Source organism: Streptomyces sp. HUAS TT7 (assembly GCF_051550175.1).
Lineage (GTDB): Bacteria > Actinomycetota > Actinomycetes > Streptomycetales > Streptomycetaceae > Streptomyces.
In genome coordinates, this window is sequence record NZ_CP196175.1 from 3345107 (window position 1) to 3456810 (window position 111704).

Annotated in this window: 107 protein-coding genes, 1 pseudogene and 1 riboswitch (2 of these 109 running past the window's edge); of the genes and pseudogenes, 44 read left to right on the forward strand and 64 right to left on the reverse strand. The window is 71.3% G+C overall.

Going from position 1 to position 111704, the window contains the following annotated elements; translation table 11 throughout:
- On the reverse strand, positions 1 to 194 hold the beginning of the coding sequence (locus ACSHXC_RS14860; RefSeq protein ID WP_189962918.1) for an NAD(P)H-quinone dehydrogenase. 1246 nt of this gene lie to the left of the window's left edge; the window shows 194 of its 1440 coding nt (coding positions 1-194); its start codon is at positions 192 to 194; its stop codon lies beyond the left edge, outside the window.
- A gap of 223 nt (positions 195 to 417) precedes the next feature.
- On the opposite strand from ACSHXC_RS14860, the gene ACSHXC_RS14865 reads away from it, so the two are divergent.
- The 4 genes from ACSHXC_RS14865 (at position 418) to ACSHXC_RS14880 (ending at position 4985) form a co-directional block, all read left to right on the forward strand.
- On the forward strand, positions 418 to 855 hold the full coding sequence (locus ACSHXC_RS14865; RefSeq protein WP_053728283.1) for a gamma-glutamylcyclotransferase: 438 nt from the start codon (positions 418 to 420) through the stop codon (positions 853 to 855).
- Between the two features lie 257 nt (positions 856 to 1112).
- Entirely contained in the window at positions 1113 to 1934 is an 822-nt protein-coding gene (locus ACSHXC_RS14870) for a purine-nucleoside phosphorylase (RefSeq protein ID WP_344375487.1), read from the forward strand.
- 26 nt (positions 1935 to 1960) lie between these two features.
- The gene (locus ACSHXC_RS14875; RefSeq protein ID WP_438292058.1) at positions 1961 to 3595 is read left to right on the forward strand and encodes a phospho-sugar mutase; all 1635 of its coding nucleotides are present in this window, start codon (positions 1961 to 1963) and stop codon (positions 3593 to 3595) included.
- 166 nt (positions 3596 to 3761) lie between these two features.
- Positions 3762 to 4985 (forward strand): hypothetical protein, encoded by a 1224-nt coding sequence (locus ACSHXC_RS14880; RefSeq protein ID WP_438292059.1) that lies wholly within the window; start codon positions 3762 to 3764, stop codon positions 4983 to 4985.
- A 6-nt stretch (positions 4986 to 4991) separates the two neighbouring features.
- Here ACSHXC_RS14880 and ACSHXC_RS14885 read toward each other — a convergent pair whose 3' ends face one another.
- From ACSHXC_RS14885 to ACSHXC_RS14895, 3 genes are all read right to left on the reverse strand, one after another.
- On the reverse strand, positions 4992 to 5627 hold the full coding sequence (locus ACSHXC_RS14885; protein ID WP_438292060.1) for a PH domain-containing protein: 636 nt from the start codon (positions 5625 to 5627) through the stop codon (positions 4992 to 4994).
- Positions 5628 to 5665: 38 nt separating this feature from the next.
- A complete protein-coding gene (locus ACSHXC_RS14890) occupies positions 5666 to 6280 on the reverse strand; it encodes a class F sortase (protein WP_438292062.1) in 615 nt (204 codons plus the stop codon).
- A gap of 61 nt (positions 6281 to 6341) precedes the next feature.
- Positions 6342 to 7334: a hypothetical protein gene (locus ACSHXC_RS14895; RefSeq protein ID WP_438292064.1), complete on the reverse strand. Its 993-nt coding sequence runs from the start codon at positions 7332 to 7334 to the stop codon at positions 6342 to 6344.
- Between the two features lie 246 nt (positions 7335 to 7580).
- Between ACSHXC_RS14895 and deoC the strand changes: the two genes are divergently transcribed.
- The 3 genes from deoC to ACSHXC_RS14910 are packed head-to-tail and all read left to right on the forward strand — an operon-like array spanning position 7581 to position 10880.
- On the forward strand, positions 7581 to 8537 hold the full coding sequence (deoC, locus tag ACSHXC_RS14900; RefSeq protein ID WP_438296589.1) for a deoxyribose-phosphate aldolase: 957 nt from the start codon (positions 7581 to 7583) through the stop codon (positions 8535 to 8537).
- Positions 8538 to 8548: 11 nt separating this feature from the next.
- Complete coding sequence (locus tag ACSHXC_RS14905; RefSeq protein ID WP_438296591.1) at positions 8549 to 9994, forward strand: aldehyde dehydrogenase family protein; 1446 nt, start codon at positions 8549 to 8551, stop codon at positions 9992 to 9994.
- Entirely contained in the window at positions 9987 to 10880 is an 894-nt protein-coding gene (locus tag ACSHXC_RS14910) for an aldehyde dehydrogenase family protein (protein ID WP_438292065.1), read from the forward strand. Before ACSHXC_RS14905 ends, ACSHXC_RS14910 begins: the two co-directional genes overlap by 8 nt.
- A 79-nt stretch (positions 10881 to 10959) precedes the next feature.
- Here the strand turns inward: ACSHXC_RS14910 and ACSHXC_RS14915 are convergent, their stop codons facing one another.
- A complete protein-coding gene (locus ACSHXC_RS14915) occupies positions 10960 to 11373 on the reverse strand; it encodes a hypothetical protein (RefSeq protein ID WP_438292066.1) in 414 nt (137 codons plus the stop codon).
- 66 nt (positions 11374 to 11439) lie between these two features.
- Between ACSHXC_RS14915 and ACSHXC_RS14920 the strand changes: the two genes are divergently transcribed.
- Positions 11440 to 12135 carry a uridine kinase gene (locus tag ACSHXC_RS14920; RefSeq protein WP_438292067.1) on the forward strand — a complete coding sequence of 232 codons (696 nt, stop codon included), beginning with the start codon at positions 11440 to 11442 and terminating at the stop codon, positions 12133 to 12135.
- Between the two features lie 114 nt (positions 12136 to 12249).
- Here the strand turns inward: ACSHXC_RS14920 and ACSHXC_RS14925 are convergent, their stop codons facing one another.
- The gene (locus tag ACSHXC_RS14925) at positions 12250 to 13029 is read right to left on the reverse strand and encodes a SigE family RNA polymerase sigma factor (protein ID WP_438292068.1); all 780 of its coding nucleotides are present in this window, start codon (positions 13027 to 13029) and stop codon (positions 12250 to 12252) included.
- Between the two features lie 292 nt (positions 13030 to 13321).
- On the opposite strand from ACSHXC_RS14925, the gene afsQ1 reads away from it, so the two are divergent.
- The 5 genes from afsQ1 to ACSHXC_RS14950 all read left to right on the forward strand — a co-directional run bounded on the left by afsQ1 (position 13322) and on the right by ACSHXC_RS14950 (position 17097).
- Entirely contained in the window at positions 13322 to 13999 is a 678-nt protein-coding gene (afsQ1, locus tag ACSHXC_RS14930; protein WP_174248559.1) for a two-component system response regulator AfsQ1, read from the forward strand.
- Between the two features lie 40 nt (positions 14000 to 14039).
- A complete protein-coding gene (locus ACSHXC_RS14935) occupies positions 14040 to 15545 on the forward strand; it encodes a sensor histidine kinase (RefSeq protein ID WP_438292071.1) in 1506 nt (501 codons plus the stop codon).
- The gene (locus tag ACSHXC_RS14940; RefSeq protein WP_438292072.1) at positions 15542 to 16165 is read left to right on the forward strand and encodes a hypothetical protein; all 624 of its coding nucleotides are present in this window, start codon (positions 15542 to 15544) and stop codon (positions 16163 to 16165) included. Before ACSHXC_RS14935 ends, ACSHXC_RS14940 begins: the two co-directional genes overlap by 4 nt.
- A gap of 70 nt (positions 16166 to 16235) precedes the next feature.
- Complete coding sequence (locus ACSHXC_RS14945; RefSeq protein WP_438292073.1) at positions 16236 to 16796, forward strand: VanZ family protein; 561 nt, start codon at positions 16236 to 16238, stop codon at positions 16794 to 16796.
- Positions 16797 to 16893: 97 nt separating this feature from the next.
- Entirely contained in the window at positions 16894 to 17097 is a 204-nt protein-coding gene (locus tag ACSHXC_RS14950) for a PspC domain-containing protein (protein WP_438292074.1), read from the forward strand.
- Between the two features lie 21 nt (positions 17098 to 17118).
- On the opposite strand, the gene ACSHXC_RS14955 is transcribed toward ACSHXC_RS14950, so the two are convergent.
- The 3 genes from ACSHXC_RS14955 to ACSHXC_RS14965 form a co-directional block, all read right to left on the reverse strand.
- On the reverse strand, positions 17119 to 17811 hold the full coding sequence (locus tag ACSHXC_RS14955) for a hypothetical protein (RefSeq protein WP_438292075.1): 693 nt from the start codon (positions 17809 to 17811) through the stop codon (positions 17119 to 17121).
- Positions 17812 to 17889: 78 nt separating this feature from the next.
- Positions 17890 to 18195 (reverse strand): hypothetical protein, encoded by a 306-nt coding sequence (locus ACSHXC_RS14960; RefSeq protein ID WP_438292076.1) that lies wholly within the window; start codon positions 18193 to 18195, stop codon positions 17890 to 17892.
- Between the two features lie 125 nt (positions 18196 to 18320).
- Positions 18321 to 19475, reverse strand: a complete 1155-nt coding sequence (locus tag ACSHXC_RS14965; RefSeq protein WP_438292077.1) for an adenosine deaminase — start codon at positions 19473 to 19475, stop codon at positions 18321 to 18323.
- Positions 19476 to 19589: 114 nt separating this feature from the next.
- On the opposite strand from ACSHXC_RS14965, the gene ACSHXC_RS14970 reads away from it, so the two are divergent.
- A complete protein-coding gene (locus ACSHXC_RS14970; RefSeq protein WP_438292078.1) occupies positions 19590 to 20366 on the forward strand; it encodes an alpha/beta hydrolase in 777 nt (258 codons plus the stop codon).
- Between the two features lie 30 nt (positions 20367 to 20396).
- On the opposite strand, the gene ACSHXC_RS14975 is transcribed toward ACSHXC_RS14970, so the two are convergent.
- A complete protein-coding gene (locus tag ACSHXC_RS14975) occupies positions 20397 to 21293 on the reverse strand; it encodes a LysR family transcriptional regulator (RefSeq protein WP_438292079.1) in 897 nt (298 codons plus the stop codon).
- 120 nt (positions 21294 to 21413) lie between these two features.
- Here ACSHXC_RS14975 and ACSHXC_RS14980 point away from each other — a divergent pair, with 120 nt between their 5' ends.
- On the forward strand, positions 21414 to 22697 hold the full coding sequence (locus ACSHXC_RS14980) for an MFS transporter (RefSeq protein WP_438292080.1): 1284 nt from the start codon (positions 21414 to 21416) through the stop codon (positions 22695 to 22697).
- 92 nt (positions 22698 to 22789) lie between these two features.
- Positions 22790 to 23791, forward strand: coding sequence for a sigma-70 family RNA polymerase sigma factor (locus ACSHXC_RS14985; RefSeq protein ID WP_438292081.1), 1002 nt, complete (start codon positions 22790 to 22792; stop codon positions 23789 to 23791).
- 279 nt (positions 23792 to 24070) lie between these two features.
- Here the strand turns inward: ACSHXC_RS14985 and ACSHXC_RS14990 are convergent, their stop codons facing one another.
- The 13 genes from ACSHXC_RS14990 to ACSHXC_RS15050 form a co-directional block, all read right to left on the reverse strand.
- Positions 24071 to 24379, reverse strand: coding sequence for an STAS domain-containing protein (locus tag ACSHXC_RS14990; protein ID WP_438292083.1), 309 nt, complete (start codon positions 24377 to 24379; stop codon positions 24071 to 24073).
- Between the two features lie 32 nt (positions 24380 to 24411).
- On the reverse strand, positions 24412 to 25002 hold the full coding sequence (locus tag ACSHXC_RS14995; protein WP_438292084.1) for a Uma2 family endonuclease: 591 nt from the start codon (positions 25000 to 25002) through the stop codon (positions 24412 to 24414).
- Positions 25003 to 25099: 97 nt separating this feature from the next.
- Entirely contained in the window at positions 25100 to 26377 is a 1278-nt protein-coding gene (locus ACSHXC_RS15000; protein ID WP_438292085.1) for a thymidine phosphorylase, read from the reverse strand.
- A gap of 101 nt (positions 26378 to 26478) precedes the next feature.
- Positions 26479 to 26871, reverse strand: a complete 393-nt coding sequence (locus tag ACSHXC_RS15005; protein WP_438292086.1) for a cytidine deaminase — start codon at positions 26869 to 26871, stop codon at positions 26479 to 26481.
- A complete protein-coding gene (locus ACSHXC_RS15010; protein WP_438292088.1) occupies positions 26868 to 28157 on the reverse strand; it encodes an ABC transporter permease in 1290 nt (429 codons plus the stop codon). Before ACSHXC_RS15010 ends, ACSHXC_RS15005 begins: the two co-directional genes overlap by 4 nt.
- Entirely contained in the window at positions 28154 to 29278 is a 1125-nt protein-coding gene (locus ACSHXC_RS15015) for an ABC transporter permease (RefSeq protein WP_438292089.1), read from the reverse strand. The genes ACSHXC_RS15010 and ACSHXC_RS15015 overlap by 4 nt, the downstream gene beginning before the upstream one ends.
- Positions 29275 to 30810 carry an ABC transporter ATP-binding protein gene (locus tag ACSHXC_RS15020; RefSeq protein ID WP_438296593.1) on the reverse strand — a complete coding sequence of 512 codons (1536 nt, stop codon included), beginning with the start codon at positions 30808 to 30810 and terminating at the stop codon, positions 29275 to 29277. Before ACSHXC_RS15020 ends, ACSHXC_RS15015 begins: the two co-directional genes overlap by 4 nt.
- 255 nt (positions 30811 to 31065) lie before the next feature.
- Positions 31066 to 32127, reverse strand: a complete 1062-nt coding sequence (locus ACSHXC_RS15025; protein WP_438292090.1) for a BMP family lipoprotein — start codon at positions 32125 to 32127, stop codon at positions 31066 to 31068.
- A 140-nt stretch (positions 32128 to 32267) separates the two neighbouring features.
- Positions 32268 to 33539: an amidohydrolase gene (locus ACSHXC_RS15030; protein ID WP_438296595.1), complete on the reverse strand. Its 1272-nt coding sequence runs from the start codon at positions 33537 to 33539 to the stop codon at positions 32268 to 32270.
- 254 nt (positions 33540 to 33793) lie between these two features.
- On the reverse strand, positions 33794 to 34885 hold the full coding sequence (locus tag ACSHXC_RS15035; RefSeq protein WP_438292091.1) for a hypothetical protein: 1092 nt from the start codon (positions 34883 to 34885) through the stop codon (positions 33794 to 33796).
- 15 nt (positions 34886 to 34900) lie between these two features.
- Entirely contained in the window at positions 34901 to 35848 is a 948-nt protein-coding gene (locus tag ACSHXC_RS15040) for an N-acetylneuraminate synthase family protein (RefSeq protein WP_438292092.1), read from the reverse strand.
- Positions 35849 to 35864: 16 nt separating this feature from the next.
- The gene (locus tag ACSHXC_RS15045) at positions 35865 to 37097 is read right to left on the reverse strand and encodes a cytidylyltransferase domain-containing protein (RefSeq protein ID WP_438292093.1); all 1233 of its coding nucleotides are present in this window, start codon (positions 37095 to 37097) and stop codon (positions 35865 to 35867) included.
- A complete protein-coding gene (locus ACSHXC_RS15050) occupies positions 37097 to 38470 on the reverse strand; it encodes a DUF6716 putative glycosyltransferase (RefSeq protein WP_438292094.1) in 1374 nt (457 codons plus the stop codon). Before ACSHXC_RS15050 ends, ACSHXC_RS15045 begins: the two co-directional genes overlap by 1 nt.
- Before the next feature lie 187 nt (positions 38471 to 38657).
- Here ACSHXC_RS15050 and ACSHXC_RS15055 point away from each other — a divergent pair, with 187 nt between their 5' ends.
- Both ACSHXC_RS15055 and ACSHXC_RS15060 read left to right on the forward strand, forming a co-directional pair.
- On the forward strand, positions 38658 to 39641 hold the full coding sequence (locus ACSHXC_RS15055) for a glycosyltransferase family 2 protein (RefSeq protein ID WP_438292095.1): 984 nt from the start codon (positions 38658 to 38660) through the stop codon (positions 39639 to 39641).
- Complete coding sequence (locus ACSHXC_RS15060; protein ID WP_438292097.1) at positions 39641 to 40963, forward strand: alpha-2,8-polysialyltransferase family protein; 1323 nt, start codon at positions 39641 to 39643, stop codon at positions 40961 to 40963. Before ACSHXC_RS15055 ends, ACSHXC_RS15060 begins: the two co-directional genes overlap by 1 nt.
- A 426-nt stretch (positions 40964 to 41389) precedes the next feature.
- Here the strand turns inward: ACSHXC_RS15060 and ACSHXC_RS15065 are convergent, their stop codons facing one another.
- Positions 41390 to 41662 (reverse strand): hypothetical protein, encoded by a 273-nt coding sequence (locus ACSHXC_RS15065; protein ID WP_438292098.1) that lies wholly within the window; start codon positions 41660 to 41662, stop codon positions 41390 to 41392.
- 428 nt (positions 41663 to 42090) lie between these two features.
- Positions 42091 to 42738 carry a TetR/AcrR family transcriptional regulator C-terminal domain-containing protein gene (locus ACSHXC_RS15070; RefSeq protein WP_438292099.1) on the reverse strand — a complete coding sequence of 216 codons (648 nt, stop codon included), beginning with the start codon at positions 42736 to 42738 and terminating at the stop codon, positions 42091 to 42093.
- 38 nt (positions 42739 to 42776) lie between these two features.
- On the opposite strand from ACSHXC_RS15070, the gene ACSHXC_RS15075 reads away from it, so the two are divergent.
- The 3 genes from ACSHXC_RS15075 to ACSHXC_RS15085 all read left to right on the forward strand — a co-directional run bounded on the left by ACSHXC_RS15075 (position 42777) and on the right by ACSHXC_RS15085 (position 46169).
- Positions 42777 to 44303, forward strand: coding sequence for an FAD-dependent monooxygenase (locus ACSHXC_RS15075; RefSeq protein ID WP_438292100.1), 1527 nt, complete (start codon positions 42777 to 42779; stop codon positions 44301 to 44303).
- A gap of 35 nt (positions 44304 to 44338) precedes the next feature.
- Positions 44339 to 44827, forward strand: a complete 489-nt coding sequence (locus ACSHXC_RS15080) for a MarR family winged helix-turn-helix transcriptional regulator (RefSeq protein ID WP_438292101.1) — start codon at positions 44339 to 44341, stop codon at positions 44825 to 44827.
- Positions 44828 to 45023: 196 nt separating this feature from the next.
- Entirely contained in the window at positions 45024 to 46169 is a 1146-nt protein-coding gene (locus ACSHXC_RS15085) for an acyltransferase family protein (protein ID WP_438292102.1), read from the forward strand.
- A gap of 9 nt (positions 46170 to 46178) precedes the next feature.
- Here ACSHXC_RS15085 and ACSHXC_RS15090 read toward each other — a convergent pair whose 3' ends face one another.
- Positions 46179 to 46766 (reverse strand): Uma2 family endonuclease, encoded by a 588-nt coding sequence (locus tag ACSHXC_RS15090; RefSeq protein WP_438292103.1) that lies wholly within the window; start codon positions 46764 to 46766, stop codon positions 46179 to 46181.
- A gap of 102 nt (positions 46767 to 46868) precedes the next feature.
- Entirely contained in the window at positions 46869 to 48449 is a 1581-nt protein-coding gene (locus ACSHXC_RS15095) for an acyl-CoA mutase large subunit family protein (protein ID WP_438292104.1), read from the reverse strand.
- A gap of 207 nt (positions 48450 to 48656) precedes the next feature.
- Between ACSHXC_RS15095 and ACSHXC_RS15100 the strand changes: the two genes are divergently transcribed.
- A complete protein-coding gene (locus tag ACSHXC_RS15100; protein WP_438292106.1) occupies positions 48657 to 49544 on the forward strand; it encodes a L,D-transpeptidase family protein in 888 nt (295 codons plus the stop codon).
- Between the two features lie 223 nt (positions 49545 to 49767).
- Here ACSHXC_RS15100 and ACSHXC_RS15105 read toward each other — a convergent pair whose 3' ends face one another.
- From ACSHXC_RS15105 to ACSHXC_RS15115, 3 genes are all read right to left on the reverse strand, one after another.
- Positions 49768 to 50763 carry a hypothetical protein gene (locus ACSHXC_RS15105; RefSeq protein WP_438292107.1) on the reverse strand — a complete coding sequence of 332 codons (996 nt, stop codon included), beginning with the start codon at positions 50761 to 50763 and terminating at the stop codon, positions 49768 to 49770.
- Entirely contained in the window at positions 50763 to 51425 is a 663-nt protein-coding gene (locus ACSHXC_RS15110; RefSeq protein WP_438296596.1) for an RNA polymerase sigma factor, read from the reverse strand. Before ACSHXC_RS15110 ends, ACSHXC_RS15105 begins: the two co-directional genes overlap by 1 nt.
- Positions 51426 to 51692: 267 nt before the next feature.
- Positions 51693 to 53441, reverse strand: a complete 1749-nt coding sequence (locus ACSHXC_RS15115; protein ID WP_438292108.1) for a beta-N-acetylhexosaminidase — start codon at positions 53439 to 53441, stop codon at positions 51693 to 51695.
- 375 nt (positions 53442 to 53816) lie between these two features.
- Here ACSHXC_RS15115 and ACSHXC_RS15120 point away from each other — a divergent pair, with 375 nt between their 5' ends.
- The 5 genes from ACSHXC_RS15120 (at position 53817) to ACSHXC_RS15140 (ending at position 57941) form a co-directional block, all read left to right on the forward strand.
- Positions 53817 to 54353 carry a 2-oxo-4-hydroxy-4-carboxy-5-ureidoimidazoline decarboxylase gene (locus ACSHXC_RS15120; protein WP_438292109.1) on the forward strand — a complete coding sequence of 179 codons (537 nt, stop codon included), beginning with the start codon at positions 53817 to 53819 and terminating at the stop codon, positions 54351 to 54353.
- A 166-nt stretch (positions 54354 to 54519) separates the two neighbouring features.
- Positions 54520 to 54900 carry a succinate dehydrogenase, cytochrome b556 subunit gene (gene sdhC, locus ACSHXC_RS15125; RefSeq protein WP_386104264.1) on the forward strand — a complete coding sequence of 127 codons (381 nt, stop codon included), beginning with the start codon at positions 54520 to 54522 and terminating at the stop codon, positions 54898 to 54900.
- 8 nt (positions 54901 to 54908) lie between these two features.
- Entirely contained in the window at positions 54909 to 55391 is a 483-nt protein-coding gene (locus tag ACSHXC_RS15130; RefSeq protein WP_053728383.1) for a succinate dehydrogenase hydrophobic membrane anchor subunit, read from the forward strand.
- Positions 55392 to 55422: 31 nt separating this feature from the next.
- On the forward strand, positions 55423 to 57177 hold the full coding sequence (gene sdhA / locus ACSHXC_RS15135) for a succinate dehydrogenase flavoprotein subunit (protein WP_438292110.1): 1755 nt from the start codon (positions 55423 to 55425) through the stop codon (positions 57175 to 57177).
- Positions 57177 to 57941, forward strand: coding sequence for a succinate dehydrogenase iron-sulfur subunit (locus ACSHXC_RS15140; RefSeq protein WP_438292111.1), 765 nt, complete (start codon positions 57177 to 57179; stop codon positions 57939 to 57941). Before sdhA ends, ACSHXC_RS15140 begins: the two co-directional genes overlap by 1 nt.
- Positions 57942 to 58020: 79 nt before the next feature.
- On the opposite strand, the gene ACSHXC_RS15145 is transcribed toward ACSHXC_RS15140, so the two are convergent.
- Positions 58021 to 58422 carry a hypothetical protein gene (locus ACSHXC_RS15145; protein WP_438292112.1) on the reverse strand — a complete coding sequence of 134 codons (402 nt, stop codon included), beginning with the start codon at positions 58420 to 58422 and terminating at the stop codon, positions 58021 to 58023.
- A complete protein-coding gene (locus ACSHXC_RS15150) occupies positions 58419 to 58682 on the reverse strand; it encodes a hypothetical protein (protein ID WP_438292114.1) in 264 nt (87 codons plus the stop codon). Before ACSHXC_RS15150 ends, ACSHXC_RS15145 begins: the two co-directional genes overlap by 4 nt.
- Positions 58683 to 59397: 715 nt before the next feature.
- Between ACSHXC_RS15150 and ACSHXC_RS15155 the strand changes: the two are divergent.
- Positions 59398 to 59529: pseudogene (locus ACSHXC_RS15155) on the forward strand (SMP-30/gluconolactonase/LRE family protein); the annotation flags it as partial.
- A 75-nt stretch (positions 59530 to 59604) separates the two neighbouring features.
- Positions 59605 to 60348 carry a TetR/AcrR family transcriptional regulator gene (locus tag ACSHXC_RS15160; RefSeq protein ID WP_438292115.1) on the forward strand — a complete coding sequence of 248 codons (744 nt, stop codon included), beginning with the start codon at positions 59605 to 59607 and terminating at the stop codon, positions 60346 to 60348.
- Between the two features lie 58 nt (positions 60349 to 60406).
- Here ACSHXC_RS15160 and ACSHXC_RS15165 read toward each other — a convergent pair whose 3' ends face one another.
- From ACSHXC_RS15165 to ACSHXC_RS15175, 3 genes are all read right to left on the reverse strand, one after another.
- Entirely contained in the window at positions 60407 to 62605 is a 2199-nt protein-coding gene (locus ACSHXC_RS15165; RefSeq protein ID WP_438292116.1) for an alpha-N-acetylglucosaminidase, read from the reverse strand.
- Between the two features lie 151 nt (positions 62606 to 62756).
- Positions 62757 to 64319, reverse strand: a complete 1563-nt coding sequence (locus ACSHXC_RS15170; RefSeq protein WP_438292117.1) for an ABC transporter substrate-binding protein — start codon at positions 64317 to 64319, stop codon at positions 62757 to 62759.
- A 129-nt stretch (positions 64320 to 64448) separates the two neighbouring features.
- Entirely contained in the window at positions 64449 to 64727 is a 279-nt protein-coding gene (locus ACSHXC_RS15175) for an SCO4848 family membrane protein (protein ID WP_438292119.1), read from the reverse strand.
- Between ACSHXC_RS15175 and ACSHXC_RS15180 the strand changes: the two genes are divergently transcribed.
- The gene (locus tag ACSHXC_RS15180) at positions 64726 to 66198 is read left to right on the forward strand and encodes a D-alanyl-D-alanine carboxypeptidase family protein (RefSeq protein ID WP_438292120.1); all 1473 of its coding nucleotides are present in this window, start codon (positions 64726 to 64728) and stop codon (positions 66196 to 66198) included. The two genes, ACSHXC_RS15175 and ACSHXC_RS15180, sit on opposite strands and share 2 nt — an antisense overlap.
- Here ACSHXC_RS15180 and ACSHXC_RS15185 read toward each other — a convergent pair.
- The 4 genes from ACSHXC_RS15185 to ACSHXC_RS15200 are packed head-to-tail and all read right to left on the reverse strand — an operon-like array spanning position 66167 to position 68992.
- Positions 66167 to 67066 carry a YihY/virulence factor BrkB family protein gene (locus tag ACSHXC_RS15185; RefSeq protein ID WP_438292121.1) on the reverse strand — a complete coding sequence of 300 codons (900 nt, stop codon included), beginning with the start codon at positions 67064 to 67066 and terminating at the stop codon, positions 66167 to 66169. The genes ACSHXC_RS15180 and ACSHXC_RS15185 overlap by 32 nt on opposite strands.
- Positions 67054 to 67515: a GtrA family protein gene (locus ACSHXC_RS15190; RefSeq protein WP_438292122.1), complete on the reverse strand. Its 462-nt coding sequence runs from the start codon at positions 67513 to 67515 to the stop codon at positions 67054 to 67056. The genes ACSHXC_RS15185 and ACSHXC_RS15190 overlap by 13 nt, the downstream gene beginning before the upstream one ends.
- Positions 67512 to 68456 (reverse strand): decaprenyl-phosphate phosphoribosyltransferase, encoded by a 945-nt coding sequence (locus tag ACSHXC_RS15195; protein ID WP_438292123.1) that lies wholly within the window; start codon positions 68454 to 68456, stop codon positions 67512 to 67514. Before ACSHXC_RS15195 ends, ACSHXC_RS15190 begins: the two co-directional genes overlap by 4 nt.
- Positions 68453 to 68992, reverse strand: a complete 540-nt coding sequence (locus ACSHXC_RS15200) for a phosphatase PAP2 family protein (RefSeq protein ID WP_438292124.1) — start codon at positions 68990 to 68992, stop codon at positions 68453 to 68455. The genes ACSHXC_RS15195 and ACSHXC_RS15200 overlap by 4 nt, the downstream gene beginning before the upstream one ends.
- Before the next feature lie 198 nt (positions 68993 to 69190).
- Here ACSHXC_RS15200 and ACSHXC_RS15205 point away from each other — a divergent pair, with 198 nt between their 5' ends.
- Both ACSHXC_RS15205 and ACSHXC_RS15210 read left to right on the forward strand, forming a co-directional pair.
- Entirely contained in the window at positions 69191 to 70576 is a 1386-nt protein-coding gene (locus ACSHXC_RS15205) for an FAD-binding protein (RefSeq protein WP_438292126.1), read from the forward strand.
- Positions 70577 to 70649: 73 nt separating this feature from the next.
- Complete coding sequence (locus tag ACSHXC_RS15210) at positions 70650 to 71405, forward strand: decaprenylphospho-beta-D-erythro-pentofuranosid-2-ulose 2-reductase (protein WP_438292128.1); 756 nt, start codon at positions 70650 to 70652, stop codon at positions 71403 to 71405.
- Between the two features lie 259 nt (positions 71406 to 71664).
- On the opposite strand, the gene ACSHXC_RS15215 is transcribed toward ACSHXC_RS15210, so the two are convergent.
- The 3 genes from ACSHXC_RS15215 to glyA form a co-directional block, all read right to left on the reverse strand.
- Entirely contained in the window at positions 71665 to 72243 is a 579-nt protein-coding gene (locus tag ACSHXC_RS15215) for a 2'-5' RNA ligase family protein (RefSeq protein ID WP_438292129.1), read from the reverse strand.
- Between the two features lie 104 nt (positions 72244 to 72347).
- On the reverse strand, positions 72348 to 73358 hold the full coding sequence (gene trpS, locus ACSHXC_RS15220; RefSeq protein WP_438296598.1) for a tryptophan--tRNA ligase: 1011 nt from the start codon (positions 73356 to 73358) through the stop codon (positions 72348 to 72350).
- A 537-nt stretch (positions 73359 to 73895) separates the two neighbouring features.
- Complete coding sequence (gene glyA / locus ACSHXC_RS15225; protein ID WP_438292130.1) at positions 73896 to 75167, reverse strand: serine hydroxymethyltransferase; 1272 nt, start codon at positions 75165 to 75167, stop codon at positions 73896 to 73898.
- A 28-nt stretch (positions 75168 to 75195) separates the two neighbouring features.
- A riboswitch (ZMP/ZTP riboswitch) is annotated at positions 75196 to 75286 on the reverse strand.
- Between the two features lie 91 nt (positions 75287 to 75377).
- Between glyA and rocD the strand changes: the two genes are divergently transcribed.
- Positions 75378 to 76613: an ornithine--oxo-acid transaminase gene (gene rocD, locus ACSHXC_RS15230; protein WP_438292132.1), complete on the forward strand. Its 1236-nt coding sequence runs from the start codon at positions 75378 to 75380 to the stop codon at positions 76611 to 76613.
- A gap of 15 nt (positions 76614 to 76628) precedes the next feature.
- Here rocD and ACSHXC_RS15235 read toward each other — a convergent pair whose 3' ends face one another.
- From ACSHXC_RS15235 to ACSHXC_RS15245, 3 genes are read right to left on the reverse strand one after another with little or no spacing between them, the layout of a single operon-like run.
- A complete protein-coding gene (locus ACSHXC_RS15235; protein WP_438292133.1) occupies positions 76629 to 77534 on the reverse strand; it encodes a hypothetical protein in 906 nt (301 codons plus the stop codon).
- Positions 77535 to 77541: 7 nt separating this feature from the next.
- Entirely contained in the window at positions 77542 to 77928 is a 387-nt protein-coding gene (locus ACSHXC_RS15240; RefSeq protein WP_438292135.1) for a hypothetical protein, read from the reverse strand.
- Between the two features lies 1 nt (position 77929).
- Positions 77930 to 79690: a hypothetical protein gene (locus tag ACSHXC_RS15245; RefSeq protein ID WP_438292137.1), complete on the reverse strand. Its 1761-nt coding sequence runs from the start codon at positions 79688 to 79690 to the stop codon at positions 77930 to 77932.
- A 301-nt stretch (positions 79691 to 79991) separates the two neighbouring features.
- On the opposite strand from ACSHXC_RS15245, the gene ACSHXC_RS15250 reads away from it, so the two are divergent.
- Positions 79992 to 80687: a polysaccharide deacetylase family protein gene (locus ACSHXC_RS15250; protein ID WP_438292139.1), complete on the forward strand. Its 696-nt coding sequence runs from the start codon at positions 79992 to 79994 to the stop codon at positions 80685 to 80687.
- A 76-nt stretch (positions 80688 to 80763) separates the two neighbouring features.
- On the opposite strand, the gene ACSHXC_RS15255 is transcribed toward ACSHXC_RS15250, so the two are convergent.
- Both ACSHXC_RS15255 and ACSHXC_RS15260 read right to left on the reverse strand, forming a co-directional pair.
- Positions 80764 to 81945 (reverse strand): glutathionylspermidine synthase family protein, encoded by a 1182-nt coding sequence (locus tag ACSHXC_RS15255; protein WP_438292140.1) that lies wholly within the window; start codon positions 81943 to 81945, stop codon positions 80764 to 80766.
- A gap of 11 nt (positions 81946 to 81956) precedes the next feature.
- Positions 81957 to 82226, reverse strand: a complete 270-nt coding sequence (locus ACSHXC_RS15260) for a hypothetical protein (RefSeq protein ID WP_053728362.1) — start codon at positions 82224 to 82226, stop codon at positions 81957 to 81959.
- A 141-nt stretch (positions 82227 to 82367) separates the two neighbouring features.
- Between ACSHXC_RS15260 and ACSHXC_RS15265 the strand changes: the two genes are divergently transcribed.
- Positions 82368 to 83228 (forward strand): hypothetical protein, encoded by an 861-nt coding sequence (locus ACSHXC_RS15265; protein ID WP_438296599.1) that lies wholly within the window; start codon positions 82368 to 82370, stop codon positions 83226 to 83228.
- Between the two features lie 10 nt (positions 83229 to 83238).
- On the opposite strand, the gene ACSHXC_RS15270 is transcribed toward ACSHXC_RS15265, so the two are convergent.
- Entirely contained in the window at positions 83239 to 84645 is a 1407-nt protein-coding gene (locus tag ACSHXC_RS15270) for a PLP-dependent aminotransferase family protein (protein ID WP_438292141.1), read from the reverse strand.
- Positions 84646 to 84691: 46 nt separating this feature from the next.
- On the opposite strand from ACSHXC_RS15270, the gene ACSHXC_RS15275 reads away from it, so the two are divergent.
- The 3 genes from ACSHXC_RS15275 to ACSHXC_RS15285 are packed head-to-tail and all read left to right on the forward strand — an operon-like array spanning position 84692 to position 86360.
- Positions 84692 to 85189 carry a carboxymuconolactone decarboxylase family protein gene (locus ACSHXC_RS15275; protein WP_438292142.1) on the forward strand — a complete coding sequence of 166 codons (498 nt, stop codon included), beginning with the start codon at positions 84692 to 84694 and terminating at the stop codon, positions 85187 to 85189.
- Positions 85186 to 85644 (forward strand): carboxymuconolactone decarboxylase family protein, encoded by a 459-nt coding sequence (locus ACSHXC_RS15280; RefSeq protein ID WP_438292144.1) that lies wholly within the window; start codon positions 85186 to 85188, stop codon positions 85642 to 85644. The genes ACSHXC_RS15275 and ACSHXC_RS15280 overlap by 4 nt, the downstream gene beginning before the upstream one ends.
- Positions 85632 to 86360: an isocitrate lyase/PEP mutase family protein gene (locus tag ACSHXC_RS15285; RefSeq protein WP_438292146.1), complete on the forward strand. Its 729-nt coding sequence runs from the start codon at positions 85632 to 85634 to the stop codon at positions 86358 to 86360. The genes ACSHXC_RS15280 and ACSHXC_RS15285 overlap by 13 nt, the downstream gene beginning before the upstream one ends.
- Positions 86361 to 86465: 105 nt before the next feature.
- Here ACSHXC_RS15285 and ACSHXC_RS15290 read toward each other — a convergent pair whose 3' ends face one another.
- On the reverse strand, positions 86466 to 86972 hold the full coding sequence (locus tag ACSHXC_RS15290) for a hypothetical protein (RefSeq protein WP_438292147.1): 507 nt from the start codon (positions 86970 to 86972) through the stop codon (positions 86466 to 86468).
- A complete protein-coding gene (locus tag ACSHXC_RS15295; protein ID WP_344375383.1) occupies positions 86969 to 87214 on the reverse strand; it encodes a helix-turn-helix transcriptional regulator in 246 nt (81 codons plus the stop codon). The genes ACSHXC_RS15290 and ACSHXC_RS15295 overlap by 4 nt, the downstream gene beginning before the upstream one ends.
- A gap of 52 nt (positions 87215 to 87266) precedes the next feature.
- Here ACSHXC_RS15295 and ACSHXC_RS15300 point away from each other — a divergent pair, with 52 nt between their 5' ends.
- Positions 87267 to 87584: a hypothetical protein gene (locus ACSHXC_RS15300; RefSeq protein ID WP_438292148.1), complete on the forward strand. Its 318-nt coding sequence runs from the start codon at positions 87267 to 87269 to the stop codon at positions 87582 to 87584.
- Positions 87585 to 87647: 63 nt separating this feature from the next.
- Here ACSHXC_RS15300 and ACSHXC_RS15305 read toward each other — a convergent pair whose 3' ends face one another.
- From ACSHXC_RS15305 to ACSHXC_RS15330, 6 genes are all read right to left on the reverse strand, one after another.
- Positions 87648 to 88637 carry a malate dehydrogenase gene (locus ACSHXC_RS15305; protein WP_438292149.1) on the reverse strand — a complete coding sequence of 330 codons (990 nt, stop codon included), beginning with the start codon at positions 88635 to 88637 and terminating at the stop codon, positions 87648 to 87650.
- 183 nt (positions 88638 to 88820) lie between these two features.
- Positions 88821 to 89816, reverse strand: a complete 996-nt coding sequence (locus ACSHXC_RS15310) for a DUF2690 domain-containing protein (RefSeq protein WP_438292150.1) — start codon at positions 89814 to 89816, stop codon at positions 88821 to 88823.
- A 112-nt stretch (positions 89817 to 89928) separates the two neighbouring features.
- On the reverse strand, positions 89929 to 90603 hold the full coding sequence (locus tag ACSHXC_RS15315; RefSeq protein WP_438292151.1) for a response regulator transcription factor: 675 nt from the start codon (positions 90601 to 90603) through the stop codon (positions 89929 to 89931).
- Positions 90600 to 91769, reverse strand: coding sequence for a sensor histidine kinase (locus ACSHXC_RS15320; protein WP_438292153.1), 1170 nt, complete (start codon positions 91767 to 91769; stop codon positions 90600 to 90602). Before ACSHXC_RS15320 ends, ACSHXC_RS15315 begins: the two co-directional genes overlap by 4 nt.
- A gap of 214 nt (positions 91770 to 91983) precedes the next feature.
- On the reverse strand, positions 91984 to 92478 hold the full coding sequence (locus ACSHXC_RS15325; protein WP_438292154.1) for a DUF3017 domain-containing protein: 495 nt from the start codon (positions 92476 to 92478) through the stop codon (positions 91984 to 91986).
- Between the two features lie 19 nt (positions 92479 to 92497).
- The gene (locus ACSHXC_RS15330; RefSeq protein WP_344375376.1) at positions 92498 to 93358 is read right to left on the reverse strand and encodes a bifunctional methylenetetrahydrofolate dehydrogenase/methenyltetrahydrofolate cyclohydrolase; all 861 of its coding nucleotides are present in this window, start codon (positions 93356 to 93358) and stop codon (positions 92498 to 92500) included.
- 205 nt (positions 93359 to 93563) lie between these two features.
- Here ACSHXC_RS15330 and ACSHXC_RS15335 point away from each other — a divergent pair, with 205 nt between their 5' ends.
- Complete coding sequence (locus ACSHXC_RS15335; RefSeq protein WP_438292156.1) at positions 93564 to 94313, forward strand: RDD family protein; 750 nt, start codon at positions 93564 to 93566, stop codon at positions 94311 to 94313.
- Positions 94314 to 94390: 77 nt separating this feature from the next.
- Here ACSHXC_RS15335 and purH read toward each other — a convergent pair whose 3' ends face one another.
- Together purH and purN are read right to left on the reverse strand one after the other, a co-directional pair.
- Positions 94391 to 96025: a bifunctional phosphoribosylaminoimidazolecarboxamide formyltransferase/IMP cyclohydrolase gene (purH, locus tag ACSHXC_RS15340; RefSeq protein WP_438296601.1), complete on the reverse strand. Its 1635-nt coding sequence runs from the start codon at positions 96023 to 96025 to the stop codon at positions 94391 to 94393.
- Positions 95952 to 96620, reverse strand: coding sequence for a phosphoribosylglycinamide formyltransferase (purN, locus tag ACSHXC_RS15345; RefSeq protein WP_438292158.1), 669 nt, complete (start codon positions 96618 to 96620; stop codon positions 95952 to 95954). The genes purH and purN overlap by 74 nt, the downstream gene beginning before the upstream one ends.
- Before the next feature lie 272 nt (positions 96621 to 96892).
- Here purN and ACSHXC_RS15350 point away from each other — a divergent pair, with 272 nt between their 5' ends.
- Entirely contained in the window at positions 96893 to 97669 is a 777-nt protein-coding gene (locus ACSHXC_RS15350) for a hypothetical protein (RefSeq protein ID WP_438292159.1), read from the forward strand.
- Positions 97670 to 97685: 16 nt separating this feature from the next.
- Here ACSHXC_RS15350 and ACSHXC_RS15355 read toward each other — a convergent pair whose 3' ends face one another.
- On the reverse strand, positions 97686 to 99869 hold the full coding sequence (locus tag ACSHXC_RS15355; RefSeq protein ID WP_438292160.1) for a cell division protein PerM: 2184 nt from the start codon (positions 99867 to 99869) through the stop codon (positions 97686 to 97688).
- Between the two features lie 165 nt (positions 99870 to 100034).
- Between ACSHXC_RS15355 and ACSHXC_RS15360 the strand changes: the two genes are divergently transcribed.
- Positions 100035 to 101540, forward strand: coding sequence for a sigma factor-like helix-turn-helix DNA-binding protein (locus tag ACSHXC_RS15360; RefSeq protein ID WP_438292161.1), 1506 nt, complete (start codon positions 100035 to 100037; stop codon positions 101538 to 101540).
- A 94-nt stretch (positions 101541 to 101634) separates the two neighbouring features.
- Here ACSHXC_RS15360 and sucD read toward each other — a convergent pair whose 3' ends face one another.
- From sucD to ACSHXC_RS15385, 5 genes are all read right to left on the reverse strand, one after another.
- Positions 101635 to 102519 (reverse strand): succinate--CoA ligase subunit alpha, encoded by an 885-nt coding sequence (gene sucD / locus ACSHXC_RS15365; RefSeq protein WP_438292162.1) that lies wholly within the window; start codon positions 102517 to 102519, stop codon positions 101635 to 101637.
- Between the two features lie 22 nt (positions 102520 to 102541).
- The gene (sucC, locus tag ACSHXC_RS15370; protein ID WP_386000782.1) at positions 102542 to 103720 is read right to left on the reverse strand and encodes an ADP-forming succinate--CoA ligase subunit beta; all 1179 of its coding nucleotides are present in this window, start codon (positions 103718 to 103720) and stop codon (positions 102542 to 102544) included.
- Positions 103721 to 103952: 232 nt separating this feature from the next.
- The gene (locus tag ACSHXC_RS15375; protein ID WP_438296603.1) at positions 103953 to 105098 is read right to left on the reverse strand and encodes a VWA domain-containing protein; all 1146 of its coding nucleotides are present in this window, start codon (positions 105096 to 105098) and stop codon (positions 103953 to 103955) included.
- Positions 105099 to 105154: 56 nt separating this feature from the next.
- Positions 105155 to 107413 carry a DUF5682 family protein gene (locus ACSHXC_RS15380; protein ID WP_438292164.1) on the reverse strand — a complete coding sequence of 753 codons (2259 nt, stop codon included), beginning with the start codon at positions 107411 to 107413 and terminating at the stop codon, positions 105155 to 105157.
- Positions 107410 to 108537, reverse strand: a complete 1128-nt coding sequence (locus ACSHXC_RS15385; protein WP_438292166.1) for an ATP-binding protein — start codon at positions 108535 to 108537, stop codon at positions 107410 to 107412. Before ACSHXC_RS15385 ends, ACSHXC_RS15380 begins: the two co-directional genes overlap by 4 nt.
- A gap of 139 nt (positions 108538 to 108676) precedes the next feature.
- On the opposite strand from ACSHXC_RS15385, the gene ACSHXC_RS15390 reads away from it, so the two are divergent.
- Both ACSHXC_RS15390 and ACSHXC_RS15395 read left to right on the forward strand, forming a co-directional pair.
- Positions 108677 to 110029: an SWIM zinc finger family protein gene (locus tag ACSHXC_RS15390; RefSeq protein WP_438292168.1), complete on the forward strand. Its 1353-nt coding sequence runs from the start codon at positions 108677 to 108679 to the stop codon at positions 110027 to 110029.
- 303 nt (positions 110030 to 110332) lie between these two features.
- Positions 110333 to 111704, forward strand: the 5' portion of a protein-coding gene (locus tag ACSHXC_RS15395) for a DUF5691 domain-containing protein (protein WP_438292169.1). Its footprint extends 206 nt past the window's final position; the window shows 1372 of its 1578 coding nt (coding positions 1-1372); the start codon lies at positions 110333 to 110335; the stop codon falls past the right edge of the window.

Consider the following 111704-nt stretch of genomic DNA (forward strand, 5'->3'; position numbering starts at 1 on the left):
TCGTACGAAGAGTCGAAGGTGGTCATCACCTCGGCCGTCGCGATCAGGGTCTTCGACGGCACGCAGTCGGTGAGCACCGACGCCCCGCCCAGACCGTCGCAGTCCACGACGGTCACCTCCGCACCGAGCTGGGCGCCCACCAGGGCCGCCTCGTATCCGCCCGGTCCGCCACCGATGATCACGATCCGCGTCACGAAAAAGTCCGCCTCGTAGTGTCGATCCCGGCCTGCCTGCCCGCCCGGCCGGGGGTCCGGGGCGGGGCCCCGGGGGAACGCAGTACGTACCTCATTGTCCCGCACGCTTCAAGTGTCCTCGCCCCGGGGGCGCCATTCGGCCGCCGTGGCGGGATCCGCGGGGCCCGGATGCGCGCGGGCCGCACGAAGTACCCCCACGGGCCACTGTCGTACCCTCGACACCATGTCGCTCTACGCCGCGTACGCCGGCAACCTGGATCCGCGGCTGATGACCCGCCGCGCCCCGCACTCCCCGCTGCGCGGCACCGGCTGGCTCAACGGCTGGCGCCTGACGTTCGGCGGGGAGCAGATGGGCTGGGAGGGTGCCCTCGCAACGATCGTCGAGGCACCCCGCTCGCAGGTCTTCGTCGCCCTGTACGACATCGCGCCGCTCGACGAGGAGTCGATGGACCGGTGGGAGGGGGTCGGGCTCGACATCTACCGCCGGATGCGGGTGCGGGTGCACACGCTGGACGGCGAGGACGCGGCCTGGCTGTACGTCCTGAACGGGTACGAGGGCGGTCTGCCCTCGGCGCGGTACCTGGGCGAGCTGGCCGACGCGGCCGAGTCCGCGGGCGCGCCGCACGACTATGTGATGGAACTTCGCAAGCGGCCCTGCTGAGGCCGGCCCGAAGCCCGGCCCCCTTGAACACCAAGGTCAGGGCCGGGCTTCGCGCCTTTGCGGCCCGATGGTCCGCCGCCGCTTTCGTGCGAAGCCACAAAGGGATCGGACAGGTCCGTTATCCTGCACATCTACGCGCGTAGGACTTCAGCGGTTACGCTCGTGCGCGTAATTCTTCTTTACCGGGGGAAAACCCCCCGGACCCGGCCGGACAGTCACCGGGCGGGACGACGTTCCTTCGCGAGGCGAGAGACTCAGTGAACGCATCTGCCACCCCGGACCTGCTCCAGGACCCCCACGCCGCCGCCGACGCCGCCGCCGCGCGTCTGCGCGAGCTCACCGGCGCCGAGACCCACGACGTCGCCCTGGTGATGGGCTCCGGCTGGGCGCCGGCCGTCGACGCCCTCGGTGCCCCCGAGGCCGAGTTCCCCGTGACCGAGCTGCCGGGCTTCCCGCCGCCGGCCGTCGAGGGACACGGCGGCAAGATCCGCTCGTACAAGATCGGTGACAAGCGCGCGCTGGTCTTCCTCGGCCGTACGCACTTCTACGAGGGCCGCGGCGTCGCCGCCGTCTCGCACGGTGTGCGCACCGCCGTCGCCGCCGGCTGCAAGACCGTCGTGCTGACCAACGGCTGCGGCGGTCTGCGCGAGGGCATGCGCCCGGGCCAGCCGGTCCTGATCAGCGACCACCTCAACCTGACGGCCACCTCGCCGATCATCGGCGCCAACTTCGTGGACCTCACCGACCTGTACTCGCCGCGCCTGCGCGCGCTGTGCAAGGAGGTCGACGAGACGCTGGAAGAGGGCGTGTACGTCCAGTTCCCCGGCCCGCACTACGAGACCCCGGCCGAGATCAACATGGTCCGCGTGATGGGCGGCGACCTGGTCGGCATGTCGACCGTGCTCGAAGCCATCGCCGCCCGCGAGGCCGGCGCGGAGGTCCTCGGGATCTCGCTCGTCACCAACCTCGCCGCCGGTCTGACCGGTGAGCCGCTCAACCACGAAGAGGTGCTCCAGGCGGGCCGCGACTCGGCGGCGCGCATGGGCGAGCTGCTCACCCGGGTACTCGACCGCATCTGATCCCCTTTTCGCGAAAGGCTGACAACGTGACGCAGGACCTGATCGCGCGGGCCCAGGCCTGGCTGGCCGAGGACCCCGACAGCGAGACGCGCGACGAGCTGGCCAAGCTCATCGAGAGTTCGGACGTCGAGGAATTGGCCGCGCGGTTCAGCGGCACGCTGCAGTTCGGCACCGCCGGGCTGCGCGGCGAGCTGGGCGCCGGGCCGATGCGGATGAACCGTTCGGTCGTCATCCGCGCCGCCGCCGGGCTCGCCGCGTACCTGAAGGCGAAGGGCCAGGGCGAAGGGCTCGTCGTCATCGGCTACGACGCCCGCTACAAGTCCGCGGACTTCGCGCGGGACACGGCGGCCGTCATGGTCGGCGCCGGGCTCAGGGCGACCGTCCTGCCCCGGCCGCTGCCGACGCCCGTACTCGCCTACGCCATAAGGCACTTGGGCGCCGTGGCCGGCGTCGAGGTGACGGCCAGTCACAACCCACCGCGTGACAACGGCTACAAGGTCTACCTCGGCGACGGCTCGCAGATCGTGCCGCCCGCCGACGCGGAGATCGCCGCCGAGATCGACGCGGTCGTCTCGCTGAACGACGTACCGCGGCCCGAGAGCGGCTGGGAGGTGCTCGGGGACGAGGTCCTGGACGCCTATCTGGCGCGTACGGACGCGGTGTTGACCCCCGGGTCGCCGCGCACCGCGAACGTCGTCTACACGGCGATGCACGGCGTCGGCAAGGACGTGCTGCTCGCCGCGTTCGCGCGGGCCGGGTTCCCCGAGCCGGTGCTCGTGGCCGAACAGGCCGAGCCCGACCCGGCGTTCCCGACCGTGGCCTTCCCCAACCCGGAGGAGCCGGGCGCGATGGACCTGGCGTTCGCCACGGCCCGCCGCGCGAACCCCGACATCGTGATCGCCAACGACCCGGACGCCGACCGCTGCGCGGCCGCGGTCAGGGACCGGGACGGCGAGTGGCGGATGCTGCGCGGCGACGAGGTCGGCGCGCTGCTCGCCGCCCACCTGGTCACCAAGGGCGTCTCCGGTGTGTTCGCCGAGTCGATCGTGTCGTCCTCGCTGCTCGGCCGCATCGCCGAGGCCGCGGGGCTCGGCTACGAGGAGACGCTCACCGGGTTCAAGTGGATCGCCCGCGTGGACGGTCTGCGCTACGGCTACGAGGAGGCGCTGGGCTACTGCGTCGACCCCGAGGGCGTGCGCGACAAGGACGGCATCACGGCCGCGCTCCTGGTCGCCGAGCTCGCCTCCGTCCTGAAGGAGCAGGGCCGCACGGTCCTGGACCTCCTGGACGAACTGGCGCTCGCGCACGGCCTGCACGCCACCGACCAGCTGTCGGTCCGCGTCGAGGACCTCACCGTGATCTCCGACGCGATGGCGCGGCTGCGCGAGCAGCCGCCGACCTCGCTCGCGGGCCTCGCCGTCACCAAGGCCGAGGACCTCAACCAGGGGACCGAGGCCCTGCCGCCCACCGACGGCCTGCGCTACTACCTGGAGGGCGCCCGGGTGATCGTCCGCCCGAGCGGCACCGAGCCGAAGCTCAAGTGCTACCTGGAGGTCGTGGTCCCGGTCGGCTCGTCCGACGAGCTGGACGCGGCCCGCGCCAAGGGTGCCGAGCTGCTCGCCGGCATCAAGAAGGACCTCGCGGCGGCCGCCGGCATCTGACGGACGGCACGCGACGGAGTGGGGCGGTGGTCAATCGACCACCGCCCCACTCCCGCTTTCGGGTGATTTCGTACGGCAGTTGACGCAGCGGTGCGGCATCCGGCGGGGACTTGCGAGAAAGGGTGACCCGTACCTCCCGCCGTGCCCGAGCCAAGGAGCCGTCGCAGTGTCCCCGACCGCACCGTCACCGGCGTCGACCACGGTCCGTCGCCGTCCCGTCCCCGCCGCCCGCCGGCACCCGGTCCGGCGCGGCACGGCCGGCCGTCCGTCGGCCGGGGAGCGGGCGCGCACCGCCCTCAGGTACGCCGGGCCCGCGCTGCTCGGCTATCTCGCGGTCCGCCTCTTCGGAGTGCTCGTCCTCGCGAAGTGGGCGCACGTGCGCCACCACGGGATCTGGCCGACGCTCGCCACGTCCTGGGACTCCAACTGGTACCTCGGCATCGCCGCCCACGGCTACGTCCACGCGCTGCACGCCGAGCAGCTGAACAACCTGGCCTTCTTCCCGCTGTACCCGTGCCTGGTGAAGGCGGTCGCGGCCGTCACGCCGGGCTCGCGGGCCAGCGTCGGGCTGCTGCTCGCGATCGGGTTCTCGCTGGCCGCCGCGTGCGGGGTGTTCGCGGTCGGCGACCGCCTGCACGGCCGCCGTACGGGCGCCCTGCTCACGGTCCTCTGGGCGGCGCTGCCGGTCGGGGTCGTCCAGTGGATGGGCTACACGGAGTCCCTGTTCACCGCGCTGACGGCGTGGGCGCTGTACTGCGTGCTGGCCCGGCGCTGGGTCTGGGCGGGCTCGCTGGCGGCGCTCGCGGGCCTGACCCGCCCCACCGGCATCGCGCTCGCGGCCGCGGTCTCACTGACCGCCCTCGTGGCCCTCGTACGCACCCGGACGTTCGACCGGCGCCTGGTGCTCGGCGGGCTGCTCGCGCCGGCCGGCTGGTGCGGCTATGTGGCCTGGGTGGGGCTGCGGCTCGGCCGCTGGGACGGCTACTTCGCGGTGCAGAAGGTCTGGGACAACGAGTGGGACGGCGGCATCGGCACCCTGCGCGACATCCGCTCCATCCTCGTGTACGCGAACCGGCCGCCGCTGTTCCTGGTCCTGGTCACGCTGGTCCTGATCCTGTCCGGCGCGCTGTATCTGCTCTCGCTCGCCGACCGCCAGCCGCTGGTCCTGCTGGTCTTCACGGGCGCGCTGCTCCTGGTCGTCCTCGGCAGCGGCGGCGTCTACTTCCCGCGGGCCCGCTTCCTGGTCCCCGGCTTCCCGCTGCTGCTGCCGGTCGCGCTGGCACTGGCGCGGGCCCGCCGCACGGTCACCGTCCTGGTGCTGGGCGCGGCCACCCTGTCGTCGGCGTGGCTCGGCGCCTACATGCTCCTGGTGTGGCCCGGCCCGCCGTGACCGGGGTCAGCCGATGGCGAGCAGGACGACGAACAGGACCGCCCCGGCGACCGCCGGCGCGATGACCTCGTACGCCCAGCGGACACCGACCTCGCCCTGCGCGCTCTCGCGCAGGGCGCCCTGTTCGGCGAGGTCGCGCAGGTCCCGGATGGACTGGTCGGCGGGCGCCATGCGCGCCTTGGCATCGCTGACGTCGGCCGTGACCGGGACGCCGATCTGCCCGTCGACCGTCGCGTCCCGCACCTGCCGGCGGGCGGCCCGCTTGCGCTGGCGCAGCGAGACGGGAATCGCCCACAGCTGGTACTTGCCGCCCGCCTGGTCGAAGACCTCGCTGGAGTACCCGGCCCGTACGTCCGCCACGGACGCCCAGGGCAGCGTGATCGTACGGAACGGATTGCGCACCAGGAGCCGGTCGGCGCCCGCGAACACCGCGGGGCGGAAGCTGAAGGCGACGATCAGCGGCACCGCGCAGAGCAGCACGGCGAGCGCCAGCCAGGGGGCGTTGCCATGGCCCTGGACCACGGCGTCGACGCCGAGCCAGATACCGATCGCAAGCAGCAGCGCGCCGCCGGCGATACCGGCGGGTGAGCGGTAGGTCCGGTCGGCGTAGGCCGGCTCGGCGGGCGGCGTGGGGCTCGTCATGGCCCGATTCTGCCTCACGCCCCCGGGACCCGATCAGCTCAGGCCACCAGATCCGCGTACAGGATGATGTTGTCGGGGCGGTGCCCGCCGGTCAGCTCGCCGCCGCAGGTGATGATGCGCAGCTCAGGGCGGTCGGTGTTGCCGTACACCTTCTGGGTCGGGAAGGTCGACTTGTCGACCTGTTCCAGCGCGCGGACCTTGAACTCGGCGGTCTTCCCGTCGGCGCGGGCGACCGAGACGAGGTCGCCGACCTTGACCTTGGAGACGTTCTTCAGGACCGCCGGGCCCTTGACGGTGTCGAAGTGCCCGATGAGCACGGCGGGCCCGGTCTGGCCCGGGGTGACTCCCTTGTCGTACCAGCCGATCTTGTCGGCGTCGGCGACGGAGGGCACCTCGACGGTGCCGTCGGCGGCGAGCCCGAGGTCGAGGACCGGGCCCGTGTCGACCCCGGCCGCCGGGATCCTCACCCGTACCGGCTCGGAGGCGGGCAGCGCGGTGGCGGCCCTGGGGGCGGCGGGGGCACTGGAGGCGGCGGAGACGTTCGGGGGCGGGGTGGGCTCGGCGGGGTCGGAACCGCAGCCCGCGGCCGAGACGCCGGCGGCGAGGACGAACAGGGCTGCGGCGGCCGAACGGGCCGCACGGGTGCGGGACATGGGGCGCTCCGAGGGCCATGAGGAGGGGCGGGCCGCCGGTGGGGCGGCCCGCCCGGGGTGGTCAGATACGGGCGGCGTTGCGGCGACGCAGCGCCACGTACCCGCCCGCTGCGACCACGGCGAGGCTCGCGCCGCCCGCGATCAGCGCGGTGTTGTCACCACTGCTCTGCTCGATCTCGGCCCCGGCCGCGACGGCCCCCTTGGGCACGACGGTGGTCTGGCCGCCGTTGGTGACCGGGGTGGAAGTGCCGTCGAGGGTGCAGCCCTTGGGCAGCTTCGGGAAGGTGGCGTATCCGTAGGGGGCGTCACCGCCCTGGGTCCGCGTCTTCAACTGCGGTGCGGAGCCGTAGGGGTTGAGGATCTCGGCGTAGATGCCGGCCGAGACGGGCAGCTCGGGGTGCTGACGGTCGAGCTTGCCCAAGCCCTTGACCGGGGTGCGGTCGCCGTCCTCGAAGGTGACCGACGGGCCCTTCGTTCCCATCGTCAGCACGGCGAGCGTGCCGGCCCCGATGTTCTTGCGCTGGGTCACCGTGCAGCCCTGGGCGGCGACGGGCTCGGACGGCTTCGGCTTCGCCGACGGCTTGCCGCTCGGCTTCGGCGACGGCTCGGCCGCGGCGCCCTTGGGCAGGGCGTACGTCTTCACGGAGCCGTCGGGGGAGGTGATCCGCAGCACCGGCGTGGCGGTCTCGGCCTTGAGCAGCTGTGCCTTGAGGCCGGGGACGTACTCCGTCACCGTGAAGCTCGGCGTCTGCCGGGTCACCGCGCCCACCACCTTGACCGCCCAGACGTCCCCCGGCTTCCAGTCGGGACCGACTGCGCGCAGCCAGGCCTCGGGCCCCTCGGCCCCGTTGCGGAGCACCGCGAGCACGCCGTGCCCGGCGTCCTTGTGGACGAGGACCTTCTCGCCGTCGTAGCGGCCGGCGGACGGGGCGGAGGCGGCGGCCGGGGTGTGGGCCGGAGTGGCCGCGAAGGCCGCGGCCGGGGTGAGGAAGGCTCCGGCGAGGGCGACGGTGGCGATCGCGGCGCGGAGCGGGATGCGGGCGTAGGTCGACATGAACGACTCCATGGAACAGGGCGGCCGAGCGGCCGGAGAAGGAAGAAAAAGGAGAGGTTGCATGCCGCCTCCTCTGCCGGGTGGGGCCGTTGAGGCTGGGCGGGGCTGCAAGAAGAAATCTATGCAGCACCTGTGCGAGAAATGTCCGTTCGGTGTCACGAACGCGTGACAGAGCTCACCCCCGCTCACCTGAGCCTCGGGGGCTGTACAGGCAGCTACGCGCGTAGATATGCTCATCTGGTGACCATGCCCACCAATGCACCTGCAGCTGCCTTCGCCGACGCGACCGCGTCCGACGGCGCGCTGCGCCGCTTCCTCCACGGGCTCCCCGGCATCGACCCGGTGGGCCTGGAAGCGCGCGCCGCGTCCCTCGGCACCCGCTCGATCAAGACCTCGGCCAAGGCGTACGCCATCGACCTGGCCATTTCGATGATCGACCTGACGACGCTTGAAGGCGCGGACACCCCGGGCAAGGTCCGGGCGCTCGCCGCCAAGGCCGTCCACCCCGATCCGACCGACCGCACCACCCCGCACACCGCCGCCGTCTGCGTCTATCCGGACATGGTGGCGACCGCCAAGGAGGTGCTGAAGGGCTCGGACGTCAAGGTCGCGTCCGTCGCCACCGCCTTCCCCGCGGGCCGCGCGGCACTGCCGGTCAAGCTCGCGGACGTACGGGACGCGGTCGCGGCCGGCGCCGACGAGATCGACATGGTGATCGACCGGGGCGCGTTCCTGGCCGGTCACTACCGCAAGGTGTACGAGGAGATCGCGGCCGTCCGCGCCGAGTGCGGCGACAAGGCCCGCCTCAAGGTCATCTTCGAGACCGGTGAGCTGTCGACGTACGACAACATCCGCCGCGCCAGCTGGCTCGGCATGATGGGCGGCGCCGACTTCATCAAGACGTCGACGGGCAAGGTGGCCGTGAACGCCACGCCGCCCAACACCCTGGTGCTGCTCGAAGCCGTACGCGACTTCCGCGCCCAGACCGGGATCCAGGTCGGCGTGAAGCCGGCCGGCGGCATCCGCTCCACCAAGGACGCGGTGAAGTTCCTGGTCCTGGTCAACGAGACCGTGGGCGAGGACTGGCTGGACAACCGCTGGTTCCGCTTCGGCGCCTCCTCGCTGCTCAACGACCTGCTGATGCAGCGTCAGAAGCTGGCGACCGGCCGCTACTCCGGCCCCGACTACGTGACGGTGGACTGATCACCATGGCAATGGAAAAGAAGACGGCCGCGTTCGAGTACGCGCCCGCGCCCGAGTCCCGCTCGGTCGTCGACATCGCCCCCTCCTACGGCCTGTTCATCGACGGCGAGTTCACCGAGGCCGCCGACGGCAAGGTCTTCAAGACCGTCTCGCCGTCCACCGAGGAGGTCCTGTCCGAGGTCGCCCAGGCGGGCGCCGAGGACGTGGACCGGGCCGTGAAGGCCGCCCGCAAGGCGTTCGAGAAGTGGTCGGCGCTGCCCGGCTCCGAGCGCGCCAAGTACCTGTTCCGGATCGCCCGGATCATCCAGGAGCGCAGCCGCGAGCTGGCCGTCCTGGAGACCCTGGACAACGGAAAGCCGATCAAGGAGACCCGCGACGCGGACCTCCCGCTGGTCGCCGCGCACTTCTTCTACTACGCGGGCTGGGCCGACAAGCTCGACCACGCCGGGTTCGGCGCGAACCCGCGCCCGTTGGGTGTCGCGGGCCAGGTCATCCCGTGGAACTTCCCGCTCCTGATGCTGGCGTGGAAGATCGCCCCGGCGCTGGCGACCGGCAACACGGTCGTCCTGAAGCCGGCCGAGACCACGCCGCTGTCCGCCCTGTTCTTCGCGGACATCTGCCGCCAGGCGGGCCTGCCCAAGGGCGTCGTCAACATCCTCACCGGGTACGGCGACGCGGGCGCGGCCCTGGTCGAGCACCCGGACGTCAACAAGGTCGCCTTCACCGGCTCGACCGCCGTCGGCAAGGCGATCGCCCGCTCGGTGGCCGGCACGTCCAAGAAGGTCACCCTGGAGCTGGGCGGCAAGGGCGCCAACATCGTCTTCGACGACGCCCCCATCGACCAGGCCGTCGAGGGCATCGTCTCCGGCATCTTCTTCAACCAGGGCCAGGTCTGCTGCGCGGGCTCGCGCCTCCTGGTCCAGGAGTCGATCCAGGACGAGCTGCTCGACTCGCTCAAGCGCCGCCTGTCCACGCTGCGCCTCGGCGACCCGCTGGACAAGAACACCGACATCGGCGCCATCAACTCGGCCGAGCAGCTGGCCCGGATCACCGCGCTCACCGAGACCGGCGAGGCGGAGGGCGCCGAGCGCTGGACCGCGCCGTGCGACCTGCCCTCGGCCGGCTACTGGTTCGCCCCGACGCTGTTCACCAACGTCACCCAGGCGCACACCATCGCCCGCGACGAGATCTTCGGCCCGGTCCTGTCCGTGCTGAGCTTCCGCACCCCGGACGAGGCCGTCGCCAAGGCCAACAACAGCCAGTACGGCCTCTCCGCCGGCATCTGGACGGAGAAGGGCTCGCGCATCCTCGCGGTCGCGAACAAGCTCCGCGCCGGTGTCGTCTGGGCCAACACGTTCAACAAGTTCGACCCGACCTCGCCGTTCGGCGGCTACAAGGAGTCGGGCTTCGGCCGCGAGGGCGGCCGGCACGGCCTGGAGGGCTACCTCGATGTCTGAGACTTCGACGCGGCTGAGCGTCTTCAAGACCTACAAGCTGTACGTGGGCGGGAAGTTCCCGCGTTCCGAGAGCGGCCGGGTGTACGAAGTGGTCGACAGCAAGGGCAAGTGGCTGGCCAACGCGCCCCTCTCCTCCCGCAAGGACGCGCGGGACGCGGTCGTCGCGGCCCGCAAGGCGTTCGGCGGCTGGGCGGGCGCGACCGCGTACAACCGGGGGCAGATCCTCTACCGCATCGCCGAGATGCTGGAGGGCCGCAAGGACCAGTTCGTGCGCGAGGTCGCCGAGGCGGAGGGGCTCTCCAAGTCCAAGGCCGCCGCGGTCGTGGACGCTGCCATCGACCGCTGGGTCTGGTACGCGGGCTGGACCGACAAGATCGGCCAGGTCGTGGGCGGGGCGAACCCGGTCGCGGGCCCGTTCTTCAACCTCTCCACCCCCGAGCCGACCGGCGTCGTCACGGTCGTCGCGCCCCAGGAGTCGTCGTTCCTGGGTCTCATCTCGGTCATCGCCCCCGTGATCGCGACCGGCAACACCGTCGTCGTGATCGCCTCCGAGAAGGCGCCGCTCCCGGCGCTCTCGCTCGGCGAGGTGCTCGCCACCTCCGACCTGCCGGGCGGCGTGGTCAACGTCCTGTCCGGCAAGACGGCCGAGATCGCGGCGCCGCTGGCCGCGCACCAGGACGTCAACGCGATCGACCTGACGGGCGCGGGTGCCGAGCTGGCGCGCGACCTGGAGATCGCGGCGGCGGACAACCTCAAGCGCGTCGTGCGCCCCAAGGCCGTGGACTTCGCCGCGGACCCGGGCACCGACCGCCTCACCGCGTTCCTGGAGACCAAGACGGTCTGGCACCCGACGGGTTCGCTGGGCGCGTCCGGCTCCGCGTACTGAGTCAACTCCCTTGAGGCCCCCGCCGGTTGGACCGGCGGGGGCCTCGGGCACTTCTCGTGCCGGATACCGGCGCGCGGGCTCAGCCCGGCAGCAGCCCCGCCGCCTGACCCGCGACGGGGAGGTCATTGAGGGCGCCGCCGCTCGTCACCGGGCTCATCGCGTCGGCCGTCGAGACGGGCTTGAAGTCGGCGATCTGAGTGCCCACGCCGTTGTTCAGCGGGTCGACCCCGGTCTTGGCCAGCGGGTCGAGCCGCAGCGTCTTCGCGGGAGCGATCGCGTAGCCGACCGCCCCGGCCGCGCCCTGCGCGCCCGCCGCGAGGTCGGTGGCCATCGCGCTCTGCCCCGCCGCGGGGGCCTCGGCCGCGGGAGCCGCCTGCGCCGCCGAACCCGCGCCGGCCAGGGCCGCGCCGGCCGCGGTGACGGTGAGCCCGGCCCTCAGCAGGGCCCGGTGGCGCAGGGCCCTGGCGGCCTTGGGGGCCTCGTGATGTCCCATGGGATCCCACTCACTCTCGTACGGAAGGTGCGTAATCACACGGACACGAAGCGTAGTTGAGATGTGATGCTCGATACCAACGGCCTCCCCGAGGGGTACTACTCCCGGGTGCATGGCCCACACTGGTGTCCCGTGAGTTCATCTGCCATTCCGACGCGCGTCGTCCTGCTGTCGGGACCCTCCGGCTCCGGCAAGTCGTCCCTCGCCGCCCGCACGGACCTGCCCGTGCTGCGCCTCGACGACTTCTACAAAGAAGGTGACGATCCGACCCTGCCGCTGGTGGCGGGCAGCGCGGACATCGACTGGGACTCCCCGCTGTCCTGGGACGCGGACGCCGCGGTCCGCGCCATCACCGAGCTGTGCCGTACGGGGCGTACCGCCGTGCCGGTCTATTCGATCGCGACGAGTTCCATCACCGGAACCACCGCGCTCGGCATCGACCGCACCCCGCTGTTCATCGCGGAGGGCATCTTCGCCGCCGACATCGTGACCCGCTGCCATGAGCTCGGGGTGCTCGCGGACGCGATCTGCCTGCGCGGGCGGCCCTCCACTACCTTCCGCCGCAGACTGCTTCGCGATCTGAAGGAGGGCCGCAAGTCGGTGGCGTTCCTGCTGCGCCGCGGCTGGCGTCTGATGCGCGCCGAGCGCGCGATCGTCGCCCGCCAGACGGCGCTCGGCGCCCACCCCTGCGGCAAGGAGGAGGCGCTCGGCCGCATCGCGGGCGCGGCGGCCGGCCGCTGCCGCACGGCGGCGGCCGCCTAGGCGGCGCGTACGAAAATGAAGCGGCGGGGCCGATTGGCCCCGCCGCTTCCCCCGTTACCCCCGTGAGTGGCCCCCGTGTCCCCCGCGGACCACCCGCGCCCCTCCCCCAGACCTTCAGGCCACCAGCTCGCCGAAGGACTCCTCCTCGTCACGGCCGAAGCTGAGGACATCGTCCTCGCGCAGCCGGCGCAGCGAGCGCCAGATGCTGGACTTCACCGTGCCGACACTGATGTCGAGGATGTCCGCGATCTCCGGATCCGTACGACCCTCGTAGTAGCGCAGGACCAGCATCGTGCGCTGCAGCTCGGGAAGGCGGGCCAGCGCCTGCCAGAGCACCGCGCGCAGTTCGGTGCCGCGCATCGCGTCCGTGTCGCCGGCCGTCTCCGGCAGCTCCTCGGTCGGGTACTCGTTGAGCTTGCGCCGCCGCCAGGCGCTGATGTGCAGATTGGTCATCGTGCGGCGCAGATAGCCGCCGACCGCCGCCTTGTCGCTGATGCGGTCCCAGGCGCGGTAGGTGGAGAACAGCGCGCTCTGCAGCAGGTCCTCCGCCTCGTAGCGGTCGCCCGTCAGGTGGTAGGCGGTTGCGTACAGGGAGGCGCGGCGCTCCTGCACGTAGGCGGTGAACTCCGCCTCCGACAGGCTCTTCCGCTCCCCCGTGACCTCCCGGTACGCCGCCTCCCCGCTTCCCCCCGGCTTGTTCCCCGCGGCCGCAACCGCGGGGCCGTCAATCACCGTCATGTAGGGCGGAAGCCCTTGCTGCGCAGATGACGGGTGCTGACGCCCGGTGCCGCGAGCACACCCCCGCACACTCGCGGCACCGGACTTCTCGCTCCGTACGACGTCGTGGAGACGCGTCACAACTGCGCTGGAGTTGGTGCTGTGCAGTGCGTTCATCTCGCGCCCCCCGTCGGTGGAGTCTGCTTCTTCGGCGTGCTTGGTTACGAGGAAGAGCTTGCCCGGGCAGTTTCATGGGGGTGTCCTTCGACTGTCACAGGGGCGTCACAGCGCGCGCCGCCGCAGGCGTCGCGCCCTGCCGGGGGTCCGGGAGGCGCCCCCGGAAGGACACGGCATCGGGTTGTCCGCCGAGTGTCACGGGCCTGTCGCGGCGGCCTGTGAGCGCGGTGTCGCGGGCCGGGGGGCCGGACGGGGGTCGTGCTCCTCTCCCCCATGGGCCAGAATGACCTCTGTGCCTTTCCTGTTGCTGATCGAGGACGACGACGCCATCCGCACGGCCCTCGAACTCTCCCTGTCACGCCAGGGCCACCGTGTGGCCACCGCGGCGACGGGAGAGGACGGCCTGAAACTGCTGCGCGAGCAGCGGCCGGACCTGATCGTGCTGGATGTGATGCTGCCCGGGATCGACGGCTTCGAGGTGTGCCGCCGGATCCGGCGCACCGACCAGCTGCCGATCATTCTGCTGACCGCGCGCAACGACGACATCGACGTGGTGGTGGGCCTGGAGTCCGGCGCCGACGACTATGTGGTCAAGCCGGTCCAGGGGCGGGTCCTCGACGCCCGGATCCGGGCCGTCCTGCGGCGCGGCGAGCGGGAGGCGACCGACTCGGCGGCGTTCGGCAACGTGGTGATCGACCGGGCCGCGATGACCGTCACCAAGAACGGCGAGGACCTTCAACTCACGCCCACCGAGCTGCGGTTGCTCCTCGAACTGAGCCGCCGCCCCGGCCAGGCGCTCTCCCGCCAGCAGCTGCTCCGGCTCGTGTGGGAGCACGACTACCTCGGCGACTCGCGGCTCGTCGACGCCTGTGTGCAGCGGCTGCGCGCCAAGGTCGAGGACGTGCCGTCCTCGCCGACGCTGATCCGTACCGTCCGTGGCGTGGGCTACCGCCTGGACACCCCCTCGTGAACCCGTCGCACCACCCCCGTACCCCCGATAAGCAGGGCAAGTGAAGCGAGCGATACTCGCCGGTCTGCGCTGGACCAGTCTGCGGCTGCGCCTCGTCGTGGTGTTCGCGCTCGTCGCGCTGACCGCGGCCGTCTCCGCGTCCGGCATCGCGTACTGGCTCAACCGCGAGGCCGTGCTGGTCCGCACCCAGGACTCGGCGCTCAACGACTTCCGTCAGGGCATGCAGAACCGGGCGGCCTCGCTGCCGCTGCAGCCGGTCGAGCACGATCTGCAGGTGGCCGCCAAGCAGATGGCGGACAGCAGCAACTCCCGTTACAACGTGCTGCTCGTGGCCGAGCGGGCCCCTGGCAAGCCGATCGTCGGGGCGTCGAACATGGACGGCTTCACGCTGGACGACGTACCCAAGTCGCTGCAGGACGCGGTCACCAAGAAGCAGAAGGTGACGGGGACCAACGCCTACCCGTACCACCTGTTCTGGCAGCGGATCACGCTGCACGGGCATCCGTATCTGGTCGGCGGCACGAAGATCATCGGGGCCGGGCCGACCGGCTACATGCTGGCACCGCTCGACCAGGAGCGGCGCGACCTCAACTCCCTTGCCTGGTCGCTCGGCATCGCCACCTTCCTCGCGCTGCTCGCCTCGGCGCTGCTCGCGCAGGCCGCCGCCACCACCGTGCTGCGGCCGGTGCAGCGGCTCGGGGACGCGGCGCGCAGGCTCGGCGAGGGCAAGCTCGATACCCGCCTCAGGGTCTCCGGCACGGACGAACTCGCCGATCTGTCCAGGACGTTCAACCGGACGGCCGAGGCCCTGGAGAAGAAGGTCACGGACATGAGCGCGCGCGAGGAGGCGAGCCGCCGCTTCGTCGCCGACATGTCGCACGAGCTGCGTACGCCGCTGACCGCGCTCACCGCCGTCGCCGAGGTCCTCGACGAGGAGGAGGACAGCCTCGACCCGATGATCGCGCCCGCCGTGCGCCTCGTGGTCTCCGAGACGCGGCGCCTGAACGTCCTGGTCGAGAACCTGATGGAGGTCACCCGCTTCGACGCGGGCACCGCCCGCCTGGTCCTGGACGACGTGGACATCGCCGACCAGATCACCGCGTGCATCGACACCCGGGCCTGGCTCGACGCCGTCGAGCTCGACGCCGAGCGCGGCATCATGGCCCGCCTCGACCCGCGCCGCCTCGACGTCGTGCTGGCCAACCTGATCGGCAACGCCCTCAAGCACGGCGGCTCGCCGGTGCGGGTCTCGGTGCGCGTCGAGGGCGACGAGCTGGTGATCGCGGTACGCGACCACGGGCCCGGCATCCCCGAGGAGGTGCTGCCGCACGTCTTCGACCGGTTCTACAAGGCCAGCGCCTCGCGGCCGCGCTCGGAGGGCAGCGGGCTCGGCCTGTCGATCGCGATGGAGAACGCGCACATCCACGGCGGCGACATCAGTGCCGCCAACTCCCCCGAAGGCGGCGCCGTGTTCGTGCTGCGGCTTCCGCTGGACGCCACCGAGCCCGCCACCGCCGAGACGCCGGAAGGGGGCGCTGAGCAGTGAGAGGACGACTTCGCCGGGCAGCCGCCGCGCTGGCCGGGCTGCTCGCGCTGGGCACCGCTGCCACCGGCTGCGGCATCCGGCCCACCTCGGTCCCCGTCGACGCGGGCCCGGCGCCGTCCCGGGTGCCGTGCGAGGTGCCGGACGGCGCGGTCGCCCCGCAGTTCGAGGGCATCACCGTGCAGGTCTATCTGGTGTGCGGGGCGCAGCTGGTCACCGCCCAGCGCTCGGTGCGGATCCCGGAGAACAAGGGTGCCGACGACCGGCTCCGGTTCGCGCAGGCGCTGCTCGACGAGCTCACCGCTCAGCCGTCGGGCGACGAGAAGGACGCCGGGTTCACCACGGAGGTCAAGGGCCCGCTCACCGTCACGGCGGCCCACAAGAACGACCCGCCGGGCGCGCTGCGCCTCAGCCGCAACCCGGAGGACCTCTCCGCGCTCGCGCTGTCGCAGGTGGTCTGCACGTACGCCGAGAACACCCCGACGACGCCCGGCTCCCAGCAGGTGGTGCTCGGCGGCCCCGGCGAGGACCCGGCGCGCGGCTACACCTGCACCTCGGAGATGAAGTCCCGGCCGGACAGCGCGGCCACCCTCGGCGACATCCCCCGCCCCACCCGCAGCTAGCGGGCGCCCGGCCGGCGGGCAACCGGAATCACCCGGCCGCGGCGGAACCGTTCCCGCCGCGGCCCGCGTCTTGGGGGGCGTGCAGCAGCGTCATGGTCAAGGCGGCAGCGCCGTCATCCGGTTCCGCGTGGTGGGGTTCGTCCTCCTCCTCGCGCATCTGCTGCTCGTGGCGTGGACCTCGCTGCGGCCACGGGACGTGATGTGGGTGACGGCCACCAATCTGACGCCGTTCGCCGGCATCAAGGCCGACCTCGCGCTCGGCCCCCTTGAGGCCGCCCACCGGATCGGCGAGGGCCTGCTGCTGCTCGCCCCGCTGGGGGTGCTGCTCCCGATGGTCGGCGGCCGCCTCCAGGTCTCGCCGCTCGCCTCCCTGGTACGCACCGTGCTCACCGGGGCGCTGATCTCGCTCGGCATCGCCCTGCTCCAGACGGCCGTGCCCGGCCAGGTCCCCGATGTGGACTCGCTGCTCCTGAACACCACCGGCGTGGCCCTCGCCCACCTCGCGGTGGTGCCGGCGTGGAGGCGGGGCCTCCGCCGCAGGGACCAGCGCGAGCGGCCCGCAGCCGTCCTTCGGGAGGAGTCCCCTCAGGGGCGTACCCCGACGATTCCCAGGGTCGGGATCGCCCCTTAGCCCGATGGTTTGCCCGCATTCCGGGCGGGAGCATGGAGACATCGCAAGGGAGCCCACCAAGAAGCGGCTCCCCACTCCAGCTCCGAAGGAGCCTGCCATGAGCGCCCCTCTTGTCCGCCCGACCGAAGGCCGCCGGATCGGCGGAGTGTGCGCAGCGCTGGCACGGCGCTTCGGCACCTCCGCGACCACGATGCGCGTGATCTTCCTCGTCTCGTGCCTGCTCCCGGGACCCCAGTTCCTGATCTACCTGGCGATGTGGGCCCTGATCCCGGCCGAGAAGTCCCCGCGCGCCGCCTGGTAGTCAGAGTCCGTCTCCGGACTCTCAGCCCTTGACGGTCCGGGCCAGCTTGTCGAGCTGCCGGTCGGCGACCTCGTGCGGCACGGTCACCGTCGCGGGCGCCCGCCCGGACAGGTTGATCGCCATGAACCGCACGATGGTGGCGCCCTGGCGCACCACCACGATGTGCACCGGGGCAGGCTCCCCCTGGACGAGCGCGGACGCCGTCCAGCCGACCGACTCGTCACCCTTCACCGTGTACGGCACCGCACGCACATCCCGGTACGCGGCTCTGCGGCCGTCGAGGACGGTGGCGAATTCCGTGCCGCAGCGGGCCAGGGCCGTCCTCAGCTCCGTGATCAGGTGCTTCGCGTCCGGTGCGGAGTACGCGGACAGCGAGGCCGATACCGCCAAGCCCGGCGTCTTCCGCGAGCCGAGGCCGCGGCTCACCGTCGCGCGGGCCCGGTCGTCGGGCGCCTCGCCCATCACCTCGGCGAGCGGCGCGCACGCGGCACGGTCGGCGATCGGGGCGTCCCGGGCGGCGGCGGGCGAGCGATCGCCGGAGATCGCGTATCCGGGCACGTCGCCCGCCTCTAGTGCGGCTTGTTGCAAAGGAGTTGACGTCCGGTTCTGGCCGCTCACGGATTCGACCGGGCCGGCCGGAGGCCCGGTGCAGGCGGCGCCGAGCAGCGCGGTCAGGGTGAGCACCGCCGCACGGGCGTATGCCTTCGGACGCATGATCAAGACCCTACTCACACACCACCGGGGCGCACACCCGGCTCACGGGTGTGCGCCCCGGCAGGGCGCGAGGCTGGTTCAGCCGGTGAGGCCGCCGGGCAGGGTGGCGGCGCCGGAGAGGTTGTTCGCCACGGGGCCGGTCGGCATGCCGCCGAGCAGGGTGCCCACCGGGTCGCTGCTCTCCTGCTGCTGAACGACCGGGGCCTTCTTGGCGGTGGCCGCGGGCAGCGCCTTGCCGACGGTGCCGACCGGGGTCCCCGTAGTGACGGTCGACAGTGGTCCCAGGTTCGGAAGCGAGGGGACGGCGGACGCCGTCCCGGCGGCAGCGGCGGCAAAGGCGGCACCGAGGGCAACGACACCGAGCGTCTTGGCAGACTGCTTCATCAGAAATATGTCCTTGGGGTGGGAAAGGTGAGCGACTCGTCAAGCTAGTCAGCCGAACACCTGGGCCGCAAACACAGGAAAACGGCCGTGAGTTCACACTCACGGCCGTTTTCCTATACCTAAGATCAGCCGCCCGCGACCGCAGAACCACTGGTCGTAGCGGTCTGCTGGAACAGCCATTCGGACTTCAGCTCGGCGTATCCAGGCTTGATCACGTCATTGATCATGGCCAGTCGTTCATCGAAAGGAATGAATGCTGATTTCATCGCATTGACCGTGAACCACTGCATGTCATCCAGCGTGTAGCCGAAGGAATTCGTCAGGTGCTCGAATTCCTGGCTCATGCTGGTGCCCGACATCAGCCGGTTGTCCGTGTTTACGGTGGCCCGGAAGTGCAGCTTGCGCAGCAGCCCGATGGGGTGGTCGGCGTAGGAGGTCGCGGCGCCGGTCTGGAGGTTCGAGGTCGGGCACATCTCCAGCGGGATCCGCTTGTCTCGCACGTACGAGGCGAGGCGGCCCAGCTTCACGCTGCCGTCCTCGGCGACCTCGATGTCGTCGATGATGCGCACCCCGTGGCCGAGCCGGTCGGCGCCGCACCACTGGAGCGCCTGCCAGATCGACGGCAGGCCGAAGGCCTCGCCCGCGTGGATGGTGAAGTGGTTGTTCTCGCGCTTGAGGTACTCGAAGGCGTCGAGGTGGCGGGTGGGCGGGAAGCCGGCCTCGGCGCCCGCGATGTCGAAGCCGACGACGCCCGAGTCCCGGTAGGAGTTGGCGAGTTCGGCGATCTCCAGGGCGCGGGCCGCGTGCCGCATCGCGGTGAGCAGCGCGCCCACCCGGATGCGGTGGCCGTTCGCGCGGGCCCGCCGCTCGCCCTCGCGGAAGCCCGCATTGACGGCCTCGACGACCTCTTCGAGGGTGAGGCCCTGCTCCAGGTGCTGCTCGGGCGCGTAGCGCACCTCGGCGTAGACGACACCGTCCTCGGCGAGGTCCTCGGCGCATTCGGCGGCGACGCGGAACAGCGCGTCGCGGGTCTGCATGACGGCGCAGGTGTGCGCGAAGGTCTCCAAGTACCGTTCCAGGGAGCCCGAGTCGGCGGCCTCGCGGAACCAGATGCCGAGCTTGTCGGCCTCGGTCTCGGGCAGTCCCGTATATCCGGTCGCTTCGGCGATGTCGATGATTGTCCCGGGTCGAAGACCCCCGTCGAGGTGGTCGTGGAGCAGCACCTTCGGGGCACGGCTGATCTGATCCGGGGTGGGTACGGATGCGGTCTGGCTCGTCATTTGCGCACTCTAGCCCCTACGCGCGTAGATCACCGGGCGTCCGAACACCGTCGATACGTAACAGTGACCGTGCAGACGGGTGGAGTACACCGCGGCTTCTGAGACTGTTCTGCCATGGCACAGCAAGCGATTCCCCTGCCTGCTGCCCGGCTGGGACGGGCCGTCGGTGCGACCGGCCCCGGCGCGACGGTCAGCGGTGTGGTTCTCGTGCTCCCGGACGGCGACCCCGTCTCGGCACGCCGCCCCTCCCCCTTCGCGTACGCGGCAGCCCTGCCGCTGGCCCGCAGGCTGGCCCGGGACGGGCGCGAGGAGGGCCTGGTGGCGCACGCCGTGCACTACCGCGGCCAGGGCTGGAACGGCGGCGACGCCCGGCTCGCCACGGACGCCGACTGGGCCGCGGACGAGGTCGTACGGCGCTACGGAGACGTGCCGGTGTGCCTGGCCGGGCACGGCATGGGCGGCCGGGCCGCACTGCGGGCGGCGGGCCATCCGGCGGTCAACTCGGTTCTGGCGCTGGCCCCTTGGATCCCCGAGGACGATGTGGCGGCCGAGCTGGAGCCGGTGAAGCAGCTGGTGGGCCGGCGCGTGATGATCGTGCACGGCACGAATGACGCGCGCAGCGACCCGGAGCTGTCCTACCGGCTGGCCGAGCGCATCAAGAAGGCCAACCGCGACACCTGCCGCTTCGAGGTCCACTCCGACGGCCACGCGCTGCGCCAGCACCGCCCCGAAGTCCACGCGCTGGCCGTCGACTTCGCCTTCGGCGCCCTGTTCTCGCGCCCGTACGCCCGCCCGGTCACGGACGCGTTCGCCGCGCCGCCGCCGCTGGGCCTGCGCATGCCGCTGGCCGCCGGGTTCGGCAAGTCGCTCAACAAGTCCCGCAATAAATAAGGGAGTTGCGCGAATCGACGCACATACGGGCTAGTCGGGGATGAGCTTTCCCCGGCGGGACAGCAGGAAGGACTTGAAGGCGGCCACCGGCGGGGTGTCCGGGTGGCCGTCCAGCCAGGCGACCCCGATCTCGCGCACCGCGCGCGGGGCGGTGACGGTCAGCTCGACTACGCCCGGCCGGGCGACCGCGGGCGGCGGGAGCAGCGCCACACCGAGCCCGGCCGCGACCAGGCCGCGCAGCGTCTCGGCCTCCTCGCCCTCGAAGGCGATGCGCGGCGCGAACCCCGCCTCCGCGCACAGGTTGTCGGTGATGCGGCGCAGGCCGTAGCCCGGTTCCAGGGTCACGAAGGTCTCGTCGGCGGCCTCCGCGAGCCGCACCCGTTTGCGCCCCGCGAGCCGGTGGTCGTCCGGCACCACCAGACGCAGCCTCTGTTCGTCCAGGCGCCGGGCCGCGAGGTCCGGCGCGTCCGGCACCGGCGAGGTCAGACACAGGTCGAGCTCTCCCGCCCGCAGCCGCTCGATCATCGCCTCGCCGTAGTTCTGTACGAGGGTGAAGCGGATGCGGGGGTGGTCGACCCGGAAGGCGCGGATGAGGCCCGGCACGGTTTCGGAGCCCATGGTGTGCAGGAAGCCGAAGGCGACCTTGCCGGCCGCCGGGTCGGCGTCGGCGCGCACCGACTCGGCGGCCCGGCCGACCTCGGCGAGGGCCCGCTCGGCGGAGCCGAGGAAGGTGCGGCCCGCGGCGGTCAGCGAGACGGTGCGACCCTTGCGCGCGAACAGGGCGACGCCCAGGTCCTCTTCGAGCCGGACCATGGCGCGCGAGAGGGTCGACTGGGGCACGCCGAGTTCGTGCGCGGCGCGCGTGACGTGCTCGTGCCGGGCCACCCCGGCGAAGTAGGCGAGCCGCGGCGCAAGTGCCATCGCCATGTCTTCTTCGTAACTGTTCAATGACACGCGCGCCCCTGACCTCATCTAATGCATACGTGGATCGATTGTCGCCCATCTGTGCATTGGACGCATAAATGCAGGCAGGCCTACGGTCTCCGTATGCCTCCTGCCAGTACCGGGGCGTCCACCACCGTGGGCGCCTCCACCTCGCCGTCCCCGCTCCAGCTCACCCCGGGCGCCGCCGGTTACCGCCGGATGAGCTTCGCGCTCTTCGCCGCCGGTGTCGCCACCTTCGCCCTCCTCTACTCCACCCAGGCCCTGCTGCCGCTGATCTCCGCGGACCTCGGGGCCACGGCGAGCGCGGCCAGCTGGACGGTGTCGGCGGCGACCGGCGCGCTCGCCCTGTTCGTGCTGCCGCTGAGCGCGCTGTCCGAGCGGTTCGGGCGGACCCGGATGATGACGGTGTCCCTGGCGGTCGCGGTCGCGGTGGGCCTGCTCGTTCCGTTCGCGCCGAACGTGGGCTGGCTGGTGGCGCTGCGCGCGGTGCAGGGCGCGGCGATCGCGGGGCTTCCCGCCTCGGCGATGGCGTACCTGGCGGAGGAAGTGAAGCCGAAGGCGCTGGTCGCGGCGATCGGCCTGTTCGTCGCGGGCAACTCGATCGGCGGCATGAGCGGGCGCATCCTGACCGGCTGGGTGGCGCAGGCCTGGGGCTGGCGTGCGGCGCTGTTCTCGGTGGGCGCGCTGGCCGCGGTGTGCGCGGTGGTGTTCCGCCTGCTCCTCCCCAAGGCCCGTAATTTCACGCCGGGTTCGCTGAACCCGCGAGCCCTCGCCCGCACGGTGCGCGGCCACCTCGCCGACCCGCTCCTGGTCCGTCTGTACGCGATCGGCGCGCTGTTCATGACGGTGTTCGGCGCGGTCTACACGGTGATCGGCTACCGCCTCACCGCGGCGCCCTTCCACCTGCCGCAGGGCCTGATCGGCTCGATCTTCCTGGTCTACCTGGTCGGTACGGTCTCCTCGGCCGCGGCCGGCAAGCTGGTGGCCCGGGTGGGCCGCCGGGGCGCCCTGTACCTGGCGGTCTCCACGACGGCGGCGGGCCTGCTGCTCTCGCTCGCCTCGTCGCTGCCCGCAATCCTGGCGGGCCTGGTCCTGATCACGGCGGGCTTCTTCGCGGGCCACGCGGTCGCCTCGTCCTCGGTGAGCCACACCGCCAAGCGGGGCCGCGCCCAGGCGTCCGCGCTCTACCAGTCCGCCTACTACCTGGGCTCCAGCGCGGGCGGCACGCTCGGCGCGGTCGCCTTCCACGCGGCGGGCTGGCCGGCCACGGTGCTGCTCGGCATCCTGGCGGTCCTCGGCGTCGTCTCGGTCACCCTGTACGGCTCGCACGCGGCCCGCGCCGAGCGCCGCAGCCACCGTCTGCACCTGGTCCACGCACGTCACTGACCTGTGGCTTCGTCGGTTCACGCGCGATTGTCAGTGGGGTCGGGTAGCTTCCGAAGTGCTGGCATTTACACGGCACGACACGGGGTGGACCGATGAGTGATCTGGCAGCGGCGGCGGACCTGGACGTACGCCTCGAAGGACACCGCAGGGAGCTGACGGGGTACTGCTACCGGATGCTCGGCTCGGCCTTCGAGGCGGAGGACGCGGTGCAGGACACGCTGGTGCGGGCGTGGCGCAGCATCGACAAGTTCGAGGGCCGCTCCTCGCTGCGCTCGTGGCTGTACCGCATCGCGACGAACGTGTGCCTGGACATGCTGACCGCGGGCAGCAAACGGGCCCGCCCCATGGACCTGACGGCGGCGACGCCGGTCGCCAACGCCCAGCTCAACTCCCGCCCGGAAGTGACCTGGTTGGAGCCGGTGCCGGACGGGCGGGTGCTGCCGACGACCGAGGACCCGGCGGAGGCGGCGCTGGCCCGCGAGTCGGTGCGGCTCGCGTTCGTCGCCGCGCTCCAGCATCTGCCGCCCAAGCAGCGGGCGGTGCTGATCCTGCGCGAGGTGCTGGCGTGGAAGGCGAGCGAGGTCGCCGAGCTGCTCGACACGAGCGTGGCCTCGGTCAACTCGGCTTTGCAGAGGGCCCGTTCGACTCTCGCGGAGTCGGAGCCGAGCCAGTCGGACCCGGCCGACCCCCTGGACGAGGAACAGCAAAAGCTCCTGGACCGGTACGTGGCGGCCTTCGAGGGCTACGACATGACGGCCCTGACCGCCCTGCTCCACGAGGACGCCACGCTGTCCATGCCGCCGTACGACCTGTGGCTGCGCGGCCACGACGACATCGTGGGCTGGATGCTGGGCGTCGGCGAGGTCTGCCGGGGCTCCCGCCTCCTCCCGACGGTGGCCAACGGGACGCCCGCCTTCGCCCACTACCACCCTGACCCCGAGGGCGGGTTCACTCCCTGGGCGCTGATGGTGATCGAAACGAGCGGGGGCAAGGTCTCGGGCATCTGCTCATTCCTGGACACGGAACGCTGGTTCCCGCTGTTCGCCCTGCCGGCCCGCCTGGACGAGGAGGGCCACCCGGTCGCGGCACCGTGAGCACCCTGGGGCTGCGCCCCAGACCCCGGGAGGCCCCACCCCGCCCCTTCCCGAGACCCGCCGGGGGAGTTCGATCGGCTGCGGCTCGTCGGCTGGTCCTGGGGCTCCGCCCCAGACCCCGTATCGCGCCTTAAGGGCGCTCGTCCTCAAACGCCGGACGGGCTGAAGATGCCGGTGCTGGCCAGGGCCGACGCCGCTAAGGGGCGCGGGGAACTGCGCGAGCAACCACTTACGGCCTGCACCCGACCGACGAGCCAGCGCACTCCCGCGCTGAGCCACTCAGTCGATCCCCAGCCCCGTCAGCTCAAGCAGAGCCACAAGCCCCGCCCCCGCATTCCGCATCAGGACGCGCCCCCCGGCCCTCCGGGCGGTGAGCCGCAGCCGGGCCACCACCTCGACCGCCACCAGATCCGCCCGGGTCAGCGCGGCGAGGTCACACACGACCTCCCGCGCCCCGCCCCCGTACAGCCCGCGCAGCCGCTCGCACAGGAGCGGCACGTCAGCAAAGGTGACAGGGTCGGGGACGACGAGGACAGGGTGCTGCTCCGCGGGACCGGTGGCTTCCACACCGATGAGACCGCGAGGCACCCCGGAACTCATCGGTGCGGACGCGGACCGGGCTAGCGAACCGGGAAGTTTCCGGTGTCGATCTCCAGGTCGAAGGGGGCGGGCAGCGTCAGCTTCCCGCCGTATTCGACCATGTCGAGGACTCGGTAGGTGCCGTGCTCGGGTTCTCCGTAGAGCGTCGCGGTCGGTCGGCCCGAGTGCCAGGGGTCGAGGAGCAAGTACAGCGGCACGCCTGACTTGGCATAGCCGTGAGCCTTGGTCACGCGATCGTGGTTGGCGTTGCTCTTGGAGGTGATCTCCACTACGAGCTCGGCGTCTTCCGCGGCCGTACGGCCGTCCGGACCCTGACTCAGCCGTGATCGTGGCATCACCACGAGGTCCGGCATATAGAGCCCTGCGCTCTGCTGAAGGACGACACCGAGTGTCTGGTAAATGGCCCAATCCTCTGGAATCACGCTATAGAGGCGGCGCTGCAGCAGCTCAGCGGTGTCGTTGTGTGCGTCGGACGGCGGTGGTGACACGGTGACGATCCCCTCGATGATCTCCACCTTGCAGCCCTCGGGTGCGTCCGTCTCCTCCCAGATCCGGACGACGTCGTCCCACTCGTGGCCGGTGCCTGAGCGGTCGACGGTGAGTGCGCTCATGGCGGTCTCCCTACGTCGGTGCGTCACAAGCCCAGCATGCCGAACGGGACCGGCGGAGGTCCACCGGTCCCATTCACCCATATGAGGAAGTAGCAGGTCAGGCGATACGTTCCCGCACGATCGGGGTCGCCGTGAACGCCGTACCGGCGGGCGCCACGTCGTACGAGCCCGCCACCGATTCCAGCGCGTACTCGAACTTCTCCGGCGTGTCCGTGTGCAGGGTCAGCAGGGGCTGGCCCGCGGTCACCGTGTCGCCGGGCTTCGCGTGGAGCTCCACTCCCGCGCCCGCCTGGACCGGGTCCTCCTTGCGGGCACGGCCCGCGCCCAGGCGCCAGGCGGCGACGCCGATGTCGTACGCGTCGAGGCGGGTCAGGACGCCCGAGGACGGGGCGGTGATCACGTGCTGCTCGCGGGCGACCGGCAGAGCCGCGTCCGGGTCGCCGCCCTGGGCCGCGATCATCCGGCGCCACACGTCCATCGCGGAGCCGTCCGCGAGGGCCTTCGCCGGGTCGGCGTCCTTGATGCCCGCCGCGTCCAGCATTTCGCGCGCAAGCGCGATGGTGAGCTCGACGACGTCGGCGGGGCCGCCGCCCGCCAGCACCTCGACGGATTCCCGGACTTCGAGGGCGTTGCCCGCGGTCAGGCCGAGCGGGGTGGACATGTCGGTGAGGAGCGCGACCGTCTTCACGCCGCTGTCGGTGCCCAACGCGACCATCGTGGAAGCCAGTTCACGGGCGTCCTCGATGTTCTTCATGAACGCGCCGGTGCCGACCTTCACGTCCAGGACCAGCGAGCCGGTGCCTTCCGCGATCTTCTTCGACATGATGGACGAAGCGATCAGGGGGATCGCTTCCACCGTGCCGGTCACGTCGCGCAGCGCGTACAGCTTCTTGTCCGCGGGGGCCAGGCCGTCGCCCGCCGCGCAGATGACCGCGCCCGTGGTGTCCAGGACGTTCAGCATCTCCTCGTTGGAGAGCAGCGCGCGCCAGCCGGGGATCGACTCCAGCTTGTCCAGGGTGCCGCCGGTGTGGCCGAGGCCCCGGCCCGAAAGCTGCGGCACGGCCGCGCCGCACGCGGCGACCAGCGGGGCGAGCGGCAGGGTGATCTTGTCACCGACGCCGCCGGTGGAGTGCTTGTCGGCGGTGGGGCGCGAGAGCGAGTCGAAGTTCATGCGCTCGCCGGAGGCGATCATGGCCGCGGTCCAGCGGGCGATCTCGGTGCGGTTCATGCCGTTGAGGAGGATCGCCATGGCAAGGGCGGACATCTGCTCGTCGGCGACCACGCCGCGCGTGTACGCGTCGATGACCCAGTCGATCTGCTCGGGAGACAGCTCGCCCCGGTCTCGCTTGGTGCGGATGACGGAGATGACGTCCATGTCTTTCCTTCCGGCTTGGTGCACGTTGGTACCTACGCGACTCTACGCGCATAGAGGGGAGTTGAAAGTGCGGCCCCGCACCAGGGTGCGGGGCCGCGGGGTTACTTCAGATGGTCCGGGCCGAAGGCCTGGGGCAGCATGTCCGCCATGGTGAGGACCCCCTGCGGGGTCTCCAACAGGAGCTCCGGGCCGCCGAATTCGAAGAGCAGCTGGCGGCACCGGCCGCACGGCACCAGCACGTCGCCGTGGCCGTCGACGCAGGTGAAGTGCGTCAGGCGGCCGCCGCCGGACAGCTGGAGCGCCGAGACGAGCCCGCACTCGGCGCACAGGCCGATGCCGTACGAGGCGTTCTCGACGTTGCAGCCGGTCACGGTGCGCCCGTCGTCGACCAGCGCCGCCGCGCCGACCGGGTAGCCCGAGTACGGCGCGTACGCGCGGGACATGGCCTCGCGCGCGGCCGTGCGCAGCGCCTCCCAGTCGGCCGTCGGCGTCACTTGCCCTGGCCCTTCCGGTAGCGCATGCCGTCCGCCTTGGGCATCCGCAGACGCTGGGCGGAGAGCGACAGGACGAGCAGTGTCACGACGTACGGGGTCGCGCCGACGAAGTCGCCGGGCACGTCGTCGGTCAGCAGGTACCAGACCAGGATGGCCACGGCCACCACCGCGCTGACCGCGGCCTGGAGCAGCGCCTTCTTGTACGCCTTCCAGCCGGCCAGCACCGCGAGGAGCACCACGAGCAGGAGCAGCAGGGCGTGCACGGTGGTGCCGCCGTTGCGCAGCTGGAGCGCGTCGGAGAAGCCGAACAGGCCCGCTCCCATGGCGAGTCCGCCCGGACGCCAGTTGCCGAAGATCATCGCGGCGAGACCGATGTAGCCGCGCCCGCCGGTCTGGCCCTCCAGGTAGATGTGCGAGGTGACCAGGGCGAGGAACGCGCCGCCGAGACCGGCGAGGCCGCCGGAGACGGCGACCGCCGCGTACTTGTAGGAGTACACGTTCACGCCGAGCGACTCGGCCGCGATCGGGTTCTCTCCGCAGGAGCGCAGGCGCAGGCCGAAGGCCGTCTTCCACAGCAGCCACCAGGTGCCGACGAACAGCGCCACGGCGATCACGGTGACCCAGGAGACCTCGGTGACCAGGCCGCCGAGGATGCCGGCGACGTCGGAGATGAGGAACCAGTGGTGGTTCTGGATCGACTCCAGGCCCGACGAGAGGCTCGGGACGGTGAAGCTGGGCAGCGCGTCGGCGGGCGGCGACTGCTTGGGGTTGCCGCCCTTGACCTGGGCCTCGCCGTTGTTGAAGAACAGCTTGGCCAGGTACTGCGTCACGCCGAGGGCGAGCAGGTTGATGGCGACACCGGAGACGATGTGGTCGACGCCGAAGGTGATGGTGGCGATCGCGTGGAGGAGGCCGCCGAGGACGCCGAAGCCGACGCCCGCGATCAGTCCGAGCCAGGGGCTGGACTGCCAGCCGACCCAGCCGGCCCCGAAGGTGCCGAGGATCATCATGCCTTCGAGGCCGATGTTGACCACGCCGGCCCGCTCGGACCACAGACCGGCCAGGCCCGCGAGCCCGATCGGCACGGCGAGGCCGAGCGCGGCGCTGATCTGGCCCTCGCTGGTGAGCTGGTCGGCGCCGGTGATGATGCGTACGGCGGAGACGAGGATCAGCGCACCCGCGATGATCATCAGGACCTGCGCGAGGGAGAACTTGCGCTTGGCGTTGCCCCGCTTGACCCCGGCCGGAGGCGGTGGGGTGGTGGTCGTGTCGGTCGTGACGCTCATGCCGTCACCTCCGTCTCGGTCTTGGCGGCCTGGGCCGCGAGCTCGGCGCCGACGCGCTGCTGCTGGCGCTTGAGGCCGTAACGGCGGACGAGTTCGTAGGCGATCACGACGCACAGGACGATGACGCCCTGGATGACGCCGAGGATCTCCTTGTCGTAACCGATGAATTCCAGATGGTTGGTGGTGCGCTCCAGGAAGCCCCACAGCAGGGCGGCGAGGCCGATGCCGATCGGGTTGTTGCGGCCGAGGAGCGCGATCGCGATGCCCGTGAAGCCGAGCCCGGTCGGGAAGCTGTTGTCGAACTGGTGGGTGTCGTTGAGCAGGGTGGGCATGCCCACCAGACCGGCCACCAGACCGGAGATGATCATGCTGGTAATGATCATCTTCTTGACGTTGGCGCCGCTCGCGGCGGCGGCCGACTCGGACTGGCCGACGGCGCGCAGGTCGAAGCCGAAGCGGGTGCGGCCGAGCGTGAACCAGTACGCGATGCCGGCGAGCACGGCGACGACGATGAAGCCCCACAGCTGTCCGGCCGGGCCCATGTCGATGGTGAAGAACCACGCGGAGTCGGGCAGCGGCTTGGTCGAGACGAGGGTGCCCGCCGAGTCGAGCTGGCCGAGCCGGCCGGGCTGGATGAGGTAGGCGATGATCGCGGTCGCGATGGCGTTCAGCATGATGGTCGAGATGACCTCGCTGACACCCCGGGTGACCTTCAGGATGCCCGCGACCGCCGACCACATCGCGCCGACGAGCATGGCGACGACGATGATGACCGGGATCTGCACGATGCCCGGCAGGCTCATCGCGCCGCCGACCACCGCGGCGAGGAAGGCCGCCAGGCGGTACTGGCCGTCGACACCGATGTTGAACAGGTTCATCCGGAAGCCGACGGCCACGGCGATGCCCGCCAGGTAGTACGTCGTCGCCTTGTTGAGGATGTAGACCTGGCTGTCGCTCGCCGAGCCGTACGACAGCATGTCGTTGAAGGCCGGGAACGGGTTCTTGCCGGTGGCGACGATGACCAGGGCAGTGACGACAAGGGCCGCGACGAGCGCGAGCACGGGGGCCGCGGCCGCGAGGAGCAGCTTCTCCTTGTCGATGCGGGAGGTGAGCTTCTTCATCGGTCCTCTCCCCCAGTGTTCTCGTGGTGCTCCAGGTGGCCGGTGGCGGCACCGGTCATGGCGGAACCCAGTTCTTCGGGGGTGATCGTGGCGGGGTCGGCGTCGGCGACCAGACGGCCCCGGTACATCACCCGCAGGGTGTCGGACAGGCCGATCAGCTCGTCCAGGTCGGCGGAGATCAGGAGTACCGCGAGGCCCTCACGGCGGGCCTCCCGGATCTGGTCCCAGATCTGCGCCTGGGCGCCGACGTCCACGCCCCGGGTGGGGTGCGCGGCGATCAGCAGCTTGGGGTGGTGGCTCATCTCGCGGCCGACGATCAGCTTCTGCTGGTTCCCGCCGGACAGGGACGCCGCGGTGACCTCGATGCCGGGGGTGCGCACGTCGTACTCGCGCACGATCCGCTCGGTGTCCATGCGGGCGGCCTTGTTGTCGAGGAGCGGGCCCTTGGAGTTGGGCTTCTCGGTGACGTGGCCGAGGATGCGGTTCTCCCAGAGGGGAGCCTCCAGGAGCAGGCCGTGGCGGTGGCGGTCCTCGGGGATGTACCCGATGCCGTCCTCGCGGCGCTTGCGCGTCGGGGCCGTCGAGATGTCGGTGGTGTCGAGGGTGATGACACCGCCGTCGGGGATGCGCATGCCCATGATGGCCTCGACGAGCTCGGCCTGGCCGTTGCCCTCGACGCCCGCGATGCCGAGGACCTCGCCCTTGTGGATCGTGAAGGAGACCGAGGAGAGCACCTCGCGGACCACGCCGTCGGGGTCGGTGGCCGCCAGGCGCAGGTCGGCGACCTGGAGCATGGGGACCGTGGTGACCGTCGACTCGCGGGTCTCGGGCGAGGGCAGCTCGCTGCCCACCATCAGCTCGGCGAGCTGCTTGGTGGTGGTCGTACGGGGGTCTGCGGTGCCCACCGTGGTGCCGCGCCGGATCACCGTGATCTCGTCGGCGACCGAGAGCACCTCGCCGAGCTTGTGCGAGATGAAGATGACGGTCAGGCCCTCGGCCTTGAGCTCGCGCAGGTTGTCGAAGAGCGCCTCGACCTCCTGCGGGACCAGGACCGCGGTCGGCTCGTCGAGGATGAGGGTGCGCGCGCCGCGGTAGAGGACCTTGAGGATCTCCACGCGCTGGCGGTCGGCGACACCGAGGTCCTCGACCAGGACGTCCGGGCGGACCCCGAGGCCGTACGCGTCCGAGATCTCCTTGATCTTGTTGCGGGCCTTGGCGCCGATGCCGTACAGCTTCTCGCCGCCGAGGACGACGTTCTCCAGGACGGTCAGGTTGTCGGCCAGCATGAAGTGCTGGTGGACCATGCCGATGCCGAGCGCGATGGCGTCGGCCGGGCTGGAGAAGGAGGCCTCGGTGCCGTCGATGGTGATGGTGCCCTCGTCCGGCTTCTGCATGCCGTAGAGGATCTTCATCAGGGTCGACTTGCCGGCGCCGTTCTCACCGCACAGGGCGTGCACGGTGCCCTTGCGGACGGTGATGTCGATGTCCTTGTTGGCGACGACACCCGGGAATCGTTTGGTGATGCCGCGCAGTTCGACGGCGGGAGGGCTGGACGCGTTGATGGCGCACTCTCCTCGTGGGCAGGAGCAGGGGGGCGGGGAGCTTCCGGAGAAGCCTGGAAGCGCACTGACGTACGGCCGGGCTCCCGGCGTAGTAGTTCAGCACACTCCTGGCGCGCCAACTCCGGCCTACGCGCGTAGAGTTGACACTTCGTTACGGCCCGGTGAGCAGGGCGGTCCCTGCTCACCGGGCCGGTTGTGACGAGGGCGGCCGGAGGCCGCCGCGGGTCACGGGGTCGTCTTGACCTTGATGGAGCCGTCGACGATCTTCTTCTTGGCCGCGTCGAGCTGCGGCTGGATGTCGGTGATGAAGCCGCCGCTGGTGGCGAGCGAGACACCGTTCTTGGCCAGCGGGTAGCTGTTGGTGCCGACCAGCGGCTTGCCGTCCTTGACCGACTTGATCAGGTCGTAGACGCCGATGTCGACGTTCTTGACGACCGAGGTCAGGATCGAGTTCTTGTACTTGTCGAGCGAGGCCTGCTGGTACTGGTCGGAGTCGACACCGATCGCCCAGGCGCCCTTCTTGCCCGCGACGGCCTCGATCGCACCGGTGCCGGAGGAGCCGGCCGCGGTGTAGATCACGTCGGCGCCGTTGTCGAGCATGCCCTGCGCGGCTTCCTTGCCCTTGTCGGGGCTGGCGAAGCCGGAGGTGTCCGAGCCGTGCGACAGGTACTGGTTGTCGATCTTGACGTCCGGCTTGGTGTCCTTGACGCCCTGGTTGAAGCCCGCCTCGAACTTCTTGATCAGGGGGACGTCGACGCCGCCGATGAAGCCGACGTGGTTCGTCTTGGTCTTCAGCGCCGCGGCGACACCCGCGAGGTAGGAGCCCTGCTCCTCGGTGAAGACGATGTTGTCGACGTTCTTCGGGCCCTCGACGACGGAGTCGACGATGCCGAAGGTCGTGTTCGGGAACTTCGCCGCGACCTGCTTCATCGAGTTCGCGTACGCGAAGCCGATGCCGATCACGGGGTTGTAGCCGCCCGACGCCAGGTCGCTCAGCTTCTGGACGCGGTCGGCCTCGGTGTCGGTCGTCTTGGCGGTCAGCTCCTTGACGGAGCCGCCGAACTCGGACTTGGCCTTGTCGATGCCGCGCGCGGCGGAGTCGTTGAACGAGTGGTCACCACGGCCGCCGACGTCGTACGCGACACCGATCTTGACGCCCTTGCCGCCGGCAGACGACGAGGAGGTGCCCGAGTCCTTCTGGGAGGACGTGGAGCCACAGGCGGTGGCGGAAAGCGCGAGCGCGGCGGTGGCGATACCGGCCGCAGCGATCTTGGATACCCGGCGCAAGAGGAGGTCCCTTCAAACCTGAACCGAGGCGCCCCTACCGGCGCTGGTTTCGCGTCGGATCGTAACGCGCGTAGATGTCGCGTAAAGACCTGTTCGGAAGCCGTTATCGGATCGTCGCGAACAGGGGATGAAGTGTCCGGTTACGAGCGGTTGCCGTCCAGCAGCGCTGCGGCGGTGAAGAGTTCGACACCGACCTTGATGGCTGCTTCGTCCGCGTCGAAATCACCCCGATGGAGGTCAAGCCGGGCATTCGAGCCCGGTGTACGGACCCCGAGCCGGGCCATCGCCCCTGGTACATGCTCCAGGTACCACGAAAAGTCCTCGCCACCCAGTGACTGCTCCGTGTCCTCGATCGCATACGGTCCCCGGCGCGCCGCCATCGCGTCCCGGAGCAGCTCCGTAATGACCGGATCATTGACGACCGGGGGCACTCCGCGGACGTAATTGATCTCCGATTTGGCGCCGTGCAGGGTGGCCACTTCGTCGATCGCTGCGTGTACGAGGTCGGGCGCGTCGCGCCACGCCGCGAGGTCCAGGCAGCGCACCGTTCCGGCCAGCTCGGCCTGCATCGGGATGACGTTGCAGGCGTGGCCGGCCTCGATGCGGCCCCAGGTGAGGGCGAGACCGGCGCGGGCGTCGATGCGGCGGGCGAGCAGCGCCGGCACGTCGGCGGCGACCCGCGCGACGGCGGTCACCAGGTCGGTCGTCAGATGCGGTCGCGCGGTGTGGCCGCCCGGCCCGTTCAGGGACACCTCCAGGCGGTCGCAGGCGGAGGTGATGGCGCCGTGCCGAAGCCCGATCCGGCCGGCGTCCACGCGCGGGTCGCAGTGGACGGCGATGATGCGGCCCACGCCGTCCAGGACGCCCGCCACGATCGCGTCAGCGGCGCCGCCGGGCAGCACCTCCTCGGCGGGCTGGAAGAGCAGCCGTACGGGGGCGGGGAGGCGGCCCTGGCGGTGCAGCTCGGCGAGGACGAGGCCCGCTCCGAGGACGGTCGTGGTGTGCACGTCGTGGCCGCAGGCGTGGGCGCGGTCGGGCACGGTCGAGCGGTAGGGCACGCCCGCCTTGGCGTCGGGGATGGGCAGGGCGTCGATGTCCGCGCGGATGGCGAGCATCGGATGCACGCCGCCCACCCGTCGCCCGCCGCCACCCTTGTTCGAGCTTCGCGCCCCTACTGATGTGCCGATGTCACAGATGAGCCCGGTGCCGGACGGCAGTACGCGTGGTTCGAGGCCGGCCGCTTCGAGGCGGGCCCGGATCGCGGCGGTGGTCCGGAACTCCTGGTTGCCGAGCTCGGGGTGCATGTGCAAGTCCCGGCGGAAGGCGATGAGTTCGGCACAGAGGGCCTCGCTCAGCTCGCCGGGCAGCAGTGTTTCGCCGGGCAGATCGGCTTCGGACGACTCACGGGACATCAACTGGTTCACCCGTTGAGGGTAGGCCTCGTCAAGGGTCAACTCGGGCGCGATCAACAAAAGTTCAGCCGCATAGGGGAAAGAAAGCTGGTCACAAGGCGCATGTCGATCGTGACAACTGGGTAAAACAATTCGTCCTTCTGCCCGATGCCCTGGAACGGGCGTTCCCCTGAAGGAGGAGAGCCCCCTCTCCCCGGGTAGGAGAACCAGGGCAGGAGACGGCGAGCCCCGGCTGGACAACAGTTGGGCCCCGGCTAGGCCGCCACCGTCGCGAGACCATGGGCTTTGCGCGCCGTCCCCGTCACCCCGTCCAGGAAGCCCTGGGCGCGCGGCGAGGCGTTGTCCGTGAGCCACTTCGGGTCTATGTCGCAGACGACCACGGACACCCCCGTGCCCGCGAGCGCGAGCGGCAGGGTGTGGACGACGGTGGAGGGGAAGCTCAGGATCGTCCGGCCCACCGGCCCCCGCCGCGCTATGAGTTCGAGCGGCAGGTCGGGGCGTACGACCTCCAGGCCGGTGCGGGCGTGCAGGGTGTGCAGTTTTTCGGCGGACTCCCGGCGGTGCGCGAAATAGCGCGTCACACCATGCGTACGGGCCAGGAGACCGACCGCCGCGAGGTAGCTCTCGGGGTCGACGACACCGGTCTCCACGAGTGAAGTCCCCACCAGGTCGGCGCCCTTGGTCAGGCGCGGCGGCCCGAAGCCCGCGCGGGTCCAGCCGAAGGTGTTGGGGGTGACGGTGACGCCCTCGGGCGCCTCTATGGGCATCGCGCTGAACACCTCGACGCCGCGGCGCCGCGCGGGGGTGAGCCGGCGGCGGGCCGCCGCGGACACCGGCGCGAACAGCAGGTCGCGCGCCCCGGACCGGCTGCCCCGCCGGTGCCAGCGCACCAGCCGTTCACCGCGGGCGAGTTGGGAGACGAACTCCATGGTGGCCGTTCCGTCGTCGACGACCACCAGGTCACGCGCGCGGGCGACGGTGAGAAGGAGCTGTACGTAGCGCGAGAACGGGTCGCCCATGACGATCCGGTCGGCCCGCCGCAGCATCGGGGTGAGCCCGCCTATCGTGTGCAGCGGGGCCGTGAGCCCGCCCCGGGCCTCCTCCCAGCGCACCTGCGTCCCCGCGTCGCGGGCGAGTTCGGCCATCCGGCGCAGCTGGCCGCGCGACATGGGGTCGGTCGGCGAGAGCACCACGACGGTCAGACCCGACAGGTCCGGCGCCCCGGGACGCTGCTGCGCGGGCACGCCGTCGAGCAGCGGGCCCGGCGAATGGGCCCACTCCAGGACGTTGAGCAGCTGGACCGGGCTCTCCACGAAGGCGACGGTGGCGGAGGTGTCCCGAGGCACGGCGGGCCGGCCCCCTCAGACCGCGGCCGGAGCGCGGTCCGCAGGGGTGTTCTCGCTCTCGGCGGCCTCCGCCTGGGCGACGACACCGGCGACGCGGCGCAGCTTCTTCATGGGGGCGAGCTCGGACTCGTACACCTTCTTGACGCCGTCGCCGAGCGCGGCCTCGATGGTGCGGATGTCGCGGACCAGGCGGGTGAGGCCGCCGGGCTCGACGGAGGCGGCCTGGTCGGAGCCCCACATGGCGCGGTCGAGGGTGATGTGGCGCTCGACGAAGGCGGCGCCGAGCGCGACCGCGGCGAGCGTGGTCTGGAGGCCGGTCTCGTGGCCGCTGTAGCCGATGGGCACGTTGGGGTACTCGGCCATCAGGCTGTTGATCACGCGCAGGTTGAGCTCCTCGGCCTTGGCCGGGTAGGTCGAAGTGGCGTGGCACAGAAGGATGTTGTCGCTGCCGAGCACCTCGACCGCGTGCCGGATCTGCTTCGGCGTGGACATGCCGGTGGAGAGGATCACGGTGCGTCCGGTGGCGCGCAGGGCGCGCAGCAGCTCGTCGTCGGTGAGCGAGGCGGAAGCCACCTTGTGGGCCGGCACGTCGAACTTCTCCAGGAAGGCGACGGCCTCGGTGTCCCACGGCGAGGCGAACCAGTCGATGCCGCGCTTCTTGCAGTGCGCGTCGATGCTGCGGTACTCGTCCTCGCCGAACTCCACCCGGTGGCGGTAGTCGATGTACGTCATCCGGCCCCAGGGGGTGTCCCGCTCGATGTCCCACTGGTCGCGCGGGGTGCAGATCTCCGGGGTGCGCTTCTGGAACTTGACCGCGTCGCAGCCGGCGTCGGCGGCGGCGTCGATCAGGGCGATCGCCTTGTCCAGGTCGCCGTTGTGGTTGATGCCGATCTCGCCGGTGACGTACACGGGGTGGCCCGGACCTGCGGTGCGGCTGCCGAGGGTGCGCAGACGGTTGCTCATGAGGGTGTTTCCTTAATTATGCGGGGGTGTGGTGGGGCTGTGGGGTGTGGTTGAGCTCGGGTCCGAGGAGCCAGGCGGCGATCTCGCGGATCGCTCCTTCGCCGCCGGGGGTGCGGGTGACGGCACGCGCCGCGGCGCGCACCGAGTCGTGGGCGCTGCCGACGGCCACGGGCCAGCCGGCGAGCGCGAAGCAGGGCAGGTCGTTGACGTCGTTGCCGGCGTAGAGCACGCGGGCCGGATCGATCCCGTTCTCCTCGCACCACTGCTTGAGGGCGAGGTCCTTGCGGTCGATGCCGTGCAGCACGGGAATCTGGAGCTTGCGGGCGCGGGCGGCGACGACGGGGTTCTGCTCGGTGGACAGGACGAGCAGCTTCAGACCGGCCCGGCGCAGCGCGGCGATGCCGAGGCCGTCGCCCCGGTGGACGGCGACGAGTTCGCGGCCCTCGGAGTCGATGAGGACCTTGTCGTCGGTCTGGGTGCCGTCGAAGTCGAGGACGACCGCGTCGACGTCGTCACAGGTGGGGGTGGGCAGCCGGTCGAGGACCGGGGCGAGCGCGCGGGCCCGCTCCAGGTCGTGCGGCTCGTCGATCTCCAGGACCCGGGCCGGGTCGGTGCGCACGAGCGCGGTGCGGCCGAAGAAGCGGTGCCTGTGCGTACGGAAGCCTTCGGCGTCCATGGCGTACGCGGCGCCGGTCTCCAGGAAGTCCTGCGGGCGGTCCTGGCGGCGCGGCCGGAACGACTTGTCGTGGCCCATACCCTGGCCGCCGCCCACCTCGTCCTCGCGCCACAGGAAGCCGTGGAAGGGGGCGACGGTGACGGCGGTCTCGGCGCCGTCCTCGACGACCGCGGCGGCCACGCCCTCGACGTCCTCGCGGGTGAGGAACGGGCTGGTGCACTGCACGAGCAGCACCACGTCGGTGTCGGGGTGCGCGTCCAGGGCGTGCAGGACGGCGGCCTCGCTGGAGGCGGTGTCGCCCGAGATCCCGGCCGGGCGGACGACCACGTCGGCGCCGGCCGAGCGGGCGGCGGCCGCGATCGCCGGGTCGTCGGTGGAGACGACGACGTCGGTGACGAGGCGGGCCGAGCGGCAGGCGAGCACAGCCCGCACGACGAGCGGGACCCCGGCGACAGAGGCGAGGTTCTTGCCCGGCACGCCCTTGGAGCCGCCCCGGGCGGGGATGACGGCGAGGACCTTCGGCGGCGTACTCGCGGTCGGGGGCGTCGTCGCGAGCCCCTGTGAGGTGGGCATCAGAGTTCTCCCATCCGGCGGATCACGGGCGCGACCCGCTGTACGCCGTGGCGGTAGGCGCCGCGGGCCGCGTCGCGCACGGCGTCCCGGATCAGCCGGCGCAGGCCGGTCGGCTCGTGCGCGGGGGCCGCGCCCGGCAGCGGGGTGCCGTCGGGGGCGAGGTGGTGGCGGGCGAGGATGCCCGGGAGGTAGCCGGGCGCGGTGGCGGCGGTGTAGTACGGGGTGATCGGCGCCAAGGTGTCCTTCGCGAGCAACTCACCCATGCGCGCCCGCACTTGATCGAAGGCACGGTGGTACGCCTCGCCCGGGGCCACGCCCTGGGCGGCGAGCCAGTCGGCATCGGGCGCGGGGCGGTGTCCGGCGTCGAGCCGGTCCCAGGAGGCGAGGCAGCCGGAGCCGAGGAAGTGGTGGTTGCCGAGGGCCTCGCGTACGCCGAGGTCGGTGAGGACGGCCGTCGGGACCGAGCGGTGCAGGGCCTCCAGGGCGGCGGTCGAGGACACGGTCACCAGGAGGTCGGTGCGGTCCAGGATCTCGCCCATGTTCCCGTATGCCAGCGAGAAGTTGGGCGGCAGGTCCATGCCCTTGGCGAGCTTCTGGAAGGGGTGTTCCTCGATGTGCGTGGTGTGCTCGCCGGGCTTGGAGCGGAGCTTGAGGACGACCTCGCGCCCGGGGTGGCGCCGGGCGTGGTCGACGAGGCGGCGCAGCAGGTAGTGCCGGTCGGCGCGGCTCTCGGGGACGGAGGGCTGGGCGGCGAAGACGACCGTGTCGCGGCCGGGCTCCTCCTGGTACGCGGCGCCGCCGAGGAAGGGCAGCGCGGCCTCGGTGACGGCGGAGGCGTCGGCGCCCACGCCCTCGTACACCGCGCGGAAGCGCTCGGCGTCGTGGCGGGAGTTGGCGAGCACGACGTCCGCGCCGTGCCGCAGGAGCAGGCCGTCGGCGAGCTTCTCGTAGACGACGCCGACGTAGCCGGTGACGATCACGGGCCGCCGGGTGTGCCCGGGCCAGCAGGCGGCGAGCCCGTGCAGCGCGGCCTGGGCGGCGCCGCCGACGAGCGCGAGCACGATGACGTCGTACGCACCATCGCTGGTGCTTCCGTTCTCCAACTCACTTGCTATGTCGAAGAATTGGGCCATCGTCACTTCACGCAGGGCGTCCGGGGACACCCCCACCTCGGCGAGCTGGCGAGGGGTGGGGGTGGCGCGGCCGCGCAGCAGGAAGCCGTCGAGCTCGGGCGCGGCGGGACGGGATGCGGTGGAGTCGGCCTCGGGCACCTGTTCGGCGAGGCGGCGCGCGGTGAGCGCGCCCCATTTCCACCGGGTGTCCGAATCCGCCAGAACCGCGATCCGCAGCCTTGAATCGGTACGTGATGGCACGCCGTAGAAACTAGAAAGCCCCGCGGATTCGCGGCCCAACTCAACTGCAACAACTGGTTAACAGCGCAACTACGAAAGGAGTGCGGGACGGGTGGACGGGCCGGTTAACAGTCCCGCCATTCTTCGTTCACCCGGCATCTCTGTGCCGGACAGGACGAATGACGGGCGGCACCATAGCGTCACCGCCGTGGTCAAGCTCTCCGTCATCGTGCCGTTCTACAACGTGCGCGCCTACGCACCCGACACCCTGAGAAGTCTGCGCGCCAACGCCCGCGACGACTTCGAGTTCCTGCTGGTCGACGACTGCTCGTCGGACGGCACGACCGAGCTGCTCGAACGCGCCGAGCGCGAGCTGCCGGGGGCGGTGCTGCTGAGACACGAACGCAACGGCGGCCTGGCCACGGCACGCAATACGGGCCTGGACGCGGCCAGCGGCGAGTACCTGACGTACCTGGACGGCGACGACTGGCTGGCTCCGGGCTACTTCGCCCAACTCCTGTCCTGCATAGAGGAGTTGGGGTGCGATTTCATCCGCACCGACCATGTCCAGGTGACCGGCCAGGAGCGTACGGTGCACCGCGTGCCGCACGGCCGGCGCGGCGAGGTGATGTCACCGCGGGACGCGATCCTGCCCGCCACCCGCTCGACGTCGGTGGACTACGCGTACGCGTGGGCCGGGATGTACCACCGCAGGCTCGCCGAGCGCGGTCTGCTGCACTTCACCGACGGGCTGCGCACCGCCGAGGACCGGCCGTGGATCTGGCGGCTGCACCGCGAGGCGGAGTCGTTCGCGGTAACGGGACGGCTGGGCGTTTTCTACCGACGGGGAGTCGCTTCCTCCCTGACCCAGATCGGAGATGTGCGACAACTCGATTTCATTCGCGCATTCGATCAAGTAATCGAAGAAACGGCGAAGGACCCGAATGCGGCCGAACTGCTGCCGAAAGCCGTACGGACGTACTGCGCGATCATTTCCCACCATATGAGCAGCATCGAAAGGTTCGAACCGGCCGTGGCGAGAAAACTGCGGGCCATGAGCGCGGCCGCCCTGAGGCGCATGCCGCAGGACCACCTCAAGGACGCGCTGAACTCGATGGACTCCCGCCGCGCCGCCCGCCTGCGCCGCCTGCGCCACCGCCCGGCCACGTCTTCGGCGGGAGCTGCCGCCTGATGCGTACGACTCAAATCTTCGCGGCGTCCACGTTGTACGGGGTGGCCACGCTGGCCGCCGCGATCGACAGCGGGTGCTTCCCCGCGGCGGACCGGCGGCTGCTGCTCATCAGCAACAACGCGCCCGCGCCGGAGATCTCTTCCGCGCTCGACACCATGCCGGGCTTCACGCAGCTGCGCGGCCGCTTCGACGGGGTGCTCTCCTGGAACGACACCATCGCCCCCTTCCACCCGGGCGGCTGGTCCCCGCGACCGGACGATGTCCCGCTGTGGGAACGGCAGTTGAGGGTGTTGTGGGAGCTGTCCGACGACCGGATCGAGCTCGCCCTGGAATCCATCCAGGTGAACCCGGCCCAGGCGGTGGCCCAGATCTTCCCCGACGCGCCACTGACGGTGTACGCGGACGGCCTGATGACGTACGGCCCGACCCGCAACAAGCTCGACCCGCTGATCGGCACGCGGGTACGACGCGTACTCCACCTGGACCTGGTCCCGGACCTCGCCCCGCTGCTGCTCGGGGAGTTCGGGGTGCCGAGCGAGACGGTGCCGACGGCGGCGTTCACGAAGACGGTGGGTGAACTGGCGGCGGCTGAGGCTGAGTTGGGGGTGGATGCCGACGGTTCCGAGCCGGTGGCGCTGCTCCTCGGCCAGTACCTGTCCGCCCTTTCCATACTCACTCCCGCACAGGAGGAGGAGCTGCACCTGCGGATGCTGCGGGGGGCGGCCGCGCGGGGGCACGGCCGGATCGTCTTCAAGCCGCACCCTTCGGCGCCGCCGGCGTGGTCGCGCGAGCTGACCCGCGAGGCGGCCTCGCTCGGCGTCCAACTCACCGTTCTTGAACGGCCGTTGCTCGCGGAAGTGCTGTACGAGCGACTCTCCCCCGCACTGGTGGTGGGCTGCTTTTCCACAGCCCTGCTCACGGCGTCGACGTTCTACGGCATCCCGGTCGCGCGGGTCGGCACGGAGTTGCTGCTCGACCGGCTCGCCCCCTACCAGAACAGCAACCGGGTGCCGGTGACCATCGCGGACGCACTGCTCCCGCCGCTGGAGCCGGGCCCGGCGCCCGAGGTGGACCTGGCGGGGCTGCTCCCTGCCGTGGGGTACGCGATGCAACCGGAACTCCGGCCGGATCTGCGGGATGCGGCCGAGCGGTACCTCGCGGGATCCCTGGACGCGCACACCTGGCGGTACTTCAAGCGCCGCCGCTTGACGGCGCTCGGCCTGCCGGGAGCGATCCCGTCCCAGCTGGGCTTCATCCCACGCAACGCGACGGTTCGCCGGGTGGCTCGGCGGGTTCGGGGGGTTGTGCGGAGGGGGGCGTAGGGGGGTGCCCACCCTCCCCCAAGCTCTTGAGGAGCAGGGGGGACCCCCATCCCGTGCAGGGGGTTGGATGGTTCGGCTTCTGGGGGCTGCGCGACCAGCCCCCCGGCCCGCAGCCGTACGGAGGTGCCATGGCCACCGACTTCTACTGGACCTTCCGGACGGATTTCCCAGGCACCCTCAAGGAGAATCGTCACACCACCCCGATTGACGACTCCTCGAAATCACACGAAGCGCCCCGCGCAACGCATCCCCAGACCCCAACCACAAACATTTGAATACCCCCACGTCCAAACGCACAGCAAATTCACAGAATTGAGATGCAGAAAGGGGTGCGGGGCCTACCCGAAGTTTCGGAGGGAGGCCCCGCACCCCTTTTGATGACCTCTTTAAGGAGGCCTCGTAAATTCTTTGCTCGGGTCGGCGAGTTCAGTGGCGGACGCAGACCTTACGCGCCTTGTGCCAGGTCTTCGTCCAGTACCCGGGGTGGACCTTGCCGTGCCGGTCACGCGTGGCCTTGTGCCAGGTCTTGGTCCAGTACCCCTTGACCACGCGGCACCTCTCCTTGCCGCCGTGCGCCGCCGTCACGACCGTGTGCGACGGCGCGGCTTCCGCGACACCGACCGAGGAGAAAGCCACTCCTGCGGTGAGCGCGGCAGTAGCGGCGCCGAGAGCGATCACTCGCTTGAAACCTGCAATCATGACTCCACCTTTCTGCTTAGTAGAACCATCCGACGAGCTGGACAACGACAGTTTTATCACCGATGTCTCGACGGAATGCGAGTAGCACTCGGGCGCGCGGGAGCGTGAAGCGGTGGCGAGTTAAACCACGCACGCCCCCAGAAATGCGCCCCCTTTATTCCACCCTCGCATTGATGACATGTCCAATTCCAGAGCCGGTACGCGAGCGATTTCAGCGACACGTCTAGCGACACGTCTGCAGAAAATGAGGAAGCCGGGGACTCTCCCTGATCCGTGCCCCGCCGGGGCACAGGGGCCGGGCCCCCTGGAAGGGCCCCGGGACGCAGTCCCCGCAGGGGGTCCGGGGCAGAGCCCCGGGGAGGGCCCGGGCCCATCAACCCCGGGATCAACCCCGGGGCATGGGCGGGCGGGTGGGCAAACCACCCCCCTCACCTCCCAGCCAAATACACCGCCTCGATCCCCGCCACCACAACCCCCAGCCCCTCCTCGAACCGCTCGCCGAACCCCTCGAACATCTCCACCCCCGCCGCCGCGGCCAGCGGATACCCCGCGAGCTGATCCGCCCGCTCCGCCACATCGATGCCCGGACCCCGCTCGCCCGGCCTGGGACCCAAGCCCTGCTCCTCCTCGACGAAGCCCATCGTGTAGTGATACGTCGTCATCGCGGCCCGCACCGCGTCGCGGAATGCGAAGCCCCCCTCCAGCATCACGCCGAGGTACACCTCCATGGCCTCCGCGTGGCCGGTGTCGGTGAAGCGCGCACCCCCGTACACCTTCGCCCCGTCGCGGTACGAGAGCAGCATCGCGCGCAGGGCGCGGTTGAAGGCGCGGACCCCTTCCTGCCAGGTGCCGGAGTCCGCGCCGGGCACGCCGTCGGCGGTCATGCGCCGGTACATGACCGTCGCCATCTCGTCGACCAGGTCCTGCTTGTTCTTGAAGTGCCAGTACAGGGCCGGGGCCTTGACGCCGAGCTCCTTCGCGATGGCGCGCAGCGTGAGCCCCTCCAGGCCCAGCTCGTTCAGGAGCCTCAGCGCGGTGTCGGCGACCTGCGCCCGGTCGATCTTCGTCGTAGCCACCTTGACAACTTAACACCGTTAAGCCCATGCTTCCGAACATGGAACTTAACGACGTTAAGGAACCCGTCCCGGCCACCGTCCGCAAGGCCCCGGTCACTCCCCTCTCAACTGCCGGAGCGGCCGCCACCACCGACGTCCTCATCGTCGGCGCGGGCCCCACCGGCCTCACCCTCGCCATCGACCTCGCCCGCCGCGGCGTCCCCGCCCTGCTCGTCGAGAAGGCGGACCGGCTCTTCCCGGGCTCGCGCGGCAAGGGCATCCAGCCCCGCACCCTGGAGCTGCTCGACGACCTCGGCCTGGCCGAGACCGTGCTGCGAGCCGGCCGCGACTACCCGCGCATGCGCGACTGGGTCGGCCCGGACGGCACCGAGCGCGGCCGCGAGTGGGACGTGATAGAGCGCGCCGAGCCCACCGAGCAGGAGCCCTACGCCAACATCCTGCTGGTGGGCCAGGCTCGCTTCCAGGAGCTGCTGTACGCGCACCTCAAGAGCCTCGGCGGCGATGTCGCCTTCCATACCGAGGTGACCGCGGCCGACCAGGACGCCGACGGCGTCACCGCGTCCCTCGCCGACGGCCGCACCGTCCGCGCCCGCTACCTCGTCGCCGGCGACGGCGGCCGTTCCGGCATCCGGCGCGCGCTCGGCATCGCCATGGAGGGCGAGAGCGTCGACCCCAGGCCGATGCTCGTCGCGGACCTGACCGTCACCGACGACGCCGTCGTCGACGACCTCAACTGGCATGTGTGGACGCACAGTTCGGACGGCGGCGCCGTGCTCTGCCCGCTGCCCGGCGAGCCCAACCTCTTCCAGCTGATCGCCCAGTACTCCGACGAGAACGCCGTCCCCGACACCGGCGACGCGGGCGTCCGGAAGCTTGTTGCCGCCCGCACCGCGATCACCGAGGAACAGATCGCCGAGGTCCACTGGGCCTCCGACTTCCGCCCCCGCGCGGCGCTGGCCGACCGCTATCGCGAGGGCCGGATCTTCCTCGCGGGCGACGCCGCCCACATCCACTCCCCGGCCGGCGGCCAGGGTCTCAACACCAGCGTCCAGGACGCGTACAACCTGGGCTGGAAGCTCGCCCAGGTGCTCCGTCACGGCGCCCCGGACACCCTGCTCGACACGTACGAGCAGGAGCGCCGCCCCATCGCCGCCGACATGCTCGGCCTGAGCACGCGGCTGCACCGCACGGCCATCCTCGGCGAGAACAGCCAGCGCGGCTCCGAGGTCCGCCAGCTCGGCCTCGGCTACCGCGGCGGCCCGCTGTCCACCGGCCGCGCGGGCGCCCTGGAGGCCGGCGACCGCGCCCCCGACGGCAGGCTGCCCGGCGGCCGGATCTTCGACCTGCTGCGCGGCCCGCACTTCACCCTGCTCGCCTTCGACGCCCCCGCCCCCGCCCCCGCCCTCACCGGGGACCGGGTGCGGGTGCACGAACTGGGCGCGTACGAGGCGTACGGACGCGGCCTCTTCCTGGTCCGCCCCGACGGCTACGTCGGCTGGGCGGGCGAGGACGCCACCGGTCTCGACGACTACCTCGCCTCGATCGGTGCGACCGAACGCCCTTGACCTCAAGTCCGGTTGAGCTTCTACGGTCCTGAGTCATGGACAACGACACGCTCACCACCCCGCAGGCCGACGCATTCACCCCCACCCACGACGACGCCGGACTCGCCGCCCAGCCCATCGGCTACTGGAGCTGGGCCGCACACATCGCGGTGGTCACCCGCATCCGCGGCATGCTCTCGGAGCTGGGCCTCACCCAGCCGCAGTGGTGGATCCTGAACCAGACGCTGACGAGGCGCCCGCGCGCCGAGGTGGTGACCATGCTCCAGGGCTACCTGGCCACGGGCGCACCCGCCATCGAGGACGCCATCGACGAACTCGCGGTCCGCGACCTGCTCACCCAGGACGAGGCCGACCACCTCGAACTCACCGACGCCGGGCGGGAGTTGCGCGAGCAGGCGGCCGCCCGGCAGGGCGAGACCCGTGAGCTGATCCACGCCGGGATCACGGACGAGGAGTACGTACGCACCCTCAAGGTCCTCCAGCGCATGATCCACAACGTGGGCGGCAAGGCCTGGCACCACTGAGCCGCCCCCCCCTGTTGCGCACTCCCCTCCGGCCGCCAAATCGACGCCCAGGCAAACCCGTCCCGGCACCAGATGAACGTGCCGCGTCGGGCAGCGGAACTCCGCCGCCGCGGCCCCGTTTCCGGGCCGCGGCGGCCCTACTCTGTCGACGCCAAGGCCCGCCGGGCCGCAGCGGAACGCCGGGAAGAGGAAAGCCGTGACCAACACCCTGCCGCGGGTACGAACCACCGGCGGCGGTCAGCCGCAGCGGACGGCCGAGCACGCCCCGGTGGCGGCCCCGGTCTCCCGGCTCCGCGCGCTCGACGGGCTGCGCCTGGTCGCCGCCCTCATGGTCGCGCTCTACCACTACGGCGGCCGCTCCGGCGACATCAGCAAGGGCTGGGGCGCCTCCCCCAAGAAGCTGTTCCCCGCCACCCACGAGTGGTTCTCGTACGGCTGCCTCGGCGTGCAGATCTTCTTCGTCATCAGCGGCTTCGTGATCTGCATGAGCGGCTGGGGCCGCCCGCTCCGCTCGTTCTTCGCCTCGCGCGTGGCCCGGCTCTACCCGGCGTACTGGGCGGCCCTGATCATCATCACCGCGGTGTTCGCGCTGCCCTGGGTCGTCTACAAGACGGTCACACCCAGCGAGCTCGTGGTGAACCTGACCATGCTGCAGATGCCGGTCGGCGTGCACCGCGTGCTCGGGGTGTGCTGGACGCTCTGGGCCGAGCTGCGCTTCTACGCCCTGTTCGCCCTGTGTGTCGTCCTGCCCGGCGCGACCCGCCGCCGCGTCGTGCTGTTCTGCGCGGGCTGGACGCTGGCGGCCGCGCTCACCGCGACGGCCGAACAGCCTTTCCTGGACGCCGTGTTCATGCCCGAGTACGCACCCTTCTTCATCGGCGGCATGGGCCTGTACCTGCTGCACCGCAACCGGCGGGACGTCACCGCCTGGGGCATCGTCGCCGTCAGCTGGGCCATCGGCCAGCACTACGCCGTCGCGGGCCTGTGGCACAAGCCGAACCCGGCGGCCTTCTCCAACCGGCACGCCTCGGTGATCATCGCCATCATCACGCTGGGCTTCCTGCTGGTCGGCGCGATCGCACTCGGCTACTTCCGCTGGGCGAACTGGAGCTGGCTCACCGTGGCGGGAGCCCTGACGTACCCCTTCTACCTGGTCCACGAACACCTGGGCTGGGTGGTGGTAGGCGTACTGCACCGCAAGCTGCACATCCCGGCCCCGGCCACCTTCGCCCTGACCATCGCGGCGATGCTGGCCCTTGCCTGGCTGCTGAACCGCTACGTGGAACGCTGGGCGACCCCGATGCTGCGAAAGGCCCTCACGACCCGCCCGGCGACGCCCTGACCGGGCCGCTCAGTCGCCGTCCCCGTCGAGCAGGACATCCACGGGAAGCTTCGGAGTCACGCCCACCGATTCCGGAACCACCAGGTGCGTGCCACGCTTGTACGAGGTTCGGGTCCTGTACGTGTCTTCACCCGGGTCGGTGAAGAGCAGGACCTCGTCGTGCCTGCGGTCCACGACGACGTAGACCGGGACCCCGGCCCGGGCGTAGCACTCCACCTTGGGGCCGAGGTCGTCGGACCAGTTCGACGAGGTCACTTCCAGAACCATGCGGAAGACGTTCGGGGCGTAGCAGTTCTTCTGGACGAGCGCGTCACGGAAGTCCGCGTCGACGACGGAGAAGTCGGGGATCGCGAAGTCGTCCGGCAGCGCGGGCAGCCACAACCCGATGCCCTGGACGTACCTGAGCCCGGCTTGCCGTGCTCCCGCCTTGTCGAAAGCCACGACCAGCCAGGTCAACGACAGCGCGTGCGCGCCGTCCGGCGGCGGTGTCGCAGTGAGCCTCCCCTGGAGAATCTCCACGCGGTGCCCGGGCGGCAGTGCGCTGGAGAGCAGGTCGGCGGCTTCGCCCAACGTCCGCTCGTGATGCAGTACAGCCACGGCATCCTCCTTCTGAGGGCTCACTCTTCACGAGCGTAACCGAGGGCGTACGGGTTCCGCCCCCGGTCACCCATTCGAGGGATTCGCCCCGCGAGGAGCGGCTCAGAACGCGTCCGTCGGAACGTACGTCCCCCACACCTCGCGCAGCGCGTTGCACACCTCGCCCACCGTGGCGCGGGCCTTCAGCGCGTCCTTCATCGGGTACAGGACGTTGTCCTCGCCCGCGGCCGCCTTCTTCAGCTCGGCCAGCGCCGCGTCCACCGCGGCCTGGTCGCGCTCGGCGCGCAGGGTGGCGAGGCGGGCCGCCTGCTGGGCCTCGATCGCCGGGTCGACGCGCAGCGGCTCGTACGGGTCCTCGGTCTCGATCTGGAAGCGGTTGACGCCGACCACGACGCGCTCGCCCGAGTCGGTCTCCTGGGCGATGCGGTAGGCGGAGCGCTCGATCTCGCCCTTCTGGAATCCGTGCTCGATCGCGTTGACCGCGCCGCCCAACTCCTCGACCCGTCCCATGAGTTCGACGGCCGCCGCCTCCACCTCGTCCGTCATCCTCTCGACGACGTACGACCCGGCGAAGGGGTCGACGGTGGCGGTCACGTCCGTCTCGTACGCGAGGACCTGCTGGGTGCGCAGGGCCAGGCGCGCGCTCTTGTCCGTCGGCAGGGCGATCGCCTCGTCGAAGGAGTTGGTGTGCAGCGACTGGGTGCCGCCGAGCACGGCCGCGAGGCCCTGGACGGCGACGCGCACCAGGTTGACCTCGGGCTGCTGCGCGGTGAGCTGCACGCCGGCGGTCTGCGTGTGGAAGCGCAGCATGAGCGACTTGGGGTTCTTCGCGCCGAACTCGTCCCGCATCACCCGGGCCCAAATACGCCTGGCCGCACGGAACTTGGCGACCTCTTCGAGGATCGTCGTGCGGGACACGAAGAAGAAGGAGAGGCGCGGCGCGAAGTCGTCGACGTCCATCCCGGCGGCGACCGCGGTGCGTACGTACTCGATGCCGTCGGCCAGCGTGAACGCGATCTCCTGCGCGGGCGAGGCGCCGGCCTCGGCCATGTGGTAGCCGGAGATCGAAATGGTGTTCCACTTGGGGATCTCGGCCTTGCAGTACTTGAAGATGTCCGCGATCAGGCGCAGCGAGGGCTTCGGCGGGAAGATGTAGGTGCCGCGCGCGATGTACTCCTTGAGCACGTCGTTCTGGATCGTGCCGGTGAGCTTGTCGGCGGCAACTCCCTGTTCCTCGCCGACCAGTTGGTACATCAGGAGCAGCAGCGCGGCCGGGGCGTTGATCGTCATCGACGTCGAGACCCTGTCGAGCGGGATGCCGCCGAACAGGACGCGCATGTCGTCGACGGAGTCGATGGCGACGCCCACCTTGCCGACCTCACCGGAGGCGATCGCGGCGTCGGAGTCGTGACCCATCTGGGTCGGCAGGTCGAAGGCGACCGAGAGGCCCATGGTGCCGTTGGCGATCAGCTGCTTGTAGCGGGCGTTGGACTCGACGGCGGTGCCGAAGCCGGCGTACTGCCGCATCGTCCAGGGCCGGCCGGTGTACATCGACGGGTACACACCGCGGGTGAACGGGTACGCGCCGGGCTCGCCCAGCTTCTCGGCGGGATCCCATCCGGCGAGGGTGTCCGGTCCGTAGACCGGCTCGATGGGCAGCCCGGATTCCGACTCGCGCGCCATGTGCTGTGCCTCCCGCTAGGGCTCTACAACTCATCTACTCACTGGTACCCCGACCCTCGCGACGGACTGTAGCGGCGGGCGTGCGGCGGGTGGAGAGGCGCACGCTGGGAGCTTGCTCACAGGTTCCGTGATGCGGCCGGCTGCTTTTGCAACCGTTCGGCGCGGGAATCTGTCTCTGGGGACACCAGAGAATCAGGGGGGCGTCCAATGCGCCGGAACCACCAGAGCACTCTCATAGTCAGAACCCTCGCCGCGGCCGCCGTCGTCGCGGTGGCCGTCGGGTGCAGTCCGCAGAGTTCCAAGGCAGCCGAGCCCGGCGCTCCCGCGGCGCCCGGCTCACCGTCGCCCGCGTCATCGTCATCGGCCCCGACCTCGTCATCCCCCTCCGCCTCCACCGATGACAAGCCGGCCGGCTCGCCCTCCCCCACCGCGTCGGCCACCACCGCGGCCAAGCCCGCGCCCGAGGTCTTGATGTCGAACGGCGCCAAGGGCGACCAGGTCAAGGAGCTCCAGGCCAGGCTCGCCCAGATCGGCTGGTTCGACGACACCCCGACGGGCACGTACGGGGCCGCGACCACGGCGGCCGTCAAGGGCTTCCAGGGCAGGCGCGGGCTCGCCGAGACGGGCACGACGGACAGCGTGACCTGGGACCGGCTCCTCGCGATGACGACGAAGCCGACGGCCGAGGAACTGGCCGGCCAGGCCGTCAACAAGCCCGCCGCCAAGCTGGATCCGCGCTGTATGACGGGCCGCGTGATGTGCATCAGCAAGACCAGCCGCACGCTGTCCTGGGTGGTCAACGGCAAGGTGCAGTCGACAATGGACGTGCGCTTCGGCTCGCAGTACACGCCGACCCGCGAGGGCGTCTTCAAGGTCTTCGAGAAGAGCCGCAACCACGTCTCGACGATCTACCACACGGCCATGCCGTACGCGATGTTCTTCAGCGGCGGCCAGGCGGTGCACTACTCGTCCGACTTCGCGGCGCGCGGCTACAACGGCGCCTCGCACGGCTGCGTCAACGTCCGGGACAAGGGCAAGATCGCGGCGCTCTTCGACGCGGTGCACATCGGCGACAAGGTCGTCGTCTACTGGTGACCGGTTGCCGGTTCGGTCAAGAGGGAGGGCGCGGGCGGGACCGGGGGAACGTGTCCCGCCCGCGCCATTCGCGCGGAGCCGTGGGTACGGGGGGAACCCCGGCTCATCTGCGCCGCCGATGACCAGTCGGCTCACTCAGTACTGCGCCGCCGTCTCAAAAAACGTTACTGCCGGTTCCGACCTGCGCTTCGGTACGCGGTTTCCAACCCCGGGCGAGCGCGTTTCAGTGCGGTACGGCCGGGGTGAGCGTGCCCGGCTTGAGCCAGTCCAGGAGGTGGCCGGGCCGGGTGGTCACGGAGCTCTGCTTGCCGCCGCCTCCGCCGCCGCTCTTGCCGGAGCCGTCGCCCTTGCCCTTGCCTTTGCCCCCGTTGTCGTCGCCGTTGCCCGAACCGTCGCCCGTACCGCCGGGCTTGCCGCCCTTGCCGTCGAGCAGCAGATCGCAGAACGCCTTCACCGCGGCCGGGCCGTGCGCCGCGGACTCCAGGCTGCGGCGCTTGTCCGGGTCGAGCTTGCCCGAGCGGTAGTCGCGGCAGTCGTCGGCCGTCTTGGCGAGCCACAGGCCGCTGTCCCCGCCATCGTTGTCGCCGCCCGAACCGCCGGGCTGCGCACCGCCCTTCTTGTCTCCGTCACCGCTGCCGCCCGCGGCCGAACCGTCGGGGCTCGCCGAGTGCGAGGAGTCGCCGGGCGTGCCCGCGCCGGTGGACGGCCCGTGCCGGTCGGGCGTCGGGGAGCCCGGGGGCAGCGAGTGCGAGGGCGAGGTGGCGACCGGACCCGGGGTCACCTCGGCGGAGACGGTCGAGGCGGGCGTGGGGTCCTGCTCGTCGAAGGCGAAGGGCCCGGGCAGCACGCCGGTGCCCGCGGCGACAGCGACCCCGCCGAGCGCACAGCAGGCCAGCGCGGCGGCGAGGCCGAGGCGCACCGGTGCGAAGCGTCTGCGCCGGGGCGCCGGATGCACCTCGGCGACGCGTCCGACCCGTACGACGCCGAGGGCCTCCGCGTCGGGAGCGCCCTCGGGGCGGGCCTTGCGGAAGGCGGCCAGGGCGGCCGCCTCGCCGGGGAGTTCGGTGGTGGCCGGCTCGTCGTGGGCGAGGGAACGCAGCAGGGCCGAGAGCCGGTCGGCCTCGGCGCGGGCCCGCTCGTCACCGGGCTCGACCCCTTCGCCGCGCAGCAGTCGCTCGGCGGCATCCCCGTCAAGCCACTCGTGCCGCTCGTCAGCCATCACATGTCCTTCTGCGTCCGGGCGCGCGATTGCGTCACACCGCGTTCCGGCGCACGCTGCGACGGCACGGCACCCAGCTCCTCCACATCCTCGGTTACGTCCCCCGGGGGGCCGTCCGCGCCGAGCAGTTCAGCCAGCCGCTTCAGGCCCCGGTGCGCGGCGGTCCGCACCGCGCCGGGCCGTTTGCCCAGGGTCTGCGCCGCGCTCTTCGCGTCCAGACCGACCACGACGCGCAGCACCACGGCCTCGGCCTGGTCCTGCGGGAGCTGGGCGATGAGCGCCATCGTACGTCCGGTGCCGAGCGCCTCCATCGCCTCGTCCGCGGTGTCCGACGCGGCGGCGTGCGAGGTCAGCTCGCTCTCGTCGCCGCCGACGGCGGGCCGGCGGCCACGCATCCTGATGTGGTCGAGCGCCCGGTTGCGGGCGATGCGGGCGGCCCAGCCGCGGAACCGGTCGGCGTCGCCCTTGAAGCGTCCGAGGTCACGGGCGATCTGGAGCCAGGCCTCGGAGGCCACGTCCTCGGTGTCGGGTTCGCCGACCAGCGTGCGGACATAGCCGAGCAGGCGCGGGTGCACAGCGCGATAGACAGCACGGAAGGCTTCCTCGTCCCCGTCCTGCGCCCTGAGCACCGCGGCGGTCAGCTCCGCGTCGTCCCCCAGCAATCCCTGCACCCTGTCTTGACTGGCTTGTCCTGATGTCACCGCTGGTCACCACTGTCGCGTACCCCGAACGCGAATCAGCACGCTACGGCCTCGGCGCCCCCTAAGTCCATGACTTGTACAACCTGCAACAACCTGCTGACACAGCGGGGTGTGACAGAAAACGCACGCTCGGCGCTGAAGCAAGTACGGGGTCGCCACAACGACCCCGCCGGAAGACGGCCGGGGCCTCTCCTGTGGGGGGTGGCGGCCCCGGTCGTCCTCCGCACCTCAGCCGAGCCGGTCGGCCAGGGCCTTGAACTCCTCCCAGTCCATCGCCGGCGTCCGCGCGTCCCACAGCTTCTGGGCCGTCGCCCGCAGCGGCAGCCGGATGCCGCGCGCCACCTGCTCCTCGGTCTGCGCGCCCGGGTTGTCCGACCAGACGGCGAACCGGCCGCCCAGGATCTGCCCGGCGTACTTGGCGTCCACGGGCTTGGTGCCGCGCACCACCGACGGCGTCCACTCCTCGTAGATCCGCTTGCCCGTCGGGTACTTGTAGCTCCCCGGCTCGCCCAGGACGTAGTACAGGTACTCGTCGTTGAGGTTGACCAGCGGGCGGCCCTCGGCGAGGTACTCCTCCGGCGCGCGCTCCCCGGGCTCCTTGCCGGTCCAGTACTCGACCTCGCGGCCCTGGTCGGCGGCCACCTTGCCACCGGGGAAGAACCCGTCGTTCCACGCCTTGAAGGTGCGGCCCGCGCCGGCCGAACGAAGCGCCGCCGCACGGTCGTTGAGCCAGCCCGTCGCCAGGTCCTCGATGTCCGCCTTCGGCCCGTACTTGGCGCGGGCGGCCGCCGCGAGAGACGGATAGGCGGTCCCGGGCGTGGCCGGCGCCTTCACCGCGAGCGCCTGGTACTCGTCGCCGCCCAGGTGCCAGTACGCCCCGGGGAACAGGTCGGCGTACTCGCGCAGCAGATCGTCCACGATGCGCCCGGACTCGGGGTTGGCGAGGTCGATGGCGCCCCTGACCGGCTTGCCGTCCCTGTCGCGCAGCTGGAGGCCGGGGTGGGCGGCGAGCACCGCACCGAGGTGGCCCGGCGAGTCGATCTCGGGGACCACCGTGATGTGCAGCTTGGTGGCCAGCGCCACGATCCGCTGGACCTCGCGCTTGCTGAGGTGGTCGCGCGAGACGACCTCGGGGTGGCTGGACGACTCGATGCGGAAGCCCTGGTCGTCCGAGAAGTGCAGACCGAGCTGATTGAGCTTCAGGTCGGCCATCTGCCGCAGCTGCTCCTCGATCCAGGCCGCGCTGTACTGCTTGCGCGCGATGTCGAGGTTGAGCCCGCGCTGCGGCTTGTCCGGCCGGTCCTCGACGACGCCCTCGGGCATCACCCCGCCGCCCTTGAGCGCCTGCTTGAGAGTGCGGGTGCCGTAGAACACCCCGGCGTCGTCCGGCCCGGTGATCCGCACGCGGCGGTCCCGGGTGGTCAGCGTGTACGACTCGGGCGCGGCCTTCTGCCCCTTGGCCGGCGGGGTCAGCGCCAGCTCGATGTCGCCCTCGCGCGGCTGCCCGCCCGTCGCGTAGTCGACGCCGAGCTCCTGCGCGAGCAGCTTGCCCTCGTCGGTGAGGCTCTCGCTGCCGACGGCCACGATCACCCGCGACGAGTCGACGGGCCGGAAGCCGGGGCCGCGCGCGGGCCGGTGCTCGCGTACGGACGGGATGGTGCGGGGCAGCGAGGAGATCGGGTAGATCGGCGACGGCGAGGGCAGCACCGAGGAGGCCCGCTTGTTGTCGACCGGGCCGCCGTGCCCGCCGTGGGTGTCGTCGTCCGGCCAGACCGCGATGATCAGCGCGAGCACCGCGATGCCCGCGAGGGCCACCTTCAGCACCAACGCCCGTCGGCCGCGCGGCCGGTGCAGCCAGGCCGGACGGGACCGCGGCGCACGCGGCTGAGAGGCGCGCGCCTCGGACGACGGCGAGGACGACCGCTTCGGGTCGCCGGGTCCCGGCATCCGGGCCCGTGACATCCTGAAACGCGACATCACTCAGAAACCTCCCGTCCAACAACAGTAAGGGCGAATCCGGATACCCCGGATACCGCGCCGAGAGCTGGGGTGAAGGTACGCCGAAGTGCCCGGGTGATCGTCCACCGCGCACGCACCGGCTTGCCCGTCCGGGTGAAATTCGCGCAACCGTCGCACGGCCTCTGCTCCACGTGGATAGCGTGGCGGCACTCCCACCTCCCTTGCCACTCCAGTCTCCGTGCTCCGCAGCCCGTCCTGTTCCGTACTACCCGTCCCGCGCAGTGTTTCGAGGAGCCCACGCTGTCCAGCGATTCCCACGCCGGCCCCCGGAAGCGACCGCCGACACTCCATCACACTCCTCGTGCCCAGGGGCGGGCAGCCATACCGAATCAGGTGCGGGGCACATCCGTTCCGGCGGCCCCACCTCGGCCCGGCGGCCTCGACGGGTTCAACCGCGCTTGTGAGGGCTCCGCCGAAGCGGCCCTGCTCGCCTGCTGCGCGAGCAGCCGCTGGGCCGCCCGGATCGCCGCCCACCGCCCCTACCCGGACCTCGACGCCCTGCTCGCCGCGGCCGACGAGGCCAGCTACGACCTGAGCGCCAGTGACCTCGACGAAGCGTTTGCCGACGAGTCCTCGCCCGGCCTGCACGACAGCGCACCGCAGGCCGCCCGCACCGCGCTCGCGGCGGCGCACGCCAGATACGAGAGCAGTTTCGGGCACGCCTTCGTGATCTGCCTCGACGGGTTCAGCCCCACCGAGCACCTCAACCAGGTCCTGAGCGGGATCCGGCTGCGGATGAACAACGACCCGGACGAGGAGCGGTCGATCGCCGCCGACGAACTGCGCCGGCTCGCCCGCGCCCGACTCGCCCATCTTGTGGCCAACCATCCCGAATCCGACACCGCGAGCCCCGCACACCGCGTTCTCTAGGCCGTACGAGCCTGTTTGATTGCCTGTTTGATCACACCTATGGACCCGGCGCAGGGGAACCGACATCACGTCGCTACGATGACCGGGGCCGGTGGACCGTACCCGGCCGGGTCAGACCGACACTGAAGCCGGCCGGCCCTACACACCGCTCCCGGAGGGTTCTTCCGTGCCGGCTGGAACGCTGTACCGCGGCCGGGAAGGAATGTGGTCCTGGGTGGCTCATCGAGTCACCGGCGTCCTCATCTTCTTCTTCCTGTTCGTACACGTCCTCGACACCGCTCTCGTGCGTGTCTCCCCCGAGGCGTACGACAAAGTCGTGGCGACTTACAAGACGCCCATCGTCGCGTGCCTGGAGTACGGCCTCGTAGCCGCCATCCTGTTCCACGCGCTCAACGGCCTGCGCATCATCGCCGTGGACTTCTGGTCCAAGGGCCCGCGTCTCCAGAAGCAGATGCTCTGGTCCGTCGTGGCCATCTGGCTCGTGCTGATGGTGGGCGCGCTATACCCGGTGCTCGGCCATGCCGCTCGTGAACTGTTCGGGAGCTGAGGACTGAGATGTCTGCCGAAACCTCTTCCGCCGCGGCGATCGGCGAGGTCGAGGGCGTGAGCCTGTACGACACCGATCACCCGGCCCCGCTCATCGAGGCCCCGCGCAAGCGCACCAAGAAGACCCCGAAGTCGACCCGTACGAACTTCGAGCTGTACGGCTGGCTGTTCATGCGGCTGTCCGGCATCGTGCTGGTCGTCCTGGTCCTCGGCCACCTGCTGATCCAGCTCGTCCTGGACGGCGGCGTCTCCAAGATCGGCTTCGCCTTCGTGGCGGGCCGCTGGGCGTCCCCGTTCTGGCAGATCTGGGACCTGACCATGCTGTGGCTGGCCATGCTGCACGGCGCCAACGGCCTGCGCACCGTCATCAACGACTACGCGCAGCGGGACAACACCCGCTTCTGGCTGAAGATGCTGCTCTACACCGCCACGGTGTTCACCGTCCTGCTGGGCACGCTGGTGATCTTCACCTTCGACCCGAACATCCGCTAGGCCACGGGCTGAGGGACTGAGGAATTCTCTGATGAAGATCCACAAGTACGACACCGTCATCGTCGGCGCCGGCGGCGCCGGCATGCGCGCGGCCATCGAGTCGACGAAGCGCAGCCGCACCGCCGTGCTGACGAAGCTCTACCCCACCCGCTCCCACACCGGTGCGGCGCAGGGCGGCATGGCCGCCGCGCTCGCCAACGTGGAGGAGGACAACTGGGAGTGGCACACCTTCGACACGATCAAGGGCGGTGACTACCTGGTCGACCAGGACGCCGCCGAGATCCTGGCGAAGGAGGCCATCGACGCGGTCCTCGACCTGGAGAAGATGGGCCTGCCGTTCGGCCGTACGCCCAAGGGCGAGATCGACCAGCGCCGTTTCGGCGGTCACTCCCGCAACCACGGCGAGGCCCCCGTCCGCCGTGCCTGCTACTCGGGCGACCGCACCGGCCACATGATCCTCCAGACCCTCTACCAGAACTGCATCAAGGAGGGTGTGGAGTTCTTCAACGAGTTCTACGTCCTCGATCAGCTCATCGTGGAGGAGGACGGCGTCAAGAAGTCCGCGGGCGTCGTCGCGTACGAGCTGGCCACCGGTGAGATCCACGTCTTCCAGGCCAAGTCGGTCATCTACGCCTCGGGCGGCACCGGCAAGTTCTTCAAGGTGACGTCCAACGCGCACACCCTGACCGGTGACGGCCAGGCCGCGTGCTACCGCCGCGGGCTGCCCCTGGAGGACATGGAGTTCTTCCAGTTCCACCCGACGGGCATCTGGCGCATGGGCATCCTGCTGACGGAGGGCGCCCGCGGTGAGGGCGGCATCCTCCGCAACAAGGACGGCGAGCGCTTCATGGAGAAGTACGCGCCGGTCATGAAGGACCTCGCGTCCCGTGACGTCGTGTCCCGCTCCATCTACACGGAGATCCGCGAAGGCCGTGGCTGCGGCCCCGAGGGCGACCACGTCTACCTGGACCTCACGCACCTCCCGCCGGAGCAGCTCGACGCCAAGCTCCCGGACATCACGGAGTTCGCGCGTACGTACCTGGGCATCGAGCCGTACACGGACCCGATCCCGATCCAGCCCACCGCGCACTACGCCATGGGCGGCATCCCGACGAACGTCGAGGGTGAGGTCCTGAGCGACAACACCACCGTCGTCCCGGGCCTTTACGCGGCCGGCGAGGTCGCGTGCGTCTCGGTGCACGGCGCCAACCGCCTGGGCACCAACTCGCTGCTCGACATCAACGTGTTCGGCAAGCGCGCCGGCATCGCGGCGGCCGAGTACTCGCACACCGCGGACTTCGTCGAGCTCCCCGAGAACCCGGCGGCGCAGGTCCAGGCGCAGGTCGAGAACCTGCTGTCGGCGACCGGCACCGAGCGCGTGGCGGTCATCCGCAAGGAGCTGCAGGAGACCATGGACGCCAACGTCATGGTCTTCCGCACCGAGCAGACGATCAAGACGGCGGTCGAGAAGATCGCCGAGCTGCGCGAGCGCTACAAGAACGTGTCCGTCCAGGACAAGGGCAAGCGGTTCAACACCGACCTCCTGGAGGCCATCGAGCTGGGCAACCTGCTCGACCTGGCCGAGGTCATGGCCGTCTCCGCCCTGGCGCGCAAGGAGTCCCGCGGCGGTCACTACCGCGAGGACTACCCGAACCGCGACGACGTCAACTTCATGCGCCACACCATGGCGTACCGCGAGGTCGCGGACGGCGGCAAGGACTCGATCCGCCTCGACTACAAGCCCGTCGTCCAGACCCGCTACCAGCCGATGGAGCGTAAGTACTGATGGCAACCCCGACGATGGACAAGCTTCAGGAGCTTGAGGCGGACAACGGTTCGCACCTGATCACGGTCACCTTCCGCATCCGCCGCTTCAACCCGGAGATCTCCGAGGAAGCGACGTGGGAGGACTTCCAGCTGGAGATCGACCCGAAGGAGCGCGTGCTCGACGGTCTCCACAAGATCAAGTGGGACATGGACGGTTCCCTGACCTTCCGCCGCTCCTGCGCCCACGGCATCTGCGGTTCCGACGCCATGCGCATCAACGGCAAGAACCGCCTCGCCTGCAAGACCCTGATCAAGGACATCAACCCGTCCAAGCCCATCACCATCGAGGCCATCAAGGGCCTCACGGTCCAGAAGGACCTGGTCGTGGACATGGAGCCGTTCTTCCAGGCATACCGCGACGTGATGCCCTTCCTCATCACGAAGGGCAACGAGCCGACGCGTGAGCGGCTGCAGTCCCCCGAGGACCGCGAGCGCTTCGATGACACCACGAAGTGCATCCTGTGCGCGGCGTGCACCTCGTCGTGCCCGGTCTTCTGGAACGACGGCCAGTACTTCGGCCCGGCCGCGATCGTGAACGCGCACCGCTTCATCTTCGACAGCCGTGACGAGGCGGGCGAGCAGCGCCTGGAGATCCTCAACGACAAGGACGGCGTGTGGCGTTGCCGCACCACGTTCAACTGCACGGACGCGTGCCCCCGAGGCATCGAGGTCACGAAGGCCATCCAGGAAGTGAAGCGCGCGCTGATCACGCGCCGGTTCTAGCTTTCTGTACGGCCGCACGTACGTGCGTGCTGGGCCCCGCCCCTGGAGGTTCACTTCTGGGGGCGGGGCCTTTGCGTTGCTACTTGCCGGTGGGCAGCCGGATCGTACGGACGAGGGGGGTGCCCTCGTACAGATCCGGTTCCACGGTCAGCACCGGGCAGCCGTCCGGCCACTCCACCGACGGCCTGGCCAGATGGACGGCGTGTGCGAGGCGCCAGTCGAGCCCGCTGCGGACCAACGCCCCCACGGTGGACGCACCCGCGAAGTCCAGCGCCACGATGTCCACGGCTTCCAGGGCGCCCACATGCTCGGCGACCCCTTCACGTTGCGCGTCCGCCGCCGCGAGGCAGAGTGCGGGGATGTAGACGTGCCGGGTCGCTGCGTGCTCCGTGTTCGATACGAACTGCGAGGCCAGATGGTTGCCCGCGCCCAGGGCGAGGAGGGCCGACTCGTCGTAGACGACGGCCTTGCTGGCGCTCACAGGCTGTCCACCTCGCGCCCGGCCTCCAGGTCCTGCCAGACCTTCTCGACCCGGTCGTGGTCCACCTGCGTGAGCTTCACACCGAAGTGCTTCTCGCAGTACGCCTTGGTGGCCTCGTAGCGGGCTTCCAGCTCCTCCTTGGTGGGAGTCGCCCCGGCCAGCTCGCCGAGCAGGTCGCGCATGGTCATCCCACGTTCGCGGGCGAGCACCATGAGGCGGTCGCGGACGGCAGGGTCAACCTTGATCGTGGTGTCGGCCATGACGACAGTATACCTCCGGTATACCTCGGTGGGCCTCTCAAGCTGAAGAGTCACTGCATTCCTTTCCTTGCGGAAACCGCCCCGGAGAGGTCCGGGCCGGAAGTTGCACCCCGCTACGGCCATCACCCTCAGGGGTGAATTCCAGTACGGGGAAGTGAAGTTGGCTGTACCCGGCGCCTAAGTCCTCGCGCTCCATGGAAAAGAGCCCCGCGCCAGGGAGAAGAGGAGGCCGAGGAGCTGCACCGGCACAGCTGCGGCACACCAGGAGGTGGCGCGGTCACGCATGAGCGCGTTACTGGAGGCGGAGAGAGCACAGACGGGCGTTGTACGGTGAAAGCACATGAGGAGTTGGTGTCCTTGTGTCGGCCCCCGGGTGTTCGCGCACCGCGGGGGCTTTCCATGTCCGACTGGCCGCTTTCGCGGTGTCGGCGACTGTACAGCCACGCTAAGTGAGCGACGCAAGCCCCAACTCCCGCCCCGAACAGGACGGTTCACCCCCTCGAACACCCGGCCTGACCTGCGGCTCGCCCAGCCGGACAGGCGGCCGGGCCGACGCTCCGCAGTTCACCCGGCCGGGTGAAGAAGCCCCCCTTGCGTAACCTTCGGAACGGAGCGCTACGGCGTCGGCAGCACCGGCGACTACAAGGGCATCCGCCCCGACCCCTGCACCGGCGAGGTCCGGCTCGTCGCGGACGGGTTCGAGGCGCCCAACGGGCTCCTCGCCCCCGAGCCCGTCTCCAACATCGCCTTCGGCGGGCCCAAGACCAATCGGCTCTTCATCACCGCCAATACGTCTCTCTATTCGGCGGTGATGGGGGTGACCGGGCTGCCGCGGGTGCGGGGTTGAGGGTTCCCCCCGGCGTCCGCTGCGGGGCCGGAACCCTCCGGGCCCGGCCGCGGGCTGTCCGATTAGGCTCTTGCCGTGCCAGCACAGAACGCGCCTGAAGAGACGGACCCCGATGCGGCCGGGTCCCGCCCCGCCAAGGGCGAGCAGACCCGCACCCTCATCCTGGAGACCGCGATGCGGCTGTTCCAGGAGCGGGGGTACGACAAGACCACGATGCGGGCCATCGCGCAGGAGGCCGGGGTCTCGGTCGGCAACGCGTACTACTACTTCGCCGGCAAGGAACACCTGATCCAGGGCTTCTACGACCGGATCGCGGCCGAGCACCAGGCGGCGGTGCGGGACGTCCTGGACACCGAGACCGACCTGGAGGCCCGGCTCGCCGGGGTGCTGCGGGCCTGGCTGGACATCGCCTCGCCGTACCACGAGTTCGCGGCGCAGTTCTTCAAGAACGCGGCGGATCCGGACAGTCCGCTCAGCCCGTTCTCCTCGGAGTCGGAGCATGCGCGGGAGGCGGCGATCTCCGTGCACCGGGAGGTGCTGGCCGGCACGAAGACGAAGGTGCCGGCCGAACTCGTCGATGTGCTGCCCGAGTTGATGTGGCTGTCGCAGATGGGACTCGTCCTGTACTGGGTCTTCGACCGGTCTCCCGGGCGGGAGCGGAGCTATCGCCTCGCGGGGCGGGGTGCGAAGCTGACCACCCGGGGGGTGGCGCTGGCCCGGTTCCGGGTGTTGCGGCCGCTCGTGCACGAGGTGCATGAGCTGTTCACGGACTTCCTGCCGGGCATGTCCCAGGCGGCGGCCTCCCGCACAAGGGGGTAGCCGCTCGCCCTGGCCTGGGCGGGTGGGCACCCCCGGGGTCCGGGCGGAGCCCCAGCCGCTACAGGCCCAGGGCCGCTCTCACCTCCCCCGCCACCCCCACCACATCCCCCGTCGGAGACACCCCGTACGCCGGATGCGTCCGTACCCACTTGTCCTCCAGCGCGTACCAGTCGACCGGGGTCGGGGGCCGCCCCGTTGCGAGGGAGGTCGACAGGGTGTCGAAGTACGTGCGCCAGCGCAGCGTGTACAGGCCGCCCACCAGGCCGGACCACTCCCGGTTCGCGTAGTCGCGCAGGCCTCCGCCGTCCGCCGCCCCGCGCGGTCCCCACACCGTGAGCAGCGACACCGCGTCGTACGCGAGCCGGTCCTTCTCCTCCGCCGTCGCACCCCACGACCTCGCGTCCGCGACCCAGCGGCCCAGCAGATGCCCCCCATCCGTCGCCACCACCCGCTCAAGCAGGGCCAGGCAGCAAAACCACTCCCCCGTCAGCTCGGCGAACCGCTCCTTGCTCTTCGACTCGTACGCCTCCCGGATCTGCGGGAGCAGGACTCTGGAGCGGTTGGACAGGGTCTGCCGGGTCACGTCCATCAGGTCGTAGCGGTACGCGGACGTGTTGCGCAGGGCAGGTGCCGCAGCCAGCAAAGCCGGCAGTGCCGCCTCGAACTCGCCACTGTCGTAGCGGAGTTGAGGAGGAGACCAGGACGCCGCCGACTTCGCCGTCAGGCTCGGGCGGGCGCCGAACAGGCCGTCCGCCCCCTCGCTCCACGAGTCCTCCCGCGTCGTGCCGTACGCCGTGCGGCGAAGGACGTCCCACGCCTCTGCCGCGTGCGCGTCGGCCGCGCCGTAGCGGTAGGCCGGCCACTGCTCGAACCACGCCTCCAGGTCGAGCGGGCCGTCCGTCCAGGGCAGGTCGGAGAAGAGGGCGAAGGCGGCCGGGTTGTTGTCCGCGCCCTCCGGCATCAGCGCGATGCCGTCCAGCGCACTGTCCGGCTTGGTGCGCCAACTCTCGTACAGGGAAGCCCAGTCGGGGGTGTTGGCGCCCATCGCCGTATGGCCGCCGAAGTTCCAGATCGAGCCGAACGCGTACGGCGCGCCCTCCCAGGACTGTTCGCGGTCGGTGACGGACGGGAAGCGGTCGGAGAGGCCGTCGACGATGAACAGCTTCGTCCTGTCGACCGCTTCGATGATTTCGCGGTGCGGGTTCTCCTGCCAGCCGAGCAGGTTCCAGATCGCCCCGGGGCGCGCGGTGCGCAGCGCCTTCTCGACGGCCTGGGCGGCCGGGCCGATCGGGACGTCACCGGGGGTGCCGCCCTCGTGCAGCAGGTCCATCTTGTACATGGAGGTCGCACCGAGCAGTTCGGCCTGTACGCCGTAAAAGGTGGCCGCGATGCGGGCGAAGTGGTCGAAGCGCGGGTCTAGCCAGTCGGGACGGCTGAAGCCCACCCAGGTGCCCTGCGGCACGACGTGCGCGCCCGGGTTGCGGGTGGCGAAGCCGGGCGGGACCGTGCCGAAGTAGCCGGGCAGCACCGGGGTCATGCCGAGTTCGCGCAGCCGGTCGACGATACGGGACGCCAACTGGACGCGCTGGTCGAGGAGTTGCCGGGAGACCGGACCGCCGAAGCCGGACATGTTCTGGAGCAGCCACCACGGCTGGTGCGAGGCGCCCGGGATCCAGGACCTCAACTCGGCGTCCGCGTAACCGTGTTGAAGGAAGGTTCGGTGGTAGACGGAGTCCGCGCCGAGGTAGACGAGTACCTCGTTGTAGCCGTGCAGGGCCAGGACGTCGAGCTCGCGCTCCCAGTAGGACCAGTCGTGGTAGGTGCCGGTATAGCCGTCGTTGGTGTCGTTGAAGACGAAGCGGTGGGTGACGTTGGCCGTTCTCTCGATGGGCTCAGGCACGGCCGGGAGGCGGCCCGGCAGCCGGGTCTGCTCGCCCGCCCAGGAGATGTGGGCGTGCGCGACCTGTCTCAAGTACGTGTGGAATCCGGTGAGTTGGACCGCCGGGGTACTGCCCTCGACGAGGATCCGGCCGGCCCCGCCCGAGACGCGGAAGCGGTCGCGGCCGGCCGCGCGCGGCACCGTACGGAAGGTGACCTGGTCACGGTGGGCGGGCAGCAGCCGGGCCAGCGCCCGCGCGGCGGGTCCCTTGGCGGCCACGGACCCGGTCTCGGTGGCGTACCCGGCCTCGGTGCCCGCCCCGAGGGCGAGGGCCGATCCGGCGAGTGAGCTCAGGAGCGTACGACGGGAAAGGCGCATCCCCCGACGGAAGCAGCGTGTCCCAGCGCGGTCAATGGAGCAGAACCGGTGACTCCTTGGACAAAAGCCCTTTGGGTGAACTGCTTCGCTTCAAACCCCGCCGACTCCATGGGCTCCTTCCCGCCGCTTCCGGCCCCGTGCTCAGCAGACCTCAGATCCAGCCCAGTTCCCACAGCCGCCACACGCCCGTGCCGTCCGACAGGTACTGCGAGCCGCTGACGTCCTTGCTGCCCAGGACGTAGTTCTTGCCCTGCCACAGCGGGATCAGCGGGACGTCCTCGGCGACCTTCTCCTGGAGCGCCTTGAAGTCGTCGGCGGCCCGGCCGCGGTCGGTGAACTCCTGGGTGCGCTGGATGATCTTGTCGGTCTCCTTGTCGGAGTACCCGTTGTGGAGGCTGTTGCCCGTGCCGACCAGCGGCTGGCCGAAGTTGTCCGGGTCGGGGAAGTCGGCGAGCCAGCCGGCCGTGTACGAGTCGTACTTCCCCTCGGCGTAGTTCTGCTGCATCTTCGTCCAGTCCGGCTCGGCGATCAGGTCGACCTCGAACAGGCCGTCCCGCTCCAGCTGCTTCTTGAGCTGCTCGGCCTCCGCTCCGTTCGCGCCGAGCTTGCGGTACGCCATGGTGAAGCGGACCGGGAGCTGCTCGCCCTTCAGGAGCGCCTTCGCCTTCACCGGGTCGGGCTTCGGGTAGGCGTCGAAGAACGCGGTGCTGTGTCCGGTGAAACCCTGCGGGATCAGCGAGAAGAGCGGGTCGACGGTGCCGCTGTAGACGGCGTTGGCGAGCGCCTCACGGTCGACGAGGGCGGCTGCGGCCTCGCGGACCCTGGTCTTGGAGACCGGGCTCGGCGACTTCAGGTTGAAGTTCAGCTCGCGGATGTCGTAGCCCGGCGAGGTCGTGATGCGCAGGCCGGACCCGGGCGAGAGCTTGGCGAGCACCTCGGGCGGCATCTCGCGGTGGGTGACGTCGACCTGCTTGGCCTGCCAGGCGGCGTTCAGCTGGTCGGCCTCGGCGAAGTAGCGGACCGTGACGGGCAGCCCCTGCCTGGTGGCCGCCCCCTTGTACCCGGGGTTGGGCTCCAGGCGCGCGCTGACCGGCTTCCCCTCGGAGTCCTTCTTGTACTCCTTGAGCAGGTACGGCCCCGAGCCGATCACCGAGTTCTCCTTGCGCAGCCCGTCCGCCGGGTACTGGCTGCTGTCGACGATCGAGCCCGCGCCGGTGGCCAGCTTGGACGGGAAGGTGGCGTCCTTGCTCTTCAGGTTGAAGGTGACCGTGTCCCCCTCGGCCTGCACCGAGCCGAGCATCGAGAACAGCGGGGCGGGGCCCAGCTTGTCGGCGATCTTCAGCATCCGGTCGAAGGAGAACTTCACGTCCTCGGCCGTCATCCTGCGCCCGCTGGAGAAGCTGATGTCGTCGCGCATCACACAGCGGTACGTCTGGAGCTTCTGCCCGACGAACGTGCAGCTCTTCGCGGCGTCCGGGACCGGCGTCGTGCTGCCCTGCTTGAAGGTGAGCAGCGACTGGTAGACGTTGTTGTAGACCGCCCAGGAGCCGGCGTCGTAGGCGCCCGCCGGGTCGAGCGAGGTGATCACGTCGGTGGTGCCGACGACGATGGGGGCCTTCCTCGCCGTGTCGGACGGCAACAGCTGCCATCCGCCCACTCCGGCGACCACCACAGCCGCACCAATCGCCACAAACCGCATACGGATCGACCGCATCGCCGTGCTCTCCTCGGAACGCCCCACCCCTGGTCGGCGCACGGAGTCAGCACGCTGCGCCTGTGATGACGCTCACCCAATCACACGACCTTCACATTGTGGAAGGGTCAACCTTCCACTCACAGCCACTTATTGACCGGGCGCGACGGAGCTCTCGGCGGCGGCCGACTGTTCACGCCTCAGGTGGCGCAGCGAACGGAACCCGATGGCTCCCACGCCCGTCCCCAGAAGAAACGAGGTGATGGCGAGCGTCAGGTGGACCCAGAAGTAGGCGGTCGGATCCCCGGCGGCGTCGAAGGCGAGCCCGCTGCCGTCCTTCCACAGGTTCTTCACGAAAGTGGTCCAGATGACCCAGCTCCACGCGCCGAAGGCGAGCAGGAACCAGGAGAGAGGGCGGCTGAGTTTCATGCGTCCAGTATCGGCGTCGGCCGCCGGGCACCTCCGGGCGGGTGGGAGCTCCCGGCGGGTCATCCGTACGATGATCGGGTCGATGGCCGCAGCCTGTACGTTCTCGAACGTGTCTGCCGTGAACGTTTCCCAGAAGACCGCGTCCCAGAGGCCCGCGTCCGAGAAGACCGCGTCCGGGACGAGCGCGTCCAGCCCCCTCGGATCGCGTCTTCGCGCGTCCGGGCGGCCCGCCTCGCTCGCCCTGTCCGTCGCCGTGGCCTCGGCCGCCGTGCTGCCCGCCCTCGCCGCGGGCCCCGCCGCCGCCCTGCCCCGGGACGACAAACCGGCCCCGTCCGCCTCGCCCGGCGCCCCGGGCAAGCCCAGCAACGACCCGCCGCCCGCGGACATGTCGAAGGTCGGCGGCGACCAGCTGGGCCAGGCCGGCACCCAGGTGCGGCTCGGTCCGGGCGCGCCCGTGCTGCCCAAGGACGTGACCGGACGCTCCTGGATCGTCGCGGACGCCGAGAGCGGCCAGGTGCTCGCCTCGCACAACGCGCACTGGCGCCTGCCGCCCGCCTCCACCCTGAAGATGCTGTTCGCGGACACCGTGCTGCCCAAGTTCCCCCGCGACCAGCAGCACACGGTCACCCCGGCCGACCTCGCGGGGATGGGCCCGGGCAGCAGCCTGGTCGGGGTGAAGCCGAACCTGTCGTACTCGGTGCACGACCTGTGGCTCGGGGTGTTCCTGCGCTCGGGCAACGACGCCGTGCACGTGCTCGCCTCGATGAACGGCGGCGTGCCCAAGACCGTCCAGGACATGCAGGCCCAGGCCGACGAGCTCCAGGCCCTGGACACCCGGGTCGTCTCGCCGGACGGCTACGACATGCCGGGGCAGGTCTCCAGCGCGTACGACCTGACGCTGTTCGCCCGCTCGGGGCTGCAGAACAAGGACTTCCGCGAGTACTGCTCGACGGCGACCGCGAAGTTCCCCGGCGCCGAGGGCAAGGACAAGAAGCGCGAGACGCTGGAGATCCAGAACACCAACCGGCTGCTCACCGGCGACCTCGGGCTCACCCCGTACAAGGGCATCGCGGGCGTCAAGAACGGCAACACCACCAACGCGGGCTCGACCTTCACCGGGGTCGCGGAGCGGGACGGCAAGGTGCTGCTCGTCACCGTCATGAACCCCGCGCCGGGTGAGAGCCAGGCCGTCTACAAGGAGGCGGCCCGGCTGCTCGACTGGGGGTTCGCGGCGGAGGGGAAGGTCACCCCGGTCGGCGAGCTGGTCCCGCCGAAGTCGGCGACGGCCGGCACCGGGACCGGCTCGGGCAGCGCTCAGGGCAGCGCGAAGAACCGGACCGGGCAGGCCGCCGCCGCCAAGGGCGAGAGCGGCGGGATCGGCATCGCGCTCGGCGTCGCGGGCGGCGCGCTGGTCCTCGTCGCGGGCGCGATCTTCCTGCTCAACCGGCGCTGGCCGATTCGGAAGCGGTGACCTCCGGGTCGTCCTCCTTGGCCGGGGTGGCCGTCCATGCCGCGCAGAACAGGAGCAGCTTCGCCGTGAAGTTGATCCAGAGCAGCAGCGCGATGGGCACCCCGAAGGCCCCGTACATGCTCTTGGCGGCGACGCCCTTCATATAGCCGCCGAGCAGCATCTTCAGGAGCTCGAAGCCGACCGCGCCGAGCAGGGCGGCCACCATCAGGCGGCGGCGCGGCGGGTTCACCCCGGGCAGCAGCGTCAGGACGTACAGCAGGAGCAGGAAGTCGGCGAGGACGGCGACCACGATCGCCGCGATGCGCAGCAGCACCCCGCCCGCGGCGCTCTGGTCGATGCCGAGGCGGTCGGCGGTCCAGCCGATCGCGGTGGAGCCGATGGAGGACGCGGCCCAGGAGGCGAGGCCCGCGCCGCCGAGGCCGATGAGCACGCCGCCGTCCTTGAGCTTGCGCAGAATGGGGTTCTCGCCCTCGCCGTCGTCCTCCGTCTCCCACACGGCGCGCAGGCAGCCGCGCATCTGCGAGACCCAGCCGATGCCGGTGAGCAGCAGCAGGGCGCCCGCGACGACGCCGACGGTGCCCGCGTTGTCGATGAGCCCCTGGAGGTCGAGCTGGTCGGAGATGCCGGGGACCTGTTCGGCGATGGTGTTCTGGAGCTTGTGCACCTGCGTGGTGGAGAGCAGCGCGGCCGCGATGGCGGCGCCGACGGTCAGCAGCGGGAAGAGCGCCAGGAAGCTGATGAAGGTGATGGCGGCGGCCAGCCTGGACCAGTAGACCCGGTCGAGCCGCTCGTACGAACGCCAGGCGTGCGTCCGCATGAGCCGGGCGATCCAGGGCCCGACGACGGGAAGTTTCTTCAGCCAGTCCATGACGTACGACTACCCTCTTCAACTCGGCTGTGTCTTTCCGGGGGCGAGCCCCCGGACCCCCCGAAGACCAGTGTTCTCGTTCCCCAGAATCGCAGGCAGGTGGCGAGGGCCATGCCGAAGACCGCACCCGAAAGGGTGTCGGCGCGGGACGAGGTGAAGCCGAGGCCGTAGTGCGAGACGGCGATGCAGAGCAGCTGCACGAGGGCGCCCGCGATGTTCACCGCGAAGAACACGGCGTACTCGCGCCAGCCGACCCGGCGCCCGCGGTACGTCCAGAACGCGTTGCCGAGGTAGGCGACGGTACAACCGGCCACGAAGGAAAGGGACTTGGCGGCGATCGGGTCCCAGCCTAGCCCCGAGCGCAGCCACACGAACAGGCCGAGGTCGGCCGCGTACGCGCAGATCCCGGCCAGCGTGAAGCCGATCACCTCGGACCTGGCGACGCTCACAGATCGGCCACCGCGAGCGCGTACATCGTGATCCAGGCCAGGCCGATGACCGCGAGCGCGCGGTCACGCAGGACGACGTCCTCGGGCGCCCCCGCGCTCCCCCGGTCGGCGAAGACGGCGTAGCGCAGGATCGCGCCGATGAAGGGGACCATCGACAACTGCCGCCAGGGCAGCAGCGATCCATTGGACACACCGCCGCTCTCCAGCGCCCACATGCAGTACGCGAGGACCGCGACACCGGCGGCGAGCTGCCACACGAAGCGCAGATAGCCGGTCGTGTACGCGTTCAGGAGCGAGCGGGTGGCGGCCCCGCGCCCCTCCATCTGGAGGGCCTCGGAGTACCGCTTGGCGGAGACCATGAACAGCGCGCCGAACCCGGCGGTGATCAGGAACCAGCGGGACAGCGGGATGCCGAGCGCGACCCCGCCGGTCATCGCCCGCATCAGGAACCCGGTGGTGACGACCACGAGGTCGACGACCAGGACGTGCTTCAGCTTGACGCAGTAGGCGAGTTGCATGACGACGTACGCGGTGAGCAGCGTGGCCGTCATCGCGTTGCAGGTCAGCGCGGCGGCCAGCGGGGCGAGTACGGCGAGGACCCCGCCGGTCGCGTAGGCGACCCCGACGGGCACCCGGCCGGCGGCGACCGGGCGGTGGCACTTGTCGGGGTGGGCGCGGTCGGCCTCGGCGTCGCGGGCGTCGTTGATGAGGTAGACGGCGGAGGCGGCGGCCGTGAACAGCAGGAAGACCATGGAGAGTTGGGCGATGACGTGCGGGCTCGTCAGCCGGCCGGCGGCGGCGGGCGCGGCCACCACGAGCAGGTTCTTGACCCACTGGCGGGGCCGCGCGGTGCGCACCAGACCGCCGGGCAGCGCGAGCAGGCGCCGGGCGGCCGAGACCGGCCCCGACCCGTCGAGGAGTGCCGTGCCGGGCTCGGTCATCGGCGCCCCCTTTCGAGCGGTTCGCGCATCCAGGCCGCGCCGGCCCGCGCGGTGACACCGCCGAGCAGGGCACCCGCCGCGATGTCGCTCGGGTAGTGCACCCCGGCGACCACGCGGGACACGCACATCGCGGCGGCCAGCGGCGGCACGAGGCGCGCCCCGGCGGGCCGCAGCGCCCCGTACGCGACAGCGGCCGCGGCCGCGGAACTCGCGTGCGAGCTGGGGAAGGAGTGCCGCCCGGCGGTACGCACCAGCGGCTCGGCCGCCGGGAGTTGCGGGCGGGGCCTGCGCACGACGCGCTTCACACCCATGCTGGCCAGATGGGCGGCGGCGACCAGGGCGGTGCCGCGCAGCCAGGCGCCGCGTCGGCCCCGGTCGGCGGCGGCCGCGGTGAGCCCGGTCGCGAGCCACAGCGCGCCGTGCTCACCGGCCCGGGACAGCGCCCGGGCGGCGGCGGCCACCCGCGGATCCGTGCCGCAGTCGCGCAGTGCGGCCAGGAGCCGCCGGTCGGCGTCGGTGCACGACGACTTCTGCATCTGCCACCCCTCTTCCGTGACATCGGCCCGCCAACTGGCCGTAGGCCACGGGCGACTCTCCTGCGCGGGGGAATGCGAATCCGGGATGAATAGGTATGACACTCAGATAATCACCCATTTCGGTTAGCGGTTTACCGGCGACAAAGGGGCGAGGGAGGTTCTGACAAAAGGGGCTTCACAGGCGATACCGTCGCATTCATGTCTGCCGACACGTCACCCGACACCGTGCCCGCGCCTCCCGGCCCGCCGACGTCCGTGAGCGGCTGGGGCCGCACCGCCCCCACCACGGCGCGGCTGCTGCACCCCCGGAGCTACGAGGAGGCGGCCGCCGCCGTCCGGGCGTGCGGGGCACGCGGCACGATCGCCCGCGGGCTCGGCCGGGCATACGGGGACGCCGCACAGAACGCGGGCGGCGCGGTCCTCGACATGACCGGCCTCGACCGCATCCGCACCGTCGACGCCGAGGCGGGCGTCGTCGTCTGCGACGCGGGAGTGAGCCTGCACCGCCTGATGGAGGTGCTGCTGCCACTCGGCTGGTTCGTGCCGGTGACGCCGGGCACGCGGTACGTCACGGTCGGCGGGGCGATCGGCGCCGACATCCACGGCAAGAACCACCACGTCTCGGGCTCCTTCGCCCGCCATGTGCGCGAGCTGGAACTGCTCACCGCGGACGGCACGGTACGTACCGTCGCGCCGGGCAGCGAGCTGTTCGACGCGACGGCGGGCGGGATGGGCCTGACAGGCGTGATCCTGCGAGCGACCGTCCAACTCCTGCCCGTACGCACCTCGTTGATGGCCGTGGACACCGAACGGGCCGTCGATCTGGACGACTTGATGACCCGTCTTGAGTCTGGGGACCACCGCTACCGGTACTCGGTGGCGTGGATCGACCTCCTCGCGCGGGGCGCGAGGACCGGGCGGTCGGTACTGACGCGCGGTGAGCACGCGCCGCTCGACATGCTGCCGCCCCGCGCCCGCCGCACCCCGCTCGCCTTCCGGCCGCGCCGGCTTCCGCCCGCCCCCGCCTTCCTGCCGGAGGGGCTGCTCGGCCGCGCCTCCGTCCGAGCGTTCAACGAACTCTGGTACCGCAGGGCGCCCAGACACCGTACGGGCGAGCTCCAGCGCATCTCGACGTTCTTCCACCCCCTTGACGGGGTGCCGCACTGGAACCGGGTGTATGGCCGGGGCGGCTTCGTGCAGTACCAGTTCGTCGTCGGGTACGGGCACGAGGAAACCCTGCGTGCCATCGTGCGCCGCATCTCGCGGCACGGCTGCCCCTCCTTCCTCGCCGTCCTCAAACGCTTCGGCGAGGCCGACCCCGGCTGGCTCTCCTTCCCCCTCCCCGGCTGGACCCTGGCCCTCGACATCCCCGCGAACCTCCCGGGGCTCGGCGCGCTCCTCGACGAACTGGACGAGGAGGTGGCGGGCGCGGGCGGCCGGGTCTACCTGGCGAAGGACGCTCGGATGCGGCCGGAGGTGGTGGAGCGCATGTACCCGAGGCTGCCCCAATTCCGTTCCCTGAGAGGGGAGTTGGACCCCGAGGGGATCTTCCGCTCGGACATGAGCCGACGGCTGGGGCTGTGAGCCTCTACGAGCCGCTCGGCCCCCTCGGTCACATCCGGCCCTGCCGGGCCGCCCAACAACTTACGGAGCCCTGATGAAGGACGCATTCGGTACCCCGCAGTCCCTGCTCGTGCTCGGCGGTACGTCCGAGATCGGCCTGGCCACCGCCCGGCGCCTGGTGGCCCGTCGCACCCGTACGGTCTGGCTCGCGGGCCGGCCCTCCCCCGCGCTGGAGGCGGCGGCGGCCGAACTGCGGAAGCTGGGCCCGGACGTCCACACCCTCGCCTTCGACGCGCTCGACTCCGACGCGCACGAGGTCGCCCTCGGCAAGGTGTTCGCCGAGGGGGACATCGACATGGTGCTGCTCGCGTTCGGGATGCTCGGCGACCAGTCCCGCGACGAGAGCGAGCCGCTCGCGGCGGTGCGGGTCGCGCAGACCAACTACACCGGCGCGGTCTCGGCGGGCCTCATCTGCGCGAAGGCCCTCCAGACGCAGGGCCACGGCTCGCTGGTCGTGCTGTCCTCCGTGGCCGGCGAACGCGCCCGCCGCAGCAACTTCATCTACGGGTCGAGCAAGGCGGGGCTCGACGCGTTCGCCCAGGGTCTGGGGGACGCGCTGCACGGCACGGGGGTGCACGTCATGGTCGTACGCCCCGGCTTCGTCCGTACGAAGATGACGGCGGGGCTGTCCGAGGCTCCCCTGGCCACGACCCCCGAGGCGGTCGCCCTGGCGATCGAGGCGGGGTTGCGGCGGCGGGCGGAGGTGGTGTGGGTGCCGGGGGCGCTGAGGGTGGTGATGTCAGCGCTGAGGCATGCGCCGCGGGGGGTGTTCCGGAGGCTGCCGGTGTGACGCGCCCTCCGGGGGTGGGGAGGGAGGGGAAGGTCCGTTTCCTGGGGCTCCGCCCCAGACCCCGTATCGCGCCTGAAGGGCGCTCGTCCTCAAACTCCCCCAAGGCCTTAAGGGCCAGGGGGGACCCCCATGACGGGCTAAAGATGCCGGGTGCTGGCCAGGGTCGATGCTGCTAGGGGCGCGGGGAACTGCGCGAGCAACCACGCACGGCCCGCGGACCGAAGGGATGGGGGGCCGGGGGCGCAGCCCTCAGGGCTGGCTAGCGCAGGGAAGGCTGGTCCAGGGTCGTGGCCTGGGCCGGGACGGCCAGGGCGCCGAGGCCGAAGGGGTAGTCGTGGAGCTTGCGCCAGACCCCGTCCACCCCCTGCTCGTAGAGGGCGAACCCCCCACACGTCCAAGCCGCCGAGAACCCCGCCAGGGACTCGTACGCCAGATCCATCGCCGCCTCGGAGATGCCGTGCGCCACCGTCACATGGGGGTGGTAGGGGAACTGGAGCTCGCGCACCAGCGGCCCCGCCTCGTCCCGTACCCGCTGCTGGAGCCACGCGCAGTCGCCCGCGCCCTCCACCACCTGGACGAAGACGACCGGGGACAGGGGGCGGAACGTCCCCGTCCCTTCGAGCCGCATCGGAAACGCCCGGCCCGCCGCAGCGACCGAGGCCAGGTGCGCCTCGATCTCCGGCAGACACTCCGCCTCGACCTCGTGCGGCGGAAGCAGGGTGACGTGCGTGGGGATGCCGTGCGCGGCAGGGTCCCCGAAGCCCGCGCGCCGCTCCTGGAGCAGGCTGCCGTACGGCTCCGGGACCGCGATCGAAACGCCGAGCGTTACGGTCCCCACGTCGTTCTCCTCATGGTGTCGGTCGGTGCTGTGCAGTGTGAGTGTGACGGGATCGGCGTCGGCTGACCAGAGCCCTTGGTCGGGCTCCGGCCAGGCCGTCCGGTTCAGTGCTTGGCGGGCAGCAGGCCGACTCTGTCGTACGCCGTCGCCAGCGTCTCGGCGGCGACCGCGCGGGCCTTCTCGGCGCCCTTGGCGAGCAGCGAGTCCAGCGTCTCGGGGTCGTCCAGGTACTGCTGCGTACGCGTGCGGAACGGCGTGACGAACTCCACCATCACCTCGGCGAGGTCCGTCTTGAGCGCCCCGTACATCTTGCCCTCGTACTCGGCCTCCAGCTCGGCGATCGTCTTGCCGGTGAGCGTGGAGTAGATGGACAGCAGGTTGGAGACGCCGGGCTTGTTCTCGGTGTCGTACTTGATCACCGTGTCCGTGTCGGTGACCGCGCTCTTGACCTTCTTCGCCGTCGTCTTCGGGTCGTCGAGCAGGTTGATGAGGCCCTTCGGCGTCGACGCCGACTTGCTCATCTTGATCGACGGGTCCTGGAGGTCGTAGATCTTCGCCGTCTCCTTGAGGATGTACGGCGCCGGGACGGTGAACGTCTCGCCGAACCGGCCGTTGAAACGGTCGGCCAGGTCGCGGGTGAGCTCGATGTGCTGGCGCTGGTCCTCGCCGACCGGGACCTCGTTGGCCTGGTAGAGCAGGATGTCGGCGACCTGGAGGATCGGGTACGTGAAGAGGCCTACGGTCGCGTTGCCCGCGCCCTGCTTGGCCGACTTGTCCTTGAACTGGGTCATCCGGCTGGCCTCGCCGAAGCCGGCCAGGCAGTTCATGATCCAGGCGAGCTGGGCGTGCTCGGGGACGTGGCTCTGGACGAACAGCGTGCAGCGCTCGGGGTCGAGACCGGCGGCAAGGAGCTGGGCCGCGGCGAGCCGCGTGTTGGCGCGCAGCTCGGCCGGGTCCTGCGGAACGGTGATCGCGTGGAGGTCCACGACCATGTAGAACGCGTCGTGGGACTCCTGCAGCGCCACCCACTGGCGGACCGCGCCGAGGTAGTTGCCGAGGTGGAACGAGCCTGCGGTGGGCTGGATTCCGGAGAGCACACGCGGACGACGCTGCATGGCGGAGCCATTCCCCTGAGGGTGGTGGTGGGTGACGGGCGGGCGGGTGGAGGCCATGCTCAGCATTCTCTCAGGTGCGCGTACCGTCCCGGAAACCCGCGCCGTTGTGACCGGCCCCACAAGGTGACCCACCCCCGCGGGGGCTCCGCGCCCCCGACCCCCGGGGCGCTGGCCCACCCACTCGCCCGTGACGGGTGTTGAACCGGCTGACCCCCGGGGCTCCGCCCCGGACCCCGCTCCTCAAACGCCGGAGAGGCTGGGTGGGCGGCTTTCGACTGCGGACCGTGCGTGGTTGCTCGCGCAGTTCCCCGCGCCCCTGTAGGTCGCCCAGCACCGCTGGTCGCGCCCATCGCGGCGGAGCCGCGCAATGTCACAGCCCCGCGCCCCTGGCAGCATGCGGTACGGGCGTCTTTAGCCCGTCCGGCGTATGAGGACGAGCGCCCTTAAGGCGCGAACAGGGTCTGAGGCGGAGCCCCAGGAAGCCAGTTCAGCCCACTCACACCCCTCGGAGGGTCTGGGGAAGGGGCGGGGAGGGGCTCAATCCAGGGGTAGCCCCGGGGCAGGGTACGAGGCCATCAGGTCGGCCACCTCGGCCCGGATCGCCGCAAGGGCACCCTCGTCACCAGAGCCCGCCGCCACGATCCCCCGGTCGATCCACTCCGCCACCAGCGGCATGTGCGAGGCATCCAGACCCCGGGACGTCAGCGAAGGCGTGCCGATGCGGATCCCGGAGGGGTCGAAGGGCTTCCTGGGGTCGTACGGGACCGTGTTGTAGTTGACGACAAGACCCGCCCGGTCGAGCGCCTTCGCCGCCACCTTCCCCGGCACGTCCTTCGGCGTCAGATCCATCAGGATCAGGTGGTTGTCCGTGCCGCCCGACACCAGGTCGAAGCCCCGGGCCAGCAGAGCTTCGGCCAGCGCCTTCGCGTTGGCCACCACCTGGTGCGCGTACGCGCAGAACGCCGGCTGCGCCGCCTCGTGCAGCGCGACGGCGATCGCCGCGGTGGTCTGGTTGTGCGGGCCGCCCTGGAGCCCGGGGAAGACCGCCTTGTCGATGGCCTTCGCGTGCGATTCCCGGGACATCAGCATCGCGCCCCGCGGACCCCGGAGAGTCTTGTGGGTGGTCGTGGAGATGACATCGGCGTACGGCGCCGGGGAGGGATGGGCGCCGCCCGCGATGAGCCCCGCGATGTGCGCGACGTCCGCGACGAGCACCGCGCCCGCCTCCCGCGCGATCTCCGCGAACGCGGCGAAGTCGATCGTGCGGGGCAGCGCCGTACCGCCGCAGAAGATCAGCTTCGGGCGCTCCTTGAGGGCGATGTCGCGCACCTCGTCGAAGTCGATCAGGCCCGTGTCGGCGCGCACCCCGTACTGCACGCCACGGAACCACTTGCCGGTCGCCGAGACGCCCCAGCCGTGCGTGAGGTGGCCGCCCATCGGCAGGGCCATGCCCATCACGGTGTCGCCCGGCTCGGCGAACGCGAGGTACACGGCGAGGTTGGCAGGCGAGCCCGAGTACGGCTGGACGTTGGCGTGCTCGACGCCGAACAGGGCCTTCGCGCGGTCGACGGCCAGCCTCTCGACCTTGTCGATGTTCTGCTGGCCCTCGTAGTAGCGGCGGCCCGCGTAGCCCTCGCTGTACTTGTTCTGGAGGACCGTCCCCGAGGCCTCCAGGACGGCCGTCGAGACGTAGTTCTCGCTGGGGATCAGACGCAGGGTGTCCGACTGGAGCCGTTCCTCGGCGGCGACGAGCGCGGCCAGCTCCGGGTCGGTGGCGAGCAGGGCGGGGTGGGAAAGGGGAAGGCTCATGGCGTCCTCCGGGTCCGTTGACAGGTTCCCGGGGTGCCCAGGCGGGCGGCACCTCGTGCGGCAGGCCGCGCACGGCTCCCCCGGGGTCGCTTCCCCGCTCGCCAGTCGCCGTGCGTACCGAACACCCTACCGGCCACGTCCGACGGCAAGGTTTCTTCGTCCGGTATCCGAGCGACGATAGAAAAGGGCACCACCAACGCCCCATGCCGCATGACGATCGGAGAACCCGTGTCGACACACGCCGTGACCGAAGACGCCATCCGTTCCGCCGAGGCACACAGTGCGCACAACTACCATCCCCTGCCCGTCGTGGTCGCCTCCGCCGAGGGCGCCTGGATGACGGACGTCGAGGGCCGGCGCTATCTCGACATGCTGGCCGGCTATTCGGCACTCAACTTCGGCCACGGCAACCGCCGGCTCATCGACGCGGCGAAGGCCCAGCTGGACCGCGTGACCCTCACGTCGAGGGCGTTCCACCACGACCGCTTCGCCCAATTCTGTACGGAGCTCGCCGAGCTGTGCGGCAAGGACATGGTACTGCCCATGAACACCGGGGCGGAGGCGGTGGAGACCGCCGTGAAGACCGCCCGCAAGTGGGGCTACAAGATCAAGGGCGTTCCGGACGGGCAGGCGAAGATCGTGGTCGCCCGGGACAACTTCCACGGCCGTACGACCACGATCGTCAGCTTCTCCACCGACCCGGAGGCCCGCGCGGACTACGGCCCGTACACACCGGGCTTCGAGATCGTCCCGTACGGCGACCTCGACGCGATGCGGGCGGCGGTCACCGACAACACCGTGGCCGTACTCCTGGAGCCCATCCAGGGCGAGGCCGGCGTGCTCGTCCCGCCGGCCGGATACCTGGCGGGCGTACGGGAGTTGACGCGCGAGCGGAACGTGCTGTTCATGGCGGACGAGATCCAGTCCGGGTTCGGCCGCACCGGCAGGACGTTCGCGTGCGAGCACGAGGGTGTGGTGCCGGACGTGTACATCCTGGGCAAGGCGCTGGGCGGCGGTGTCGTCCCGGTGTCGGCGGTCGCCGCGTCGTCGGAAGTCCTTGGCGTGTTCCGGCCGGGCGAGCACGGCTCGACGTTCGGCGGGAACCCGCTGGCCTGCGCGGTCGCCCTGGAGGTCATCGCGATGCTGCGCACCGGCGAGTACCAGCAGCGCGCCACCGAGCTGGGCGAGCATCTGCACCACGAGCTCGGCCTGCTGACCGGCGCGGGTGCGGTCGAGGCGGTGCGCGGGCGCGGGCTGTGGGCGGGCGTCGACATCAACCCGTCGTACGGGACGGGCCGGGAGATCTCGGAGAAGCTGATGGACCGCGGGGTCCTGGTCAAGGACACCCACGGCTCGACGATCCGGATCGCCCCGCCCCTGGTCATCAGCAAGGAGGATCTGGACTGGGGCCTCGACCAACTGCGCGCGGTGCTCGCCGAGCACTGACCCGGCCCGGTACCGTCAACCTCCTTGCAGAGACGGGCAGTTGGAACCCGAGCAGAAGGCGCTGAGCGCGGTCTTCAGGGTCTGCTCCTGCTCGGGCCACACCTCGGCGGGAGCCGCGGAGAGTACGGCGTAGTGCTCGCCGCCGGGCGTCAGGAACGCGTAGTCCACCACTTGGCGCCGGTGGCCGAGCTGCTGGTTGTCGTACGCGTAGACGAGCCGCGCGGCCTGCGGGGCGACCCCGGGCACGGTCGCGTCGTTGCCGAGGCTGATCTCCTGGTACCCGGGGTTCTTCGCCAGCTCCCCCGAGGTCTGCTTCAGCGCGTCGTACGGGCTCAGGCCCGCCTCGGAGACGAGGTACACCTGGATGAGACGGGTGCGGTCGGCGGAGTTGTAGAACACACCCTTGGGCCCCTGGTCCTCACGGGTCCAGCCCTGCGGCACGTACAGCCTGAACCCCCTTGGATCCCGGGCGAGTTGGAACCCGGCGGGCACGGTGGCGCCGGGCGAGGCGGATGCCGGGACAGAGGGGCTGCTCTTGTCGTCGCCGGTCCGGTCCGGGGTGCCGGAGGGGGCGCCGGACGCGGGTGGGCTCGCCGCGGCCTTCGGGTGGTGCGTCCCGCCGCGGGCGAGGAGCCAGCCGCCGCCCGCACCGGCCACCACGACGAAGACCATCGCCGCCACGACGACGGCGACGGGCACACGTCGGCCCGGGCGCGGCTCGGGGAGCGCGGGGGGTCCCGGCTGCGGGCCGGCCGTCTTGTACGGGTCCGCGTGCGCATGCCCGGGGACGAGAGGCGGCGCCTGCGGGACCGGCGGGGGCGCGGGGGGTGGCGGCGGAGCCGCCGGGGAAGCGGCGTCCCGTACCGTCTCCCACTTCTGGGTGGCCGCGTTCCAGCGGACCTCGTCCTTGCCGCCGCTCACCGGGGCCTCACATCCCGATCAGGTCGCGGACCCGCTGGACCAGCGTCTCGCCCGAGGCTAGGAGGCCCGTGAGGGCGGTGGCGCCGGTGAGCAGCTCACCGAGCCGGGCGAGGCGGCCCGGGGTCGCCTGCCCTGCGGTGCGGATCTCCTCCTCGGTGTCGGCGAGTTCGGCGTCCAGGGCGCGGGTCTGGTCGTTGCGCACGAGCTGGGCGAGCCCCGCCCTGAACTCGACGATGGCGTCGAGGAGTTGGAGGTGGGCCTCGTCGTCGGGGGCGCCCGCGCGGTAGACGCTGGTCACCTTGTTGTGGTCGCCGACCGAGACGGACCCGGTCACCCCGCTGATGTGTACGGATCGCTGGTCCCGCTGCGTGCTGTCGTCACCCGGTGTGGTCATCTCAGCCCTCGTTCCTGACGGTGTTGTGGTCGCCGACGCTGATCGCTCCCCGGGAGTTCTCGATCATGACGCCGCCCTGGGCGACATTGACGATCTTCTGCTCGAACTGCCCGGTGTCGTACCCGGCTTCGTACAGGGCGCTGCGCACGCCGCTGGTCACCCGGTCCTCGATGGACTTCACGTAACGCCGGTAGTCCATCGCCTGGAAGAGGGAGGTGTCGGGCCCCGCGGCCAGTTCGCGCACCGAGCGGGCGGGGCCGTCGGGCAGTGCCCGGCCGTATCCGCCGGTGAGGCGGTGCCAGGTGGAGCCGATCGCGCGGCCCACCACGAGCAGCGAGCGGAACGCGGAGCCCGGGGTGCGCGTCAGGGCCCAGGCCGCCTTGCCCAGCGGGGTGCGGCAGTTGAAGTCGTGGGCGGCGCGGTCCGCGCGGAAGAAGTCCTCGCGCAGCGGGGGCAGCACGTGCGGCGCGATCTCCAGGACCAGCATGCCGCCCTGCGTGTGGACGCGCACGAACACGGTCGTGACGAGGTGTTCCTCCCAGCCGCCGACCCGGATCCGCAGGAAGTGCCTGCGCGCCTCGCCGCCCTCCTCCAGGGCGGCGGCGCGGTGCTGCTCGAAGTCGCCCTCGCGGTAGGGGGCGTGGGCGCGCGAGGGGAGCCCGTCGACGGGCAGGAAGACGTACTCGGTGACTTCGAGCTGGCGCAGCCGGTCGCGTACGGCGAGGGCTTCGGCGGCCGCCGTCGGCGCGGGGATGCGGAGCTGGGTGATGAGGGGTTCGACGATGCGCAGGATCTCGGCGTTGCACACCCGGGTCGGACGCCGGTCGCCGAGCGACTTGCGGGGGCGCAGCTGGATGGTGACCGACCAGGGCTCGAAGGGATCGCCCGCGCCGCGGAAGGGGGCGTCGGCGCGGTAGACCGCGAGGCGGGCGTGCTGCTCGACGCGGATCATCGCGGCAAGGCGCTTGAGCCGCCCGTTGTCGTTGTTCTGCGCGGGGTCGGCGGCGAAGTCCTGGAAGCCTTCGGGCGACAGCTCGCCCGCCATCATCCGGGCGAACTGGAGGCGCTGCAGGCCGACGCAGAGCGCGATCACGGCGAAGCAGCCGGCGACCCCCCAGGCCAGACCGGGGCTGAAGCCCTGGCTCGCGAGATCGAGGGCACCGCCCCCGACGAGGCGGGCGGGCCCGGCGACGAAGTTCGGAACGGAGCCCGAGCCGCCGGTGCCGTATGCGGCGTCCTCTCCGTAACTCCCGTATGCCGACGGGTAGTTGTGCGACGAGGAGTCGTACCCGCCGAAGATGGAGACAAGGACGGCGACGGCGAACACGGCCAGCAGGCCGCGGGCCCACCAGCGCAGGACGAACGCGGGGACGGTGCGGTACCAGGGTGCGGGCCGGGCGGTGCCGCGGATGAGGCGGGCGATGCCGAGCTGGAGGCAGGGGCCGAGGACCAGGAGGAGGGCGCTTCGGGTGACGACCACGCCGAGCACCCAGAGCACGAGGATGCCGAGCGCCCAGGCGATCTCCAGGTTCCGGGCGCGCAGCGCGTGCGCGAGGACGCGGGCCGCGTCGAAGCCGAGGGAGGGGGCGGTCACCCGCTCCTCGTGGACGTACAGCTCGTCGATGACGGCGTCGCGGTACTCCTCGTCGAGGTAGCTGCCCGCGGCCATGAGGCGGGTCGCCTCGCTGAGCGAGGGATGCACCGGCGGCAGCCCGCCGGGTCCCGCGGCCTGAGCCTGCGGCGGCACCTGAGCCTGCGTCATGTCCTGCTCCCCCGAACGGTTGACGTACGCCGCACTCACCAACTTCCTTCCTTGAAGGCGAGTTCGAGGCGCGACCAAGGTGGACATGGTAACGACGATGCGGGGCGCACGCCGCCCTGTTCACACCGCCCCCACGGGTTCCGCGGAGGCGCACGGAAGGGGCAGGGGGAGCACGGATGGGGCGCATCGGGGCGCCGCCGACTCCCCGGCCGTCGGCCGCGAAGCCTCACCCGCGGCGCGGCCCGGCTGGGGCAACGGGCCCCATTGACAAGGGAGTTGGCCTGGACCAATGATGCCGGTCATGCCGAGACCTCGCATCGCCCGTCGCCGCGCCCGCCACGCCGCCCTCGCCGTCCTCGCACCCGTGCTGCTGCTCGCAGGCCTCGCCGGGCCCGCGCGGGCGGATGCCACCTGGCCGGAGCCGGTGCCCGTCGTCTCTCACGTCGACACGACGGACCCGGTCGTCTTCATCACCATCGACGATGGCTGGAACCACGACCCGGCCGCGCGGCAACTCCTCTTGGACCGCCAGGTCCCGGCGTCCCTGTTCCTGCTGCCGGGGGCGTACTCGTACGACGCCGGATACTTCCGCACGCTGCTCGACCACGGACCGGCCGCCGTCGAGAACCACACGGTGAACCACCCCGATCTGACGACGCTGCCGGAAGCGGGCCAGAAGTCCGAACTGTGCGGGGCACGCGAGCAGGCCCTCGCCCGGTTCGGCCTCGAACCACGGCTGGCCCGGCCGCCGTACGGCGCCTACGACGCGACGACTCGGCGGGTGGCCCGGGAGTGCGGGGCGAAGGCGCTGGTCACGTGGACGTACGACTTCACGACGTGGTCCGGGGTGACCCCGCCGACGCCCTCGCTGCGGGCGGGGGACATCGTGCTGCTGCACTTCAACGACACGGTGTCGGCGGACCTGGCGCGAGCGCTGGCCGCAGCGGACGCGGCGGGGTTGCGGGTGGCCCCGCTGCGGTCGTACGTGCCCGAGTGACACCCTGGAGTCCGCCCCCGGCCCCGCGCAGTTCCCCGCGCACCTGGCAGGGCCGTCCTTGGCAGGGGGCCCACGCTCAGCGGATCACGTGCGGCACGAACCTCGCGTACTCGTCCGTGACGAGCCCCGCCGACTCCCGGATGCCCAGGCCCGCCGGCTCGTTCTCCACCACCCACGCCCCCAGCACCACCCGGTTCCCCGAGAAGTCCGGCAGGGGGGCCAGCTCCTGGTAGCAGCAGAGCTCGTCGGGGCGGGCCGGGGCGGAGCCCGGGGGATGCAGGGTGACCCCCGCGCCTTCTCGGCCGAGCAGGGGCTTCGCCACGTAACCCCGCCCGGCAGCAAGGTCCCGCGGCCCGTCCAGGTATGCCGGAAGCAGGTTCGGGTGCCCCGGGTACAGCTCCCACAGCACCGCGAGCAGCGCCTTGTTGGAGAGCAGCATCTTCCACGCCGGCTCGATCCAGCACGTCGTCCCCGTACCGCCCCCGTTGTCGAGGGTGTCGAGGACCTGTGGCCCGAACTCGTCGGAGGCCAGCCACTCCCACGGGTAGAGCTTGAAGCAGGCCCGGATGAACCGGAGGCGGTCGTCCACGAAGCGGCCGGTGATGCTGTCCCAGCCGATCGACTCGACCGACAGCGCCTCCGTGTCCAGGCCCGCCTGCTCCGCCGTCTCGCGCAGATAGGCGACCGTCATGAGGTCCTCGCCGAGCTCGTCGGTGTCGGAGTGGGCGAAGTGCACGGGCCCGGGCGGCAGCAGTGGCGCCTGCCGCTTCCACGCCTCGACGAGGCGCTCGTGCAGCGAGTTCCACTGGTCCGCGCCGGGGAAGCGGTCCTCCATCCAGAACCACTGCGCGCTCGCCGCCTCGACCAGCGAGGTCGGGGTGTCCGCGTTGTACTCCAGCATCCTGGCCGGGCCGGTCCCGTCGTACCGCAGGTCGAACCGGCCGTACAGCGACGGGAGTTCGCCCCTGCGCCGCCACGACTCCGCCACCAGGTCGGCCAGCCGGCCGTCCATGATCCCCAGGTCCGCGAAGCGGCCCTTCTCGACGATGTGCGCCGCCGCGGTCAGGCACATGCCGTGCAGTTCCTCGACGGTCTCCTCCAGCGCCTCGACCTCGGGCAGCGTGAAGGAGTAGTAGGCGCTCTCGTCCCAGTACGGGCGCAGCGAGTCGTCGGGGTAGCGGGTCAGCGGGTAGATCACGCCCTGCTCCTCGACGGTCCGCTGCCAGTCGGGGCGCGGTTCCATGTCATGCCGTTCCATGCTCCAGCCCCTCAGCCGCCGCTGGAGTCGCCGTGGCCGCCGAACCCGCCGCGCGAGACGCCGGACTTGTCGAAGGAGCCGCCGGAGACCTTGCCGCTGCGGCTGGACCCGCCGTAGTAGTACTGACCGGTGCCGCCGCTCTTGCACTCGTACTTCGGCAGTTCCTTGTACGTGACCGGGTTGACGCAGCGCCGGTCCGGTTCGTCGCTGCACGCGGTGAGCGTGGCGGCGAGCACTCCCATCCCGCCGAGCACCACCGTCGCGGACCTGAACCTTCGCATCGCGGATCTCCCCCGTTCTCGTACCGACTCCGCTGTGGGACGCGTTTCGGCCACACACTAGTTCCCGGCCATCGGCGACCCGCCCCCGGGCTTTCACCGCCCGCCGGGCCTGCGGCTACAGTCCCCCCTGTGTTCTTCGGGATGATCTGCGCGCTTGCGTCCGCTGTCTGCTTCGGTACGGCCACCGTCCTCCAGGCCGCCGCGACGCGCGCCGCCGAACCGGGTACGGGGGCGGGCGCCGGTTCCGGTGTCGACGCGGCGCTGCTCCTGCGCGCCGTACGCCAGTGGCGCTATGTCGCGGGGCTGGCGCTCGACGGCCTCGGCTTCGTCTTCCAGATCCTCGCGCTGCGCTCGGTGCCGATCTACGCGGTCGGCGCGGCGCTCGCCGCCTCGCTCGCGGTGACGGCGGTGGTCGCGGCCCGCATCCTCAAGGTCCGGCTCTCCGGTACGGAGTGGGCGGCGGTCGGGGTGGTCTGCGCGGGCCTCGCCATGCTCGGCCTGTCGTCCGGCGCGGAGGGCGAGGAGGCGGGCCCCGCCTCCCTGCACTGGTGGCTCCTCGGGGTGGCCGCCGCGGTGCTGGTGGCTGGCGCGGTCGGGGGCCGGCTGCCGGACCGCGCCCGGGCGCTGGTCCTCGGGCTCGGCGCGGGCTGCGGCTTCGGCGTGGTCGAGGTCGCGGTCCGGCTCATCGACGACCCCTTCGACCTGACCAATCCCGCCCTTTACGCCCTGCTGCTCGGCGGCGGCGCAGCGTTCCTGCTGCTCACCTCGGCGCTTTCGCGCGGCTCGGTCACCACGGCGACGGCGGGCATGGTCATCGGCGAGACCATCGGCCCGGCCCTGGTGGGCGTGGCCTGGCTGGGCGACCGCACCCGGGACGGACTCGGCTGGCTGACCGTCACCGGCTTCGCGGTGGCGGTGGCGGGCGCGCTCGCCCTGGCCCGCTTCGGCGAGGCCCCGGAGCCGGACCCGGAGCCCTCGCTCCAGGACGTACGGGAGCACTGAGCCACACCGTTCACGGCAGAACGTTGCACAGCGCGTCCAGCGCCCCCGTCCACCCCGAGTCCGACGGCGTCCCGTACCCCACCACCAACGCGTCCCGTTCCGGGGCGAGTTCGGGGTGGCGGTAGCGGGAGAGGCCTTCCAGGGCCAGGCCCTGCCAGGTGGCGGCCCGGATGATGGAGCGCTCGGTGCCGGGCGGGAGTTCGACCAGGGCGTGCAGCCCGGCCGCGATGCCGCTGACCCGCACCTCGGGGGCCCGCTCGGCGAGCGCGGTCACCAACTGGTCGCGGCGGCGCCGGTAGTGCAGCCGCATGCCGCGCACATGACGGTCGTACGCGCCGGACCGGATGAACTCGGCCAGCGTCAGCTGGTCCAGCGAGCCGTTCGCCCACTCCCCGCCCTTGGCCTGCACGACCTCGTCCGCGAGATGTCCGGGCAGCACCATCCAGCCCAGGCGCAGTCCCGGCGCGAGGGACTTGCTCGCGGTGCCGAGGTAGACGACGTGCTCGGGGTCGAGGCCCTGGAGCGCGCCGACCGGCTGGCGGTCGTATCGGAACTCCCCGTCGTAGTCGTCCTCCAGGATCAGCCCGCCCGTGGTGCGCGCCCAGTCGACGGCCGCCGCCCGCCGGTCGGGCAGCAGCGGCACCCCGATCGGGAACTGGTGCGCGGCCGTCATCAGCACCGCCCCCACCCCCCTCATCGCCCCCAACTCCTCGGTACGGGTGCCCAGTTGATCGAGCGGCAGCGCCGGGGTGCGAAGGCCCGCGTCGGTCAGCACGTTCCAGTGGAAGTCGAGGCCGTACGACTCGACCGCCACCTCCCGCACCCGGCGGGCCCTCAGCACCTTGGCCATCAGCATCAGGCCGTGCAGGAACCCGGAGCAGACGACGATGCGGTCCGGCGAGGCGTACACGCCGCGCGCGCGGGCCAGATAGTCCGCCAGGACCGTACGCAGCTCGATGCGGCCGCGCGGATCGCCGAAGCCGAAGGCCTCGTGCGGGGCGTCGGTGAGCGCCCGGCGGGCCGCCTTGAGCCACTCGGCGCGCGGGAAGGAGGCGACGTCGGGCGAGCCCGCCATCAGGTTGTACGTGGGCTTGCGGCGGGTCGGCAGGCGCCGGGTGTGGCTCCGGTCGGGGCGGGCCACGGCTCGCTGGGCCACCGTCGTCCCGGAGCCCTGGCGCGCGGTGAGCCAGCCCTCGGCGACCAGTTCGGCATAGGCGTCGGCGACGGTGTTGCGGGCGATCCCGAGGTCGGCGGCGAGCGAGCGCGAGGACGGCAGCCGGGTGCCGGGAGTGAGCCGTCCGCTGCGTACGGCTTCGCGCAGCGCGTCCGTGAGGCCCGAGCGCAGGCCCGCGCCGCCCACGTCGATGTGCAGATCGACACCGAGAGTTTCCGGAGAAGTGGCCCAGGATTTCACCATGGGAATGGACCATACTCGGGTGCCACACTCCACGTACGTTCGTCCCATGACCACGAACGAGACCAAGACGTACGCACCCGAGCAGTTCCCCCGCCTCCAGTGGGCCAAGGCCGCACCCGAGGTCTACAAGGCCATGATCAAGCTGACCGCCGCCGCCGAGCGCGGGCTCGACCCGGTGATCGCCGAGCTGGTCAAGATCCGCGCCTCGCAGCTCAACCACTGCGCCCTGTGTCTGGACATGCACAGCAAGGATGCGCTCGCGGCCGGCGAGTCGGTGGAGCGGATCGTGCAGCTCAGCGCGTGGGAGGAGTCGGCGCACTTCTACACCGAGAAGGAGCTCGCGGCGATCGAGCTGGCCGAGGCGGTCACCGTGCTCACCGACGGCTTCGTACCGGACGAGGTGTACGAGAAGGCCGCCAAGCACTTCGAGGAGACCGAGCTCGCGCAGCTCATCGCGACCATCGCCATGATCAACGCCTGGAACCGCTTCGGCGTGACCACGCGCGGCGCGGCCGGCCACTACACCCCCGGAATGTACAAGTGAGCACAGGGGCAAGGGAGTTCCAGGTCCCCGAGGACGTCTATCTGAGCCTCGCCGGGCTCGGCGCGGCCGCCAAGCGGGGCCTGGGCGACCCGGCCCTCGCCGAGCTGGTGATGATCCGCGCGTCCCAGCTCAACCACTGTGCCTTCTGCCTGGACATGCACCTCGCGGCCGCCCGCAAGGCCGGCGAGGCCGAGGAGCGGCTCGGCCTTCTCGCGGCGTGGGAGGAGGCCGGCGACCTGTTCACCCGGCAGGAGCGCGCGGCCCTCGCCCTCACCGAGGCGGTCACCGTCCTGACCGAAGGCTTCGTACCCGACGCGGTGTACGGGCAGGCCGCCGAGCACTTCACCGAGACCCAACTCGCCCACCTCATCGCGACGATCACCGTCATCAACAGCTGGAACCGCCTGATGGTGACCCGCCGCACGGCACCCGGAGAAACCGAATGGCACAGCTGAACCCTGCCGCCGCCTTCCGCGCCCTGCACCAGGGGCGCACCCCGGGCGATCCGCTGATCCTGCCGGGCCCCTGGGACGCGGCCAGCGCCCGGGTCTTCGAAGAGGCCGGCTTCCCGGCCCTGGCCACGCCGAGCGCGGGGGTCTCGGCGTCGCTGGGGTGCGAGGACGGTGCGACGCCGGCGGACGAGATGTTCGCCGCGGTGACCCGGATCGTACGGTCCGTCTCGATCCCCGTCTCGGCGGACATCGAGGGCGGCTACGGCCTCGACGCCAAGGAGCTGGTGGACCGGCTCCTGGAGACGGGCGCGGTGGGCTGCAACCTGGAGGACTCCGCCGGGGGCGCCCTCAAGGACCCGGCCCGGCACGCCGACTGGCTGGCCGAGGTGCGCGCGGAGGCGGGCGACCGGCTGTTCATCAACGCCCGCGTCGACACGTACATCCGCGGGCTGCCCGAGCTGGACGCGACGATCGCGCGGGCCCGGGCGTACGTGGCGGCGGGCGCGGACGGCGTCTACCCCTTCGCAGCCCCGGCCGAGCACCTGCCGGAGATCGCGAAGGCCGTGCCGGTACCGGTGAACATGGCGGTCCTGCCGGACGCCCCGGGCCCGCGCCGCCTCGGCGAACTGGGCGCGGGCCGCATCACGTTCGGCCCGGGCCTCCAGATCCGCGCGACGAACGCGCTGCGGGACATCGCCCGCCAGGTGCGAGAGCTGTAGCCGCCGTACGTGGATGAGGGTGCGCCCGGCCTTGTGCGGCCGGGGGCACCCTCTTGTGCGTACCGGCCGTTCGTCGGCCGGGGCACCCTCGCATCCTCGTACTCGCTACTCGTCGTCCGGCTCGTCCTGGGCGCGCAGGCCCGCCACCCACATCGGCATCAGCCAGTGCGCGATCACCCCGGCGACCAGGGCCATCAGGGCGGGCCGGCCGGTGGAGCCGCCCGCGAGCCCGTACCCGATGACGGCGCCCGCGGCCGCGAACAGCAGCCCGGTGGTGATCCGGTGGGCGCGGGCCAGAACCTCGCTGCGCTCCGCGCGCTGGCGCTCGTCCAGGGCCCGGCGGCGCAGTTCGAGGAGGCCGCGCGTCGAGGCGTTGATGGCGCCGGTGGCGATGCACCAAGGCAGCACCAGCGCGAGCATCACCCACATCGCGACCATCGATCCGCCGACGTCCGCGACCAGCCCGGCCGTCACCGTCGCCGCGGTCATCAGCACGTGCACGGCGACCAGGACCCGCCTGCGGCCCGCGGTCGCGTACAGCGGCGCCGCCTCGCGCCGGTTCATGATCTCCTGCATCCGCCGGTCGTAGCGCGTCAGCTGGGCGTTCGTCACTGGTTCCTCCCGTAGGCCTCGTCGGTGAGCGGGCGGAACGGTTCGAGGGAGAACAGCGCCTCCACCGGAAGCCCGAAGTACTGCGCGATCTTCAACGCCAGGTCGAGGCTCGGGTTGTACTGCCCCCGCTCGATGTAGCCGATGGTCTGGTAGTGGGCGCCCACTGCCTCGGCCAGGCTCTGGCGCGACACCTTGCGCTCGGCACGCACCATCGCCAACCTGTTGTGCACCTGCTCGCTCATGTATAAGAAGTACTACATTGATGAGCAGGAACACAACGAGCGGGGAGTTTTCATGTTCGGACGCAGGGAGCTTTCGGTGCTGGTGCTGCGCGACGCGGACGACATCGCGCAGGCGCTGCGGGAGGCGCTGGAGGGTGCCGGGGAGGCGGAGCGCCCGGGTCTTGAGGCGGCCGTCGAGATGGCCGAGCGGGCGGCGGCCGTGCCGGACCGCGAGCTGCGTGCCCGCTGGGTGCGCGAGCAGCGGGCCTCGGTCGGCTACACGGGCCCGGACGACGAGTCGGTGCACGCCGTCAAGGCGCTGCGCCAGGCCCAGCCGGGGCTCAGCCTGCTCTCCGCCGTGCAGCTGACGAGGGACGCGGCGGCGAAGTAGCGGGAAACGGGCGGAGCCCCGGCAGTGGCTGCCGGGGCTCCGTCGAAGTGCTTGCTGCTTGGCTCAGATGAGGCCGAGCTCGCGGACCGCCTCGCGCTCCTCGGCGAGCTCCTTGACGGAGGCGTCGATGCGCGCGCGGGAGAACTCGTTGATGTCCAGGCCCTGGACGATCGAGTACTTGCCGTCCTTCACGGTGACCGGGAAGGAGGAGATAAGGCCCTCGGGGACGCCGTAGGAGCCGTCCGACGGGATGCCCATGGAGGTCCAGTCGCCCTCGGCGGTGCCGTTGACCCAGGTGTGCACGTGGTCGATGGCGGCGTTGGCGGCCGAGGCGGCCGAGGACGCGCCACGGGCCTCGATGATCGCCGCGCCGCGCTTGGCGACGGTCGGGATGAACTCGTCGGCCAGCCACTGCTCGTCGCCCACGACCTCGGCGGCGTTCTTGCCCGCGATCTCCGCGTGGAAGATGTCGGGGTACTGGGTCGCCGAGTGGTTGCCCCAGATGGTCAGGCGCTTGATGTCGGAGACCGTGGTGCCGGTCTTCTTCGCCAGCTGGGAAATCGCCCGGTTGTGGTCCAGACGGGTCATCGCGGTGAAGCGCTCGGCCGGTACGTCCGGGGCCGAGGCCTGCGCGATGAGCGCGTTGGTGTTGGCCGGGTTGCCGACGACGAGGACCTTGATGTCGTCCGCGGCGTTGTCGTTGATGGCCTTGCCCTGCGGCTTGAAGATGCCGCCGTTGGCGGACAGCAGGTCGCCGCGCTCCATGCCCTTGGTGCGCGGGCGGGCGCCGACGAGCAGGGCCACGTTGGCACCGTCGAAGGCCACGTCGGCGTCGTCCGTGATGGTGATGTTCCGCAGCAGCGGGAAGGCGCAGTCGTCGAGCTCCATGGCGGTGCCCTCGGCGGCCTTCAGGGCCGGGGTGATCTCCAGGAGGCGCAGGTTGACCGGCACGTCCGGGCCGAGCAGGTGACCGGAGGCGATGCGGAAGAGCAGCGCGTAGCCGATCTGGCCGGCCGCGCCGGTGACGGTGACATTCACGGGAGTGCGGGTCATGGCGATCTCCGTTAGAAACAGCGGGTGGTGGGGGGTTGCCCCTCGTTTCCGGGCACCCCGTACGCCGGAAACCTGACGTGCGACCGTCTGAATCTTGACGTGAAGAGATGTCCAGCGGTCAGGCTATCCGACCCTGGGCGTCCCACACCCCCGTACACCTGTGGGACGCCTCACGCTGATCGATCATTGACCGGCAGTGGCCGTTCCCGCCTTGCCCGTGACGCCCGCGGCGGCCTTTCCGGCGGCGCAGCCGCTCTTGCCGTTCTTCAGCGTGGCGCACGCCTTCGCGGCCGCCGGGCCCTCGACGGCGAGCATCTTGGTGTACGTGTCGCGGTACGCGTCCGCCACCACCGCGTCGCCCGCCGTGCCGCCCGAGCTGATCTGCACCCGGTCCCCCGGGGCGACCTGCTTGAGGCGGGCCCAGGCCGCCCCGCACGTCTTGCTGTAGCGCACCTCGACGACCGAGACGCCGACCTTGGCGCTGCCCACCGTCTGGACCAACTTGTCGGTGCAGCCCATCGCTTCGGGGTCCTGGCCGGTGCAGGAGGCGGCCACGCACTTGACCCCGGCGGGCGGCACGGGCGCCGGGGCGGAGTGGCTCGGGGTGGGCTTGACCTGCTGCTTGTCGTCGCTCTTGCCGAGGTCGGTGAGGAGCACGGCGGACGTGATGACGAGCAGCGCGCCGGCCACCCCGGCCAGGAACATGGCGATCCTGCGCCGGTTGTGGCCCGGGGCGGCGGGCGGCTTGGGGGCCCACTGCTTCGCCTGTTTCGGCCGCCGGTCGGTGAGCCCCGCGCTGGGCGAGTGGGCGCGCACCCCGCCCGGCGGCTCGGCCGGCCCGAACTCGCCGAGCGCGGCCCGCGCCTGGGCGACCTGCGTGGCCCCCATGGTGCGGTCGTGCCGCTGCTCGGAGCGGCTCCAGGCCCGCTCGGCCAGCTCCCACATGGTGGTCAGATGGACGGGGTTGGTGCCGGTCACCTCGGCGAGCGCGAGGACGGCCGCCTTGGGGGCGAGGAGGCGGCCGCCGAGATACCGCTCCCAGGACGTCTTGCTGTACCCGGTGCGGTCGGCTATGGCGGCGACGCTGAGCCCGCTGCGATCCACCAGCCTGCGCAGCTGGCTCGCGAACTCCCGTACCTGTGGGTCGAGTTCCTCCGGCAGCGCCTTCCAGCGAGGCATCGCTTCCCCCAAATTTCCGTCACTACCCCCAGGGATGCACGGGCTCAGGATGTCAGTTCCCGCACTGGTGCGCACCGGGACGAAGGAGGCTACTTGGGGCGGGTGGGGAGGTTCAGGGGCGGGCGCCGCCGGGGGTGACCAGCCCGGTCTCGTACGCCACCACCACCGCCTGGGCCCTGCTGCCCAGGTCGAGCTTGCTCATGGTGCGGTTGAGGTGGGTCTTGACGGTGGCCTCGCTGATGAACAGCTGGTCGGCGATCTCCAGGTTCGACATGCCGCACGCGGTCAGGCGCAGCACTTCGGTCTCGCGGGCGGTCAGCGCGCCGATCTCGGGCGGCGGTTCGTCGCCGGGCCGGCCGGTGCGGGAGGCGAAGGCCTCGACCAGGCGGCGGGTGACGCTGGGCGCGAAGAGGCCGTCGCCGCCGCCGACCGCGGCGACCGCCGCGAGCAGCCGCTCGGGCCCGGAGTCCTTGAGCAGAAAGCCCGCGGCTCCGGCGCGCAGCGCCTGGTAGACGTACTCGTCGAGGTCGAAGGTGGTCAGGATGAGGATGCGCGGCGCGGGGTCGGGTGCCTCGGCGAGGATGCGCCGGGTGGCCTCGATGCCGGTCGTGCCGGGCATCCGGATGTCCATGAGGATCACGTCGGGGCGCGTCGCGGCGGCCTGACGTACGGCCTCGGCGCCATCGCCCGCCTCCCCCACCACCTCGATCCCGGGCGCGGCCCTCAGCAGTCCGACCAGTCCGGCCCGGATGAGGAACTGGTCGTCGACGACGAGCACCCTGATCATCCCGATGCTTCTTCTTCCCCCTGAACCGCCCCTGCGGAGGTCGGCAGGGTCAGGGTCACGGCGAACCCGCCTCCGCTCCGCGGGCCGATGCTGATCGACCCGCCGTAGAGCTTGGCCCGCTCCCGCATGCCAATCAAGCCGTGTCCACCACCCGTACGCACTCTGTCCGAAATCACCCCCTCCCGCTCGGCACTCTTGCCCTCATTGATGACCGAAACAGTCAACTCATGCTGTTTGTAATGGAGTTGGACCTCTGCCCGGGTTTTCCCGGCGTGCTTGAGTACGTTGGTGAGCGCCTCCTGCACCACGCGATAGGCGCACAGTTCGACGCCGGGCGCCAGCGGGCGCGGGGTGCCCAGGGTGCGTACGGTGACGGGGGTGCCGCCGGCCCGGATGCGGTCGGCCAGCTCGCCGATCCGGTCCAGGCCCGGCATGGGGGCTGCGGGCGCCCCGTCCTCGGCCTCCCGCAGCACCTGGAGCATCCGGCGCAGCTCTTCCAGGGCCTCGGCGCTGGTGCCGGAGATGGTGGCGAGCGCGGCCCGCGCGGTGGCCGGGTCGGAGTCGAAGACGAATCCGGCCAGGCCGGACTGCACGGAGATCACCGACATGTGGTGGGCGACCACATCGTGCAGCTCCCGTGCGATCCGGCCGCGTTCGGCGGCCACCTCGCGGCGAGCCCGCTCGGCCTGTTCGCGCCGGAGCTGGCGGGCGAGCTCGGTGGAGCGGCGCGCGATCGCCCCGAAGCGGATCAGGACGAGCGCGAACACGAGGGCCTGGGTGACGACGGACGCCATGGACCCGCGCGGGCTCGCCGCCACCCCGGCGTAGATCCAGGCCCCCACCATGACGAACCCGCAGGCCACCGCCGTACGCAGGGCACACAGGGAGGCCACCGTGTACAGCGAGAGCAGGGGCCCGAAGGTGACCACGACGGGCCAGTACCCGCCGGCCACGTACACGGCGAAGACGAGATGCGTCCACAGCAGCACGGCCAGCGGTGCCCGCACCCGGAACGCGAGCGGCAGCCCGGCGAGCGCGACCAGCAGATATCCCCAGGCGTCCAGCGGATCCCAGCCCTGGCTCCCGGACTCCTTGCCGAGCACCGCGGAGGCGCCGGTGAGGGCCACGGCGATGAGCGCATCGGCGAATTGGGGGCGGATCCGCATCGTCGCAGGGTAGCCCCGGTGCGGCCAGGAGGACGTCAACCCGTCGCAGTACCGCGGGAGTTGCAGAGACCGGGTACCTACTACCGCTGTTCCAGAGGGAGTTCAACCTGGAGCGGGACGACCGGGGGTCGTACCGGCCGTAGGTTTCCACCAGCAGGACGGCGGCGCCCCGCACTCACCCGGGGGAGAGCGCGGGGCGGCTCGGCACTTCGCCCTACCTGACCGTGAAGTGAACCGCGTCCTCAAGGAACGGCACGTTCAGCCAGGGCCGGGGCTGGGCCATGAGGGACAGCAGCACGATGGCAAGCCCGAGCACCCCGTACGTGGTGATGTCCGTGAAGCGGGACCGGACGGCCAGCATGCCGACGGACGGCAGCGTCCACCGCAGGGCCGCGCCCGCGAGCAGAGCGGCGCCGATGATGACGAGCCCGACCCGGAAGGCCTGGCCGAACGGTTCGGTCGCCACCATCAGGAGCCCGAGGCCGACCGCGACCAGAACGGAGAGCAGCGGCCACTGGCGGGCGGGTGCGGACGCGTCCCCGGGTGCGGCACGGCCGCCGCCCTCCGGCCGCGCGGTGTCCCGTGTGACGGACGGGAACCGTCGCGAGCCGCCCTTGCGGGGCCGCGCCGCGGGCGCGTCCGCAGCGGACTCACCCGCGGCCGGGGGCCCCGCGTCCTTGGACGGCTCGCGACTCGTACCAGCACCCATGGGCCTCAGGCCTTTCCGGTCAGCCCGCGTCGGCGGCGAGCTCGGCCGCCTCGACGACGTTGACGAGCAGCTGGGCGCGGGTCATCGGGCCGACGCCGCCCGGGTTGGGCGACAACCAGCCGGCGACCTCGGCGACACCCGGGTGCACATCGCCGACGATCTTGCCGCTCTCGTCGCGGCTGACGCCGACGTCGAGCACGGCCGCGCCCGGCTTCACGTCCTCCGGCTTGATGAGGTGCGGGACGCCGGCCGCGGCGATGACGATGTCGGCCTGCTTGAGGTGCGTCGACAGGTCACGGGTGCCGGTGTGGCACTGGGTGACCGTCGCGTTCTCGGAGCGGCGGGTGAGCAGCAGCGGCATGGAACGCCCGATGGTGACGCCGCGGCCGACCACGACGACCTCGGCCCCGTTGATCTCCACACCGTGCTTGCGGAGCAACTGGATGATGCCGTACGGGGTGCAGGGCAGCGGGCCGGGCTCGTTGAGGACGAGGCGCCCGAGGTTCATCGGGTGCAGACCGTCGGCGTCCTTGGCCGGGTCCATCAGCTCCAGGATGCGGTTCTCGTCGATGCCCTTGGGCAGCGGCAGCTGGACGATGTAGCCGGTGCACGCGGGGTCCTCGTTCAACTCCCGCACCACCGCCTCGATCTCGTCCTGCGTCGCGGTCGCGGGCAGCTCGCGCTGGATGGAGGCGATGCCGACCTGTGCGCAGTCGCGGTGCTTGCCCGCGACGTACTTCTGGCTGCCGGGGTCCTCCCCGACGAGCACGGTCCCCAGGCCGGGCGTGACGCCCCGCTCCTTCAGGGCCGCCACACGGACGGCCAGTTCGGATTTGATCGCTGCGGCGGTGGCCTTGCCATCGAGAATCTGGGCGGTCATGTTTCCCATTCTTTCAGGGCGACGCTTGATCGCCCAAGTTGCACTTGCACAACACATCCAGCAACCGGCTGGACAAACTTATGTCTCATTTAGAACGATGACCCGCGCAGTGCCGCGGGCAGTGCCGGGGGGCAAACCGCTCAGAACAGCTATTCCTCCGCTCGGGCCGCGTCGTCCCCGCAACACCAACGGAGGAAAATCCGTCATGAGCTTCGGCGACCCGAACAACCCCTACGGGCAGCAGCCCCAGCAGCCCCCGCAGGGCGGCAACCCGTACGGCCAGCAGCAGGGCCAGCCCGGCTACGGCTACCCCCAGCAGGCCCCGCAGGGCGTGCCGCCGCAGGGCTACGGCTACCCGCAGCAGCCCGGCCAGGTTCCCGGCCAGCCGCCGTACGGCGCGTACCCGCAGGCGCCGGGCACGCTCCAGGCCAACAACGGCTTCATCAACGTGCCGGCGCTCGGCACCGTCGAGATCGCCTCGATGGGCCGCCGCCTGTGCGCGCGTCTGATCGACGGCGCCGCGATCGGTGTCATCCTCAGCATCATCATGACTGTCGGCCTGGCCAGCGCCGTCGGCATCGCCAAGGACTGCGACGTCAACTCGGCCGACTACCAGTCCTGCATGAACGACGCAGGCGCGAGCATCATCACCGTGATGTTCACCTGGATCGCGGTCATCGGCGCCTTCACGCTGCTGTACGAGTGGCTGATGGTCTCCATCCTCGGCGCGACCCTGGGCAAGCTGGCCCTCGGCCTGCGCGTGGTGAAGGAGAACACGGGCCAGAACCCGGGTCTGGGCGCGGGCTTCATCCGCTACATCATCCCGATCGTCGGCGCGTTCCTCTGCTACATCGGCGCCATCCTGGTGTACCTGTCGCCGTTCTTCGACAACTCCGGCAAGCTGCAGGGCTGGCACGACCGGGCCGCCGGCACGCTGGTGATCAAGAAGGCGTAACCGCCACCGTACGGTCGCTTCGGGCCGCGCTCCTTCCCAGGAGCGCGGCCCTTCGCGTGTGCGGGGTCGGTGCGGGGTCAGTGGAAGAAGTGGCGCGTTCCGGTGAAGTACATCGTCACGCCCGCCTTCTTGGCCGCCTCGACCACCAGCTCGTCGCGGACCGAACCGCCGGGCTGGACCACGGCCTTGACCCCGGCGTTCGCCAGGATCTCGAAGCCGTCGGGGAACGGGAAGAACGCGTCGGAGGCGGCGTACGAGCCCCGCGCGCGATCCTCGCCGGCCCGCTCGACGGCGAGCTTCGCGGAGTCGACCCGGTTGACCTGGCCCATGCCGACGCCGACCGAGGCGCCGTCCTTGGCGAGCAGGATCGCGTTGGACTTGACGGCCCGGCAGGCGATCCAGGCGAAGGCGAGTTCCTTCAACTCGGCCTCGGACAGGGCCTGTCCGCTGGCCAGCGTCCAGTTCGCGGGGTCGTCGCCCTCGGCCTGGAAGACGTCGGTCTGCTGGAGCACCGCGCCGCCGGAGACCGCCTTGAGGTCGCCGGGCTGGTGCGGGGTGCCGGCCACCTTGAGCACCCGGATGTTCTTCTTGCGGGCCAGCACCTCGACGGCGCCGTCCTCGTAGTCCGGGGCCGCGATGACCTCGGTGAAGATCTCGGCGACCTGCTCGGCCATCGCCACCGTCACCGGCCGGTTGACGGCGATGACGCCGCCGAACGCGGAGAGCGGGTCGCACTCGTGGGCCTTGCGGTGCGCGGTGGCGAGGTCGGCGTCGACCGCGATGCCGCACGGGTTGGCGTGCTTGATGATCGCGACGCAGGGCTCGTCGTGGTCGTAGGCGGCGCGGCGCGCGGCCTCGGTGTCCACGTAGTTGTTGAAGGACATCTCCTTGCCGTGCAGCTGCTCGGCGTTGGCGAGCCCGCCCGGCTGGCCGTCGGTGTAGAGGGCCGCGGCCTGGTGCGGGTTCTCGCCGTAGCGCAGGGTCGACTTGCGCTCCCAGGTGCCGCCGAGGAACTCGGGCAGCGCGGCGCCGCCCTCCTCGGGCGCGTACACATTGGTCATCCAGGACGCCACGGCCACGTCGTACGCGGCGGTGTGCTGGAACGCCTCCGCCGCCAGGCGCTTGCGCGCGCCGAGGTCGAAGCCGCCGCTCTTGACGGCGTCGAGCACGGCCGCGTACCGCTGCGGGCTGGTGACGACGGCGACCGAGGGGTGGTTCTTGGCGGCGGCCCGGACCATCGAGGGCCCGCCGATGTCGATCTGCTCGACGCACTCGTCGGGGCTCGCGCCGGAGGCGACGGTCTCCTTGAACGGGTACAGGTTCACGACGACCAGCTCGAAGGGGCGCACGCCGAGCTCGTCGAGCTGCGCGCGGTGCGCGTCCAGGCGCAGGTCGGCGAGGATGCCCGCGTGCACCTTGGGGTGCAGCGTCTTGACCCGGCCGTCGAGGCACTCGGGGAACCCGGTGAGCTCCTCGACCTTGGTGACCGGCACCCCGGCGGCGGCGATCTTCGCGGCGGTCGACCCGGTGGACACCAGCTCGACCCCGGCCGCGTGCAGCCCTTGCGCCAGCTCCTCAAGACCCGTCTTGTCGTAGACGCTGACCAGCGCCCGCCGGATGGGCTTGACGGTGTCCGTACTAACCGAGTTCACCGATCTGAACCTTTCGTCCCTCAATGCGGTAGCCGTTACGGGCCAGGCGCCCCACGACATCGACGAGCAGCCGTCGCTCGACTTCCTTGATCCGCTCGTGCAGAGCGGCTTCATCGTCCTCGTCCCGGATCTCGACCACGCCCTGGGCGATGATCGGGCCGGTGTCGACGCCGTCGTCGACGAAGTGGACGGTGCACCCGGTCACCCTGGCGCCGTACGCGAGCGCGTCGCGGACGCCGTGGGCCCCGGGAAAACTGGGCAGCAGCGCGGGGTGGGTGTTGACCACACGCCCCCCGAACCGGGCGAGGAATTCCTTCCCCACGATCTTCATGAACCCGGCCGAGACGACCAGGTCCGGCGCGTACGCCCCGGTAGCCTCGGCCAGCGCGGCGTCCCACTCCTCACGTGAGCCGTGGTCCTTGACCCGGCACACGAAGGTCGGGATCCCGGCCCGCTCGGCGCGCTCCAGGCCGGCGATGGAATCCCGGTCGGCGCCGACGGCCACGATCTCGGCGCCGTATCCGTGCGGATCGGCGGCGATGGCGTCGAGCAGGGCCTGCAGATTCGTGCCGGAACCGGACACCAGGACCACAAGTCGGGCAGGGCGCCCGGTTTCGGGCGGGGAAGGGGACGCGGAGGGGGGCGGGGAGGCCACGGCGGGGCTCTTTCTCGCGGTCGTACGTCTTTGTGTGGTCGTACGAACGAATCGCACCCCTCGATACGGGGAACTCTACGAAAGCGCCGACCGTCAGCAACGATACCGGCACACCGGACGGCCCCCACGGGACGGGGGCCGGACCGCCAGGTAGCGTCTGGGAGGACGCCGCGAGACGAGACCTGTCTCACTTACTTGTTTCACTTACATGCGAGATGTGACCCCCTGGCCCGACCGGCCGGTCGCGGGTCCGAGGGGAAGACGTTCACCAGATGCCGGACCGACGCCACCAGTTGTTCGCAGCCCGCCAGTCCTCCACCCCCGGCTCCCCTCACTCGACGGACCCGGGGAACTCGGGACCGGAGGGCGCGGGAAGCGGCACCGGAGCGGGCCCCGCCGACGACAACCCCTTCGCCCCGCCGCCCGAGGGCCGCCCCGACCAGCCCTGGCAGCCGCGCCGCCCCGAATCGGGCGAGGGTCACGACCATCAGCAGGGTTCGCCCTGGGGCAGTCAGTGGAGCAACCAGCAGCCCGGCCGCGCGCCCGGCGGCTTCGGCCAGCGCCCCGAACGTCCCGAGGGCGGCCCGGGTCAGAACCCGCCGCCCCCGCCGGGCCTGCGCTGGGACCCCACGGACCCGGCCCAGCGCCGCGCCCGCTATGCGCTGCTTTCCGGGATGTGGGCGTTCTTCTTCGCCCTGTTCGACATGCCGGAGGTCGCCCTGCTCCTGGGGGCGCTCGGCCTGTACTGGGCGATCAGCTCCCTGCGAGCCAAGCCGAAGCCCCCTCAGGCGCCGTCCGCCACGTCCCCGGCTCCCACCGCCCCCGCCGCCCCGGCGCCGCCGCAGGGCAGGCCGCAGATGACGGCGGCGGTGACGGGCCTGGTCACGGCGGTCCTGGCGCTGACGGTGGTGGCGTCGACCTACGCGATGCAGATCGTGTACCGCGACTACTACACGTGCGTGGACGACGCCCTGACCAAGTCGGGCCAGCTGGCCTGCAACGACCTCCTCCCGGAGAAGCTGGTGCCGCTGTTCGGAGTGAAGGAGTAGCCCCTCCCGGGCGGGCTCACTCGGGCTCGGTGCGGTCCGAGCCAGGGGATTCGGGGTCGGGTACGGGGCCGGGCTTCCGGGTGGGATCGGCGAGTGGGCCGGGGCCACCTCCCGGTGCCGGCCCCTCCGGCGGTTGAGGTGCGGAGCCCGCGGGCTCCGGTGCCGGGTCCGCCGGCAGCCCGAGATACCGGCGCAGCTCGGCGTCGACTCCCGCTACCGACCCGGCATCGGCCCCGGGCCTGCCCGGCATTCGAGGAGCGGTGGCCGCGGGCTCCGGTGCCGGGTCGGCCGACCGCCCGAGTCCCGGCGAAAGTCCGGGCTCGCTTCCCGACCCTGCCCCGGCGTCAGTTTCCAGCCCCTCCGGCATTCGAGGAGCGGTGGCCGGGGCGGGCCCCCAGGCACCGAGCCCCCGCGCCGGGTCGGCCGGCAGCGCGCGATCCGGTCGCAGTCCGGGATCGCCCCCGAGTGCTGACCCGGCATCAGCCCCCGGCGTTTCCGGCGATTGAGGAGCGGGAGCCGGGGTGGGCCCCCAGGCGCCGAGCCCCACTGCCGGGTCGGTCGGCAGCCCGAGATACCGACGCAGTTCGGCATCGGTTCCCGACAGTGACCCAGCCCCGCTCCCCGGCCCCTCCGGCGTTCGAGGAGCGGGGTCCGGGGTGGAGCCCCGGTTCGGGAAGGGGCGGGGTGGGGAAGAAGCCGCGCCGCTCCCCGCCAAGGACGTGTCCGCCATCAGCCCGCCCGACGCCTCCTTCAGCGCGGCCCACCGCGCCTCCCGCGCCCCGTCCTCGTGCCACAGCCCAGCCCCGCCCACCGGCGTGAAGTCGTAGTCGTACTCGGCCCCGCCCCCCTGGGCGACGGGCGCCGCAACCGCCTTGCGCCGACGCGGCAGCCGCGCGAGCACCCCCGCCATCCGGGCCCGTACGGAGCGCCGCTCAGCAGAAACCCACCTCCGGCACCCCCTCAGGATCACCGCCAACGGCACCCCCACACCCGCCACCCACAGCAGCGCCGCACCCCCGGTACGCCACCAGACCGGCCCCAGTACGGCCAGCGCCCCCGTGCCCAGCGGCCCGCCCGCCACGGCCGCGAGCAGCGCGAGCCCGCACCCGCACAACACCGCCCCGAGCAGGGCGGCCCACGCGGTCGCCCGACGCCCCCACCCCTCGGCGTAGGCCGTCCGCGCGGTGAACCGGGCCAGCACAATTCCCGCCGCCAACGGCACCCCCGCCGCAGCCCAGTTCCACCAGGATCCGTGCCCGCCGGTCGGCACCGCCGCGAGCAGCGGGAAGCGCGGCAGCGCGGGCGCACCGGCCACGCCCAGGGGGCTCGCCACCGCCCCCGCGCCGACGGCGAAGCCGGGACCGAGCCCGTACGCCGCGCCCCACACCGCCGCGTTCGGCACCAGCGCGACGCCGAGCAGCAGCAGCCCGAACCGCCCCGAGGAGTCCTCCGCGAGCTTCAGGAACGCGTCCTCGGCGACGCCGAGGTGCCAGACGACCCCGGCCCCCGTGAGCAGGGCGCCGCCGCCGAGCAGCACCGCGGTGGCGGCCCCGGCGGCCCGCGCGGCAACACTCGTACGCACGGCCAGGAGCGTACGCCGCACCCACGCCGGAACACGGTCCGGCAGCGGCCCGAGCGGGCGGCCGTGCGCGGTCCAGACGCCGGCTCCGGCCGCGAGCGCCACCGTGAGCGGCAGGTGCAGCAGCGCTCCGAGCGGGGCCGCGGGCAGCGGCCCGGCGGCCGCGTACAGCACGGCGGCGACCGCGATCGCAAGGTATCCGCAGGTCACGCCGCAGAACACGGCCCGCGCGGAGGGCAGCGGCCCGAGGCTGCCGTCCTCGTATGCCTCGCCCTCGTCGGACACCCGCACATCGCGGGCCGCGCGGTGGGCGAGCCAGACAGGCAGGACCGTCAGAAGCAGCGGAACCAGGCCCACCGGGGCCGGTGTGCCGCTCAGGGTTTCGGGCCTGACCAGCGGTGCGCCATGGGCGAGCAGCCACAGGGAGGTGGCCGTGCGCAGGGCGCCGCCGAGCCCGTTGTCGGGGTAGGGGGAGCAGATCCACAGCATCATCACGAGCACGGCCAGGGCGCCGAGCCCGAGCCCCGCCGCGATCGCGCCGCGCAGCAAACAGGTGGCGAGTACGGAGGGGCGAGCCTGGGCGGGAGACAACGGCAGGCTGCGGTCGGTCACTTGGGTCACCCGGGCCATGCTGCCAACGACACGCGCTTTCTTCGCGTAACCGGCGAATGGCCGATGTGTCGCCCAATATACGGTTATGTACTTTTTCACCCGGGGCGATTCGAGCTGCGTCGCCAAGGGTGCAACAGCCGCTACGGCCTTCGCGGGGAGCCCTGGGAGACCTTCATGACACAGAGCACGGCCGATACCAATGACACCGGTGCCAGGCCTCCCCTGCCCACCCCCAAGGAACGGCGCCGCCTGCGGGAGGCCAAGGACCTGAGCGAGGCGCAGATCGCGACGGCCATCGGCGTCACGCGGGCGACCGTGCGCTCCTGGGAGACCGGCCGCACCACGCCGCGCGGCCGCAAGGGCGACACCTACGCCCGGCTGCTCGCCACCATCGAGGCGGAGATGGCGGCGGTGGCCGACCAGGACGACCTCGACGACGACGACGGCAACGGCTCCGGCTCCGGCTCCGGCTCCGGCTCCGGCGAGCAGGACGCGGCCCGTCCGGCCACCGCCGCCCGGACCAAGCCTGTGAAGGGGAAGGGGACCGAGCAGCCCGCGAAGCCGCACGCGGCGAACACCCGGCCCAAGCCGGCCGCCAAGAAGGCCGCGAAACCCCCGGCCACCCCGCACGCCCGTCACGAGCACACGGCCCCGGCTCCCGCTCCGGCCGCCTCCGTGTCCGTCCCCGCCAAGGAGGCGCTCACGTCCGGCGCGCCGACCGGGGGCGCCGCCCATGTTGTGCCGGAGCAGCCCCCGGAGCCCGAGGAAACGGAAGCGGCCGAGCCCGACGGCGCACTCGAAGCACCCGCCCCGCCCGCCGATCCGGACCCGGGTCAGACCACCACATCGGTCCCGCACACGGCGGCCGAGGCGTTCGACGCGCTGTACTGCTCCACCGCCTCCGGCCTCGCCCGGCAGGCCTATCTGCTCACCGGGCGGACCCGGCTTTCGCGCGAATCGGTGGAGCGCGCCTTCCATCTGGCCTGGGAGAACTGGCCCGAGGTCGCCACCGACCGGGATCCGGCGGGGTGGGTGCGGGCGGCGGCGTACGAGTACGCGATGGCCCCCTGGCACCGCTTCCGGCGCGCCCACAAGCACCCCGACCAGCCGCCCAACGAGCCCGAACGCCGGGCGCTGCTCGACGCGCTGCTCGATCTGCCGCCCGCCTACCGGCGCACGGTGCTCCTCTACGACGGCCTCGGGCTCGACCTGCCGGAGACCGCCGCCGAGACGGAGGCCAGCACCCCGGCCGCCGCGAGCCGCCTGCTGCAGGCGCGGGACGCCATCGCCCGCCGGGTGCCCGCGGCGGCCGGGGCCAAGACTCCGGAGGCCCTCTCGTCCGTACTGCGCGAACGCATCGCCGATCTCGCAGCCGCCGGACCCGCCTCCGTCACCGCGCTGCCGTCCGCTCCGGTCGTACGCACCGGGAGTGAGCGGCGCCGCCGGTTCTGGACCCGGGCCGCGATCGCCTTCACCACGCTGATCGTCGGGGCGACGATGTTCACCGTGGTGACGGTGCCGCACTTCCACGTGCGCCCGGTGCCGCCCGGCGAACGCGTCGCCGGCGTCCCTGCCATCAGCGGCCCGCAGCGGCTGACCGGCGAGAACGTCGAACTGCGCGACAAGCTGCGCACGGCACAGGGCCGCGGCCCGCACCGGCTGGTCCCGAACATCCGCTGACCGCCCGTTCCCGGGTACGCACGGGGGCCCGCACCCCCCGAGGAGTGCGGGCCCTTCATGCGTACCCGAGGAGCTGAGCTCCGCGAGACGGTACTCAGCCGGCGAGGATGGCGCGCGCGAGCTTGGCGGTCTCGGTCGGCGTCTTGCCGACCTTGACGCCGGCGGCCTCCAGGGCCTCCTTCTTCGCCTGGGCGGTGCCGGAGGAGCCGGAGACGATGGCGCCGGCGTGGCCCATGGTCTTGCCCTCGGGCGCGGTGAAGCCCGCGACGTAGCCGACGACCGGCTTGGTGACGTTGGCCTTGATGTAGTCGGCCGCACGCTCCTCGGCGTCGCCGCCGATCTCGCCGATCATCACGATCAGGTCGGTCTCGGGGTCGGCCTCGAACGCGGCGAGCGCGTCGATGTGCGTGGTGCCGATGACCGGGTCGCCACCGATGCCGACGGCGGACGAGAAGCCGATGTCGCGCAGCTCGTACATCATCTGGTAGGTCAGCGTGCCGGACTTCGATACCAAGCCGATACGGCCCGGCTTGGTGATGTCGCCCGGGATGATGCCGGCGTTGGACTGGCCGGGGGTGATCAGACCCGGGCAGTTCGGGCCGATGATCCGGGTCTTGTTGCCCTTGGCGTTCGCGTACGCCCAGAAGGCGGCGGAGTCGTGGACGGCGATGCCCTCGGTGATGACCACGGCGAGGGGGATCTCGGCGTCGATGGCCTCGACGACGGCGGCCTTGGCGAACGCCGGCGGCACGAAGAGGACGGAGACGTCGGCGCCCGTCTTCTCCATCGCCTCGGCGACGGTGCCGAAGACCGGGACCTCGGTGCCGTCGAAGTCGACGGACGTGCCGGCCTTGCGGGGGTTCACGCCACCGACGATGTTGGTGCCGTCGGCCAGCATGAGCTTGGTGTGCTTCATGCCCGTGGCGCCGGTCATGCCCTGGACGATGACCTTGCTGTCCTTGGTGAGGAAGATAGCCATGGTGGTGTCTTAACCTCTTCCCTTACTTCGCAGCCGCGAGCTCGGCGGCCTTGTCGGCCGCGCCGTCCATGGTGTCCACACGCTGCACCAGCGGGTGGTTGGCGTCGCTGAGGATCTTGCGACCCAGCTCCGCGTTGTTGCCGTCGAGACGGACGACCAGCGGCTTGGTGACCTCTTCGCCCTTCTCGGCGAGCAGGGCCAGCGCCTGGACGATGCCGTTGGCGACCTCGTCGCACGCGGTGATGCCGCCGAAGACGTTGACGAACACGGACTTGACGTCCGCGTCGCCGAGGATGATCTCCAGGCCGTTCGCCATCACCTGGGCGGACGCGCCGCCGCCGATGTCGAGGAAGTTGGCCGGCTTCACGCCGCCGTGGTTCTCACCGGCGTACGCGACGACGTCCAGGGTGCTCATGACGAGACCCGCGCCGTTGCCGATGATGCCGACTTCGCCGTCCAGCTTCACGTAGTTGAGGTTCTTGGCCTTGGCGGCCGCCTCAAGGGGGTTGGCCGCGGCCTTGTCCTCAAGGGCCTCGTGCTCCGGCTGGCGGAACTCGGCGTTCTCGTCCAGGGACACCTTGCCGTCGAGGGCCAGGATGCGGCCGTCCTTGGTCTTGACCAGCGGGTTGACCTCGACCAGGAGCGCGTCCTCGGCGACGAAGGTCTTCCACAGGGTCACCATGGCCTCGGCGACACCCTCGGCCACGTCGGCCGGGAACTTCGCCAGGGCCACGATCTCGCGGGCCTTCTCGATGTCCACGCCGTCGACGGCGTTGACCGGAACCTTCGCGAGGGCCTCGGGGGTCTTCTCCGCGACCTCCTCGATGTCCATGCCGCCCTGCACCGACGCCATGGCGAGGAAGGTGCGGTTGGTGCGGTCGAGGAGGTACGAGACGTAGTACTCCGCCTCGATCTCCGGGGACAGCTCGGCGATCATCACCTTGTGGACCGTGTGGCCCTTGATGTCCATGCCGAGGATGTCCGTCGCGCGGGCGACGGCCTCGTCCGCGTCGGCGGCCAGCTTCACGCCGCCGGCCTTGCCGCGGCCACCGACCTTCACCTGCGCCTTGACGACCGACTTGCCGCCGAGACGCTCAGTGGCCTCGCGCGCCGCCTCAGGCGTGTCGATCACTTCACCGGCCAGCACCGGTACACCGTGCTTGGCGAAGAGGTCCCTCGCCTGGTACTCGAACAGGTCCACGCGCGTCCGTCCCTTTTCAGTGGTATCGCGGTTCCGTTGTCTGCTGGGCGTGCCGCGAAGGGCAACGTGACGGCGCTGTCACTGAGGGAGGCGTACACGGTGTCCGAGCACGCGGCATGTCCGTCTCGCAGGTTATCTCCGCAGGACGTAGGTCCCTAAATCACAGATCACACCTGGGCGGTGATACCTGTCACAGATCGCCCGCCCGCCGCGCGCCCCGGTATGACCTCCCTCACGCCTCGGGTATCGGCAGCGGCCGGCGCTCGATCGCGGCGGCCATCACCTCCGGGAACAGGTCCGGGGTGCAGGCGAAGGCCGGGGCGCCCAGCGCGGCCAGGGCCGCCGCGTGCTCGCGGTCGTACGCCGGGGCGCCTTCGTCGGAGAGCGCGAGCAGGGCCACGAACTGCACTCCCGACGCCTTCATCGCGGCGACCCGCTTCAGCATCTCGTCCCGTATCCCGCCCTCGTAAAGATCACTGATGAGAACGACCACGGTGTCGGCAGGACGGGTGATCTGCGCCTGGCAGTAGGCGAGCGCCCGGTTGATGTCGGTGCCGCCGCCGAGCTGGGTGCCGAACAGGACGTCGACGGGGTCGTCGAGCTGATCGGTCAGGTCGACGATGGCGGTGTCGAAGACCACCAGCCGGGTCGCGATCGAGCGCATCGAGGCAAGCACGGCGCCGAAAACCGAGGCGTAGACGACGGACGCCGCCATCGAGCCGGACTGGTCGATGCACAGCACGACGTCCTTCTTGACGCCCTGCGCGGCCCGCCCGTACCCGATGAGCCGCTCGGGCACGACGGTGTTGTACTCCGGCAGGTAGTTCCTGAGGTTGGCCCTGATCGTGCGGTCCCAGTCGATGTCGCGGTGGCGGGGCCGGCTGATGCGGGCGCTGCGGTCGAGGGCGCCGGTGAGGGTGGCCCGGGTGCGGGTGGCGAGCCGCTTCTCCAGGTCCTCGACGACCTTGCGCACCACCGCGCGGGCGGTTTCCCGGGTGGTCTCGGGCATCGCCTTGTTGAGCGAGAGCAGGGTGCCGACGAGATGGACGTCGGCCTCGACGGCCTGCAGCATCTCCGGCTCCAGGAGGAGCGTGGCGAGCCCGAGCCGCTCGATGGCGTCGCGCTGCATGACCTGCACCACCGAGCTCGGGAAGTACGTACGGATGTCGCCGAGCCAGCGCGCGACGGACGGCGCGGACGCCCCGAGCCCGGCGCCGCGGTCCTTGCCCCCGCTCCTGCCGCCGCCGTAGAGCGCGCCGAGCGCCCCGTCCATGGCCGCGTCCTGCCCGGTCAGGGCGCACCCGGTCCCCTCTGCACCGGGCTCCCCGCCGAGCACGAGCCGCCAGCGCCGCAGCCGCTCGTCAGCACTTGGTTGCATGCTGGTCGTCAATTCTCCACCCCCACGAGGCAGTTGAAATAACCAAGGCCATCAGGTCAGGCAAAGCTGTCCGATCGATAGAGGTCACTGGAGCCCTCGCGCCCCAGCAACAGAGCCACCAACGGGAGTACGGCATCGGCGCGCGCGGCATCGAGCCCGGCCCCGAATCCGGGTACGGCGGCGTCACCGGGTCCGGTCCGCCCGCCGGGGCCGCGCCGCACCAGCTCCCCGAGCGTGCGCCGCACCCCCGCTTCGTAGGCGGCGAACGTCCTGCGCAGCAGGGGCAGTACGTCGGTGAACGCGTCCGGCGGCACGCTCGTCAGCCAGCCGTCGACGAGGCCGAGCAGCCGCTCGTCGTGCACCAGGAGCATGCCGCCCCCGCCGACGAAGCCCTCGATCCAGGCGGCGGCTTCGGCGGGCGGCGTACCCGGCGAGAGCGCGAGCCCCATGTGGCGGGCCGCATCCTCACCCTCGATCCGCCCGTCGTCGAGCAGCAGCCGCACCGCGCGGCCGCGGAGGAGCCCGGGAACGGTGTCGCGCGAGGCGAGCCGGCCGAGCACGGTGGACCAGCGCTCACGGAGGCGGTCCGGGTTCGGCAGGAGGCCCATGGCCGCATGGACGGCATCCAGGTGCGTACGCATCTCGGCAGCACCGTCCCCGTCCAGACCGGCGCAGGCGGGCGGCAGGCCGACGCAGATGCGCTCGGCGAGGCCCGCCGCGACCTCGGCGAGACCGGCGGTCGTGGTGCCGCGCACGTCCCCGTAGCGCAGGGTGCGGGCGAGGGCCGGCAGGGCCTGGGCGAGGTGGGCGACGTCGGTGTCGAGCGCGGCCCGGTCGGCAAGGGCGCGCATCACCACAGGCAGCGCGTCCGGCAGCCCGGCAAGCAGACAGAGCTCGGCGAGCGAGGTGATCTCGCCCAACGCGGTCGCCGCGACGGCATCCGACTCGATCCTCGCCGTGGCGGCGCCCGGCACGGTGGTGCCCCACACCCCGGCCTCGGCGACCCGCACCGACAGCTCGGGCTCCCAGCGCAGCCGCCAGCTCTCCCGGAAGGTGCCGGTGGAGCGGGACTGCGCCGGCTCGCCCCAGCCGATGCCGAGCAGCCTCAACCGGTGAAGGAGCCGGCTGCGCCCGGCGTCGGTCTCCTTGCGCAGGTCGAGCTCCAACTCCCGCTCCAGCGCCTCCGGTTTGAGCCGCAGGCTGCGCTGGGTGCGTACGAGATCGCGCTGGAGCGGGACGGCGGGCGCGGCGTCGGGCACCTCGCCGAGCACCTCCCCCACGACGAGCCGCTCCCGGATCAGGCCGAGCGGCACGTCGGAGCCCTCGCACATCACGGCCCGTACGGCGTCGGTGGTCTCGGCGAGGCCGGGCAGCGGGCGGCCACGCATCGCGGCGAGCGTTCCGGCGAGCCGGACGGCCTCGATGACATGGGCGGACGAGACCTGGCGGTCCTCGGCGCGGAGCAGCCCGGCGACCTTGGTCATCCAGCGCTCGACGGGCCGGTCGGGGGCGCTGAACAGGTGCCCGTACCAGCCGGGCGAGTGGATCCCCGCGCCGTAGCCGCTGCGCCGGGCGAGCCTGCGGTGCGTCCAGGGCACCCAGGTCAGCTCGGTCTTGACCTTGGGCAGCCCCTTGAGGAGTGCGCGGTCGGCGGCCACGGTGAACTTCCCGGCCAGCGCGGGCACATGCCAGGCCCCGCAGACAACGGCGACGCCGTCCCCGAACTCCCTTGCGGCGGTGCGCACTTGAGACCGCATATAGGCCTCGCGGACCAGATCCACGGAATGACCACCGTCGCCGTAGGTCTCGCGCAGTACGGCCATGGCCTCACCGAGCGCGGCGAACGGCGCCCGGGGGTCCGCCGCGGCGTCGCGGTGCTCAACGACGTCCTCCCACCAGCGCTCGGGATCGTCGTACCCGGCGACTTCGGCAAGCGAGCCAATGGGATCGATCCGAGGCCCAGGCCCACCCCCCTCCTCAACCGGCTCCTCCCCCAAGGCAAGCGAATGAGAAGCGGGCAAATCAATAAATCGAATCTGCGCCCCATGCTCCAGCCCCCACCGAATGGCGACCCACTCCGGCGAGAACTCGGCCATGGGCCAGAAGGCGGCTCGCGCCGGGTCGTCGACGACATGGGCGAGCAGCGCGACGGGCGGCCGCATGGCTTCGTCGGCGGCGAGAGGCAACAAGGCATCGCCTTCGGGCGGCCCCTCGATGAGCACGGCCCGCGGCTGGGCGGCCTCCAGCGCGGCCCGCACCGCACGCGCCGACCCGGGCCCGTGGTGCCGCACCCCGAGCAGCAGAGGCCCTGTCATACGGACACCTCGCGGCAGGCGCGGTAGAAGTCCTTCCAGCCGTCCCGTTCGCGGACCACCGTTTCCAAGTACTCCTGCCAGATGACGCGGTCGGCCGCCGGGTCACGCACGACCGCGCCGAGGATGCCGGCAGCGACGTCGCCCGCCCTGAGCACGCCGTCGCCGAAGTGGGCGGCGAGGGCGAGGCCGCCGGTCACCACGGAGATCGCCTCGGCCGTGGAGAGCGTCCCCGAAGGGGATTTGAGCTTGGTGCGGCCGTCGGCGGTCACCCCGTCACGCAGTTCGCGAAAGACGGTGACGACCCGGTGGATCTCCGCCATGCCGTCGGGCACGGAGGGCAGATCGAGCGAGCGGCCGAGCTGGTCGACGCGGCGCGAGACGATGTCGACCTCGTCCTCCGCAGTGGCGGGCAGCGGCAGCACCACCGTGTTGAAGCGCCGCCGCAAGGCGCTGGACAGCTCATTCACACCGCGATCGCGGTCATTGGCGGTGGCGATCAGATTGAAACCCCGTACGGCCTGCGTCTCGGCACCCAACTCCGGGATGGGCAGCGTCTTTTCGGACAGGATCGTGATCAGCGTGTCCTGCACATCCGCGGGAATGCGGGTCAGTTCCTCGACCCGGGCGGTCATGCCCTGCGCCATGGCCCGCATGACCGGACTGGGCACGAGCGCGTCGCGGCTCGGCCCATGGGCGAGCAGCTGCGCGTAGTTCCACCCGTACCGAATGGCCTCCTCCGGCGTACCCGCAGTGCCCTGCACGAGCAGCGTGGAGTCGCCGCTGACGGCGGCCGCGAGGTGCTCGGAGACCCAGGTCTTGGCGGTGCCGGGGACGCCCAGCAGGAGCAGCGCGCGGTCGGTGGCGAGGGTGGTGACGGCGACTTCGACGATGCGGCGCGGGCCCACGTACTTCGGTGTGATCACGGTGCCGTCCGAGAGGGCGCCGCCGAGCAGATAGGTGGCGACCGCCCAGGGCGAGAGCCGCCATCGGACCGGGCGGGGCCGGTCGTCGACGGCGGCCAGCGCCGCGAGTTCGCCCGCGAAGGCGTGCTCGGCGTGCGGCCGCAGGGCCTCTTCCGCAGCGGCCCCCGCGCGGTTCGCAGACTCGATTTCGGACACGGTCATGGCTCCCCCTCCAGATCGTTCGAGACGTTCGATCGGCTTGTGGTCACAACCGTGCACCACGCCACTGACAATGCCCCCTCGGCACGGGATCGTCGCAGGTCAGAGCCGATTGTCAGTGGTCGCCCGTACCTTCGGGGTCATGACTCAGCAGGGGGTGCGCTGGACGTCGGAGCAGGTGCTCGCACTGGCACCTGACGACGCGTCACGCAAGGCGGGAAGCAGGCTCGGCACGGCCGGTCCGTGGTCGGAGAGCGGGTGCGACGACGCGGGGGCGGTGTGGGGCCTGTGCAAGGGCAGCGGAAGCAAGCCGTACCAGACGGTGATCGACACAAGTGGCCCGGGATACAAGTGCAGTTGCCCGAGCCGGAAGTTCCCGTGCAAACACGCGATAGGCCTGCTGCTCCTCTGGTCGACAAACGAACAGCCGATGCCGGCCGGAACAGCACCGGACTGGGCGGAGCAGTGGCTGAAAGGAAGGCGGAGCCGAGCGAACGAAGCGAACCCATCCTCAACCAACCGCGACATAAGCACAGTTGACGCAGAATCCGCCAAACGCAGGGCGGACAGAAGAAGCGCCCGCATCACCACCGGAGCCACGGAACTGGAGCAGCGTCTCGCGGATCTGCTGAGCGGCGGGCTTGCGGCGGCGGAGCGCCCCGGGTACGGCCTGTGGGAGGAGACGGCCGCCCGCATGGTCGACGCCCAAGCGCCCGGACTGGCTTCCCGAGTCAGGGAGTTGGGCGCGATACCAGGTTCGGGTCCGGACTGGCCGATACGCCTGCTGGAGGAGTGCGCACTGCTGCACCTCCTGGACCGAGCCTGGCTCGGCCGGGAAGGACTGCCCGACCCTCTGGCCGCGACAGTCCGCACCCGCATAGGCGCCCCCACCAGCCCACAAGGCCCGGCGATCCGCGACAACTGGCAGGTCCTCGCCCAGTACGACACGGCCGACGCGAAGCTCACGACGCGCCGGATCTGGCTGTACGGAAGGGAGTCGGGCCGCTCGGCGCTGATCCTGGACTTCGGTGCGGCGGGCCGAGCCCCCGGGACCGCGCTGCCGGTCGGCCTGACGATGAACGCCGACCTGACGCCGTACCCCGGCGCGGGCCAGCTGAGGGCCGCCCTGGGAGAGCGGTACACCACACCGTCCGAGCCCGACGGCCCGCCTCCGGGCGTCACAGCGACAGAAGCGGTGGGGCGCTACGGCCGCGCGCTCCTGAACGACCCCTGGCTGGACACGTACCCGGTGACCCTGACAGGGGCGATACCGACCCCACCGACCAACAGCGACACACACTGGCAACTAACCGACACCGAGGAGGAGTTGGCCCTACCGATAACTCCGGGCGCGGCAGCGCGCCCGGCCCTGTGGAAGCTGATGGCGCTGTCCGGAGGCGCCCCGATAACGATCTTCGGCGAATGCGGCCACAGAGGCTTCACCCCACTGGCGGCGTGGCCGGAGGGAGCGAAGAAGCTGGTCGCACTGATCTGACGGAATGGGGTGTCTGAACGCTGATCGAGGCACTACGGACGGACGCGTGTCCGGCCGGGTGGGGACGTGGTGGGGTGCCCCCGCAAGGAGGAGCGCTGGTTCTGGGGGGATTTCCGGTGGGCGGAACTGCGCGACGTATGAGGAGGTACCCCGCCGCGTTCACGCCCCCACCCCATGACAGTGCGATGCGCACCGGTGATGCCACAGCCCCGGCCCGCGGCATCTGCCCGCACTGCTGACCGAAGGGCGGCGCCGCCCGGCGAGGCGAAACCAAGCGAAACGAAGCCATGGAAAGGGGACTGGATGTCCGGCTCTACTAGCTGCTGGGAGGAGCTGGTGACCTCGGCACTCCTTGGCACCGACCGGCGACCGGCAGTCGGCAGGCCCGAGGAACTTCTCGATGCCGCCGCGACGCAGACCTTGCGACGCAGGGCGGGGCTGGTTCCGGCGCCCGCGGGAGTACGTCCGCAAGCCGCGCCACCGGACGAGCGGCCCGCTTTGCCGGAGGCGGCCCGGCGGCGGCTTGCGATGCTGCTCGCCGACCGTTCGGCGCCCGCACATGCCGGGGGCCGGCGCGGGAGCGCGCCCGATCTGGGCGAGCTGCTCCCGCAGTGGCTGGCCATCGCCAACGAGCGGGGCCTGCGCGCACCGTCGGAGCTGCTGCCCACGCTCCTCGACGCGGCCCGGGCCCGCACCGACCTGCGCCCCCAGGCCCTGACCTTCGCGGGCCCGCGCGGGCTGTGGCTGGCCCGGCTCAACCCGGAGTGGCGCTTCGCGCTGCGCGGCGCATCGGGCAGCGCGGCACTGCCCGACCCCGGGGACACCGAATCCGTACAACTCCTATGGAACGAGGGCCTGTTCGCGGAGCGGGTGGCGCTGCTCGGGGCGGTACGGACGTACGACCCGGAGGCGGGGCGGGCGCTGCTCGCCGCGACCTGGGCGACGGAGCGGGCCGAGGACCGGCTGATGTTCCTGGACTCGCTGCGCGACGGGCTCGCGGCCGCGGACGAGCCGTTCCTGGAGCGGGCACTGGCCGACCGGAGCCGCAATGTGCGGGCGACGGCGGCGGAGTTGCTCTCCGCGTTGCCGGGTTCGGCCCTCGCGCGACGGATGGCGCAGCGGGCGACGTCCTGCGTGTCCCTGGACCGGACGGGCGATGAGCCGCTGGTCTCGGTGGAGGCGCCGCACGAGTGTGATGCGGCGACGCAGCGGGACGGGGTCGCGCCGAGGCCGCCGGCGGGGCGGGGTGAACGGTCCTGGTGGCTGGGCCAGTTGGTGGAGTCGGCCCCGCTGGACACCTGGCCGGTGAGGCTGGGCGGGCGCGCGGCCCCCGACATCGTGGCGCTGCCCGTGGCCGACGACTGGGGCGACGAACTGCATGCCGCGTGGTGCAGGGCGGCGGTGCGGCAGCGGGATGCGGAGTGGTCCCGGGCCCTGCTCGGCGCGCCGTCGGCCCCGCCCGGCGAGGGCGTGGGTACGGCGTCCTTGGCAGAGCGGGCCAAGCTCCTGTCGATCCTCGCGGAGGATGAACGGGCGGACTGGGTGGCCCGGTTCATATCCGCGCATGGCCTGTCGGAGGCGTTCCAGCTGCTCGGGGTCTGTGTGGTGCCGTGGGCGGGGGCGTTGGGTCGGGCGGTGGTGGACGCGCTGGAGATCGCCCGGGACGCGGGGAGCT

Coding starts and splice junctions, on each gene's coding strand:
- ACSHXC_RS15265 (WP_438296599.1), top strand. CDS start 82,368: ATGATCTGCGCGCTTGCGTCCGCTGTCTGCTTCGGTACGGCCACCGTC.
- ACSHXC_RS15245 (WP_438292137.1), bottom strand. CDS start 79,690: ATGACGCAGGCTCAGGTGCCGCCGCAGGCTCAGGCCGCGGGACCCGGC.
- ACSHXC_RS15175 (WP_438292119.1), bottom strand. CDS start 64,727: ATGAAACTCAGCCGCCCTCTCTCCTGGTTCCTGCTCGCCTTCGGCGCG.
- ACSHXC_RS15325 (WP_438292154.1), bottom strand. CDS start 92,478: ATGGGTGCTGGTACGAGTCGCGAGCCGTCCAAGGACGCGGGGCCCCCG.
- ACSHXC_RS15075 (WP_438292100.1), top strand. CDS start 42,777: ATGGAACTTAACGACGTTAAGGAACCCGTCCCGGCCACCGTCCGCAAG.
- ACSHXC_RS15030 (WP_438296595.1), bottom strand. CDS start 33,539: ATGTCCCGTGAGTCGTCCGAAGCCGATCTGCCCGGCGAAACACTGCTG.
- ACSHXC_RS15065 (WP_438292098.1), bottom strand. CDS start 41,662: ATGATTGCAGGTTTCAAGCGAGTGATCGCTCTCGGCGCCGCTACTGCC.
- ACSHXC_RS14895 (WP_438292064.1), bottom strand. CDS start 7,334: ATGTCGACCTACGCCCGCATCCCGCTCCGCGCCGCGATCGCCACCGTC.
- ACSHXC_RS15060 (WP_438292097.1), top strand. CDS start 39,641: ATGCGTACGACTCAAATCTTCGCGGCGTCCACGTTGTACGGGGTGGCC.
- ACSHXC_RS15270 (WP_438292141.1), bottom strand. CDS start 84,645: ATGGTGAAATCCTGGGCCACTTCTCCGGAAACTCTCGGTGTCGATCTG.
- purH (WP_438296601.1), bottom strand. CDS start 96,025: ATGTCGTGGGGCGCCTGGCCCGTAACGGCTACCGCATTGAGGGACGAA.
- ACSHXC_RS15095 (WP_438292104.1), bottom strand. CDS start 48,449: ATGGCGCGCGAGTCGGAATCCGGGCTGCCCATCGAGCCGGTCTACGGA.
- ACSHXC_RS14865 (WP_053728283.1), top strand. CDS start 418: ATGTCGCTCTACGCCGCGTACGCCGGCAACCTGGATCCGCGGCTGATG.
- ACSHXC_RS15040 (WP_438292092.1), bottom strand. CDS start 35,848: ATGAGCAACCGTCTGCGCACCCTCGGCAGCCGCACCGCAGGTCCGGGC.
- ACSHXC_RS15305 (WP_438292149.1), bottom strand. CDS start 88,637: ATGACCCGCACTCCCGTGAATGTCACCGTCACCGGCGCGGCCGGCCAG.
- ACSHXC_RS15170 (WP_438292117.1), bottom strand. CDS start 64,319: ATGCGGTCGATCCGTATGCGGTTTGTGGCGATTGGTGCGGCTGTGGTG.
- ACSHXC_RS15380 (WP_438292164.1), bottom strand. CDS start 107,413: ATGACAGGGCCTCTGCTGCTCGGGGTGCGGCACCACGGGCCCGGGTCG.
- sucD (WP_438292162.1), bottom strand. CDS start 102,519: ATGGCTATCTTCCTCACCAAGGACAGCAAGGTCATCGTCCAGGGCATG.
- ACSHXC_RS15250 (WP_438292139.1), top strand. CDS start 79,992: ATGCCGAGACCTCGCATCGCCCGTCGCCGCGCCCGCCACGCCGCCCTC.
- ACSHXC_RS15185 (WP_438292121.1), bottom strand. CDS start 67,066: ATGGACTGGCTGAAGAAACTTCCCGTCGTCGGGCCCTGGATCGCCCGG.
- ACSHXC_RS15130 (WP_053728383.1), top strand. CDS start 54,909: ATGTCTGCCGAAACCTCTTCCGCCGCGGCGATCGGCGAGGTCGAGGGC.
- ACSHXC_RS15015 (WP_438292089.1), bottom strand. CDS start 29,278: ATGAAGAAGCTCACCTCCCGCATCGACAAGGAGAAGCTGCTCCTCGCG.
- ACSHXC_RS14960 (WP_438292076.1), bottom strand. CDS start 18,195: ATGAAGCAGTCTGCCAAGACGCTCGGTGTCGTTGCCCTCGGTGCCGCC.
- ACSHXC_RS15105 (WP_438292107.1), bottom strand. CDS start 50,763: ATGGCTGACGAGCGGCACGAGTGGCTTGACGGGGATGCCGCCGAGCGA.
- ACSHXC_RS15210 (WP_438292128.1), top strand. CDS start 70,650: ATGAAGGACGCATTCGGTACCCCGCAGTCCCTGCTCGTGCTCGGCGGT.
- deoC (WP_438296589.1), top strand. CDS start 7,581: ATGCCCACCAATGCACCTGCAGCTGCCTTCGCCGACGCGACCGCGTCC.
- ACSHXC_RS14885 (WP_438292060.1), bottom strand. CDS start 5,627: ATGACGAGCCCCACGCCGCCCGCCGAGCCGGCCTACGCCGACCGGACC.
- ACSHXC_RS15390 (WP_438292168.1), top strand. CDS start 108,677: ATGACTCAGCAGGGGGTGCGCTGGACGTCGGAGCAGGTGCTCGCACTG.
- ACSHXC_RS15150 (WP_438292114.1), bottom strand. CDS start 58,682: ATGGCCGACACCACGATCAAGGTTGACCCTGCCGTCCGCGACCGCCTC.
- ACSHXC_RS15255 (WP_438292140.1), bottom strand. CDS start 81,945: ATGGAACGGCATGACATGGAACCGCGCCCCGACTGGCAGCGGACCGTC.
- ACSHXC_RS15100 (WP_438292106.1), top strand. CDS start 48,657: ATGCGCCGGAACCACCAGAGCACTCTCATAGTCAGAACCCTCGCCGCG.
- ACSHXC_RS15300 (WP_438292148.1), top strand. CDS start 87,267: ATGTTCGGACGCAGGGAGCTTTCGGTGCTGGTGCTGCGCGACGCGGAC.
- glyA (WP_438292130.1), bottom strand. CDS start 75,167: ATGAGCCTTCCCCTTTCCCACCCCGCCCTGCTCGCCACCGACCCGGAG.
- ACSHXC_RS15165 (WP_438292116.1), bottom strand. CDS start 62,605: ATGCGCCTTTCCCGTCGTACGCTCCTGAGCTCACTCGCCGGATCGGCC.
- ACSHXC_RS15375 (WP_438296603.1), bottom strand. CDS start 105,098: ATGCAACCAAGTGCTGACGAGCGGCTGCGGCGCTGGCGGCTCGTGCTC.
- ACSHXC_RS15260 (WP_053728362.1), bottom strand. CDS start 82,226: ATGCGAAGGTTCAGGTCCGCGACGGTGGTGCTCGGCGGGATGGGAGTG.
- ACSHXC_RS14890 (WP_438292062.1), bottom strand. CDS start 6,280: ATGTCCCGCACCCGTGCGGCCCGTTCGGCCGCCGCAGCCCTGTTCGTC.
- ACSHXC_RS15000 (WP_438292085.1), bottom strand. CDS start 26,377: ATGGACGTCATCTCCGTCATCCGCACCAAGCGAGACCGGGGCGAGCTG.
- ACSHXC_RS14925 (WP_438292068.1), bottom strand. CDS start 13,029: ATGAACGCACTGCACAGCACCAACTCCAGCGCAGTTGTGACGCGTCTC.
- trpS (WP_438296598.1), bottom strand. CDS start 73,358: ATGCAGCGTCGTCCGCGTGTGCTCTCCGGAATCCAGCCCACCGCAGGC.
- ACSHXC_RS15010 (WP_438292088.1), bottom strand. CDS start 28,157: ATGAGCGTCACGACCGACACGACCACCACCCCACCGCCTCCGGCCGGG.
- ACSHXC_RS15200 (WP_438292124.1), bottom strand. CDS start 68,992: ATGCAGAAGTCGTCGTGCACCGACGCCGACCGGCGGCTCCTGGCCGCA.
- ACSHXC_RS15275 (WP_438292142.1), top strand. CDS start 84,692: ATGACCACGAACGAGACCAAGACGTACGCACCCGAGCAGTTCCCCCGC.
- ACSHXC_RS15080 (WP_438292101.1), top strand. CDS start 44,339: ATGGACAACGACACGCTCACCACCCCGCAGGCCGACGCATTCACCCCC.
- sdhA (WP_438292110.1), top strand. CDS start 55,423: ATGAAGATCCACAAGTACGACACCGTCATCGTCGGCGCCGGCGGCGCC.
- ACSHXC_RS14950 (WP_438292074.1), top strand. CDS start 16,894: ATGAGCGCCCCTCTTGTCCGCCCGACCGAAGGCCGCCGGATCGGCGGA.
- ACSHXC_RS15320 (WP_438292153.1), bottom strand. CDS start 91,769: ATGCGGATCCGCCCCCAATTCGCCGATGCGCTCATCGCCGTGGCCCTC.
- ACSHXC_RS15285 (WP_438292146.1), top strand. CDS start 85,632: ATGGCACAGCTGAACCCTGCCGCCGCCTTCCGCGCCCTGCACCAGGGG.
- ACSHXC_RS15350 (WP_438292159.1), top strand. CDS start 96,893: ATGCCGGACCGACGCCACCAGTTGTTCGCAGCCCGCCAGTCCTCCACC.
- ACSHXC_RS15295 (WP_344375383.1), bottom strand. CDS start 87,214: ATGAGCGAGCAGGTGCACAACAGGTTGGCGATGGTGCGTGCCGAGCGC.
- ACSHXC_RS15240 (WP_438292135.1), bottom strand. CDS start 77,928: ATGACCACACCGGGTGACGACAGCACGCAGCGGGACCAGCGATCCGTA.
- ACSHXC_RS14995 (WP_438292084.1), bottom strand. CDS start 25,002: ATGAGCGCACTCACCGTCGACCGCTCAGGCACCGGCCACGAGTGGGAC.
- ACSHXC_RS15140 (WP_438292111.1), top strand. CDS start 57,177: ATGGCAACCCCGACGATGGACAAGCTTCAGGAGCTTGAGGCGGACAAC.
- ACSHXC_RS14985 (WP_438292081.1), top strand. CDS start 22,790: ATGAGTGATCTGGCAGCGGCGGCGGACCTGGACGTACGCCTCGAAGGA.
- ACSHXC_RS14980 (WP_438292080.1), top strand. CDS start 21,414: ATGCCTCCTGCCAGTACCGGGGCGTCCACCACCGTGGGCGCCTCCACC.
- ACSHXC_RS15195 (WP_438292123.1), bottom strand. CDS start 68,456: ATGACCGAGCCCGGCACGGCACTCCTCGACGGGTCGGGGCCGGTCTCG.
- ACSHXC_RS15360 (WP_438292161.1), top strand. CDS start 100,035: ATGACACAGAGCACGGCCGATACCAATGACACCGGTGCCAGGCCTCCC.
- ACSHXC_RS15115 (WP_438292108.1), bottom strand. CDS start 53,441: ATGTCGCGTTTCAGGATGTCACGGGCCCGGATGCCGGGACCCGGCGAC.
- ACSHXC_RS14955 (WP_438292075.1), bottom strand. CDS start 17,811: ATGCGTCCGAAGGCATACGCCCGTGCGGCGGTGCTCACCCTGACCGCG.
- ACSHXC_RS14965 (WP_438292077.1), bottom strand. CDS start 19,475: ATGACGAGCCAGACCGCATCCGTACCCACCCCGGATCAGATCAGCCGT.
- ACSHXC_RS14975 (WP_438292079.1), bottom strand. CDS start 21,293: ATGGCGATGGCACTTGCGCCGCGGCTCGCCTACTTCGCCGGGGTGGCC.
- ACSHXC_RS14910 (WP_438292065.1), top strand. CDS start 9,987: ATGTCTGAGACTTCGACGCGGCTGAGCGTCTTCAAGACCTACAAGCTG.
- ACSHXC_RS14970 (WP_438292078.1), top strand. CDS start 19,590: ATGGCACAGCAAGCGATTCCCCTGCCTGCTGCCCGGCTGGGACGGGCC.
- ACSHXC_RS15315 (WP_438292151.1), bottom strand. CDS start 90,603: ATGATCAGGGTGCTCGTCGTCGACGACCAGTTCCTCATCCGGGCCGGA.
- ACSHXC_RS15180 (WP_438292120.1), top strand. CDS start 64,726: ATGCGTCCAGTATCGGCGTCGGCCGCCGGGCACCTCCGGGCGGGTGGG.
- rocD (WP_438292132.1), top strand. CDS start 75,378: ATGACGATCGGAGAACCCGTGTCGACACACGCCGTGACCGAAGACGCC.
- ACSHXC_RS14905 (WP_438296591.1), top strand. CDS start 8,549: ATGGAAAAGAAGACGGCCGCGTTCGAGTACGCGCCCGCGCCCGAGTCC.
- ACSHXC_RS15310 (WP_438292150.1), bottom strand. CDS start 89,816: ATGCCTCGCTGGAAGGCGCTGCCGGAGGAACTCGACCCACAGGTACGG.
- ACSHXC_RS15205 (WP_438292126.1), top strand. CDS start 69,191: ATGTCTGCCGACACGTCACCCGACACCGTGCCCGCGCCTCCCGGCCCG.
- ACSHXC_RS14915 (WP_438292066.1), bottom strand. CDS start 11,373: ATGGGACATCACGAGGCCCCCAAGGCCGCCAGGGCCCTGCGCCACCGG.
- ACSHXC_RS15330 (WP_344375376.1), bottom strand. CDS start 93,358: ATGACCGCCCAGATTCTCGATGGCAAGGCCACCGCCGCAGCGATCAAA.
- ACSHXC_RS14920 (WP_438292067.1), top strand. CDS start 11,440: ATGCTCGATACCAACGGCCTCCCCGAGGGGTACTACTCCCGGGTGCAT.
- ACSHXC_RS15335 (WP_438292156.1), top strand. CDS start 93,564: ATGAGCTTCGGCGACCCGAACAACCCCTACGGGCAGCAGCCCCAGCAG.
- ACSHXC_RS15045 (WP_438292093.1), bottom strand. CDS start 37,097: ATGCCCACCTCACAGGGGCTCGCGACGACGCCCCCGACCGCGAGTACG.
- ACSHXC_RS15385 (WP_438292166.1), bottom strand. CDS start 108,537: ATGACCGTGTCCGAAATCGAGTCTGCGAACCGCGCGGGGGCCGCTGCG.